The organism is Paenibacillus tundrae (assembly GCF_030812775.1).
In the GTDB taxonomy this organism is placed as follows: Bacteria; Bacillota; Bacilli; order Paenibacillales; family Paenibacillaceae; genus Paenibacillus; species Paenibacillus tundrae_A.
Window position 1 is genome coordinate 230687 of sequence record NZ_JAUSTI010000006.1, and the last position, 115343, is coordinate 346029.

General features: G+C 43.5%; 102 protein-coding genes (2 of these 102 running past the window's edge). 68 read left to right on the forward strand and 34 right to left on the reverse strand.

Annotated elements, in window-relative coordinates; all coding sequences use genetic code 11:
- Positions 1-306, reverse strand: partial view of a suppressor of fused domain protein gene (locus J2T19_RS13060; protein ID WP_307216310.1) — the 5' portion only. The gene continues 759 nt to the left of window position 1, outside the view; 306 of the gene's 1065 nt are visible here — the first part of the coding sequence; it begins with the start codon at positions 304-306; its stop codon lies off the left edge, out of view.
- Between the two features lie 136 nt (positions 307-442).
- On the opposite strand from J2T19_RS13060, the gene J2T19_RS13065 reads away from it, so the two are divergent.
- The 6 genes from J2T19_RS13065 to J2T19_RS13090 all read left to right on the forward strand — a co-directional run bounded on the left by J2T19_RS13065 (position 443) and on the right by J2T19_RS13090 (position 7333).
- Positions 443-736 carry an antitoxin Xre/MbcA/ParS toxin-binding domain-containing protein gene (locus tag J2T19_RS13065; protein ID WP_307216312.1) on the forward strand — a complete coding sequence of 98 codons (294 nt, stop codon included), beginning with the start codon at positions 443-445 and terminating at the stop codon, positions 734-736.
- A gap of 351 nt (positions 737-1087) precedes the next feature.
- Positions 1088-2545 carry a glycoside hydrolase family 1 protein gene (locus J2T19_RS13070; RefSeq protein ID WP_307216314.1) on the forward strand — a complete coding sequence of 486 codons (1458 nt, stop codon included), beginning with the start codon at positions 1088-1090 and terminating at the stop codon, positions 2543-2545.
- Positions 2546-2725: 180 nt separating this feature from the next.
- Complete coding sequence (locus J2T19_RS13075) at positions 2726-4159, forward strand: glycoside hydrolase family 1 protein (protein ID WP_370874870.1); 1434 nt, start codon at positions 2726-2728, stop codon at positions 4157-4159.
- 83 nt (positions 4160-4242) lie between these two features.
- Entirely contained in the window at positions 4243-4416 is a 174-nt protein-coding gene (locus J2T19_RS13080; RefSeq protein WP_307216316.1) for a hypothetical protein, read from the forward strand.
- A 23-nt stretch (positions 4417-4439) separates the two neighbouring features.
- Positions 4440-5291 carry a BglG family transcription antiterminator LicT gene (licT, locus tag J2T19_RS13085; protein ID WP_056701613.1) on the forward strand — a complete coding sequence of 284 codons (852 nt, stop codon included), beginning with the start codon at positions 4440-4442 and terminating at the stop codon, positions 5289-5291.
- A gap of 128 nt (positions 5292-5419) precedes the next feature.
- Positions 5420-7333, forward strand: a complete 1914-nt coding sequence (locus tag J2T19_RS13090; RefSeq protein WP_307216319.1) for a beta-glucoside-specific PTS transporter subunit IIABC — start codon at positions 5420-5422, stop codon at positions 7331-7333.
- A 209-nt stretch (positions 7334-7542) separates the two neighbouring features.
- Here the strand turns inward: J2T19_RS13090 and J2T19_RS13095 are convergent, their stop codons facing one another.
- Entirely contained in the window at positions 7543-8466 is a 924-nt protein-coding gene (locus J2T19_RS13095) for a LysR family transcriptional regulator (RefSeq protein WP_307216321.1), read from the reverse strand.
- Between the two features lie 175 nt (positions 8467-8641).
- On the opposite strand from J2T19_RS13095, the gene J2T19_RS13100 reads away from it, so the two are divergent.
- Positions 8642-9985 (forward strand): uracil/xanthine transporter, encoded by a 1344-nt coding sequence (locus tag J2T19_RS13100; RefSeq protein ID WP_307216323.1) that lies wholly within the window; start codon positions 8642-8644, stop codon positions 9983-9985.
- A 72-nt stretch (positions 9986-10057) separates the two neighbouring features.
- Here the strand turns inward: J2T19_RS13100 and J2T19_RS13105 are convergent, their stop codons facing one another.
- A complete protein-coding gene (locus J2T19_RS13105; RefSeq protein ID WP_307216325.1) occupies positions 10058-10435 on the reverse strand; it encodes a PilZ domain-containing protein in 378 nt (125 codons plus the stop codon).
- Between the two features lie 300 nt (positions 10436-10735).
- On the opposite strand from J2T19_RS13105, the gene J2T19_RS13110 reads away from it, so the two are divergent.
- From J2T19_RS13110 to J2T19_RS13150, 9 genes are all read left to right on the forward strand, one after another.
- Positions 10736-11197 carry a DUF6386 family protein gene (locus J2T19_RS13110; RefSeq protein WP_307216327.1) on the forward strand — a complete coding sequence of 154 codons (462 nt, stop codon included), beginning with the start codon at positions 10736-10738 and terminating at the stop codon, positions 11195-11197.
- 20 nt (positions 11198-11217) lie between these two features.
- Positions 11218-11856: an SMI1/KNR4 family protein gene (locus J2T19_RS13115; protein WP_307216329.1), complete on the forward strand. Its 639-nt coding sequence runs from the start codon at positions 11218-11220 to the stop codon at positions 11854-11856.
- Between the two features lie 69 nt (positions 11857-11925).
- Positions 11926-12327 carry a hypothetical protein gene (locus J2T19_RS13120; RefSeq protein WP_307216331.1) on the forward strand — a complete coding sequence of 134 codons (402 nt, stop codon included), beginning with the start codon at positions 11926-11928 and terminating at the stop codon, positions 12325-12327.
- Between the two features lie 187 nt (positions 12328-12514).
- Positions 12515-13063, forward strand: a complete 549-nt coding sequence (locus tag J2T19_RS13125) for an RNA polymerase sigma factor (protein ID WP_307216333.1) — start codon at positions 12515-12517, stop codon at positions 13061-13063.
- Positions 13053-14216, forward strand: a complete 1164-nt coding sequence (locus J2T19_RS13130; protein WP_307216335.1) for a DUF4179 domain-containing protein — start codon at positions 13053-13055, stop codon at positions 14214-14216. The genes J2T19_RS13125 and J2T19_RS13130 overlap by 11 nt, the downstream gene beginning before the upstream one ends.
- Before the next feature lie 206 nt (positions 14217-14422).
- Positions 14423-15469 (forward strand): pectate lyase family protein, encoded by a 1047-nt coding sequence (locus J2T19_RS13135; RefSeq protein ID WP_307216337.1) that lies wholly within the window; start codon positions 14423-14425, stop codon positions 15467-15469.
- 293 nt (positions 15470-15762) lie between these two features.
- Entirely contained in the window at positions 15763-17256 is a 1494-nt protein-coding gene (locus tag J2T19_RS13140) for a methyl-accepting chemotaxis protein (RefSeq protein WP_307216339.1), read from the forward strand.
- 204 nt (positions 17257-17460) lie between these two features.
- Positions 17461-18519, forward strand: a complete 1059-nt coding sequence (locus J2T19_RS13145; RefSeq protein ID WP_307216341.1) for a serine hydrolase domain-containing protein — start codon at positions 17461-17463, stop codon at positions 18517-18519.
- Between the two features lie 49 nt (positions 18520-18568).
- On the forward strand, positions 18569-19237 hold the full coding sequence (locus J2T19_RS13150; protein ID WP_307216343.1) for a type 1 glutamine amidotransferase family protein: 669 nt from the start codon (positions 18569-18571) through the stop codon (positions 19235-19237).
- A 111-nt stretch (positions 19238-19348) separates the two neighbouring features.
- Here J2T19_RS13150 and J2T19_RS13155 read toward each other — a convergent pair whose 3' ends face one another.
- Positions 19349-20482: a hypothetical protein gene (locus tag J2T19_RS13155; RefSeq protein ID WP_307216345.1), complete on the reverse strand. Its 1134-nt coding sequence runs from the start codon at positions 20480-20482 to the stop codon at positions 19349-19351.
- Between the two features lie 135 nt (positions 20483-20617).
- Between J2T19_RS13155 and J2T19_RS13160 the strand changes: the two genes are divergently transcribed.
- Positions 20618-21319, forward strand: a complete 702-nt coding sequence (locus J2T19_RS13160) for a DUF4274 domain-containing protein (RefSeq protein WP_307216347.1) — start codon at positions 20618-20620, stop codon at positions 21317-21319.
- Positions 21320-21498: 179 nt separating this feature from the next.
- Here the strand turns inward: J2T19_RS13160 and J2T19_RS13165 are convergent, their stop codons facing one another.
- Complete coding sequence (locus tag J2T19_RS13165) at positions 21499-21864, reverse strand: VOC family protein (protein ID WP_307216348.1); 366 nt, start codon at positions 21862-21864, stop codon at positions 21499-21501.
- Positions 21865-22022: 158 nt separating this feature from the next.
- Positions 22023-23669: an alkaline phosphatase gene (locus J2T19_RS13170; RefSeq protein WP_370874871.1), complete on the reverse strand. Its 1647-nt coding sequence runs from the start codon at positions 23667-23669 to the stop codon at positions 22023-22025.
- 330 nt (positions 23670-23999) lie between these two features.
- On the opposite strand from J2T19_RS13170, the gene J2T19_RS13175 reads away from it, so the two are divergent.
- The 4 genes from J2T19_RS13175 to J2T19_RS13190 all read left to right on the forward strand — a co-directional run bounded on the left by J2T19_RS13175 (position 24000) and on the right by J2T19_RS13190 (position 31300).
- The gene (locus tag J2T19_RS13175) at positions 24000-25304 is read left to right on the forward strand and encodes a hypothetical protein (RefSeq protein ID WP_307216350.1); all 1305 of its coding nucleotides are present in this window, start codon (positions 24000-24002) and stop codon (positions 25302-25304) included.
- 280 nt (positions 25305-25584) lie between these two features.
- Positions 25585-27099, forward strand: coding sequence for an AbgT family transporter (locus J2T19_RS13180; RefSeq protein WP_307216352.1), 1515 nt, complete (start codon positions 25585-25587; stop codon positions 27097-27099).
- 121 nt (positions 27100-27220) lie between these two features.
- Positions 27221-28477, forward strand: a complete 1257-nt coding sequence (locus J2T19_RS13185) for an amidohydrolase (protein WP_307216354.1) — start codon at positions 27221-27223, stop codon at positions 28475-28477.
- A 585-nt stretch (positions 28478-29062) separates the two neighbouring features.
- A complete protein-coding gene (locus tag J2T19_RS13190) occupies positions 29063-31300 on the forward strand; it encodes a carboxylesterase/lipase family protein (RefSeq protein ID WP_307216356.1) in 2238 nt (745 codons plus the stop codon).
- Between the two features lie 74 nt (positions 31301-31374).
- Here the strand turns inward: J2T19_RS13190 and J2T19_RS13195 are convergent, their stop codons facing one another.
- From J2T19_RS13195 to J2T19_RS13205, 3 genes are all read right to left on the reverse strand, one after another.
- On the reverse strand, positions 31375-32256 hold the full coding sequence (locus J2T19_RS13195; RefSeq protein WP_307216358.1) for an HNH endonuclease: 882 nt from the start codon (positions 32254-32256) through the stop codon (positions 31375-31377).
- A 148-nt stretch (positions 32257-32404) separates the two neighbouring features.
- Positions 32405-32965, reverse strand: a complete 561-nt coding sequence (locus tag J2T19_RS13200) for a DUF1697 domain-containing protein (RefSeq protein ID WP_307216359.1) — start codon at positions 32963-32965, stop codon at positions 32405-32407.
- Between the two features lie 31 nt (positions 32966-32996).
- The gene (locus J2T19_RS13205) at positions 32997-33653 is read right to left on the reverse strand and encodes a hypothetical protein (RefSeq protein WP_307216361.1); all 657 of its coding nucleotides are present in this window, start codon (positions 33651-33653) and stop codon (positions 32997-32999) included.
- A 488-nt stretch (positions 33654-34141) separates the two neighbouring features.
- Between J2T19_RS13205 and J2T19_RS13210 the strand changes: the two genes are divergently transcribed.
- Positions 34142-35773, forward strand: coding sequence for a DUF1593 domain-containing protein (locus J2T19_RS13210; protein ID WP_307216363.1), 1632 nt, complete (start codon positions 34142-34144; stop codon positions 35771-35773).
- A 135-nt stretch (positions 35774-35908) separates the two neighbouring features.
- Here the strand turns inward: J2T19_RS13210 and J2T19_RS13215 are convergent, their stop codons facing one another.
- Together J2T19_RS13215 and J2T19_RS13220 are read right to left on the reverse strand one after the other, a co-directional pair.
- Complete coding sequence (locus tag J2T19_RS13215) at positions 35909-36481, reverse strand: TetR/AcrR family transcriptional regulator (RefSeq protein WP_307216365.1); 573 nt, start codon at positions 36479-36481, stop codon at positions 35909-35911.
- Positions 36474-37688, reverse strand: coding sequence for an MFS transporter (locus J2T19_RS13220; protein ID WP_307216368.1), 1215 nt, complete (start codon positions 37686-37688; stop codon positions 36474-36476). The genes J2T19_RS13215 and J2T19_RS13220 overlap by 8 nt, the downstream gene beginning before the upstream one ends.
- Positions 37689-37902: 214 nt before the next feature.
- Here J2T19_RS13220 and J2T19_RS13225 point away from each other — a divergent pair, with 214 nt between their 5' ends.
- From J2T19_RS13225 to J2T19_RS13245, 5 genes are all read left to right on the forward strand, one after another.
- Entirely contained in the window at positions 37903-38709 is an 807-nt protein-coding gene (locus tag J2T19_RS13225; RefSeq protein ID WP_307216370.1) for an alpha/beta fold hydrolase, read from the forward strand.
- A 35-nt stretch (positions 38710-38744) separates the two neighbouring features.
- Entirely contained in the window at positions 38745-39719 is a 975-nt protein-coding gene (locus J2T19_RS13230; RefSeq protein ID WP_307216372.1) for a sensor domain-containing diguanylate cyclase, read from the forward strand.
- Between the two features lie 124 nt (positions 39720-39843).
- Complete coding sequence (locus J2T19_RS13235) at positions 39844-40143, forward strand: hypothetical protein (RefSeq protein WP_307216374.1); 300 nt, start codon at positions 39844-39846, stop codon at positions 40141-40143.
- 105 nt (positions 40144-40248) lie between these two features.
- Positions 40249-40905 (forward strand): DUF2625 family protein, encoded by a 657-nt coding sequence (locus J2T19_RS13240; protein ID WP_307216376.1) that lies wholly within the window; start codon positions 40249-40251, stop codon positions 40903-40905.
- 42 nt (positions 40906-40947) lie between these two features.
- Positions 40948-41403: an SMI1/KNR4 family protein gene (locus tag J2T19_RS13245; protein ID WP_307216378.1), complete on the forward strand. Its 456-nt coding sequence runs from the start codon at positions 40948-40950 to the stop codon at positions 41401-41403.
- 21 nt (positions 41404-41424) lie between these two features.
- Here the strand turns inward: J2T19_RS13245 and J2T19_RS13250 are convergent, their stop codons facing one another.
- Positions 41425-42768, reverse strand: coding sequence for an MFS transporter (locus J2T19_RS13250; RefSeq protein ID WP_307216380.1), 1344 nt, complete (start codon positions 42766-42768; stop codon positions 41425-41427).
- Positions 42769-42951: 183 nt separating this feature from the next.
- On the opposite strand from J2T19_RS13250, the gene J2T19_RS13255 reads away from it, so the two are divergent.
- Entirely contained in the window at positions 42952-43677 is a 726-nt protein-coding gene (locus J2T19_RS13255; protein ID WP_307216382.1) for a hypothetical protein, read from the forward strand.
- Between the two features lie 105 nt (positions 43678-43782).
- Here J2T19_RS13255 and J2T19_RS13260 read toward each other — a convergent pair whose 3' ends face one another.
- Positions 43783-46434: a cation-translocating P-type ATPase gene (locus J2T19_RS13260; protein ID WP_307216384.1), complete on the reverse strand. Its 2652-nt coding sequence runs from the start codon at positions 46432-46434 to the stop codon at positions 43783-43785.
- Between the two features lie 364 nt (positions 46435-46798).
- On the opposite strand from J2T19_RS13260, the gene hcp reads away from it, so the two are divergent.
- From hcp to J2T19_RS13305, 9 genes are all read left to right on the forward strand, one after another.
- Complete coding sequence (gene hcp, locus J2T19_RS13265) at positions 46799-48091, forward strand: hydroxylamine reductase (RefSeq protein WP_056701675.1); 1293 nt, start codon at positions 46799-46801, stop codon at positions 48089-48091.
- Between the two features lie 220 nt (positions 48092-48311).
- Positions 48312-49718 (forward strand): PTS transporter subunit EIIC, encoded by a 1407-nt coding sequence (locus J2T19_RS13270; RefSeq protein WP_307216387.1) that lies wholly within the window; start codon positions 48312-48314, stop codon positions 49716-49718.
- A 338-nt stretch (positions 49719-50056) separates the two neighbouring features.
- The gene (licT, locus tag J2T19_RS13275; protein WP_307216389.1) at positions 50057-50896 is read left to right on the forward strand and encodes a BglG family transcription antiterminator LicT; all 840 of its coding nucleotides are present in this window, start codon (positions 50057-50059) and stop codon (positions 50894-50896) included.
- A gap of 146 nt (positions 50897-51042) precedes the next feature.
- Entirely contained in the window at positions 51043-52905 is a 1863-nt protein-coding gene (locus tag J2T19_RS13280) for a beta-glucoside-specific PTS transporter subunit IIABC (protein WP_307216391.1), read from the forward strand.
- Positions 52906-52918: 13 nt separating this feature from the next.
- On the forward strand, positions 52919-54370 hold the full coding sequence (locus tag J2T19_RS13285; RefSeq protein WP_307216393.1) for a glycoside hydrolase family 1 protein: 1452 nt from the start codon (positions 52919-52921) through the stop codon (positions 54368-54370).
- A gap of 257 nt (positions 54371-54627) precedes the next feature.
- Positions 54628-55077 carry a V4R domain-containing protein gene (locus J2T19_RS13290; protein WP_307216395.1) on the forward strand — a complete coding sequence of 150 codons (450 nt, stop codon included), beginning with the start codon at positions 54628-54630 and terminating at the stop codon, positions 55075-55077.
- A 132-nt stretch (positions 55078-55209) separates the two neighbouring features.
- A complete protein-coding gene (locus J2T19_RS13295) occupies positions 55210-55752 on the forward strand; it encodes a CueP family metal-binding protein (RefSeq protein WP_307216397.1) in 543 nt (180 codons plus the stop codon).
- A 180-nt stretch (positions 55753-55932) separates the two neighbouring features.
- Positions 55933-56937, forward strand: a complete 1005-nt coding sequence (locus tag J2T19_RS13300; RefSeq protein WP_307216399.1) for an ABC transporter substrate-binding protein — start codon at positions 55933-55935, stop codon at positions 56935-56937.
- Positions 56934-58979: an iron ABC transporter permease gene (locus J2T19_RS13305; RefSeq protein WP_307216401.1), complete on the forward strand. Its 2046-nt coding sequence runs from the start codon at positions 56934-56936 to the stop codon at positions 58977-58979. Before J2T19_RS13300 ends, J2T19_RS13305 begins: the two co-directional genes overlap by 4 nt.
- Positions 58980-59137: 158 nt before the next feature.
- On the opposite strand, the gene J2T19_RS13310 is transcribed toward J2T19_RS13305, so the two are convergent.
- Together J2T19_RS13310 and J2T19_RS13315 are read right to left on the reverse strand one after the other, a co-directional pair.
- A complete protein-coding gene (locus tag J2T19_RS13310) occupies positions 59138-60313 on the reverse strand; it encodes an aminotransferase class I/II-fold pyridoxal phosphate-dependent enzyme (protein WP_307216403.1) in 1176 nt (391 codons plus the stop codon).
- 110 nt (positions 60314-60423) lie between these two features.
- Complete coding sequence (locus J2T19_RS13315) at positions 60424-62490, reverse strand: methyl-accepting chemotaxis protein (protein WP_307216534.1); 2067 nt, start codon at positions 62488-62490, stop codon at positions 60424-60426.
- Between the two features lie 270 nt (positions 62491-62760).
- Between J2T19_RS13315 and J2T19_RS13320 the strand changes: the two genes are divergently transcribed.
- From J2T19_RS13320 to J2T19_RS13330, 3 genes are all read left to right on the forward strand, one after another.
- The gene (locus J2T19_RS13320; RefSeq protein WP_307216405.1) at positions 62761-64506 is read left to right on the forward strand and encodes a methyl-accepting chemotaxis protein; all 1746 of its coding nucleotides are present in this window, start codon (positions 62761-62763) and stop codon (positions 64504-64506) included.
- Positions 64507-64820: 314 nt separating this feature from the next.
- The gene (locus J2T19_RS13325; protein ID WP_307216407.1) at positions 64821-65846 is read left to right on the forward strand and encodes a leucine-rich repeat domain-containing protein; all 1026 of its coding nucleotides are present in this window, start codon (positions 64821-64823) and stop codon (positions 65844-65846) included.
- A gap of 270 nt (positions 65847-66116) precedes the next feature.
- Entirely contained in the window at positions 66117-67334 is a 1218-nt protein-coding gene (locus J2T19_RS13330) for a glycoside hydrolase family 5 protein (protein WP_307216410.1), read from the forward strand.
- Between the two features lie 105 nt (positions 67335-67439).
- Here J2T19_RS13330 and J2T19_RS13335 read toward each other — a convergent pair whose 3' ends face one another.
- The gene (locus J2T19_RS13335; RefSeq protein WP_307216412.1) at positions 67440-68159 is read right to left on the reverse strand and encodes an SDR family NAD(P)-dependent oxidoreductase; all 720 of its coding nucleotides are present in this window, start codon (positions 68157-68159) and stop codon (positions 67440-67442) included.
- A 189-nt stretch (positions 68160-68348) separates the two neighbouring features.
- Between J2T19_RS13335 and J2T19_RS13340 the strand changes: the two genes are divergently transcribed.
- A complete protein-coding gene (locus tag J2T19_RS13340) occupies positions 68349-68747 on the forward strand; it encodes a hypothetical protein (RefSeq protein WP_307216414.1) in 399 nt (132 codons plus the stop codon).
- A gap of 6 nt (positions 68748-68753) precedes the next feature.
- On the opposite strand, the gene J2T19_RS28145 is transcribed toward J2T19_RS13340, so the two are convergent.
- The 3 genes from J2T19_RS28145 to J2T19_RS13350 all read right to left on the reverse strand — a co-directional run bounded on the left by J2T19_RS28145 (position 68754) and on the right by J2T19_RS13350 (position 71472).
- A complete protein-coding gene (locus J2T19_RS28145) occupies positions 68754-68861 on the reverse strand; it encodes a hypothetical protein (protein ID WP_370874872.1) in 108 nt (35 codons plus the stop codon).
- A gap of 117 nt (positions 68862-68978) precedes the next feature.
- Positions 68979-69707 carry a response regulator transcription factor gene (locus J2T19_RS13345; protein WP_307216416.1) on the reverse strand — a complete coding sequence of 243 codons (729 nt, stop codon included), beginning with the start codon at positions 69705-69707 and terminating at the stop codon, positions 68979-68981.
- Positions 69691-71472: a sensor histidine kinase gene (locus J2T19_RS13350; protein WP_307216417.1), complete on the reverse strand. Its 1782-nt coding sequence runs from the start codon at positions 71470-71472 to the stop codon at positions 69691-69693. Before J2T19_RS13350 ends, J2T19_RS13345 begins: the two co-directional genes overlap by 17 nt.
- A 571-nt stretch (positions 71473-72043) precedes the next feature.
- On the opposite strand from J2T19_RS13350, the gene J2T19_RS13355 reads away from it, so the two are divergent.
- Both J2T19_RS13355 and J2T19_RS13360 read left to right on the forward strand, forming a co-directional pair.
- Positions 72044-72604 carry a hypothetical protein gene (locus J2T19_RS13355; protein WP_307216419.1) on the forward strand — a complete coding sequence of 187 codons (561 nt, stop codon included), beginning with the start codon at positions 72044-72046 and terminating at the stop codon, positions 72602-72604.
- Positions 72604-73101, forward strand: a complete 498-nt coding sequence (locus J2T19_RS13360; RefSeq protein WP_307216420.1) for a GNAT family N-acetyltransferase — start codon at positions 72604-72606, stop codon at positions 73099-73101. Before J2T19_RS13355 ends, J2T19_RS13360 begins: the two co-directional genes overlap by 1 nt.
- Positions 73102-73447: 346 nt before the next feature.
- On the opposite strand, the gene J2T19_RS13365 is transcribed toward J2T19_RS13360, so the two are convergent.
- Positions 73448-75451 (reverse strand): hypothetical protein, encoded by a 2004-nt coding sequence (locus tag J2T19_RS13365; protein ID WP_307216422.1) that lies wholly within the window; start codon positions 75449-75451, stop codon positions 73448-73450.
- A 409-nt stretch (positions 75452-75860) separates the two neighbouring features.
- Entirely contained in the window at positions 75861-76439 is a 579-nt protein-coding gene (locus tag J2T19_RS13370; RefSeq protein WP_307216425.1) for a TetR/AcrR family transcriptional regulator, read from the reverse strand.
- 136 nt (positions 76440-76575) lie between these two features.
- Between J2T19_RS13370 and J2T19_RS13375 the strand changes: the two genes are divergently transcribed.
- Positions 76576-77478: a CPBP family intramembrane glutamic endopeptidase gene (locus tag J2T19_RS13375; protein WP_307216427.1), complete on the forward strand. Its 903-nt coding sequence runs from the start codon at positions 76576-76578 to the stop codon at positions 77476-77478.
- A 246-nt stretch (positions 77479-77724) separates the two neighbouring features.
- Here the strand turns inward: J2T19_RS13375 and J2T19_RS13380 are convergent, their stop codons facing one another.
- Positions 77725-77898 carry a hypothetical protein gene (locus J2T19_RS13380; RefSeq protein WP_370874873.1) on the reverse strand — a complete coding sequence of 58 codons (174 nt, stop codon included), beginning with the start codon at positions 77896-77898 and terminating at the stop codon, positions 77725-77727.
- 266 nt (positions 77899-78164) lie between these two features.
- On the opposite strand from J2T19_RS13380, the gene J2T19_RS13385 reads away from it, so the two are divergent.
- Entirely contained in the window at positions 78165-79721 is a 1557-nt protein-coding gene (locus J2T19_RS13385) for an acetamidase/formamidase family protein (RefSeq protein WP_307216429.1), read from the forward strand.
- Positions 79722-79848: 127 nt separating this feature from the next.
- Here the strand turns inward: J2T19_RS13385 and J2T19_RS13390 are convergent, their stop codons facing one another.
- The 3 genes from J2T19_RS13390 to J2T19_RS13400 all read right to left on the reverse strand — a co-directional run bounded on the left by J2T19_RS13390 (position 79849) and on the right by J2T19_RS13400 (position 81861).
- Positions 79849-80007 (reverse strand): hypothetical protein, encoded by a 159-nt coding sequence (locus tag J2T19_RS13390; RefSeq protein WP_307216431.1) that lies wholly within the window; start codon positions 80005-80007, stop codon positions 79849-79851.
- Positions 79982-80836, reverse strand: a complete 855-nt coding sequence (locus J2T19_RS13395) for a sulfurtransferase (RefSeq protein ID WP_307216433.1) — start codon at positions 80834-80836, stop codon at positions 79982-79984. The genes J2T19_RS13390 and J2T19_RS13395 overlap by 26 nt, the downstream gene beginning before the upstream one ends.
- 80 nt (positions 80837-80916) lie before the next feature.
- Entirely contained in the window at positions 80917-81861 is a 945-nt protein-coding gene (locus J2T19_RS13400) for a DMT family transporter (protein WP_307216434.1), read from the reverse strand.
- Between the two features lie 228 nt (positions 81862-82089).
- On the opposite strand from J2T19_RS13400, the gene J2T19_RS13405 reads away from it, so the two are divergent.
- The 3 genes from J2T19_RS13405 (at position 82090) to J2T19_RS13415 (ending at position 84829) form a co-directional block, all read left to right on the forward strand.
- Positions 82090-82989 (forward strand): polysaccharide deacetylase family protein, encoded by a 900-nt coding sequence (locus J2T19_RS13405; protein WP_307216436.1) that lies wholly within the window; start codon positions 82090-82092, stop codon positions 82987-82989.
- Between the two features lie 141 nt (positions 82990-83130).
- Complete coding sequence (locus tag J2T19_RS13410; RefSeq protein WP_307216438.1) at positions 83131-83784, forward strand: YkyA family protein; 654 nt, start codon at positions 83131-83133, stop codon at positions 83782-83784.
- A 139-nt stretch (positions 83785-83923) separates the two neighbouring features.
- On the forward strand, positions 83924-84829 hold the full coding sequence (locus J2T19_RS13415; RefSeq protein WP_307216439.1) for a DUF8580 domain-containing lipoprotein: 906 nt from the start codon (positions 83924-83926) through the stop codon (positions 84827-84829).
- Positions 84830-84970: 141 nt separating this feature from the next.
- On the opposite strand, the gene J2T19_RS13420 is transcribed toward J2T19_RS13415, so the two are convergent.
- On the reverse strand, positions 84971-86143 hold the full coding sequence (locus J2T19_RS13420) for a mannitol-1-phosphate 5-dehydrogenase (RefSeq protein ID WP_307216441.1): 1173 nt from the start codon (positions 86141-86143) through the stop codon (positions 84971-84973).
- Positions 86144-86193: 50 nt separating this feature from the next.
- Positions 86194-86862 carry an HAD family hydrolase gene (locus tag J2T19_RS13425; protein ID WP_056695690.1) on the reverse strand — a complete coding sequence of 223 codons (669 nt, stop codon included), beginning with the start codon at positions 86860-86862 and terminating at the stop codon, positions 86194-86196.
- A gap of 519 nt (positions 86863-87381) precedes the next feature.
- On the opposite strand from J2T19_RS13425, the gene J2T19_RS13430 reads away from it, so the two are divergent.
- Positions 87382-88320 (forward strand): ADP-ribosylglycohydrolase family protein, encoded by a 939-nt coding sequence (locus J2T19_RS13430; protein ID WP_307216536.1) that lies wholly within the window; start codon positions 87382-87384, stop codon positions 88318-88320.
- Positions 88321-88348: 28 nt separating this feature from the next.
- Here the strand turns inward: J2T19_RS13430 and J2T19_RS13435 are convergent, their stop codons facing one another.
- Complete coding sequence (locus tag J2T19_RS13435) at positions 88349-88768, reverse strand: hypothetical protein (protein ID WP_307216444.1); 420 nt, start codon at positions 88766-88768, stop codon at positions 88349-88351.
- A gap of 81 nt (positions 88769-88849) precedes the next feature.
- On the reverse strand, positions 88850-89635 hold the full coding sequence (locus J2T19_RS13440; protein WP_307216446.1) for a hypothetical protein: 786 nt from the start codon (positions 89633-89635) through the stop codon (positions 88850-88852).
- 263 nt (positions 89636-89898) lie between these two features.
- On the opposite strand from J2T19_RS13440, the gene J2T19_RS13445 reads away from it, so the two are divergent.
- A complete protein-coding gene (locus tag J2T19_RS13445) occupies positions 89899-91143 on the forward strand; it encodes an MFS transporter (protein ID WP_307216448.1) in 1245 nt (414 codons plus the stop codon).
- A gap of 256 nt (positions 91144-91399) precedes the next feature.
- On the opposite strand, the gene J2T19_RS13450 is transcribed toward J2T19_RS13445, so the two are convergent.
- A complete protein-coding gene (locus J2T19_RS13450) occupies positions 91400-92293 on the reverse strand; it encodes an Abi family protein (protein WP_307216450.1) in 894 nt (297 codons plus the stop codon).
- A 327-nt stretch (positions 92294-92620) separates the two neighbouring features.
- On the opposite strand from J2T19_RS13450, the gene J2T19_RS13455 reads away from it, so the two are divergent.
- The gene (locus tag J2T19_RS13455; protein WP_307216452.1) at positions 92621-93358 is read left to right on the forward strand and encodes a tRNA(His) guanylyltransferase Thg1 family protein; all 738 of its coding nucleotides are present in this window, start codon (positions 92621-92623) and stop codon (positions 93356-93358) included.
- A 2-nt stretch (positions 93359-93360) separates the two neighbouring features.
- Positions 93361-93795 carry an ATP-binding protein gene (locus tag J2T19_RS13460; RefSeq protein WP_307216455.1) on the forward strand — a complete coding sequence of 145 codons (435 nt, stop codon included), beginning with the start codon at positions 93361-93363 and terminating at the stop codon, positions 93793-93795.
- Positions 93796-93899: 104 nt separating this feature from the next.
- Here J2T19_RS13460 and sigK read toward each other — a convergent pair whose 3' ends face one another.
- Entirely contained in the window at positions 93900-94601 is a 702-nt protein-coding gene (gene sigK, locus J2T19_RS13465) for an RNA polymerase sporulation sigma factor SigK (protein ID WP_056695710.1), read from the reverse strand.
- Between the two features lie 272 nt (positions 94602-94873).
- On the opposite strand from sigK, the gene J2T19_RS13470 reads away from it, so the two are divergent.
- Entirely contained in the window at positions 94874-96229 is a 1356-nt protein-coding gene (locus J2T19_RS13470) for an amino acid permease (RefSeq protein ID WP_307216457.1), read from the forward strand.
- 796 nt (positions 96230-97025) lie between these two features.
- Here the strand turns inward: J2T19_RS13470 and J2T19_RS13475 are convergent.
- A complete protein-coding gene (locus tag J2T19_RS13475) occupies positions 97026-98099 on the reverse strand; it encodes an ABC transporter substrate-binding protein (protein ID WP_307216459.1) in 1074 nt (357 codons plus the stop codon).
- A 131-nt stretch (positions 98100-98230) separates the two neighbouring features.
- On the opposite strand from J2T19_RS13475, the gene J2T19_RS13480 reads away from it, so the two are divergent.
- A complete protein-coding gene (locus J2T19_RS13480) occupies positions 98231-99340 on the forward strand; it encodes a FecCD family ABC transporter permease (protein WP_307216461.1) in 1110 nt (369 codons plus the stop codon).
- Positions 99341-99342: 2 nt separating this feature from the next.
- The gene (locus J2T19_RS13485) at positions 99343-100110 is read left to right on the forward strand and encodes an ABC transporter ATP-binding protein (protein ID WP_307216463.1); all 768 of its coding nucleotides are present in this window, start codon (positions 99343-99345) and stop codon (positions 100108-100110) included.
- Positions 100111-100526: 416 nt separating this feature from the next.
- Here J2T19_RS13485 and J2T19_RS13490 read toward each other — a convergent pair whose 3' ends face one another.
- Positions 100527-101102 carry a DUF421 domain-containing protein gene (locus J2T19_RS13490; RefSeq protein WP_307216465.1) on the reverse strand — a complete coding sequence of 192 codons (576 nt, stop codon included), beginning with the start codon at positions 101100-101102 and terminating at the stop codon, positions 100527-100529.
- 340 nt (positions 101103-101442) lie between these two features.
- On the opposite strand from J2T19_RS13490, the gene J2T19_RS13495 reads away from it, so the two are divergent.
- The 6 genes from J2T19_RS13495 to J2T19_RS13520 all read left to right on the forward strand — a co-directional run bounded on the left by J2T19_RS13495 (position 101443) and on the right by J2T19_RS13520 (position 105951).
- Positions 101443-101739: a hypothetical protein gene (locus J2T19_RS13495; RefSeq protein WP_307216467.1), complete on the forward strand. Its 297-nt coding sequence runs from the start codon at positions 101443-101445 to the stop codon at positions 101737-101739.
- A 110-nt stretch (positions 101740-101849) separates the two neighbouring features.
- Entirely contained in the window at positions 101850-102275 is a 426-nt protein-coding gene (locus J2T19_RS13500; protein ID WP_307216469.1) for a hypothetical protein, read from the forward strand.
- A gap of 153 nt (positions 102276-102428) precedes the next feature.
- Entirely contained in the window at positions 102429-102815 is a 387-nt protein-coding gene (locus tag J2T19_RS13505; protein WP_307216471.1) for a hypothetical protein, read from the forward strand.
- A 93-nt stretch (positions 102816-102908) separates the two neighbouring features.
- The gene (gene rnhA, locus J2T19_RS13510; RefSeq protein ID WP_307216472.1) at positions 102909-103562 is read left to right on the forward strand and encodes a ribonuclease H; all 654 of its coding nucleotides are present in this window, start codon (positions 102909-102911) and stop codon (positions 103560-103562) included.
- Between the two features lie 222 nt (positions 103563-103784).
- Positions 103785-104654 carry an alpha/beta fold hydrolase gene (locus J2T19_RS13515; RefSeq protein WP_307216474.1) on the forward strand — a complete coding sequence of 290 codons (870 nt, stop codon included), beginning with the start codon at positions 103785-103787 and terminating at the stop codon, positions 104652-104654.
- 328 nt (positions 104655-104982) lie between these two features.
- Positions 104983-105951 (forward strand): serine/threonine protein kinase, encoded by a 969-nt coding sequence (locus J2T19_RS13520; protein WP_307216476.1) that lies wholly within the window; start codon positions 104983-104985, stop codon positions 105949-105951.
- 271 nt (positions 105952-106222) lie between these two features.
- On the opposite strand, the gene J2T19_RS13525 is transcribed toward J2T19_RS13520, so the two are convergent.
- Positions 106223-108283, reverse strand: a complete 2061-nt coding sequence (locus tag J2T19_RS13525; RefSeq protein WP_307216477.1) for a vWA domain-containing protein — start codon at positions 108281-108283, stop codon at positions 106223-106225.
- 579 nt (positions 108284-108862) lie between these two features.
- Here J2T19_RS13525 and J2T19_RS13530 point away from each other — a divergent pair.
- The 7 genes from J2T19_RS13530 to J2T19_RS13560 form a co-directional block, all read left to right on the forward strand.
- Positions 108863-111031, forward strand: a complete 2169-nt coding sequence (locus J2T19_RS13530) for a transcriptional regulator (protein ID WP_307216478.1) — start codon at positions 108863-108865, stop codon at positions 111029-111031.
- A 184-nt stretch (positions 111032-111215) separates the two neighbouring features.
- The gene (locus tag J2T19_RS13535; RefSeq protein ID WP_056695746.1) at positions 111216-111641 is read left to right on the forward strand and encodes a hypothetical protein; all 426 of its coding nucleotides are present in this window, start codon (positions 111216-111218) and stop codon (positions 111639-111641) included.
- A gap of 129 nt (positions 111642-111770) precedes the next feature.
- Positions 111771-112226 (forward strand): J domain-containing protein, encoded by a 456-nt coding sequence (locus J2T19_RS13540; RefSeq protein WP_307216480.1) that lies wholly within the window; start codon positions 111771-111773, stop codon positions 112224-112226.
- Between the two features lie 49 nt (positions 112227-112275).
- Complete coding sequence (locus J2T19_RS13545; RefSeq protein ID WP_235540531.1) at positions 112276-112821, forward strand: FHA domain-containing protein; 546 nt, start codon at positions 112276-112278, stop codon at positions 112819-112821.
- A 43-nt stretch (positions 112822-112864) separates the two neighbouring features.
- Entirely contained in the window at positions 112865-113398 is a 534-nt protein-coding gene (locus J2T19_RS13550) for an FHA domain-containing protein (protein ID WP_145046582.1), read from the forward strand.
- On the forward strand, positions 113383-114264 hold the full coding sequence (locus tag J2T19_RS13555) for a PP2C family protein-serine/threonine phosphatase (protein WP_307216483.1): 882 nt from the start codon (positions 113383-113385) through the stop codon (positions 114262-114264). The genes J2T19_RS13550 and J2T19_RS13555 overlap by 16 nt, the downstream gene beginning before the upstream one ends.
- 28 nt (positions 114265-114292) lie before the next feature.
- On the forward strand, positions 114293-115343 hold the 5' portion of the coding sequence (locus J2T19_RS13560) for a serine/threonine protein phosphatase (protein WP_307216485.1). It continues 767 nt past the right edge of the window; the window shows 1051 of its 1818 coding nt (coding positions 1-1051); the start codon lies at positions 114293-114295; its stop codon lies off the right edge, out of view.

Consider the following 115343-nt stretch of genomic DNA (forward strand, 5'->3'; position numbering starts at 1 on the left):
TGCCCAAGCGGGCGGTTCTTCTTCTTCCGCATTCCGAAGTAGCCGGAAGGTCAATTCGAATCCATAACCACTATGTGCAGGATCATCTGTTTCTTTATCATAGAGCTCTGAGAAGCCATATGTAACGAAGTGCCAATGCGGTGTTGGTTGCTCTGCACGATATGCGCTTATTCCGTTAAGTGGATCAGATCCACCCAACATATAAGGGATTGCAGTCCCGTAATGTTTAGGCTCTTGATTACCATAGAGTGCGCGAGCCGCAGCATCAATGGCATCCCAGCCGGAAATGTTTTCTTCTTGAGACATGATGAATCCTCCTTGACTATTCTTTCCCCCGAAAAACATTTAAAATTAAGTCTAACGGTTGCAGGAACAGTTTCAAAGCGGCTTTAGGATGAATTTGTGTGAGATGGGACTAGTCTTACTGGGGAGTGATTTTTACGTGAGTGTGAAAGAGATGTATTCTTCAGAATTTGATTCGGATCATTGGGTTTCATTCGTTCAACTGTTTGACGATTTATATTCAGAGGTGGATCCAGCGTGGAAAGTACGCGCAGAAGTACAGAACATTCCGCCAGATGTGAGCCAGGTATTGTTGTGTGAAATGGGGGAGTATGCATTTAAATGGCTAGAGAAGAAAATTCCTGCGTTGGGGGACCAAAGTCCTGTAAGTTATTTGGCAACAGAAGAGGGAACCAATGCGCTTAGAGCAGCCATTTTGCGTATGCCACGCTAAGGTTATATGATTGATCTAAACTGATGTACAGTGAAGTTGATTTTGTGAAATGAGTATGTTACGCTTACATTACAAGAGAACACAACAGAATATGTTAACGACATCTTTTGATGGATTGTAACTGCGTAGACAGGCAAAACCTAAACTGATGGTGAAATGAAAGCTCCTTTTTTTCGGGATGCTATTTTACCTTGAGTTTAGGTTTTTCTTGTTTTACGTCAAAATATACGTGTATATTTTGTTGCGATTGAACAATAATGTCGTGAATATGGTGTTGACTTTGCTCTCTTTTGGATATTCTATCTTTCTGACTTGTCAATAAAAATACAAATTGAAATGAGGTTGTTATTCATGACCACAGCTAAAAAAGGATTCCCTGAAAACTTCCTATGGGGCGGCGCTACAGCGGCGAACCAATTGGAGGGTGCATTTGATAAGGATGGCAAAGGTCTCTCCACTGCGGATATGATCGCACATGTTCCGAAAGAGAAGCGTACAGGCGGCCATGCAATGGAAATTTCCTCTTCCCGCATTGAAGAGATTCTGGCTGGCAAAATCGAAGAACGTTTCCCTAAACGTTTTGGTATTGATTTCTACCATCGTTTCAGAGAAGATATCGCACTGTTTGCGGAAATGGGCTTCAAAGTATTCCGTTTGTCCATCCACTGGGCACGTATTTTCCCGAACGGTTATGATCAAGAGCCAAATGAAGCAGGTTTGAAATTCTACGATGAAGTCTTCGACGAATTGTTGAAACATGGCATTGAGCCACTCGTAACGTTGTCTCACTATGAGACTCCGCTCGGTTTGACGCAAAAATATAACGGCTGGGCTGGCCGTGAAGTAATCCAACATTATGTTAGATACGCAGAGACCGTATTTAATCGCTATAAAAACAAAGTAAAATACTGGCTTACTTTCAATGAAATTAACGTAATGGTGTTCAGTCCTTACACTGGCGGCGGAATTCTCATTGATAAAGTAGATAACAAGCTGCAAACCACATATCAAGCGCTGCATCACCAATTTGTTGCAAGTGCATTGGTAACGAAGCTTGCTCATGAGATTATCCCAGGTTCCCAAGTGGGCTGTATGCTTGCACGTATGGAGACATACCCAGCGACTTGTAATCCAGTAGATGTTCAACTGGCTCAGCATGAGAACCAGCTTAACCTGTTCTTCACAGACATGCATGCTCGTGGTAAATACCCGAACTACATGGCTCGTTACTTTGAAGAAAACAACATCGTGATCCAAAAAGAAGCTGGCGATGACGAAATCTTGTTGAACAACACCGTTGATTTCATCTCCTTCAGCTACTACATGTCTGTAACAAAATCAGCTTCCGCTGGTTTGGAAGAAACAGCAGGCAACTTGACTGGTGGCGTGAAAAACCCTTATCTGGAAGCTTCCGACTGGGGCTGGGAGATCGATCCGATCGGTCTGCGCGTAACATTGAACAACTTCTGGGATCGTTACCAAAAACCATTGTTCATCGTTGAAAATGGTCTGGGTGCATACGATAAAGTTGAGGAAGATGGTTCCATTCACGATACGTATCGTGTAGATTACCTGAAGAAGCATATCGAGCAAATGAAAGAAGCGATCAAAGACGGCGTAGAGTTGATTGGTTTCACAGCTTGGGGTCCAATTGACCTTGTAAGTATGTCAACTTCTGAAATGTCCAAGCGTTATGGCTTCATCTATGTTGATCTGGATGATGAAGGTAACGGAACGTTGGAACGTTCGAAGAAAGATTCCTTTGACTGGTACAAAAATGTAATTGCAACGAATGGTGAGCAACTGTAATACCTTGATCCCTAGGATATAACCGAATAACATCAGATGAATTCGGATTGTTACCGCATAAGAAGCGGGCAAAACCTAACAATAAAGGGGCATACTCATGGAGCTACATGCTCCATAAAGCCCTTGTTGGTTTTTGTTCCGCTTTTTTATGTTTGTTTTTTACAACAACAAGAGGAAGGAATGATTGAATTGACTACACCATTTCCAAAAGACTTTCTATGGGGCGGCGCAGTAGCGGCCAACCAGCTTGAAGGAGCATACAATACGGACGGCAAAGGCCTGTCTGTACAGGATGTAATGCCACACGGGATTACAACACCAAGAACTGAGGGGCCAACTGAAGATAACCTGAAGTTGATCGGGATCGATTTTTATAACCGCTATAAAGAAGATGTGAAATTGTTTGCAGAGATGGGCTTCAAAGTATTCCGTACATCTATTGCATGGTCTCGTATTTTCCCGAATGGTGACGAGCTGGAGCCGAACGAAAAAGGGCTGCAATTCTATGATGATCTGTTCGATGAGTGCCATAAATACGGCATTGAGCCACTGGTAACGATTTCTCATTATGAGACGCCACTTCACTTGTCCAAAACGTACGACGGATGGGTTAACCGCAAAATGGTTGATTTCTATGAGCGTTACGTAACCGTGTTGTTCAATCGCTTCAAAGGAAAAGTGAAATACTGGCTGACGTTTAATGAGATTAACTCCATTCTCGAAGAGCCATTCATGAGTGGTGGGATTTTCACACCAAAATCGGAATTGTCGAAGCAAGACTTGTACCAAGCCATCCATCATGAGCTTGTGGCGAGTGCGCTAGCGGTTAAGATAGGACATGAGATTATGCCAGAAGCCAAAATTGGTTGTATGGTGCTCAGCATGCCAACTTACCCACTAACACCTAACCCAGATGATGTTGTTGCAGCTATGCATGCAGAGCAGCGCAATGACCTGTTCGCAGACATTCATGCACGCGGATATTATCCGAAATACATTAATCGTTACTTTAAGGCGAACAATATCAACATTAAGTTTGAAGATGGCGATGCTGAGATTCTCAAACATACCGTTGACTTCATCTCATTTAGTTACTATGTAAGTATCTGTGAGACAGGAGATCCAGAGAAACGCAAAGAAGGTAAAGGAAACCTGTTTGCAGGTGTAATGAACCCTTATCTCAAAGCAAGTGAGTGGGGTTGGCAGATTGATCCACAGGGTTTGCGCGTAACCTTGAACAAATATTATGACCGTTACCAAAAACCGTTGTTCATCGTTGAAAATGGTCTAGGCGCCGTGGACGAGTTGATTACGGACGAGAATGGCAATAAAACAGTGAATGATGAATATCGCATTCAATACTTGAATGATCACTTGGTACAAGTAGGCGAAGCGATTGAAGATGGTGTAGAAGTTATGGGTTACACGTCTTGGGGATGTATTGACCTGGTAAGTGCATCGACTGCTGAGATGAAGAAACGTTATGGCTTCATTTATGTTGACCGTAATAATGATGGTTCAGGTACATTAGAGCGCTACAAGAAGAAATCTTTCCACTGGTACAAAGAAGTAATTGGTACGAATGGTGCAAGTCTTAAAGGAACGAACGAATAATCGTCCTGGTTCTAAAGCCTTAGCCCATCTTCGCGGTACGTAGCGTCGAATTTTGTTGAATATGAGCTGGGAGTGTCTTGCTTATGTTAGATTATACGACATTAACCGCTTTCACAAAAACATTGTCAGATGCACAATTCTGTGGTAAGATGGGACCTAAGGCTAATGAATACGGATTGTTACTGTTCAATCAGGCAAAACCGGAGGCAGGACATGTTCTCGTGACCTGCTTTGGTTTTGCCTTTTACTACTTTTGACGGTGCAAGGTGATGTGGAGAAAATGAAAATTGAGAAGGTGCTTAATAACAACGTAGTTACTGTGATTGATCCGGGCGGAAACGAACTGGTCGTCATGGGGCGGGGAATTGCCTTCAAGAAGCATACCGGTGAAACGATAGATGAAAGTCTGATCGAGAAGATATTCTCATTGGAGAGCAAGGAAGTATCACAGAAGCTCAAGACGCTCCTGTCGGACATCCCTGTTGAATATGTTGAATGTTCTGACGAAATTATTCGTTATGCAGAGACGGTGTTAGGTGAGAAACTGCATGAGAGTATTTATATCTCACTGACGGATCATATTCATTTTGCCATTGATCGGCATCGTCAAGGATTACAGATCCGCAATGCTCTATTTTGGGAGATCAAGCGCATGTACCGTAAGGAATATGCAATCGGTCTCAAGGCACTACAGATTATTGAAGAAACGTTGGGTGTACTTCTGCCCGAAGATGAATGCGCATTTATCGCTATGCATCTGGTCAATGCCCAGATGAACGGTGAGATGCGAGAAACCATCAGTATCACGAATATTGTCAAAGATATACTCAACATTGTAAGACGTAGCTTTGTCATTGAGCTTGATGAAGATTCGTTAAGCTATTATCGTTTTTTGACTCATTTGAAGTTCTTTGCACAACGTGTGTTACAAGGAACGGCCATTGAGGATAAGGAAGAAGATAATCCGCTTCATGATCTCGTAAGCAAGCAATATCCAGAAGCACATGCCTGTGCGGTAAGGATTAGTGATTATACGCGTAAGATCTACAATCGGGTACTATCCAAAGAAGAAATACTGTATCTGACCATTCATATTGAACGTGTGGTTAGGAATGAACAAACAATCGAATAATTTTGGGATTGTTACTGCAAAAAAGGCAAAACCTAAACGTTGAATAATGATAAGCTTACCGCTTTGTCATTATTCAGTGTTTAGGTTTTTTTTAAACCTTCATTACACATCAAAGGAGCAAATTCACAATGGATAAACAACAATTGTCCAAGGACATTTTGAAGTTGGTCGGTGGCGAAGAGAATATTGATCAAGTCACACACTGTATGACAAGACTTAGATTTAACTTGAACGACAACAAAAAAGCAGACAAAGCGACACTGAAAAATACACCAGGGGTTATGGGTGTTATGGAGAACGGTGGACAGTTTCAGGTTATTATCGGTAACGATGTACCTGTCGTGTATAACGCACTGGTAGGGAACATGTCCAAAGGTGCAAACGCTGGATCTTCTGGCGCTTCAGCTTCAACTGGCGAGAAGAAAAAGAGAAATCCAATAAGCGCGTTGTTCGACTTCATCTCAGGTATGTTTACACCAATCCTACCTGCGATTACGGGTGCAGGTATGATCAAAGGGATCGTGGCGATCCTTGTCGCACTTGGTTGGTTATCTGAGGAGAGCTCAACGTATATCATCTTGTCCGCCATCGGTGATGGTGCCTTCTACTTCCTGCCAATCATTCTGGCAATAAGTGCTGCACGTAAGCTGGGTAGTAATATGTATATAGCAGCGGCACTTGCTGCAGGGATTATGCACCCGAGTATTACGGAACTGCTGGCCGATGGTCACAACTCATCGTTTATGGGAATAACAGTCATCGCGGCAACGTATTCATCTACAGTTATTCCGATTGTTCTTGCCGTTTGGATTGCTTCATATGTAGAAAAAGCGGTTGATCGTGTTGTACATGCATCACTTAAGCTACTCGTTGTTCCAACAGTTACCCTGTTGATTATGGTTCCTCTGACATTGATGACGGTTGGACCATTGGGTACGGTTCTTGGTAATGGTTTGTCTGGCGGTATCTCTTGGTTGTTCGACAATATGTCTATCTTCGCAAGTATTTTGATCGGTGGTACAATGTCCCTGTTAATCATTACAGGTATGCACTATGCCTTGTTGCCAATCGTTGTTGGTTCAATGACAACACTAGGTTACGACTTTATTATTCCATTGATGTTCGCAGCTAACTTGGCACAAGGTGGCGCGGCATTCGGTGTAGGTCTTAGATCCAAAAATGCACAAACGAAATCACTTGCGTATTCCACAGGATTGACTGCTGTAATGGGGATTACAGAACCCGCGATGTACGGTATTAACATGAAATTCAAGAAACCGTTTATCGCAGCGCTCAGCGGTGGTGCTATCGCTGGTGCTTTTATGGGGATCTTCAATGTTAAATCGTATGTTATTACAGGACTTGCAGGTCTGCCGAGTATCGCAGCATTTATCAGCCCGGCGATTAGCACATTGATTTATGCACTGGTTGGCGGTTTGATTGCCATCGTAGCAGCGGCAATCATTACGTACATCTTGGGCTTCCAAGAAGATAACGCTCCACAAGCGGCTGCAACACCGGCTGCTGAACCTGCTACACCAGCAACAACAACTTCAGCGCCTGTTGTAAAAGAAGAAGCAAAAGCACAGGATGAGCAAATTTTCAGCCCAATGACTGGGGAAGTTAAACCACTTAGCGAAGTACCAGATCCTGCGTTCTCCGAAGAAATCATGGGTAAAGGGTTCGCTATTCAGCCGACAGAAGGACGTGCCGTATCTCCAATTAACGGAACGGTGTTCTCCTTGTCGAAGAGTGGACATGCGATCGGTCTTGTAAGTGATACAGGTGCAGAAATGCTGATTCATATCGGGATCGATACCGTGAAGCTGAAAGGTCAATTCTTCTCTCCTAAAGTTCAAGCTGGAGCGAAGGTGTCCGTAGGGGATGTATTGATGGAGTTCGACCGGGAAGAGATCGAAAAAGCCGGTTACACGACAATTACACCTGTCATTATTACAAACATGCATCAGTATGAATCCATTGAATCTGCTGGACGTACAACGATCACAGAGAAAGAATTGATCTATACGGCTAAAGCGTAAGCATGGGTTAAATAAGAATAAAAGCAGCAGCCTTACGAGGGAATTCGTAAGGCTGCTGCTTTTTTGTAGCTCATTTATTTGGAGTGTCTATTCAGCACCTACTGCTTCCAAAATCAATGGCTTCTACTGGATATCGAGGGTGGTCAGAGCCGATCAGAGCTGGGGAGATTGATTTTTTATGCTTAGACCTTGTAGCTCCCTAAATCTGCTTAGCTATCCGCTTGCAAGGTGCTTGGTGACTTCTCGGTGACGGACGGCAGCATATCTTCAACCATTTGTACAAAGTGCTGAGCCGGCTTGGAGAGGTGGCGGTGATGCAACCATACAAGCGCTGATCCAACGGTTGAGGATTGGTCAATAATACGATAGATATGTAAGGCGTGTTCATGATGCAGTTGAAGGACGGTGCGGGGCACGATTGAACTTGCAAAGCCTAGACGTACAAGCTCCATCAGCATCGCTACATCCGAGCATTCCCCCATAATGGATGGACTTACGTGATGTTCACGAAATCGATCGAGAATGAGTTCGAACATCCCAAGTCCTTCTGTGCTGGGTAACAAGAGTGGAATGTGAGCGAGCTGCTTCAAATAAGTCTCACCGTTCATTCCGGTTTCAAGAGGTGTAGCCGAGATATAGTAGAGAGGCTCCTGGGGGAGATGCAGCACTTCGTAATGCTCTGTTCGTACGGGCATCCGTACACAGGCCAGCTCTATTTTGCCATCATCCAGCAACTGACACAGTTGCGCAGATTCATTTTGCTGAATTTTATACGTAACCTTTGGGTGTGTCATTCGAAATTGTTGAAGTACCCGGGGCAGCAGACTGTCCGAGATCGTATTCATGCCTAGGTTGAGTTTACCGCGGACACCTTGGCGAAAGTCCTGTATTTCCATGACGGCTTCTTCCATGTATTTGGTTATCGTAATGGCATATTCATAGAAGCTTCGACCAGCTTGTGTCAGTTCCATTGTCCGTCCTTGGCGCTCAAATAAAGCAACACCTAGTTCTTCCTCCATCAGCTTAAGTTGCTGACTTAGGGGTGGTTGTGCCATGTGCAGTCTTCGTGCTGCTGCGGTAATCTGCTTCTCTTCGGCAATGGCTATAAAATAACGACATTGTTTAATATCCAAAAGGATGCTCCTTACTAACAAGTATATGTAGATCATATAGAAAGCCAATAAAACATGTATTTTTAATATACTACATCTCCATGGTACTATACATAAGGTTTAGACATTTACCTAGTGAGGCTGGGCTAACATAAGCCATGGAATATTATCGTTTCACGAAAGGAAATCAACACGTATGACCAAACAACAAGAGCATCTACGAACTCCAAATGTAAAACAATTCTCCTCTTCCGTTCTTGCAGGCATCCAATGGTTTTTCTTCTTATTTACAAATACCGTTGTTGTGCCGTTATCCATCGGGCATAATTTTCAACTTACACCAGAAGCTATTGCTACATCGATGCAGCACTCCTTTTTGCTGACAGGAGCAGTTTGTATCTTACAAGCGATATGTGGACATCGCTATGCAGTAATGGATGGACCCTCAGGGCTGTGGTGGGGGTTGACACTTAGCTTAACGGTCTCCGCTTCATCCGCAGGAATGAGCCTCGAACAGGTTGGCGGTGGACTGACAGCAGGCTTTATACTAGCTGGATTAACGATGGCGATCCTAGGTTGGATGGGTGCTGCTCATGTGCTTCAGAAGCTGTTCACGCCAATGGTGAAGAGTGCGATGTTATTTCTATTAACGATTCAATTGACCATGAATTTCTTCAAGGGCATGATTGGATATACAGAGTTTGGCACATTTAATCTACCAGTTGCGGCATTATCTATACTCATTGCGGTTCTTGTTGCGTGGATTCAGTTAAAGGGGAGAGGCAAGCTTGCCAATTATGCGATCTTGATCGGTATTATTGCGGGTTGGGTTGCTTATCGCATACTCATTCCTGGACACCAGAGCACCGAGACTCAGGCAGTGGGTGAGTTCTTCACCTTTTTTCCATGGGGTACGCCGAAGTGGGAGCCTGGAATCGTCATTACCGCTTTTTTTGTTGGGCTGGTGAATATGACGAATTCCATTACAACCTTGGGGGCTGTGGAGAAAATGTACGGGGTTCAAACGACGGCTCAGCAGTATAAGCGTTCCTATGGATGGACTGGACTGTTTACGGTTATCGCTGCATGTGTGGGTGTGATTCCCTTCGGTGCATTTGCTTCTTCCATCGGGTTTCTGGAGAGCACCCGTATTTTGCGTCGGTCAGCTTTTATAATGGGAGCTGGGTTGTTATGTATGTTGGGGCTGATGCCTATGTTGACGAGTTTCTTTGCTCAAATGCCACCGAGTGTGGGCAGTGCTGTGCTATTTGTAGCTTATTTGCAAATGTTTGGTACGGCAATACGAACGCTTGAAGGCACGGTCTTCAATTCCAAAACGATTTATCGTATTGCTCTTCCCATTCTTACGGGTGTTGCTATTATGAACATACCAGCAGAAGCATTTCAGGGTCTGCCCATCTATCTCATTCCTATGATCAGCAATGGTCTTGTCATCGGTGTGGTGATATCCCTTGTATTGGAATCTACAGTGAAATGGTCTAACTTGGATAACTCAGCCAAGACGAGTAAAGCGGCTTAAAGTTAGGAATATAACTCTTTTTCAGCAACAGTCCTATCGATGGTATAGGGCTGTTTTTTGTGTCAATTGTACCTATTTGACGATAATTCTATTTTGTCCTGCAAGCTTGCGCATTTCTCTAAATAGACGCTCCTGCTGGTCTTCGGCAACCTCAAACTCCACGCCATAGTGCCAATGGTTTCCTTTTTCCGCACCCCAACGCAGTAAACCCTCCATATATAAAGGTTCTTCCGTTAATGTTGTATCAAGCCCAATTCGGATCTCATTGGAATCTACGTTTAATCGGAGCGGGAAGGAGAGCTGACAGCCAGAACGACTGATATCGCATAGCTCGGCTTGAATGGGTTTGTCTGGCGCAGGTGACCCGTTAATGCTTATAATGTACACTTCCGATGTTATAGGTTGCTTTAAAAAATAGCGAAAAGGTGTTTTTCTCTGGTTGATTGACATGTACTCCTCCATATATTTCAAAAAAGTCAGTTATCGTTATATCGTCAAAAGAACAGCAGAAATGAAGAGAAGTGAAGGAAGTCAGAAGGGGAGTGGTCTCATTAAAATAAAAGAATCTACTCTTAACCTATTGAGTCCCGGTAGAAGAAGCAAACTAAAGATCGTTCTCAAGTTCCTTTAACAGTTAAAGAGAGCTTGATATAATGCTGAACATAGTACAAGAAATTGGCTGTATGCAAAAGGGTTGGACGACTACATAGAACACAAAATACAGATGTGTTATAGAGAGAGGGGCTGGACATGAGACAGGCATCATTTAGCTTTATTACAGACACGGCAACGATGTGTATATATGATTTGGGTACGTTGAAACATCGTTTGCAGGACACGGTAGACTGGTGGTCGATTCCTGAGGATGAACTGGCCGAGGTTAATGCTGGACATTGCCTTTTCATTAATCTGGGTGCAGATGGAGCATATAATGTGGATTGGAGCCTGAACGCCTCCTTGTCAGAAGGTGAACGAACAGGCGAAGGGCAGATATACTATCTTAATGTTCCTACAGGCAAGATCTTTATGGGCGCGGCAGAGGATGTCACAGCGGACGAACTTGAGCCTGATGAGGCGTGTGAAGGTGTGCTGCTAGAGCTTGAACCAGGTAGTTATGCATGCATCATATGGAGGGAGAACAACCGTATCCATGTGACGATGGAACCTAGCGTGAAGGGAAGTAACCATTTGGAGGATTTGATACGCATCTGAATGAAGAGGAGGAACTTTGGATGTATGAACAACAGCTAGCACGTATACAGGACAAGCTGGATGCATTGCGAAATGCGGATGTAGAGCTAAGCTTGTTCGGAGCGGAGAGTCATGAGTATGTGCTTGAGCCGGTATGGACTACCGAACAGATGAAGCAATTTGAACAGAAATGGAAGGTGCAACTGCCGAAAGATTATCAGGCTTTTTTGCTAATGATAGGTGCAGGTGGGGCAGGTCCTTATTATGGGCTGGAGAAGCCCGAGGATGGGGTATATGCGGTGCTGGATTATGGTGATGAGTTAAATGCGATATCCGATCCTTGCACATTAACGGAAGCATGGAATTGGGATTATGACTGGTATGATGATAGCCGAACAGAAGAAGAGTGGAGCCAGCTTGAACATGAATACTATGATCCGAAGTGGTCTGCCGGGATGCTGCGTATCAGTGATTTTGGTTGTGGAGTTTCCATGAATCTAGTCGTCAAGGGTTCTTCCTATGGAGAGATCTGGGCAGATGATCGTGCCAACAGCGGTGGAATCTATCCGGATCATTATATGGGGAATAAGGAACGACTTTCTTTTCTGGACTGGTATGAATTGTGGCTGGATCAGTCATTGTTAGAATGTGAGGAACAAGTAAAAGAATCATCGAACTAGCCTCGTTGAGCCGTAACCTTGAAGATAGGTTATGCCAGCACAGTCTGACTTATATGGAGGGGATAGGAAATGACAGGTACACCGAAGCAGGAAATCCCCGTCTTGATCTACCGTTATCAAGGCCCTCGTAGAAATATCGGATATACGTTATCACCCTTCTACGTGAAGGAACAGCTGGAAGTCTCTAAGGATGACATGTTGTTTATCTATGCAGAGGATTTTGAATATATTCAGCCGTTCGTGGAGAAGCATTTTCCCTTAATTGATGCATTTACCGGAGAGAGCATGGATAAGTTTGACCCTTGCTGGGATAATCCCCTGATGAAAGAAGCATGGCTCGTGATTTTGGAGGATCTAGAAAAATATCCGTTCGAAGAGCTCGAATTGGGGTCATTTATTGAGAAGTTCATGACTTGGGTCAGGAAACATGTACATCAAGCAGATGGTATCGAAGTGAGCGGCAACCTATAAGATAGATGTTTTTTTGTATCTCGTAATCAGATAATGCTTCTGCATTGCAGCGTACTGATTATGAAAGAGGCTTCTCCCATGGGACTGATCCCATCTAAGGAGAGAGGCTTTTTTTGCTATAAAAAAACCGTTTGAGCGGTTCATCCGTCATTACATATAGAAAGAGAGAAGAGGAGGGGTTAAGAGGTTGGGAACCAATGCTGAGATGAAAAAGATGCTTTTCATTCAGACGAATGATGAAACGGCGTTTGTTCAATCCATCATGGAGCATCAGGATACATTATTCTCCATTGCCTACAGTTATCTGCGGAACCGTCATGATGCGCTGGAAGCCATTCAGGAGATGACATGCCGGGCTTGGATAAAACGCAGCTCTCTCAAAAATGAGAATGCATTCAAATCCTGGATTATCCGCATTCTGATCTACATTTGCATTGATGAACAGAGACGACGTAAGCGCACCACAGTGATCCCTAATGAAGAATTGGATGATACGTTTAACGGTGCTACCGTAGACGGAATCCAGGCAGATCAGCTCGCGATCCGTACTGTTCTGGAATCCATTAAACCGAAGTATCGCCATGTGTTGCTGCTAAAATATTATAACGATATGACGTTAGCTGAAATTGCAGCAATTCTTGGGAAACCCGAAGGTACGGTTAAGACATGGCAGCACAAAGGGCTGGAACAGCTTCGTAAATTGATGAAAAACCGGGGGGATTGGCATGAATACTAGTTCAGAGGAAAAGGTACTAATCGCGGATGCTGCCCGGTTACAGCGGGATATGAGGCAGATGAATAAGTCCGAGACTACACATGCGATCCAGCGTGGACTCGCAAGGGCGCGTAGGGCGAGGAGACATGATCGAAGCCTAGCGATGAAGTGGATTTCGGTGCTTCTTGTGGTGGTCATCGGTGGAGCTTGGCTGATGTCAGAACTCTATGATCAAACATCGAAGCAACTAACAGCAGGAGAGCAAGCAACGTATTGGGAGAAGCTTGAGCCTTTTCGTACTTTATTTCAAAGGGATACTGATCGGAGCACGATGTTGTCTGCTATTAATCATGGCTATGTGCAGATGGTTGATCGGACTGTCGTATCAGGCGCATATGAATTCACCATTAATGCAGTTATGGCAGACAGGAATAGACTCATTGTTTTATACACCGCCAAGACGGATGAAACGCAGGAGATTCATTCTGTTAACCATGTAAAGGTTACGAATGCGGAGACGAATCAATCTCTTGGGTTAATGGGGGATCTTAATGCACCGCCCAATGATAATACGATATATGGTCGAAGTTACGTTATGTTAGATGCTGATACACCTGTGCCTGAGAAGGTAACGATCACATATCAAATCACATCCACTTCTAGCAATAATGAACAGCATTCAGGGACAATTAAAAGTGATAAGCTTATGCAGCTTTCGGAGCCAGTGAGTATTTCTTTGAAGTTGGATTCAAAGTTTGCTAATCCTAAGACTGAATTGTTTAAGCCTAATAGTTCACTTGTATTAGAAGGTCATTCGTTTATGTTATCTGAGGTAGAGATGTCTCCTCTTTCAACTAGAATTAAAATCGATATTGAAAACGGGGAGAACATGGATGATGAAGAGAAACAGTCCATGATGGATCTGATTAATGGAGTCGATGTAATATCTGTCACAAAGGAAGGTCACACACTACTGGGTTCTCTGTCTAATTACTTATCTGGAAACACTTTAGAAACGCTGGTATCTTTAGGATCAGACCGTGTCTCGGAAGATGGCATAATCTATATTCTAGGTAGTAATTTGTTAGATGATCCAAGATCACTAACCTTCAGGCTTTATACTCAGCGAAACAAAGTGCATGAAGTGGAAAGGTTAGAGATTAAACTTAAATAGATACAAAAATTCAAGAGCGAGTAAACCAGGGCGAAGCTCCTTTTTTCTTCGGAGGAAAGGGTTTCGTTTTCTTATATGTGCAGACCCAGTGCGTTGTTGCGAAATGAATAAAAATTATTTTTTTTGCATATTTTGTATTGTCACACGGCAGGTTACATTATATAATCGGATTGTAACAAGAAAAAAATTACAAAGGATGTGGAATTTTGAAGAAGTTTTCAGCTCTTTTACTTGCGGTCACTTTGTTGTTGCTAACCGTTTCAGCAGCTCCTCCTACTACATACGGTGCAGCTAATTTCCCCAATACGGGAACGACTGGGTTGACGGGTTTTGCTGGTAATGCCAAGAGTGTGTCAGGTGTTTCCAAGTCTGCTATAACAGGTGGTAAGAATGGTCAGGTCATCTACATTAACAATCTGAACGATCTGAGAACTCATGCTGCGGATACTACGCCTAAAATTTTGGTCATTGAGAAAAATATCTCTTCATCCAGTCTGCAAAAAGTCAACTTTGGTGCCAACAAAACCATTGTTGGTTCTTACAACAATCACAAGCTCACCAACATCAACTTTAGATCTACAGCTAGTTCAAGCAATGTGATTTTCCAAAATTTAAGATTTGAACACTCTGCTAATATTAATGCAAATGATGATATTCAACTGTACATTACTTCAGGTAACAACTATTGGATTGATCATGTGACTTTTGCTGGACACAGCTATAGTTCCAACGGTAACGATCTTGATAAACTGCTCTACGTTGGCGACCGTGCCGATTTTATCACCATCAGTAATTCTAAATTTTCCAATCATAAGTATGGCGTTATCCTAGGTCACCCTAATGATGGAAACAGCAGCTATAATGGAGTTCCTCACATCACAATGTCTAACAATTACTTTGAAAATGTATATGTACGTGGTCCGGGGCTGTTTCGCTATGGATATTTCCATCTGAAAAACAACTATGCGAACAATTTCAATCAATCGATTACAATAGGTGAAAAAGCCCGTATTTACTCCGAAAATAATTATTTTGGTGCTGGTGCTGAAAAAGGCGGCATTCTGGATGACAAAGGTAAGGGCGAGTTCACAGATACAGGTAGTACACCTGCATTGAGCGCTAAAAGTTCTCCAAAAACGAACTGGAGACCTAGCACGAACTACAGCTATGAAGTCCAATCTGCTAGCTATGCTAGAGAGTTTGTAACCAAATATGCAGGATCATCGAACACTACGCTCGTATTCGGTAAATAACAATTATTTAGGTGATAGACCCCCATGGGTAATGGGGGTCTATTAGTGTTCTATAATAGGTGCACACACGATCCGATACGCAAGTTTAACGAATGTAAAATTAATATTTAATTTAGGTTAATATATGCCGATATATTATTAGTGCGTATTGATCTCAGTAGATAGAATACATCAGACACAAAGATAAATTAGTCTGTGAGTATGCATCTTTTTAAGAGTGAGGCATGAGAAATGAATGTACATATGAGTTTAAACGATGATTGTTTGATTTTAACTAAAAGGGTGGAGAATGAATGAATCGTTACGATGAGATTATGTGGAACAGAAACAAAGTCATCACTATCATCTTATGGGGTGTAGTGGCATTGGGGTTTGCTATGATCTTTATGCATCCCAAGTTAATTTTTTCGAATATTGTCGCCATTTTATTTGCATCGTGGGCGACCTATGCTAATGTGAAGAAAAAGCACATTCATCTCATTCCATGGCTAATTACAGTTATTATTGTTGCTTGTGGAATTTACGGGGGATGGGGAAGTAACCAATCCATAATGACCATTTTGATCTCTTCCGTTATATTATTGTATCCAGATAAGAAAATGTTTTTGATTGGATTCTTAGTCATGTATGCGAATGATATTCTTAAATTGTTCATTCTTCCAAGCACGACCGCAGAAGTTTTTAATAAGGATATAACCCAAGTCATTCTCGTCGGCGCAATTGGTGGAATTCTGTTTTTGGTCGCACACATGTCTCAGAAACTCTTCCGTGAGAGTGAGAAAAGATGGGCTGAGGTCGAGCAATCTCGTGTCAGGGTTGAATCGATGCTAGAACGAGTCAAGGTATCGGTAACGGGATTGACTAATTTCACGGATCAATTGAAGCGCAAAGTTGACGAAACAGGTTCAATTATGAATGAGGTAACGATTGGTTTCAGTGAAGTAGCAAAGGGTGTGGAGTTCCAAGCCACGAGTGTAGCAGAAATATCAGGCTCCTTGTCTCAATCCGATCAGCATATTCGAGATGTAGCGGCTAATTCATCTAAAATGAAGGAACTTTCTTCGCATATGACCCAAAGCACGCAAACAGGAAGTACACAAATGGAGCAACTAAACGTACAGATGCAGGGGATTTCTGATCAAATTAAGATCACTGCGGATGATATGGAACGATTCAATCAAGAGAGTGAGTCTATGACCATGCTGCTGAGCAGCATCACGGAAATTGCCAGTCAGACGAATCTCCTTGCCCTTAATGCTGCTATTGAAGCGGCTCGTGCTGGAGAACAAGGTCGTGGTTTCGCGGTCGTTTCAGAGGAAGTTCGCAAGCTCGCTGAGCATTCTGGACAATCGGCTCAGGAAATTGCTACGGTGTTAGCCAGATTGAAAGGACAAACACAGGCGCTAACAGATCGTTTTGTTAATATCCGAGAGTCGTTGTCAAAAGGCCAGGAAACTGTAGAAACGGCTGAAGATGTATTCCGTACGATTAATGGCAATTCTCAGCATGTCTTGAGTCAAGCGATGGACATTGAAGGTAGTTCGGCGACCATGAAAGATGCTTCAACCAAAGTAGTTAATGAAGTCGCTGATATATCTAGCGTGACGGAGCAATCCAGTGCAGCGGCAGAAGAGATTCTGGCAAGCATGGAGGAACAGCGTAATCTTACGCAGAACATTGTGAGTAGCTTCGATGAGTTAGAATTGTTAATCAGGAGTTTGAATGAATTGGTAGCGGACGATCAGAATTCATCGAATGTTACTGTTCCAAGTGAGCAATCGGCATAAGTTTGAAGAATTATGTTTCGATGCAAAATAGAGCCTGTCCTAACGTAAATGGATAGGCTCTTTTGGTTTTCATTAAGTTGAAGGGCAGGAATAATAAGGGTTGTATACGAATACATAATGTGGCGTCCCAAATAAGTTGATTAACGTGATTTCAACGTTCGAGTGATGTAAGCATCATAAAACTAAAAGGAGTAACTTTGCCCTATGCAGAATATACATAACTTTGTTTCAGATTACACGAAAGATAAGAAGCATTTACACCTTGCTATTGGGATTATAAGAGGGAATGATATTGAATACTTTTCGTTTAGTCATGATAAAAAGAAAAGTATAGTTCCTCCTGAGCATAGGTTATTTGAAATCGGCTCTATAACGAAAGTATTTACATCCATTCTTTTATTAGCAATGGAGGAAGAAAACGTGCTATCCACAGATGATGTGGTTGGTAAGTTCCTGCCAAGCGTTAAGAATGATTATTTGAATAAAATCACCTTGAAGAACCTTGCTACTCATACCTCGGGATTACCTATTTTGGCAACCAACCATAATATGGCTAAGAAAAGATCAGATCCTTATTCCATGTATACGGAGGAAGATTTATCCTCTTTTTTAGATACAGCTGATTTCACGGATGGCATTGGTTCATTTGCATATTCCAATCTTGCCGTGGGTTTGCTGGGCAATATTTTATGTAAGGTGTCGGGGAGTACATATGATGAAATGTTAAAAAGATATATAACTGAACCACTACAAATGAAAGAAACAGCCATTCTGCTTAATTCAGAACAGGATAGCAGATTTTTGAATGGACATGCTTCAACTGGCAGAAGAGTCCCTCATTGGAATCTCGCTATACATGAAGGAGCTGGTGGGATCAAGTCTTCTATTCGTGATATGAGTTTATTGGTTCAAGCCAATCTAAATGATGATCATCCGATCGCCTCTATACTAGCCAAAAGTCATCTTCCGAACACCATTGGAAATGCGAATCTTTATTTTGGCTGGGCTGGGGATAACATTCAAGATAAAGAGATTCTCTGGCATAACGGAGGTTCAGCGGGTTTTAACAGCTTTCTAGCTTTCAACAAGGAACTCCGTGTAGGAGTTGTATTGTTATCGAATTATTCTTTTTTCTCCAACGTGCTTATCGATCATTATGTTGCTCAATTAAAGAAATGGATTACTAGAAAAGAGCCTGCTCAAGCAATGATGATAGACTCAGTAGGTATAGAAATACTTGAAGCAATGTTAAGTAGCGAATGAAGTACGAGGAGTCATTAAAATAATAATACATATATGGAGGTAACAAAGTTTGAGTACTCACTATTATTTCAGTTGGTTTAATCATTTTTTGCCAGAAAAGCTGGTCAAATTGTTGCATAAGGATATTACAGACAGACAATCGCTTGTCATGATTAGTGCGGATCCTTCTAATTATGAAGATGATCAGATTAACTTTGATGATATTTCGGAATGGACATGGTTGAAGCAGGCTAACCTTATGTTCGATGAATATCATTTTGTTGATTACCGTATGCCGAAGGAGGATGCTCAGCTTTTGATTCAGAACGCTTCTGTCATTTTTTGTTGCGGTGGATATCCTGCTTTGCAGCACGATTTTTTGATGGATTATGAATTAATGGATGTTATTAAGAAGAGCAATGCCGTCATTCTGGGTGCCAGCGCTGGTTCATTAAACATGGCTGCCAAATGGTTGAACCTGGAGACTACTAGCGACGAAGTTGAAACAAGTACGATTTACGAAGGGATTGGCTTTGGTCATTTTGCCTATGAATCACACTCGCTACGAAACTACGCCACGTTTGTTCAAGGCTATCTGTTCCCTTTGTCTGAGGAAATGGATGTTTATGCGGCAGAACAGGAGAGCGCTATGCGTGTGAAGGACGGCGTAATAGAAACAATGGGTTCGATCTATTTAATATCCCACTCAAAGATTCAGAAATTGGCTGAGACGCTCTAATCAGGGTGAGGGAATTTACTAATGGCTCTAAGTCTTACTGGTATTTTATTTTGAGAAGAATTGTTTTTCATTCATGAAGAAGAAAACTCTTTAAAGCTTCCGATTACTAATTTACGCCGAATTCGAATCATATCTCCAAGCGAGTAACTGATGTGGTGCATCTGTAGACAGCCCAATAAAAAGCCTAGCTTGGTGATGATACAACTGTGGGTGAACTTCTGTCGTGGTGGCATCACAAGTCAGGGTAGAGCAATTCCATACGTACAGATCGAGCCCGTATCTCCAAGTAAAAAGCTTATCTTGATCTGCGGCGATACCCGCTTGAGCATGGGGGAAGACAACTTCTACCGGACTCGTTGTACTGAAGGCAGGCACGGAAGTGATGACGCCGATTCGCTCACCTGTTTGCGCATTAAATAAAATAATGGCGGGTGATACACCCTCTTCCTGCCAATCTTCTTCATCCACCATTTCTTCGTCTACTTGACCCCAGATTGCTATGGTATGGGGTGAAATCCAGGCGGAAGGCAGATCCCAATCCATGGTTTGCCATAGTTTATGGATCGAGGCTCCGTCCTCCGATTCCCATACATGTTTTAACCAGTTTTCCAAACTCCAGGAACGGGCAATACCTAGAGGTGCCCATACCCATCCGCTATCTACAATCCATTTCTGATCAGGAGACACGCTTAATTTACCATGAAAGTAATCGAGATAATGTTTACTTGTACCAGGCTCGTCCGTGTTCTGATTGGAATCATTATTATATTTTGGAGTGGGTCTAACTGTAAGGGATGTACCACGGAGAACATCGGTTAGATCTAACCGATTCCACTCTGTACCGTGGATTAAGATTAATCGCTGATCTATATAAGCAAAACTTAGTGGGTATGTAGATACATCATAATGATAGTCGTCTCGCGATAATTGCAGGATTTCTTTTCCATCTAATAGATCATATACAGCCGCATGTTGCCCATACACATTAGATACTGCAGCGACAGCTCCATCTGGACTAATAACGATCTGAACAGGATGAAGTAGATTCAGATCAGGGATGTTCGTTTGCAGAATTCGTTCGGTTACTCCGGTATGTAGGTTGAGCTTCCATAACTCAGCAAGGTCATTTAAGGCAAGTACCATAATCCGCTCTGGGTCGTGCGATTCCTCGGTTAGTTCTTGGATGGTTATTAATGTTCCAGGTGAAGGATGAAGCTCAGGAAGTGGAACGGGATAAAAAGACATGATGCACCTCCGAAATAAGGGTTTTACAAGATTTGTACACGGTGTTCAAGATTCAATATAATAGGGAGAAGAATATATTGTCAAAAAGCTTAACAGTATACATAGGATTAGAGGAATAGGAGGCAGAAGAACCTGATGAATTGGGTGGAAACTAGCAAAATAAAAGATGTGAATCAAATTCGGGAAGCAGTCCAAGGTTTGAATATCAATGAGAGAGATGAGCGGGGCCGGACACCGTTGATGCTCTGCTTAACTGCGCGCATGCCTGCTGCAGGCATACGCTGTTTATTAGAACAGAACCCAGACCTGGAGATTGAAGATAAACTTGGGGATACCGCACTCAAAAAGGCCATACGATTCAAGCAGGTAGAGGCCATTTCGCTTCTACTTGAATTTGGAGCCAAGCTAGATTCTCCACAGGGCATTCTAGGCACGGCCTGGAATGCTGCACGGTCTAATCCTGACATCGCTGATCTATTATTGGATACACCAGGTGCAATCCGGTTGAAGTTAACCGAGAACGAGCAGAGCAAGGTGGATGCCATTGTATATGAAGAATCAATAGAGCAGGCCATCGTCAAGATTCGTGAGCTGGATTCCGCAGTGCTGATACATGCCGTTGTTAGCGAATATAACTGGGATGATGGGCCTGAGCCAATGCTGGCTGTTTGTGAACATCCCGCATGTGCAGAGATCACATTGCTAGACATGCTAGAGTTAATGGAAGCAGACTACTGGCTTGAAATGGATGAGGAAGAGGTGCGTCAGCGCGTTGACGGGCCTGCTTATCGCCGGCTTGCAGAACAATTGTATGATAGACAGTCCACAAGGAGTTGAGCAATATTGGACTCTCGGATCGAGAAAGCCTGGTGAGCGAATTGCTGATCACGTGAACAAAGGTTAGTTGAACAGTTACAACAACGATTAGCAATTTAGTTAGTGTCTAGCTGGGGCTACCCTACTAAAACATCGTTTCATCGATCCAGAGCATTTAGGCTCGAACCGCAGCTAGCTGATCATATATGTTCAGCTAGCTGTACCTCGAATCCGTCTGGGTCAGTAATGTAAATAAAGCGCAGATGAGGATTGGGCTGAATTGGGCCGCGGATAATCGGAATATCCAGCGTTTTCAGTTGCTCTACCGCTTCCTCTAGGGAGTTCACTTCATACCCAATCGATATGCCAGCTTCCGGTTTAAGGATGGATTCGCTGCCCTCGATTAGTTCTAGCTTCGTTTCATTTTTTATGCCAAGCATAGCAATCTGTCGTCCGCGACTCTCGAATCTGCGCTGAATCGGAAGCCCTAGTTTTCCGTTGTAAAACGCCAGCGAGTTCTCTAGGTTGCTCACACGCAGAGTAATCCAATTTAGTTTAATTAACATGGGAGAATCTCTCCTTTTTACGTTATATGTAGAAACATTACGTTTATTATACGGCAAAGATAAGCCATGCAGATATACTTTACAGGTATATTTCAGACGAATGAAAGAGCCCGCACATCATTGTGCGGACTCGTTTGGTATTTAATTCCAAACTACTTTTATTGAATCAGATCAACAGCCATCTGTGGTACAAATGCATCAACGCCGTTATAGACGATCACACCGTCCAGCATGGTTTTCTTGCCATTTACGAGAGCGATATTTTTGTAGATTTGCAATTCCAGCTTGGTGCTACCTTTAGTTACAAGGATTTTAGGGTTCTTCGCATCTGTCAGATCCAGCTTGTACGTTGCACCTTTAGCTGTAAATGCTTGCTTCGCAGGTACAAATAACTGTTTGCTAACGCTGTCCAGATCCAGGTTAAGCACACGTGCCATGTATTTAGCAACATCTGTGTTGTCGATCACGCCGAATGGACGGTCATTGTTCGGAGCATACGTATACAGAACTACATCTCCACCCGTGTGACCACCAGTTGTCCAGCCGATCCCCGCACGTTTGCTGATCATTGGTCCAACAACATAGTTAAGGCTACCTGGCTTTGCTTCTTTGATTGCTTTTACTTCTTCTGAAGTCAGGTCAGAGATGCCATAGTATTGCTTCATTACAGCTTTGATGTTTGTGCGCTGAGCATTCAGCTTCGCTTCAACACCTTCACCTGTCAGCTTGGCCTTTTTCAAAGGTCCGATAAATGTGGACAAGGGCTCTTCGTCGTACGTACCTGAAGTTGCATTATTACCAATGGTAAGTCCGCCATTACCGTGGTCTGTTACAGCAACAACAACGGTTTCTTGATTGGATTTGGCAAAATCCATAGCTGTTTTGACTGCATCATCAAAGGCAAGGACATCACTAATGATACCGATTGGATCATTGGCATGTGCTGCCCAGTCTACTTTACTACCTTCAACCATGAGGAAGAAGCCATCTTCATCTTTGGAAAGCACATCAATTGCTTTAGCAGTCATTTCTGCAAGACTTGGTTGTTTGGCTGGATCACGATCCATATTATAAGACATACCTGCAGGTGCAAACATACCCCACAGCTTGTTTGAGTTAGATGCTTTCATTGCTTCAGGCGTAGTTACATAATCATATCCCAGCGCTTTAATGGAGGAGACAAGATTCTCGCCATCTTTACGACCAGCAGGCTCAAGATAACGGCTACCGCCACCGAGTACAACGTCCATACCATTGTAAACTTGTTGTTTGCTCAGAGCGTCGTAGTTTTTGCGATCTGGATAATGAGCCGAGAAGTCAGCTGGCGTAGCATGCATAATCTCAGAAGTAGAGATGATTCCTGTTGCTTTACCCGCAAGTCGGGATGCTTCAAGAATGGAGGCTATCGGCTTCTTGGCATCACCTGGTGCAATTGCTTTCTGTCCAGGCATGGTCGCTTTATCCGGCAGGACGCCAACATAGCCCGTGTGAGATTTGTGCCCTGTTGCAAAAGCTGTTCCTGCTGGCGCCGAGTCCGCAATCGGCGCATCCGCGGAGTGAGTACGTACCAAACCACTTGCCATAGAATCCAGTGTAAGAGATGAACCCTTGTACCAGCGAGCAAGAGCGGTAGCATCATTAGCCATTCCGTCTGGGATCAGGATAATCACATTTTTGATTGGGGATGCACTGGACGTGCTATCCTCCACAGCCCAAGCGGCACTGCTTCCACCCAGGGTAGCGGTTACAATCGTAGTCACCGCGAGCATCATTTTTGCTGCACGAGCGTTAAAGCGAGTTAACATGAACACAGCCTCCTATAAGATATGTATAGTTTGGTATCCAGAACCAAGTGTAATCAATGAATGATAAATGAGCGTTACCTGTAGATTAAATAAATGTAAATTTTACGATTATGAGGCAAGTGGAAACGAGTTTCATCCATGATAAATAGAAAGTTGATACCATCTACTCTATAATGCATTCCTGTTCTCCGCCTTCTGTTTCTGAATTACGAATTGTCTGTGGTTTACAGAGGAAGCCCGGTTCGGTATGATTTTTATAACCAAAGAAAAAGATTCTACCTATTCTATAATGAACTGAAATTTAACAGAGTGTGAACAAGGGGTGTGGGAATGTATCGGATTGGGGTCGTTGGTCCAAAGTTGTCTATTGAGCGAACCATGCAAGCGCTGCAAGGACAACAATTAGAAGCTAATTATGAATTATATCCATATGAACATGCGAGAGAAACCGTAGATATTATTCATCGGAATCGTGAGAATGTTCACGGATGGGTGTTTACCGGCCCAATTCCATATTTGACAGCGCAGACGGTTCTTCATAAGAAAGAGCATGCTATTTATTGCCCGCCTACTGGAGCTAGTCTCTACAAGGCGATCCTCCAAGCAGTGTATTCATTGGATACGAATATAAAGGAAATGTCCATTGATATGCCGGATAATGAGAGCTGGGGAATGATGGACAGTTTAGAGGAACTGAACTTTACCGAGAATCAATTACGTAAATACGTGTTTTCAATAGATTACGATGTGCAAGAAATGGTTGAATTTCATGTCAGACATTGGCAAGAAGGGCTCACCAAAGCGGCAATTACTTGCTTGTATGCGGTTTATGAGGAATTGTTAGAACGTGGAGTTCCTGTCTTCAAGATCAATTCGACCAAGCTGGAAACGATCCAAGCTGTGCGGATGTTAGTGGAGCAGATTCGTAGCTCTGCGTTCAAGGATAGTCAGATTGGGGTGCTGATGATTGAAATTGATCGCCTGCATGAAGCTGGTAAACACAGCGCAGAACGTTATCAGCTACAACATATGGAACTGAAGATCAAAAGCCTATTGCTTCACCATTGCGAGCGTATTGATGGATCCCTTCATCAGGATGGTACAGGGAGATACCTTATGTACGGATCACGAGGTGGGATGGCTCGCAATATGGACTCGCTCTTTGCTACCATGCGGCAATTGGAACTGGATACGGATCTTCCTTCTTTTGCTGGTATTGGATTTGGAGAGACGGCGTTTGATGCGGAGCGTCACGCTCGTAAAGCGATTCAATATGCTAAGGATGACGAGGCAGGACCAATTATTATTTATGAGACCGATGGGACGATTGTCGAAATGGCTGGTGAGGATCAGGCATTGTCCTACGAGACATATTCCAGTGATGTTGAATTGCTCGAGCAATTAAACAAAGCAGGCGTTAGTATTCGCACATTTCAAAAAATAAAGGCTTACATTCGTCGAATAGGTAAAGAAGAATTTACAGCTAGTGAGTTAGCTTCTGGACTATCAATGACCGTCAGACACGTACAACGAATTATGGGGAGTCTGACTGCATTTTCTTTGGCGGAAATTGCAGGAAGTGAGCTAAATACGCGTAGAGGAAGACCTAGTAACCGTTATCGCCTTATACGTTAGATATGTGAGCCGATTATGAAAGAAACGAACCGATATGATATCTTATGTCTCATGTCCATGTACAGTGGACACGGTGATAACGGATACAGATCGGTTTTTTGTTGCTTGTTGTTAAAATACATAACATAAGTATTGAGTTTTTAGTCGACTTAATTATATAATGTCCTGAAAATACGACATTTTCGTTAAATGTACGTTAAACTGCGCGAAGGAATATGTTCTTTATCTGACTATTCCGTTTATTCAGAGGCAGTTTCATCACAGTCAGGGGGTATTATGTATGGTGAGAGCGGACAGGCAGGAGAACACAGGACTTTTTGGTTGGGTAGAGAAAGTGGGGAACAAGCTTCCCAATCCATTTTTATTGTTTATCTATCTCATTCTCGCATTGATGGTTGCTACACTGGTGTTGTCATTATTTAATGCAACGGCACATAATCCAATCGACGGTGAAAAGGTGCATGTGAAAAACCTGCTGAGTCGAGAGGGAATTCAATGGTTATTGCCAAATGTGGTCAAGAACTTCGCTGATTTCAAACCACTAGCTTCCATTCTCGCACTGGTGCTCGGTATTGGTTTAGCTGAGAAAGTAGGACTCCTTGAAGCGGTTATGCGTAAAATGGCTGTTCGGGTTCCGGCGCGTTATGCCAGTTATCTGGTCATCTTTATTGCCTTTTTCAGTCATGTGTCTTCGGACGCTGCGCTAGTGATTATGCCTCCACTCGGAGCATTAATATTCCTTGCGGTGGGTAGACATCCAGTTGCTGGTCTGATCGCTGCTATTGCGGGAGTGGGAGCAGGTTTTACTGCTAATATGCTGATTGTGACGACAGATGTTCTTTTGTCAGGAATCAGTACGGAAATCGCTGCTTCCGTTGATCCTAATGTTGGAGTAACGGTGTTGGATAACTGGTACTTTATGTCCGCTTCTGTTGTTGTGTTGACGCTTGTTGCAGGGTTTATGACTGACAAATTCCTGGAACCCCGCCTCGGAAAATATGAGGGAGAACGAGTCTACAAGCTGGAAGCTCCAACGCCAGAAGAGAATAAGGCATTGCGCGCAGCTGGTATTGCTGCACTACTTTTCATCGGAGTGATGGCGTTTCTTGTTATTCCTCCAAATGCTGTACTCCGCAATCCAGAAACAGGGAGTGTGATGGGTTCTCCTTTTCTGTCAGGGATTGTTCCTGTCATCTTACTGTTCTTCTTCACCGTAGCACTGACTTACGGCATTAAATTGAAAGTGATTCAAAATCAGAACGATCTACCGAAGCTACTCATTGAACCGATCAAGACGATGGCGGGTTTTATCGTAATGGTGTTTCCGCTATCTCAATTTGTAGCCATGTTCAACTGGAGCAATATGGGGAAATTTCTGGCACTGACGATCACCGATCTGTTGGAGAAAACAGGAATTAACGGTATCCCTGTTGTCATTGGACTGGTCTTCCTATCGGCTCTTCTGACAATGTTTATCGCGAGCGGATCGGCAATTTGGTCGATTCTAGCCCCAGTGTTTATCCCTATGATGATGCTGCTTGGATTCCATCCAGCATTTACACAGGTTATTTTTCGAGTATCCGATTCAGTCGTTATTCCTTTGGCTCCGGTATCACCGTTTGTACCCCTGTTCGTTGGATTTCTTCAGGAATATCGCAAGGACGCGAAGCTTGGAACGTATTACTCATTGATTTTGCCATATTCAATCGTGTTTTTCTCAGTCTGGGTCATTATGGTTGTTCTGTGGTATGTCTTCAATCTGCCACTTGGGCCAGGGGTTAACGCGAGACTGTAAACATTCACATTTTAAATAACAGCAATAGGATGTAGAACGGAAGTTTAACATGGTTGAGTAGAACATTGGGAATAAGAGGTTACAGCCATATCTAGTTTTAATGTGAGAGGAGAACCGAAATATGATAGATATTATTGCGTTACGAAGAGATTTGCATACACATCCTGAGCTAGGATTTACTGAATTTCGGACAGCGACTAAAGTGGTGCAAATGCTGAGCGAGATGGGATATCAGGTCATCTATGGAAGAGATGCAATTGACGATGATTCACGGCGTGGTTTACCCAAACTGGAAGTGTTGGAGGATGCCTATCAGCGTGCGCTCCGTGAAGGAGCAGATCCAGACATTGTGCAGCAGATGCGAGGCGGATTTACAGCTGTTGTTGCAGAACTTCAAGGTGACGAGGATGGGCCTACAACTGCTTTTCGTTTTGATATGGATGCATTACCGATTCGGGAGAGTGAACTGGATCGCCACCTACCACAAAAGGGTCAGTTCCGTTCAGCTCATGAAGGGATTATGCACGCTTGTGCTCATGATGGACACACATCGATTGGACTTGCACTTGCAGAACGTCTTAGTGATCGAAAGTTCGCTGGCAAATTAAGATTGTTATTTCAACCTGCTGAAGAAGGCGTGCGCGGAGCATATGCTATGGTGAAAAAAGGAATGCTCGAAGGGGTGGATCGTCTATTCTGTATGCATCTCGGTACAGATGTACCCTCGGGTCACATAAAGGGGTCATCTGCCGGATTCTTGGCAACAACGAAGCTAGAAGCTCGTTTCACTGGAGTATCCTCTCATGCCGGAGCATCCCCAGAGGAGGGGCGTAATGCACTGCTCGGAGCATCCACTGCTCTGCTTAATATTCATGCGCTCCCCCGCTTCAGTTCTGCGGATACTAGAGTTAATGTTGGCATACTAGAAGGGGGAACGGGTGCGAATATTATTGCTGAACAGGCTCGAATGGTCATTGAGACCCGTTCAACCAGCGAAGAGACAAACCTTGAACTGGAACGCCGAGTACGGCAGATCATTGAGCATAGTGCAGCGATGCATGAACTGAGTGCCAGTGTAGAGACGATCGGTGGAGCTATTCCTATTCGCTGTGATCTTGAACTAGCTGAGCTAGCGGTGCGGGAAGCGAAAGGGATACCTGGTTTTACCCATGCAGAGACGGTTGCGAATGGTAGTGCACTTGGCAGCGAGGATGCAAGCTATATGATTCGACGTGTGCAGGAACAAGGGGGAAAAGCTACGTACATGATCGTAGGTAGTGATCTGCCAGCTTCTCATCATCACCCCGAATTTGACATCGATGAAGCGGTTCTCTCGCCAGCGGTTTCATTGCTGGAGAGACTAGCGCGAACACTCTGATTAATCTTAATATTGAACATATAGATAGACATGTCTTAATTGAAGCATTATTCATATAAACGATGAACCATTCATCTACTCATGGGTGGTTCTTCGTTTATATAATGGGATAGATGACTTGTTATTTTCCAACTAGCTATACTGGTTTGATAAATAAAATAAATTGTAAAAAAGATATTGCGAACGCTTACATTATGTGCTAACATCACCATAACAACAGGATTGTAACCAACTCCGGGCAATACCTGTTATGATTTTGAGTACGCTTACTATTTATGTATCATTGAATGACCTCAAATTCTCAGGGTTGTTACTGAAGACAGGCAAAACCTGAATTGAGGGCAGAAGACACGCTGTAGCGACGTCTATTTGCCTTCGATTCAGGTTTTTTTTATACAGATAAACGCCTGATGGGTATTGTCTTCGCTTGAAACGCCGTAGCAGAATCATAGCCGGAAAGGGGGACATTTTCGGTTCACAGACAGAGATTTTGAATGATCTAGGTTTGCAATACTATGGTTATCCGTAATGATGTGCCATCGTATATTCCATCACATACTATCTGACAGCGAGGAGATTTACGACATGAAAAAAATCAAACGATCCATCGCGGTAGCAACCGTTCTTGGCTTATGTTTATCAGCAATGCCTGCCTATGCAGCCGGAGCTACAGCGCCAGCTTCCAATGCAGCGATCGACAAGCTGATCTCATCCCAATTAATTAAAGGCAATGGTCAAGGGGTTAGTGCAGCGTATCTGAACAAAAAAGCAACACGTATTCAGGCAGCTGTTCTGTACTTGCGTTTGACTGGATTGGAAAAAGAGGCACTGGCCTATACCGGCACAGATACGTATGAAGATGCGGCTTCAGCTGGGAAATTCCTGCAGCCTGTTGTTGGGTATCTAAAGCAGCACCCTTATCTGGGGATCGCTGACGGAGCGAACGCGTTTAAACCCAATGCGACACTTACGTCTGAAGATTATGCAACACTGTTATTAAAGGCGCTCGGTTATGAAGCTGGCACAGATTATAAGCAAGGTGAGGCAGTATCCTTTGCGGCATCGAAAGGAATCAAAGCACTCCAAGGTGGCAAGAGTCCACTCTCGAATCGCCAAATGGCTGAGGCAACAGCGCAGGCCTTGCAAGTGCAACTTAAAGATGGGAGCGGCACACTTGAACAGCGCTGGCTGAAGCACCAGCAGGATCAAGGATTTACGCCACAAACACTTCAGCAGACGAAATATGGCTCGATTGATGGTAAGAGTTATGAGCAGTACGGCACACTTGGCTGGCTGGGTGTACCTTATGCAGCACCACCTGTAGGAGAACTGCGCTGGAAAGCGCCAGTGGAACCAAAAGCATGGACAGGGACACGTGAAGCGAAGGAATTTGCTGCCAACAGCTTGCAACTGTCTGGGCAAAATACGGTAGGCAGTGAAGATTCACTTTATTTGAATATTTGGAGACCCGATACAACGAGTTCCAAACTTCCGGTAATGGTATTTCTGCACGGCGGCGGGAACATGACTGGATCAGGCAAGGACTTCCAAGGTGAACAACTTGCACGCAATACAAACAGCATTATTATCTCGGTGAACTATCGTTTAGGTGCGCTTGGTTTCTTCAAAAATGAAGCACTGGAGACAGGTAATGCACTGGATGATTCCGGTAACTACGGATTGCTCGATGCGCTTCGTGCATTGGAGTGGGTACAAGATAATATCGAAGGCTTCGGTGGTGACACGGGTAACGTAACGCTGGCAGGTCAGTCTGCAGGAGCGCGGGACGTGCTGGCTACGCTCATCTCACCACTTGGAAAAGGACTATTCCAGAAAGCCGTTGCATTCAGTGGTGGATTAACGACTTCAGCACCAGAAGCAGGTGAGCAAAAGTCGGAAAGTGCTCTGGAGAAATTGCTAGTAGAGGAAGGCAAAGCTAAAACGGCTGAGGAAGCAAAAGCGTGGATTGCGAAGCAGTCTAAGGAACAGTTAGCTACGTATCTACGTGAACTGCCTGCGGACAAGCTGGTTAAGGTGTTTGGTGGCACAGCAATTCGGATGGAGCCATTCCCACACCTGTTCCGTGATGGCACGGTCATCCCAAAAGAGGGCTTCTCTGCTCTGGAGCAAGGGAACTACACTAAAGTTCCAGTATTACTGGGTAGCTTGGATACCGAATTCGCGGCATTTGCCTTCGGTGATCCGAACTTCTCCCCATCCATTAACGATGGAACATTGTTCACAGATGCAACCAAAGCGGAACAATATGCTGCCGCTATTCAATATGGTAGTGAAGCGTATGCCGGATTTAACGCTGAACGGGTAGCCGAGCGACTCACAAATGTTGCAGGACAGCCTTCCGTTTATGCATATCGGTTTGCATGGGGTACACAGCCTGGTGTAATCTCGGAACGTTTGCGGACTCTGCTTGGTGCCCCTCACGGCGCAGATATGGACTTTTACACAGGGCATGCAGCGGGTATAGCTGCGTACTTCCCGGAAGGGTACTTCAGTGAAGCGAACCAACCCGGTCGTGACCAGCTGTCCACAGCTATGGCGGCCTATCTGAAACAGTTCTTGTACACAGGTGATCCTGGGGATGGCGGATCTGCGAATCTCGCAGAATGGACGCCTTGGACGAAGGCTGCAGCGGCACCAATTATGCGTCTAGATGCAAGCAATACAAAGGCCGAGATTGGCATGTCTTCACAGTACTATCAAGGCAAAGAAGCAGTCATGGCCAAAATGAAAAAAGAATTGCCTGAAGAGACGTACAAGCTTCTGACGGAAAAAGTATTCGCAGGCCGTTTCTTCTGGGAATAAATCAGGTATCATAGATCTATTTGTACAAAAATGAACAGGTAAAAGGTCGGGAGAATAAATCTCCTGACCTTTTTTCATCTACTATACATCATGTTTAATTCCTCAATCTTAATCTCTATACCACATTTAATTAGTCTAGAATGACGCTGATTCAACAGGGTTTCCAAAATCTCAATATATTCTTCTTCAATACCATGGTGTAATAAACGATGGCAATTAGGGCATAAAGACACCACATTTGCATGTGTATCTAAACTTGCTAGCGGAAATCTATCTTGAAATTTCATTGGAACTAAGTGATGAGCTTCAACATAGGGTTGTCTATGTTTCTTTGATATAAAAGTATAATGTAAATGATTTACTTCGCACTTAAAGGTTGCCTCCATTAATGCCTCAACTGCGATCCTAGCATTACGAGAGAAGTTTTCCCTTCCATTAAACACCGTTTTTTGTGCTGGTGGTGTCTTTATTTCATCAGAAACGAATGTACGTTTATTACTGTGAAGTAATTTAACTGTTTCTTTCTCCACTTGATCTATATAGTCGACGTCTATTTCTTCTTCTCTCCGCTCAAAATCACTTTTTAAATGTTGTATAATTTTCACTAACATATCTTTATGTGGGTAATCTAAATTTAAATGCTTCTCTAAGATTTCTATACCTTGATATAATGAAAAATTCTTAAGTATACCCTTAAATTGTGCTTTATTATATTCATTTACTCCTTTGATACCAAAGTAGTACAAAATATTTGCTGACACCCTGCCTTGAGTCGATCCGTCTAATTTATTTAGAATTTCTATATCTAGACTTCTGTGGTCTTTATCAAGAAATAAATGATGAAAAATAATATCTTCAACTATCTTGTTGCCGAATTGTTTTATTTCTCGATCTCGGCCAGAACTTGCTTTCAGTAGAGGTAATTCAAAATCATTACTATTTGTACTGTTAAACATATTGTTTATGTCTCCTTATAATTCGAACCGCCATCTTTTCTATATACGTATGCTAATAAAATTCTCACCAATATCTTCTCTCTTCGATTGAGTGTGAAACGTAGTGTATTCAAAAACTTAATGCGATTTATTTTTATAAAGTATAAGGCTACAGCTTCTCGGTCGCAGCAAGCATCAACGTATAGATCTGGCGAGTCGTGTTGACGTTACGAACGGTCATTTGTTTGTAGACAGACGATCCTGCTAGCTTATTCATTCCACTTTTGGTGGCATCTTCGCGACTTACGCTGTACAGTAAGGCACCTGAGACATAGATTAACGTGCCAATGCCTGGTTTCAGGGGCAGCTTGTCCAGAATAGACACGTCATTGATCTCATCCCAGAGGAACATGACATCACTTTTCGCTTGATCATCGTTAGTCCATTCCTCCGGCAGTGCGGTAATAACGGTCTGCATTTCATAGATATTTCGCACCACCACTCGGATCTGCAAGCCAAAGTCCGCAGCAATAGCTTCCTGAAGAATATCTGCTAACTCTGTATTGGCATTCTCAAGTTCTGGCTTATAAGCAAAAATAATGTTGCCTGAGTTGATATAGGTCACAACCTGTTGCATACCAGCCTGCTCAAATGTTTTCTTAAGCTGCTTCATGTTAATTTTATTATTTCCACCAACATTAATACCTCGCAGCAACGCAACATAGATCATATCCATATCTCCATTTCCTATAGTGAGTGAACTATTCTTCTAAAGATAGATAGGCGAGTAGATGAGTTACATATTCCTCTTTTCCAAGCGATTCCTGCAATAGAGGTATGACATGTTCCAGATATTCGGGTTTGGTCTCATACGTGTCCTCATCCTTCACTTCTCCTCCATAAGCTCGCGCAGCTTCAATGAGAATGGCAAGTGCATGGAAAAAGTCCGCCAATGACCTCGCGATTGGCTGAGGCTCTCCACCTGCAAAGGCCGCATACACAGGCGAATGTGATGCTTGTGTATCCACAATGAGAGGATCATCATTCAAATTCGCTATGACCACATGCTGTGGCTCCCAGTCTGGCGATTCCTGATAAGGCTCTTCCATACCAATCCACCGGTAGCCCAACTGTTGACGATAGAGATGCTCAGGTGCAACAAAAAATAGCAGGGCAGCGTCACCGATCTCTACAGCTGCACTTTTCATTTTAAGCGTACCCTCAGCCTTAGCATCCACCATCTCATAGTTGGAGTAAAAGTACATCAATTCGGGTGAGAGCGGAATTCGCTCATCGATAAAAGGTACTTGCTGGCTTGGGAAGGGGCGTATATCATGGTCTTTGAATAGTCCGTAGGCTTCATTGTATACATTCTGTTGTTCGATAAAACGGTTTAATGCTGTATTTAGTTCCTTCATCGTATTCGAATCCTCCTCATCAGACGATGGACGGCACATGCATTTGCACTTGTACTCGTCATGTTTCCTTCATGCATTGTTGTTCTGTAACTAAGATTTAGTTTACATGAAAATAGTGGAAGGTGGCATTTATTTTCGAATCTGTATTTCATCTATATTATAAAAGAACTGGAGCAAGTAGGGTTCGAGGTAGAATGGCTTAGACCAACGGTAGGATAGCATAAAAAAGACAAGGACGAATCTAGGTCTATATGACCTTTTTCATGCTGAATGCGTTTACAATTAAGCGTAATCATGCTATAATTCCACTCAGTTAAAGGATTGTTACTGCATTCGCAGGCAAAACCTAAATATCGATATGTGTAGGCTGTGCCCTACCCATATTGATGTTTGGGTTTTTTGTGCTTTATATGGCTCATATTAAGCACAGAGATCGAACAGGGTAATCCGAATACACATCACCACGAGTACGAGAAGGGAGCGTAAGCATGAACAAGAAAACGGGATTTAGCATGCTGGCTGCACTCTTGGCTTGCATGCTCATCATGAGTGGTTGTACATCTACAACGCCACAAGCATCGGATAACCAAGGGAATCAGGCAACAGAGCAGGAAGGTAATGAGCCTGAGCAGACAACGGACAACCAGAAACAGAAGGCAAGAACGGTGATCACGACGGATGGAGAAGTGGATGATATGAACTCTGTCATTCGTTATCTCTATTATGCCAATGAGATGGATCTAGCCGGAATCGTACTTACCAGCTCAGTCTATCACTATGCTGGTGATAAGGAGGCAGGCATTGAACCCTTCCGCTGGACTGGAACCCAGTGGCTGTATGATATGTTGGATGCTTACGAGGAGATATATCCTAACTTGAGCACGCATGCAGATGGTTATCCTAAGCCAGAAGATATTCGAGCCATGACCAAAATTGGCAATATCTCTAATAAAGGTGAGATGGAGAGGGAAACAGAAGGCTCGGAATTTCTAAAAACGCTGTTTCTGGATGACGACTCAAGAGACTTAGTTGTACAGACCTGGGGAGGAACGAACACAACCGCTCGGGCATTGAAATCCATTGAAGAACAATACAAGGATACTGCCGAATGGGCTAACATTCAGAAAAAGGTCAGTGACAAGTTGCTGCTCTATATCATCCTTGACCAGGATGACAGCTACAATGAATATATTGCGAAGAACTGGCCAGATATTCGTATTTTGAATGACCAGTCAAACTTCTGGCATTTTGCTTATGCATGGAAGATGCATTCTGAAGAGGTGAACAGCAAGTTGCACGGTGAGTGGATGAAGAACAATCTTCTTGACGGACATGGCAAGCTGATGGATATGTACGCTACAATGGGTGACGGCAAAATGATTGAAGGCGAATTAGCAGAGGAGCAGCGCGGCAGTGCCGATTACCTCAAGAGCAATCCGCAATATGATAAATATGATTTTATCTCCGAAGGGGATTCCCCATCTTTCTTCTATTTAATTGATAACGGTCTTCGCAGTATGGAAGATCCATCGTATGGTGGCTGGGGTGGACGCTTTGGCGTCGTTAACGATAAGCTCTACCGCAATAATGTATTGGACTACAATCCGTACTCCAAACGGTATGAAGCCGAATATTCTCTTATGAGATGGTTTGATGACATACAGAATGATTTTGCAGCCCGTGCAGATTGGGGTGTAACCGAGAGATATGAGGATGCCAATCATAATCCAACGCTCACGATTAAGGAAGGGTTGAATCTGACCGCAGCTCCAGGCGAAGAATTAACGCTGCATGCGGAAGGGCAAGACCCAGATGGCGATCAGCTGACGTATGAATGGTGGAGATATTTTGAAGCTGACACCTATCAGGAATCCAAGGAGCAGGAAGGCAAAGCAACACCAGAGATGGCTGGAGATTTGCAGCTTGGATTACAGCGCCCATTGGCCAAGGATGAGAAGTTAGATGAGCTTGAATTGCAAGGGAAGGATACAGATACAGTAACGTTCAAAGTGCCTGAGGATGCCAAATCTGGTGACACTCTTCACATCATCGCAGAGGTACAAGATAACGGTGAGCATAACTTGAAGCATTACCAACGTGTCATTATCACAGTACAATAAACCCTTCATAAATAGATGAATGCTTATCCGTCCAGATCAAGAAGCAAGCCCTGATCTTAATGATCAGGGCTTTTTTATCAAGAAAATGCTTTAAATATGACTACGAAATTCAACTGTTCTAATGAACACGATCTGCTACTTGCGCTGGATACCTGACCAAAATACATTCCAAGCGATGGCTAGCGCCTGCTCATAGGACTGACGCGTCTCATAGACGAGCTGAACGTCAAGTCCATCCATCAGGGTCACGAAGGCAACCGTCGCCTCTTCTGGACTTAGACGAATATCTGTGGCCTGCACGGTGGCAAAAATAGCCGACAATTCTTCCTTTAGTGTGCCAAGATAGGTTCGATACTGAGCCAACACAAAATCATGAACCTCCAGTGGCGTTATAAAGGAGAGAATGTACATAAAAGCGACATTGGGATGCGTCAAAAAGCGGTTTTTGTGCTCTAACAAAAAGGAATGCAGCTGTTGCTCTAACGGAAGTGTGCCTGACTCGCTAAAAAATTGACGTACAAATTGTTGCTCTTCCTGCACGACCTCTTCATAGATCTCCAGCAGTAATGCTTTCTTCGTTGCATAGTGGTAGGCAAGGGACTGTTTGCGAATGCCGGCCTCCTCTGCAACCTGTGCCATTTTGGTTCCTTCATATCCATAACGGTTAAAATGCTGGATCGCAATTTCTTTGATACGTTGTTTACTCAATGTGTACCTCCAATGGACGGTTCTTGATGCTCTTTTGTTTAGAGCTGTAGATTAGATACAGCAAAATATACACCACAAAAATACCTATGGATATAGCATACACCATTGTATAAGAAAATGCAGAGGCAACGACCCCTAATACCAGTGAACCCCCTCCAATGCCGAGGTCGAAGAAATTAAAGAAAGAGGCCATCGCATTTTCATGCTCATGTTCTTCTACTAGATTAACGCACCACGTCTGAATTGCCGGGAATATCGCCCCAAAGCCAAAGCCATATAACGCAGCGGCGATGAGGAACTGAAAATCATTTTGGGCAACGATCAGAACCAGTAGTCCAGCGATAGCAAATCCAGCGGCAGGCAGCAGCACAGAACCGGGGCCGAGCTGGTCAAACATTTTGCCAGAGAACAACCGAACCACAAAGCTGGCAATCGCTACGATAAAGAAAAACCATGCAATATTGGTAAAGCCCCTCTCGTTAGCAAATAGGGCGACAAAGGACATGATCGCGCCAGCGGCAATGCCAACCAGCATAATGAGAAGAGAAGGGAACAGAACCTTTTTCTCAATCCATTTTACAGTTGCTTGTGGCGCATGCTGTACTTCATTTGCTGACATCTGTTTAGGCTTACGAGATACAAATACAGCCATAAGCAGTGCAAGCAACAAGATGCACATACCACCCATAAAGAGGCTTTGATAGCTGGACTTCAGCAGTAATGTAGTTCCGACCAGAGGGCCAATGGACACTGCTACGGTTTCGCCTACACCAAAGTATCCCATCCCCTCACCACGACGAGTTTTGGGGATATTTTCGGTTGCAATTGTTGCGAAATACGTAGTTGCTAAGCCAAAACCGAAACCATGGATCACTCGAAACACAAGAATCATACCTATACCTGACGAGAGGTAGTATGCTCCAGTCATTAGTGCACAGATGGCGATACCGATAATCAACCAATACTTTTTGTCCATCCAAGTGGCAAGCACAGCAGTAAAAGGGCGAACAAGAATGGCAGAGAACATGAAAATTCCTGTCACGAGTCCGATCTGTGATGCTTGTCCCCCAAGGGTTGAAACGAATAAGGGTAAGGTAGGGAGGAGCATTTCAAAGGCCATAAATAACAATGCGTTGGCCAGCATAATGAAAATAAACGATCTTCCCCATAACTTTTGTAAAGTCGTTCCTGGTGCTAGTGTACTCATAATCTTCCTCCGTATGATGTTCTATGCGATGAAGCATGTTGAAATGATTTTATCTGACGATAGTCAGTTTGTAAAGGGCGGGTTATCATGAGTGTTCTATCATTTGAATAATTAACAAGTGAAAATTAATATTTTTAGCCATATTCCAACATTTTCCGATATAATAATGGAATAAAATCAAGGTGTAGGATACTACCTCAGAGAGGTGATTTTGATGAGTATTGACGTTCTCGAGCGCAACAATGTGAAGGTACTTGGTACGGGAAGCCAAACGATTGTATTTGCCCACGGCTTTGGATGTGATCAGGATATGTGGCGTTACATCGTGCCAAGTTTCGTGGACAACTACCGTGTGGTATTGTTCGATTATGTAGGCTCAGGGCAATCTCAAATTAACTATTATGATGCTGAAAAATATAATAATCTTCATGGCTATGCGCAGGATGTATTGGAGATCATGGAAACGCTAGATATCCGAGATAGTATTTTTGTAGGACACTCTGTTAGCAGCATGATTGGTATGCTTGCTTCCATTCATGAAACGAAATATTTTGAACGGTTGGTCATGCTGGGGCCTTCCCCGCGTTATGTGAATGATCTTCCGAATTATTACGGTGGGTTTGATAAGCGGGATATTGATGAATTGCTTGAGATGATGCAGTTGAACTTTATCGGCTGGGCTAGTTATCTCGCACCCATCGTGATGCAGAACCCAGAACGGAAAGAGCTAACCGAAGAACTGGAAAAAAGTTTCTGCTCCAGAGATCCACATATTGCACGACAATTTGCTGAAGTGACGTTTTTCTCCGATTGTCGTGTCGATCTGGAACAAGCCTCGATCCCATCTCTGATTCTGCAATGTTCGGATGATAGTATAGCTCCAATTGAGGTTGGAGATTATCTGCACGCCCATCTAAAGAATAGCCGATTGCAACAGATGACGGCGAAAGGACATTACCCTCATCTAAGTCAGCCTGAGGAAACGAGTCGTTTGATTAAAGACTACTTAGCAAGCGTTTAAAGGGTAGTTCACTATGAACGAAAGGCAGTTGTTACATGGATATCCAACTAGATCAGGCTCCTTGCGGATACTTCTCTATCTCGGATTCAGGTATTGTGCGATCAGTAAACCAGACATTGCTGGATATGCTCAAGCTAGAGCGTAGCGAATTGCTGGGGAGACACATTGAGTCGACTATGTCAGTAACGAACAAATTGTTTTTTCATACGTATTTCTATCCGTATATCCAGCTCTATGGGCATGTGGATGAAATGTATTTTTCTTTTCGCACCAGTGATCAGCAGGATGTCCCAGTTCTTCTGAACGGTGTTCGGCAGACGCGCGATGGAGAAAGTGTGGTGGACTGTGTTGTCGTTGTCATGCGCAAACGAATTGAGCATGAGAAGGATATTTTGCAGACCAAAACCAAGCTGCAGGAATTATACAAGGCGACACAAGAAGCCAACAAAGAGCTTGAACGGTTACACGAGGAATACGAGGTAAAGCAACAAGCACTACTTAAAGTAAACGACCAATTAGAAACGATGGCATCCACAGATCCATTAACGGGTCTCAAAAATCGGAGGTTCTTCCAGAATAGCTTGTTGGCAAGCTTAATCCTGTTAGAGCAGCAGCACAATCATTTCTCCCTGCTGGTCATCGATATTGATCATTTCAAAAGCATAAACGATACCTATGGACACCCAATCGGTGACTTGGTACTCGGTAATTTGGCTGGTTTGCTTCAATCCATGTCACGCAGCAGTGATGTGGTCGCAAGATTTGGTGGGGAAGAATTCGTGATTATTCTAGCTGATTGTGAACATGACCAAGCGATGGAGGTTGCAGAGCGATATCGTTCTGAAGTCGCTTCATCCGATTGGGGGCAATACAACATTACTGTAAGTATTGGCGTTGCTACGGCGGTACAAGGGGATACGGACACCTCTGTGTTCCAGCGGGCAGATCAGGCACTCTATGCTTCTAAGACAGCAGGACGAAATCGCGTAACCCATGCCAATCATCTATAAAAGGTTATTGAAAATAAGAGCCTGTGGTTTAATCGCGGGCTCTTGTTGTTTTTTTTGGGTAAAGACATAAAGCAACCTACACAGGTAATTCAAATCGAAGCCGGAAGAAGGGTGATATTTCAGTATGAATGAAATGTTGAAGGTCGATAAACAGTACACCCCGTATCTAATTCGGGCAATCGATGCGGTCAGAGCATCGGAGCTGGCGAAGCATTGGAATGTCGATATTACGCGATATCACATTCAGCTGACCCTGGAGAACGATACAAGGGATTATGGCAAGCCCTATTATTCCGTATGGTTCTATCCTCATGAGATCACGCAGGATAATTGGATGGATGGTAGCTGGGAAGAAATGGACTTATGTGTGCATTTGGATTGTGAATGTGGTGAAGTATTGAGGGTACACGGTGGTAGAAATTGAAATAGAATTAGTTCGAAATTAATGAACAAACAAGAAACGAATGAAAAAGTGTATGGTTGCAAGAATCACAGAACCTAGTGAAAAATTTAAAGGAGGAGTATCACGATGCACAAATTATCTGTACATGAACTATTGGATCTAGAGAACGATGCATGGCCTGAACTCAAGCAGCTATTGGAGGAAGGTAGCAACACACATACTATTATTCCAGCACGGCGGAATAAGGGCGAAGAGGCGATCTATGGTCTCCAAGTGAGCACAAGATCTTATCTGGGTGCCATAGCTTATGAAACAGGAGGTGTTCTGGTGGATCATGGCTGGATTACCTTGCTTGGCGCAGAGACGGAACAAGTCGTGGGAAGTCTGACAAGTTGGAATGGGCTCACAGATCGCCCCGCTCTAGAGGCTCTTGAAGGGATGCTGGTCGTTGCATATGATGTCGCTGGCGGATTCTTTGCAATGGATACCGGGAAGTTCGAAGGCAGCGGTCACATATACTATTTCGCACCAGATACGTTGGAATGGGAATCGACAGAACTCACGTACTCTGAATTTATGAACTGGTTAGCGCATGGAGATCTGGAGCAGTTCTATCAGACATTCCGCTGGCAGAATTGGCAGAACGATATAAGTCAGCTACAGCAAGGACAGGTGTTTGCTTATTATCCGCCCCTTTGGACAAAGGAAGGTGGAGGTCAGACTAGTCAAAAAACATCTGTTGCCATCACGGAAGCTTGGAAAATAGCGCGGGGCGAAAGATAATTCATACAAGTTATCAAATGTGATGCTGAAAGGCGTGAAGAAATGAGTAAAGTTGATATTACCAGCATACAGGATCATTACGGCGTTGCATTTCCGCAGGAATATTTGGATTTTCAGCAGACGAACAGCGGTAGTTCATTCAATCTGATGGAGAGCGGAGAGGTATCAGATTGGCAGATTCGCTTCTCTGTAATGGATGACCAGTTCATCACGAATAACATTCAGATGGTAGACGAGGTTAATCCTGATCCAAAGCGTATTATCCCAATCGCATGGAGTGTTAGTAGTGGCAATAACTATTTACTGGATTATCGTAAAAATTCAGCGAGTCCGGCTATTTTACTTATGGAGCATGAAGAAGCTATCGTGCGGGAAGATGCCGAGAGTGAGACAGATACATTAGAGGAAGCTCAGCGGTTAATGGAGGGAAATGTAAGAGAGATTGCCGACAGCTTTGCGTCGTTTATTGCAAAGCTATCAGCAGATCAACCTCTCTAAATAGATATCTTGTTGTTTACCCTAGGAGTTGTTCGACAGAAATGCAGGAGATGTGGGGCGGGATGCTCGATGGTGGAAGATGACAAGCACCAGCGAAACAACAGCAACGATCAACAGACATCCATAGACATCGTGGTAAGCTTGTTCAACTGTAACGTGAGGAATCCGATGCAGTAACAAACCACAAGCCGCCACAGATACCGAGCCGCCGAAGAACTGAACAAGCTGCAGCAGACCCATCCCTGAACCAATTTGCGATTTGGGCAGAATACGTGATGCTTCGTTATTGAGAGATGACATCGACGCCGAAATGGCAGGTGAGAAGAACAAATAACCTACTGTAATAACAAACGCCGACTGATTCAATCCAAGCATAAATAACGTAAGGACAGCGGCAAGCAACACATGTCCGATGATCAGAAAGCGCATATTGCCGTATTGATCAATCCAGCGTCCTATATATCTAGCCATACATGCAGCGACAATCGCTCCAGGCGCGATGAGCAGCCCGATTGCCAGCGAAGAACGTGCGAATAGGTCAGCCAGTACAAGGGGCATGAGGAACAGATTGCCTAAGTTAACCACCAACACACAAAAGCCAATCATGACTAATCGTGTGTAGCCTGGAGCCTTGAAAACCTGTGGGTTAATAAACGACAGCTTCGCTCTGCGAATATACAGAATGTGCACTACAAGAGACAGGATGCCTACCGCAAACCATAAGAGCGATTGCTGGGTGATCGCGACCAACAATGTTACTGCGTTCAGTGTCGTGAGAATGGCACCTGTTGTATCAAAGGGCTGATCGGTCTTGGTCGTTTCATTCGGTAGGAAATAGAGCAGTACGGGTAGCGCAATTAACACCAGCACAGTAATCGCAAAGAGCCCGTTCCAGCCCCAGTATTCGCTGACTAATCCACCGACAATTGGACCCAAACCAAAGGCCATAGCACTACCCGACGAGATTAGAGCTATGGCAGCACCTCTTCGCTCCAGTGGGATATAACGACTCGCAATGACGAGTCCTAAGCCGGCCATAACTCCTGCTCCAGCCGATTGCAGGATCCGAGTGAGCAATAACACGGCGAAGCTATGTGCAAATAGACCGAGTAAGGAAGACAGCCCTAGAATAAGCAGCCCGACGGTTAACAGCTTACGTACCGGAATCCGATCCGACAACCGGCTATAGATTACCGTTGATAGAGCGTATCCAATCGAGTAGCTGGAGATGACCCAAGAGCCTAGGTCAGACGTTATTTGCAGATCATGAATAATGATAGGTAATGATACGTTAAACATCGTGGTATTCATCACCACAATGAACAGGCAACATGTCCACAGTGGCATGACAATATGATCTTTCATGTAATCCTTCCTGTCTATATGTTCAATATGGAACGATAAGTTGCTTGTACATTCATGCCGTCATATGCGTTCGTTATAACATTTTACGTTAGTGGATTGAATATGGCAATAATGTCATAAATGTTGATGAGAGTTTCAGATTGAAATGGGACGAGCTATATAACATAGAAGGAGTGGGCAGATGTGCCTGAATTAAAATTAGGTATTAAGCATATTATTCAACTCATTGTTCTCATTGTTGTGATTAGCATAGTTGTTCTATTTCTTGTTGTACTCCGGCCTTTTTTCTTCTCATCCATAAGTGAGAAGCAGGCAGAAGCGATTGCTATCAAATATGCGGCAGAAGAATACGATGAGGATGTGATCATTGATCGTGTTTTTCTCCATGGGGGATTTCTAGCTTACCTCATTGATGGACATTTTCAGAATGAGCATCAGACGTCATTTAGAATGCTAGTGGATGATGATAGCGGCAGGGTATCCGACTTTGAATTTTCCAAAGACTATGCGAACATGCAGATGCTAGAACTTAATAATACATATGCAGAAGAATTGATAGCCAAAGGATACGAGGTGCCAGAGCGGTATGTCTCTAGCTATGGAGATACTTTTTTTGTAGCATATAGCTGTGCTGAGTCGAAAGACTGTGATATTCATGAATTGCAGGTACGATTGCCTGACGGGAGTAGTCAAGATGAGATTGGTGCTTTTGGTGATCTATACCGGTGGCAGAAGACATTGCCCGTGCGGATCGATAGCATCTATGTTGATTCTCCAGAAGGTGAAGGTGTGTCTCGATGTCTTCGTCCCGATGCAAGTATAGGAAATCCTGATCATGGACAATCAGATCAATATGCATGGATGGATTTCATAGAGCAAGGGAAGTGTACGAATCGGGGTGACAAGTGATCTTCCTATCAAGGGAGAGCGAATGCGTAACTTGTAGACAGACAGCGGACTAAATATTGTATAAAAATAAACAGGCTCCCTTCGACGGAAGGGAGCCTGCTTTGGTTAAGCGACGCTTGTAGCTTTACCTCGATTACGAATCCATTTGATCAGATCCATTAGAATGACTGCGGCAAGAGCAAGCCCGCCGGCAATGAGGAATTCATACCAGCCAAATGCATCTGGGATAGCGAAGATGCCCCGTACACCTGGAATCAACGTGATTCCATACAGACATAGACACACGAAGATGGAGCCGAGCACGAATTTGTTTGTCGTAAAGCCTACTTGAAAAATAGTCTGCGTATTAGAACGTGCCGCAAACGTCTGTAGAGTACGTGCTAGAATCAGCGTTGTAAAGGCCATCGCCACACTGATCTCCTCAGAGATACCAAGTCCAATATACTGGGATATGATGACGGCAACCCCGATCAGAACCCCACGTGTAATAACAGCCTGTAGTGTTCCACCGGCAAAGATACCTTCATTAATATCGCGTGGTTTCCGTCGCATTACATCAGGTTCGGCTTTTTCGGTGCCTAACGCAATGGCAGGTAGAGAGTCATTGACCAGGTTGATAAAGAGCAATTGCAGAGCAGTGAATGGATTCACCCAACCAACCACGAGTGCGAACAGGATCGCGATAATGGCACCTAGGTTACCAGCAAACAGGTACGCAATCGCTTTTTTGATATTATCAAATACCATCCGTCCCACACTTACGGCATTCACGATGGATACAAAATTATCATCCGTCAAAATCATGGCTGCGGCGTCTTTGGCCACATCGGTTCCGCTTCCCATTGCAACTCCGATATCGGCCTGCTTCAAAGCAGGGGCATCGTTGACTCCGTCCCCGGTCATTGCAGCAATTTTGCCTTTACGCTGCCATGCACGTACAATGCGAATTTTGTTTTCCGGCGATACCCTTGCATACACCGAAATTTGCTCTAACTTTTGATCTAGCTCCTCATCAGACATTTTGTCTAGTTCGCTACCTGTAATAGCCATATCATCTGGCTTAGCAAGCCCAATGTCGATACCAATGGCTTGAGCGGTTGTTTTATGGTCACCCGTAATCATAATGGTACGGATGCCTGCCTTTTTGGATTCTTCAATAGAGCTATACACCGCTTCACGGGGCGGGTCAATCATAGCCGTTAGACCCACGAGGATCAGGTCATGTTCATCCTCAATAGTGACTGGCTTTTTGTCATCAAACCTCTTGTAGGCATATGCCAAAACCCGGAATGCACGTTTGGAGAAGGCTTCGTTTTTCTCTTCAAATTGTGTACGAATCTCTGGTGTCAACGGCTGAACTTCGCCATGAATAAATACATGAGTACAGCGGCTGAACAGAACATCAGGGCCACCTTTGGTCAATAGTGCAGTCTGTCCTTCAAACGTATGCACGGTGCTCATTAATTTACGATCCGAATCGAAAGGAAGCTCGGCTTCACGTGGAAACTGATCACGAATTTCGTTGTAGTCCTTGTTCACTCGGTTACTAAAAGCAATGAGCGCAACCTCTGTCGGGTCACCAAGTTCCTTACCTTCCTGATTGATATTGGAGTCATTGCAGAGCACGGCAATATGTAATAAACGACGTTCCTCTTCAGACCACTCTTTCGGGTCATCGGGAAACTCTTCTTTCGTACCGTGGGGGATGTAATAGTCCACTACCGTCATTTTATTCTGGGTGAGGGTTCCGGTCTTGTCTGTGCAAATGATGCTAGCTGAACCAAGTGCTTCTACCGCAGGCAGACGACGGATGATGGCATGCTGTTTAGCCATTTTATTCGTTCCGAGCGATAGAACGATGGTTACGATGGAGGATAACGCTTCAGGGATTGCTGCGACAGCTACCGCGACAGCAAACATCAGGGCATTGATAATGGATGGGCCAATGTTCTCCGTACCTTCCGTTAACCAGACTCGTCCTGCTTCAATGGCAAAGATCAGAATGGATAGGCCAAGAATGAAGAAGCCTAGTTTTTTGCTAAATGCCTCTAGTTTACGCTGCAACGGTGTTTCCTTAGCTTCAGCATTCTGGATGAGTTCAGCAATTTTGCCGATTTCCGTTTGGAGCGCTGTACCTGTAACGACAAAGGTTCCTCGACCATACACGACGAGTGAGCCACTGAATGCCATATTACGCCGATCTCCAATGGGCGCTTCTTCTGCGATAGCATCAGCATGTTTCTCCGCAGCTTCGGATTCACCTGTTAACATGCCTTCATTGATTTTCAGGCTTCCCGATTCCAAAATGCGACCATCTGCGGGAACGTAGTCTCCGGCATCAAGCAGAACGATATCACCCGGGACTAGCTCCCTAGCTTGAATTGTCCTTTTCTGACGATCCCGAATGACCTTGGCTTCTGGTGCTGACATTTGCCGTAAGGCATCAAGGGAGCTCTCTGCCTTCTTCGTCTGCACGACACTAATAACGGCATTCAGCAGGATGACGAGAAATATAATGAGTGATTCAATCAGATGCCCGAGCACAATCTGTACCGCAGCAGCGATGAGCAGGACGATAACCATGGGATCTTTAAAATTCTCAATAAACAGTTTCCACACAGGTGTGGCGTCTTTTCCTTTTATCTCATTGTATCCAACGGCTTCGAGTCTTTTGGTTGCCTCAGAGGTCGTGAGTCCGTTCAGTGAACTCTGTACTTCATGAAGTGTCTCCTCTGTACTGTGTCTATAATGTTCCAATGGACCAGCTCCTTGCGTATGGATTTCTCTGTTTATATAACCCTGTAGAATGAATAGAATCAGTCAGTGGATCCCATCCCAATTTCAGATATTTGTAGAACATGATGTGGCTAGAAAAATGAAACACGTTTAGATTTTTTTACAGCCTTCCTTAACGTATAATTTCCGACGGAATTCAATCTCATTCGCTTGGTTAGCATTACGCTTCGAAATGAATGGGGTTGCACTTATTTCGCAACGTTCTATATTAGAAGTTACAGAAGTTGGAAGATTACAGAACTGTGTTATTAATCACACTTGCACCTTGAAGTCTCTGCTAGGCTTGTTAATAACGAGTTGTTACCAAGTTTGGAGGGAACGATATATGTTTTGTTATCAGTGTGAACAGACGCCTAGTGGGGGTTGTACCGTCGTTGGGGTATGTGGAAAAAATGAAACAGTAGCTAGTTTACAGGATACGATGATCTTTGCTTTAAAAGGAATTGCCGCTTATGCCACGCATGCACGGCAGTTGGGATATACCGATCCTGAAGTGGATCGGATTACGCATGAAGCTTTATACATGACACTGACGAATTCCAATTTTAATGTGCAAGAGCATATCGATATGGCGATGCAAGTGGGTAATGCAGCAATTCGCATTATGGATGTGCTGGATCGGGCGCATACAGAACGCTTCGGAATTCCACAGCCGATTACGGTAAGTCAGAATCAGATTGAAGGACATTGTATCGTAGTGACAGGACATAATCTGTATGCTCTGGAAGAACTGCTGCGGCAGACCGAGGGGAAAGGCATCAACATATATACACATTCAGAGATGCTGCCAGCTCACGGCTATCCGGCACTCAAGAAGTATGCACATTTAAAAGGAAATATCGGTAAGGCTTGGTATGATCAACGCAGACTGTTCGAACAGTTCCCAGGAGCTATTCTGGCGACGACGAACTGTGTAATGCCGATCAAAGGAACGTATGCTGATCGCTTCTTCTCGTATGAAGTTGCTGGATTAGAGGGTGTAGAGAAAGTGGAGAACGATGATTTCTCACGTCTAATTGAGCGAGCTTTGTCATTGCCTGTAGCCAATGTACAATCAGAACAGGTATTAACTACGGGGTACCACCATGAAACAGTCATTGGGCTTGCACCAGAGATTATCCAAGCAGTCAAAGACGGACATATCCGCCGCTTCTTCGTCATCGCAGGTTGTGATGCACCAGGTAAAGGCGGCAACTATTACCGGGAATTGGCAACATCTCTGCCGAATGATACGGTAATCCTAACAACCTCCTGCGGTAAATTCCGCTTCAATGATGTGGATTATGGAACTGTAGGCGATACCGGTATTCCGCGCTATATCGATCTGGGGCAATGTAATAACTCCGGTTCTACAGTAAAAATCGCTATGGCATTAGCTGATGCCTTCGGTTGCAGCGTGAATGAATTGCCTGTCAGCATTGTGCTGTCATGGTTCGAACAGAAGGCTGTTGCGATCTTGCTGGGCTTGTTCAGCTTAGGTATTCAGGATATTCGCATTGGACCGAAGCCGCCGGAGTTCATTTCGTCGGGAGTATTGGAAGTATTAGTAGAAATGTTTGGTCTGAAACTCATTACAACTGCTGAAGAAGACATGAATGCAATGCTGGCATTGTCTTAATTATACTTATATTTTTTGGAGTGAAGAGCCTACCATTACGGTAGGTTTTTTGCTTTACTTTATTTTGTATTTCTGGTGGTTCATTTCACCTAGTATACATACTCAGATACGCAATCCTAATTGGTTTATTTATCCTATTGTGATTTGTTTGTGGAAATGGATATATAGATAGAGGACTTAAATAACTCGGTTTACCGTTGTAAGAGGAGAAGATATATCCATGAATCACAGGCAACTTGTATCAGATATTTTGAGAATTACAGGAGGGGAGGACAATATTAGAGGCGCAGAGCATCAATTGAGGGCAATCACGTTGGTACTGAAGGATCGGACTAAGGCGGATTTCTCCATTCTTTCTACGAAGCAGTTTACAGCGAATGTTCATCTTGAAGGTGATCGATGCCGGATCGAATTAGAATCAGAAAGTGAAGCATTAGAAGTATTTAATACCCTTACAGGTAGCTACCATGTACATAAGATTGCGGATGGAGAGCAGGAAATTAAGCTTGAAGCAAAGAGATCTTTTTCAGTTTTGCATTTTGTATCGGATGTTTTTAGACCATTACTGCCCGTAATTCTTGGGGCGGGGCTTATCAAGGTCATATTGGGCATCATTCTAATACTAAATCAACTCATATCCGATGATCCCATGTTGATGGATGAGCCTATATTCAACTTGCTGAGTATGATCGCAAATACCCCAGTTTATTTATTACCTGTATTTATCGCGGTTAGCACGGCTTACCGATTGAGAAGCAATATGTATGTGGCTGCCACAATTGGCGGTTTCATGTTCTATCCTGAGATTACCATGTGGTTGAATGGTGAGAAAACAGTTCGTTTGTTTGGCGTGGAAATGATCTCACAGCCAAATCTCTATTCTTCCGTTCCATGGGTTATTCTAGCTGTAATCGCATCAGCATATCTGGAAAGAAAGATTGATAGCAGAGCACCTAGAGCATTCCAAGGAATTGTCGCTTCAATCTTGAGTTTGGTGATCCTCGTGCCACTCATGTTACTCATTCTAGGTATCGTTGGGACATTCGTAGATGATTATGCTGGAGAGTGGATTAGCTCGCTTGTGGAAAGTGCGCCGGTACTGGCGGTTATGTTAATAGCTGCATTCTTCTCTCTGCTGATGATTGTTGGATTGCAATACTGTCTAGTTCCAATTATCATTTATGAAATTACGTCTGCGGGTTACTCTATTGTACTTCCTGCGATGTTTGTTGCGATGTTTGGACATGCAGGTGCAGCGCTGGCAGTTGCCCTTCGAAGCAGAAGGGGCGAAACGAAAAGAACAGCCGTATGGTCCTCCGTTGTAGCACTTCTAGGCGTACCTGAACCTGCAATCTATGCAGTGAATATGAGCAAGAGGATCGCTTTTTACTCAGCACTGCTAGGTGGGGGGATAGGTGGATTGTACATGGGACTTACGTCTGTTAGTATTTCTGTAATTAGCGGTAGTTTCGGCAGTTTGTTCCAGATTCCATTGTTCATAGAAGAAGGTTCATTGAATGTATTGCATGCTTGCATAGGATTGGCAGTATCCTTTGTAGTAGCAGGTGCTTTAACTTATTGGTTAACTGGACGACAAGCTAAAATAACTACATCATTAGAAGTATAAATGAACTAATTATTCCAGATAAACTGCAAGGGACTGATCTTTACTTCCGCATAAAAAGGATCAGTCCCTTTTGTGCGTCATTACATGTTGATTTTCCTTTTTGAATCATTCGAAAATTGCTTATTAAAGCACCTTAAATGACTATGTTGACAAATATTAAGTCTTCAACTAAGATACTTGTATAAATGAATAATGGATATAATCAGGATTGTTACTGATCAGCAGGCAAGACCGATTGATGTGCAAACATGTAGATTTTCGATAAACATGTGTGCACTATTAATCGTCTTTTTTTGTTTCCAAATAATGTTAACGTGCTATTTTAAAAGGAGATTGTTATGAAAATCACACGAATTATTAATAATAATGTCGTTTGCGCAGTCAATGAAAGACACCAGGAGATGATGCTGTTAGGGAGTGGCATTGGCTTTCAGAAGAAAAAGGGAGACGCTGTTACAGTAGAGAAGATTGAAAAAGAATTTTTTCTAAAGTCCAAGCATGTAACAGGCAAATTGTACGCCCTGCTCGCGCAAATACCGATGGAATATATTCGTGTGTCCGACAGCATTATTCAATATGCCAAACAATCCTTGGATAAAGAGCTGAATGAAAATATATATTTAACGTTAACAGACCACATCAACTTTGCAGTCTCTCGTTATAAGCAGGGTATGAATTTTAATAATGCGTTATTGTCAGAAATTAAAGCGTTTTATGCAAATGAATATCGTGTGGCTTTGAAAGCGCTGGAGATGATTAATCAGGAATTCAACATTACGTTGCCTGAAGATGAAGCTGGATTTATCGCGCTTCATATCGTTAACGCAGAGCTGGGCTCTGAAATGGAAGAAACGATGAAGATCACGCAGTTGATTCAGAAAGTACTAAATATTATTCGTTATCAGTTCAAAATTCACTTTAATGAAAATTCCCTTCATTATGCCAGACTGATCACACACTTGAAATTTTTTGCATATCGTCTGTTTAACAATACGGTAGTGACAAGTAACGATAGCGATTTTCTCAATATTATTAAAGAAAAATATAAGCTTGAGTATCAATGTAGCCTCCGAATTGCGCAATTCATTCGGGTCGACTATGGTAAAGAATTAACTGAGGACGAATTGGTGTATTTAACGGTTCATATTAAAAGAGTGACTGATGAAGAAAAGGTTTGATTCCTCAGCGCTCCATAATGACTATACTAGGATTGTTACTGGTGAGGCAGGCAAGACCTAGAGTTCCATCGTTTATAGAGCATATCTATATTCGATAGAACTCTAGGTCTTTTTTTATTAAAAAATATGTTAAGGGGGAGCAGTACATGAAACACGAAAGCACGGCCGCCGATATCTTGAAATTAGTCGGTGGCGAAAAAAACGTAGATAGTGTAACACACTGTGCGACTAGGCTGCGATTTAATCTTAAGGACGAGTCAATTGCTAACAATGAAGCATTGAAGAACGTTCCAGGGGTTATGGGCGTTGCCAGTAGTGGGGGGCAGTATCAAGTCATTATCGGTAATGAGGTAAACAACGTCTACAAAGCCTTGGCGCAACTCGGAAACTTCACAAGTCAGAATGATGGCCCAGCGGTGAAAAAGGGAAGAATATCTACGGTTCTGGATACGATCTCTGGCATTTTCACTCCGATTCTACCCGCTATGATCGGTTGTGCCATGATCAAGGCAGTTCTGCTCATTTTGAAAACTTTTGATCTCGTTGATCTTGATGGTCAATTCAATACGATTATGACCTTCGTTGGTGATGCGGCTTATTATTTCTTGCCAATGCTGCTCGCTTGGAGTGCGGCTGTTAAGCTTAAAGCTAATGTGGGCTTCGCGTTAACGATTGCCGGTATCTTGTTGCATCCTAGCTTCTCTGCTTTGCTGTCTGCAGGTGAGCCTGTTTCATTCTTAGGTTTGCCTGTTACACAAGCAACCTATTCGTCTTCAGTAATACCCATCATTCTAGCAGTATGGATTTTGTCCTATGTGGAGCGATTTGCAGAGAAATTCTCTCCTTCCGTGATCAAATCAATCTTGAAACCGTTAATTGTAATCCTTGTCATGGCGCCTTTGACATTAATTGTTCTAGGACCATTGGGTGCAATTGCCGGTAACTATCTTGCATCCGCTGTCTCTTACGTCAATGCACATGCAGGATGGTTAGTGTCTGGTATTATCGGCGGAGCGTTCCCTTTCCTGATTCTGACGGGGATGCATTATAGCTTGGGGCCAGTTGTTCTCACTGCTTATGCACAAACAAAAACTGATAGCATTGTCGGCCCAGGTATGCTCGTACACAACATTGCGCAAGGCGCAGCTGCGCTCGCTGTCGCATTAAGAACCAAGAATAAAGCATTCAAACAAGTCGCTTACTCTACCAGCGTAACTGCATTGCTCGGAATTACCGAGCCTGCACTATTTGGTGTTACTCTACGATTGAAAAAACCTCTGATCGCTGTTGTCATTGGTGGTGTTATTGGTGGTATTTATGTAGGTTTGTTCGGTGTAGCTCGATCCGCTCTAGGTATTGCCGGCTTGGCTACGTTACCAGCATTTATCACCGATAATCCATGGAACTTAGTGCATGCAGCAATTGGTCTTGTTATTAGCTTTGTTGTCACCTTCTTGATGACTCTTATTTTAGGATTTGAAGATGTACCTGAGAATGTAAAGAAGGAAGAAGAAGTAAAGTCTACTTCGACTAACCGTACGCCTGTTGCCGGTATTTCTGAACATGTACTCACTGCACCGATGACTGGTCGCGTTCTAGAGTTGTCCACTATTCAGGATGAAGCATTTGCAACGGGAGCAATGGGAAAAGGAATTGCTATTGAACCTACTGTTGGGAAACTCGTTTCACCTGCGGATGGTGTAATCTCCGCAGTGTTCCCTACTTACCATGCCATCGGTATTAGCTCCAATAATGGCGCAGAGCTTCTCGTTCACATTGGTATGAATACAGTGAAGTTGAAGGGTGAACATTTCAAGGTGCATGTGCAAGAAGGTGATGTAGTAAAAGCTGGGGATCTGCTCATCGAATTCGATACGGATGCAATCGCCGCCAAAGGCTTTGATTTAACTACACCTATTATCGTTACCAATTCAAATGACTTTACAGATGTAATTGGTACCGATAAGCCATCCATCACGATGGGTGAGAAATTGATAAAGATTATTTAAGGAGGATTAATACATGAATAATATAAGCGTATTTCCGGAATCTTTCTTATGGGGTGGCGCTACGGCTGCGAATCAATATGAGGGTGCTTGGAATATTGATGGTAAAAAGGCTAGTACAGCAGATATGATGACGGGTGGAACGCATACTATTCCAAGACGCATCACGAAACATATTGAGGAGGGTGTACACTATCCTTCTCATGAGGCAGTAGACTTTTATCATCATTACAAAGAAGATATTCGACTGTTTGCAGAGATGGGTTTCCGTTCCTTTAGAATGTCCATTGCGTGGTCCAGAATTTTTCCAAACGGAGACGATATCACGCCAAATGAAGCAGGACTACAGTTTTATGACAATGTGTTCAATGAATTGAAAAAGTATAATATTGAACCGATCGTAACGATCTCTCATTATGAAGCTCCGTTTGCACTAACTGAGAAGTTCAACGCCTGGGCCTCTAGAGAGATGATTGAGTGTTATGTCCGGTATTGCGAGACTATCTTTACACGATATCAAGATGTTGTGAAATACTGGATTACATTTAATGAAATCAACAGTTTGATTGTTCCAGCAGGTGCGTATATAGCAGGAGCATTGCTGGTTGATGACAGTGGTATATTCAACAATACTGCTGTGGATAGTACACAGTTGAGATTCCAGGCTCTACATCACCAATTTGTAGCGAGTGCCAAAGCTGTTAAACTGGCTCATGAGATTAATCCGGCATTTCAAATGGGTTGCATGATCAATTATAGTCATGGGTACGGAAGCACATGTAAACCGGAAGATATGTTAAAGGCTCTGCGAATGGATCAGGTTAACAATATGCTGAGCAGTGATGTGCAAGTAAGAGGAGAATATCCTGACTTTGCTAGAAGATATTTTGAAGAAAACAATATTCATATTGAGATGGCAGAAGAAGACGAGGCTATATTAAAACAAGGCTGTGTTGATTTCTATAGCTTTAGCTACTACAAATCCCATGTGGTAGGCACCCGTCCAGAGGGTGACGAAACCCAAGGTAATGTATTTGGCGGATTCAAGAACCCCTATTTGAAAGCAAACGATTGGGGCTGGCAGATTGATCCTATAGGACTTCGTTATGTTCTTAATCATGTTTACGATCGATATTGCATCCCAATGATGGTTGTTGAAAATGGCCTTGGTGCAGTTGATGTTGTTGAAGAAGACGGTTCTATCAATGATACGTACAGAATTGATTTCTTGCGAGATCATATTGAACAGATGAGAGAAGCCGTTCGTGATGGGGTTAATCTGATTGGCTATACAGCTTGGGGTTGCATCGATATCGTCAGTGCTTCGACTGGCGAGATGGCTAAACGCTACGGATTTATCCATGTGGATAAGGATAATGAGGGTAACGGAACCCTGAAACGAAGTAAGAAGCAGAGTTTCCATTGGTATAAACAAGTGATTGAATCTAATGGGGAGAACCTGGGCTGAGATTATATGAAAAATATTCTGTTTAGCAAAAAGCTGCTGATGTAGTGGTTGCATTGCTAGATTAATAAAATGCTTATAAGTAAAACCTCTCTTTCCTGATCGTTTAAACGACAGGTAAGGGAGGTTTTACATTTTTTAATCCAATAACTCCGTTAAGCATAAAAAACGCATTATACATAGTATTGATTCAAATCAAGGCAAGGTATGACCTCTTCTGTCAGTATAGAAGCATAGATTATCACTGGGAGGTCGCAACGATGCTAAATTATACATTTGACGATATGAAACAGATAAATAGAGAGAAACTAGGGAATATGGTACCACTGGAACTGTTTCGCACCATTCGTTTAATTGGATTGAATCAGGGGCTGCCAATGGGTGGCAAAGGTACAACGCTAACAATTGGTCGAAAAATTGGAGAGAACCTGCCTGTACACACGGTTGAGGAGTTGTTACACCTGTTTGAAGAGTTGCAGATTGGCATTCCCCGGATTTTGCAGAGAGATGAGCATAAGATGACTGTTGCAGTAGATGACTGCTTTTGCAAAGGACTACCAACTCTTGAAGATGAGAAGATGGTCTGTGACCTGGAAGGCGCGATTCTTGAGGGTGCACTGACGAAGATGATGAAACGTAGGGTGACAGTGAAGGAAACAAAATGTAATGTGAGTGGGCATGAGCACTGCGAGTATGAGATCCGAATGTAGAGTAATATCAGCAGTATTCAGGCGATGAATCATACATATATGTGAATATCTGGTGAATTCCTGGTTGTTAAAGTCCATAGTCATCTGTTCTCCATTATAATGAATGAAAATGGTTGAGGGGATGTACTCCAGATGAAGAAAACAATGTGGATCATTGTTAGTCTAGTCGTAGTGATTGTATTAGGAACCTATCTGGTTGCGATCAATACGGGTAGAGAAGAGGCAGGAACCGAGAATGCGCCTAATGTTAGAAAATTGGTTCATGATATCAGTACAGGTAAAGAGATGCCTTTATCTGCCTCTATTGATGCGAAACAGTTAATTGTTACGGATCAAGATAAACACACCAAGACTTATGATTTACCAACAGATGAATTTTTCCTATCCATTGCCCCTTACGTGCAGCAGACCCATCCTTGTGAAATTCATAGCTTGACCGGTTGTCAGGGAGAATTGATCAATGAGGAATTCTCGGTAACGGTTCACGATTCCGAGGGGAATACCTATATGAAGGAGCCTGCAATGAAGTCAGGTGCAAATGGGTTTATGGATATGTGGCTGCCCAGAGATCGAACCTATCTCATTCGTATTGTTCATGATGGCAAAGTTGCTGAAGCCCAACTGTCTACATATGACAATAATAATACGTGTATCACAACGATGCAGTTAAGCTAAAATACACGTGATATATCTAAGGGAAGGGATTACTTAAGAGTAATTCCTTTTTCTTTTTGTGCAGATCATATCAAACACATGGCAATCCCATTGACAAAATAGTACAGGTAGGTGATAATTCAATAGTGATAATGATAATTGTTATCATATAAATATATATCAATAGGGGAGAACAGAAATATGAAAAAGAGTTTGAACGGACTTTTGTTGATGCTAGTATTCGCGCTTGTACTGGCAGGGTGTGGTCAATCTACTAGCACAACTAATGATACAAACAAGGAAGCCGATTCGGGCAGTGCCCCTACTGAAGAGACAGCGGGTCCTGTAACGGTGAAGCATAATCGTGGTGAGCTTAAATTAGACAAGCCAGCAGAGCGAGTTGTTACATTGGAATGGACCTATACCGAAGATGTAGTTGCTTTGGGTGTTCAGCCAGTAGGTAACGCAGACAATGCTAACTATAAAGTGTACGTGACTTCCGAAGCTGCTCTTGACGACAGTGTAACGGATATTGGAACACGCAGTGAGCCAAACTTGGAGGCCATTGCTGCCCTCAAACCCGATCTAATCATTGCAAATGCTGATAATAATAATGCTGTTTATGATCAACTGAATGCAATTGCACCAACGCTTGAATTTGATCCATACAACGGTGATGGTTATAACTATGACAAGATGACGGAGATCTTCAACTCCATTGCAACTGCACTTGGAAAAGAGGATAAAGCAAAAGAAGTGCTTGCTGATCTCGATCAGCATTATGAAGAAGCGAAACAAAAGCTAGCTGATGCGGGTAAATCAGACTTCCACTTTGCACTGACACAGGCATTTACTTATCAGAATGCTGCAAGTTTGCGTATGTTTACGGATAATTCAGTTGTTGTAGGTACTTTGGACAAAATTGGACTCGTTAATGACTGGCAGCCGGACAAATTGGAAGGATACGGATTCTCCACAGTAGGCATTGAATCTCTGTCTGCCGTACAAGATAGCAACTTCATTTATATCACACAGCCAGATGATGACGTGTTTGGCACAGCAATGAAAGATAACTCTGTTTGGAATGGACTGAATTTTGTTAAAGACAAACGTGTATATCAACTGGACAGCACAACATGGACATTTGGTGGACCAATCTCATCCAAAGTTCTCGTTGATGGAGTCGTTGGAGCGATTACGCAATGAGTTCGGTTCAAGCTAAGCCAGCCGTGAACTGGCGCACAATAAGCATCTATGGGGGCGGTTTAACCGCTCTCATCGTGCTTTTTTTTGTAAGCCTCTGTTATGGAGAGGCAGCCATTCCATTGCATACTGTCGTCGATTCTCTGATGGGTAAGCAGAATACATTAGAACATAATATGATCTGGGATCTGCGTATGCCTCGAACCGTTATTGGTATTCTTGCAGGCGGGGCATTAGCTGTAGCAGGTGCTTTACTGCAAACGATTACGCGTAACCCACTGGCTGCGTCAGATACATTAGGTATTAATGCGGGAGCATACTTTATTGTGGTGCTTGGAGCGATTTTATTTCCTGGCTTGCTCAGTCAGTCTCCCTTTTTATTTGCTGCTTTAGGTGGATTGGTGGCTGCATTTGCAGCTTATTTCATGGGCGGTGGTAGAACTTCAACCCCGGTTCGACTTGCATTATCAGGTATGATTGTGTCGATGGTACTTGGTTCATTCACAAGTGCATTACATATTTTTTTCTCCATGGAAACACAGGGATTATTCCTCTGGGGCTCCGGAACACTTGTGCAAAATGACTGGAGCGGCGTAGCCTATGCTTGGCCTTGGGTAATCGGGATTACACTCCTTGCTCTGTTGTTATCTCGGCAGTGGGACATGTTAGAGCTGGATGAATCCACCGCTTCTTCATTGGGGCAGAAGGTTGGGTTGGCTCGCGCAGGTGGCTTGCTCCTCGCCGTATTGCTGGCAGCCGTAATCGTCAGCGTTATTGGGCCAATCGGTTTTGTTGGATTGGTTGCACCTCATCTCGTTCGATTAAGTGGCGTGCGTTCCAGTCGATTATTATTACCAGGTGTCTTCATATGGGGGGCTGCACTGCTCATCGGTGCGGATGTACTTGCCAAAATGGTACATAACTCCAGTATGGAGCTGCCAACGGGTGCTGTGATGGCGATCATTGGGGCACCATGGTTAATCTGGCTGGTGCTTACCCGGATGAAAGCAGCAAATGGCGGTGGCATGACCACCTCCATGAGTACGGGTGCGCGTCGCCGCTGGGCTTTTGGTCCATTGGCGGTTGTATTCAGTGTCGCCACGGTACTGCTGATTTTGGTTAGTACGATGTTTGGTGGTATGCGTATTCCATTAAATGATCTAATACCAAGTCTATTCACGTCGGACGGGTTGTTCTCTGGGATAATCCAGTTACGTATTCCACGAACCCTTGTTGCTGCTGGTGCCGGAGCTGCGCTCGCAATTAGCGGTGTACTCATTCAGATGGCGGTACGTAATCCACTGGCGGATGCTTCCATCGTTGGGGTATCTTCTGGTGCAGGATTGGGAGCAATGATGGTCATCATTCTCTGGCCAGGACTACCGGCATTCCTGCTGCCTATCGCAGCAATTATCGGTGCAGGTATCGCCGCTACAGTTGTGTTCTCCCTTTCGTGGAAGAAAGGATTAAATCCTTCAGCGGTGGTGTTGCTAGGTATCGCGATGTCCGCCATTGCTGGGGCAGGCATTCAGATTTTAATCGTGCGTGGTGCGGTCTATGGAAGCAGCGGGTATATCTGGCTGACGGGAAGCACGTATGCACGTACCTGGGAACAGGTGAGAGTTATCGGTCTATTTTTAGTTATTCTCGTACCGATTGCCTGGTGGCTTGCTCGTCGATTTGAATTGTTAGTATTTGATGATAATAGTGCGTCAGGACTTGGTTTAGGTGTACGCCGAACACGGTTAATGGCAATGGCAACAGGTGTGTTGTTGGCAGCCGGTGCTGTCGCATGTGTAGGTACGGTCGGCTTTATTGGCCTGATTGCACCGCATATGGTTCGATTACTGACTGGACATAAGTTAAGACGTTCGATGTTTTTGTCCGCCCTGGTTGGTGCGGTTATGCTGGTATTGGCAGACACGATCGGTAGAACGGTTATGGCACCAACGGAGATCCCATCAGGTATACTGATCGCACTCATTGGTACACCATATTTCCTTTACCTGATGTATCGCTCTAACTGGCGCAAGTCGATCAAGTAAAAGTTAGATTAGGACATGCCATCTTCGCATGTATTTAATGTAAAATAACCTTGCAGCCCGCTCATGTAGCGGGCTGTTTTGCGTAGACAGCAAAGAAGAGAAGCACTGTGAGTCCCTATACAGGGCAAGCGTGCTTCTCTTCTTCGTTGTTGCTGTATTTAGTTGGTAGGGTTTAAGATCCCACTGGCTTCTACATATTGAAGTGCTTGTTCTAACTGTTCTTGACTCTGGACTAGAGCCAGTCTGACATATCCTTCCCCAGAAGGACCAAACGCGCTACCTGGCGTAACGATTACGCCTGTTTTGTTCACCAGATCTGTTGCAAACTGTTCTGAGGTCGTGTAATGCGCAGGGATCCGCGTCCAGACAAACATTGTTGCTTCGGGCTTCGTGACATGCCATCCGAGCCGGCTGAAGCCGTCACACAGGATATCCCGACGTTCCTCATAAATCGCTCGCACCTGTTCAACTTGTGACTGATCTCCAGTAATAGCTGCAATTGCGGCTCTCTGAATTGGTAGAAACATGCCATAATCCATGTTGGACTTTAATTTCTTAAGCACAGAGACAACCGGTGCATTGCCTACACAGAAGCCAATTCTCGCACCAGCAAGTCCATACGTTTTGGATAAGGAATTGAATTCGATGCCTACGTCCATCGCGCCAGGCAGGGAGAGGAAGCTCCCACATGTCTTGCCATCAAATACAAGTTCGCTATACGCATTGTCATGAAGAACAATAATATTATGCTTTTTGGCAAAGGCAATTAGATCCACATAGAATTGTTCCGGTGCCATTGCTGTTGTTGGATTGTTAGGGTAAGACACCAGCATGAATTTCGCACGGGCTGCGATGTCTGCTGGAATATCCTCTAGCTGAATGACATATCCGTGTTCTTCTTGTTGCGGCATATAATACAATTCGGCTCCAGCGAGCAAAGGCCCGTCTGCGAATACCGGGTAACATGGATCAGGAACAAGAACCAAATCTCCTTCATCAACGATGGATAGGGAAATATGAGCAAGCCCTTCTTGTGAGCCGAGTAAGGAACAGATTTGTGTTTTTGGATCTAAATCTACGTTATAACGCTGTTTGTACCATGTACTGGCTGCTTGCAATAGTTCGCTCTGATCATTTACTGCATAAATGTAGTTTTGGGGATCTGCCGCAGCTTCGCAAAGTGCTGTAATGATATGGGGGGCAGGCGGGATATTAGGTGTCCCCACGCTAAGATCAATCACCGCTTGTCCCTTCTCTAACCGTTCGCGCTTAATTTCGAGCAGACGGGTGAAGATCCCCTCACTAAAGTGATTCATACGTTTTGCAAATTCCATGATGTTATATCCTCCATTCCTCATCGTACACATATCTATCTATAATAGATGGACTGAGCCTAAATGAGAAGAGCAGGCACACATGATCCGAGTAATACATGATACAGATACTATTCAACTTTGAACTGTTTGAGTTCCTCTTGCAATTTGCCGGACAGTTGATTCAACTGTTTGGATAAGTCAGCAACCTGCTCAATACTATCTAATTGCTCTTGCGTGCTAGCACTAACCTCTTCGGTTGAAGCTGAATTTTCTTCGGTGGTGGAGGAGATGATCTCCAGCGCCTGCAAAATTTCATCTTTGTGCTTATGCACACTAGCGGTATTTGTACTGATCTGAATCATGCGTAATTTTAGATCTTCTAAGTCTTTGTTGATGCTGAAGAATACTTGCTTCGTATCCTCCACGGATTTCGCATTTTCCTCGGCGATTTTCATGCCGCGAGCAGTATGCTCAACCGATGTTGTTGTTTTTTCTTCAATGACACGTACTTTTTTATAAATTTCTTCGGTCGCAAGGGCGGTCTGTTCAGCAAGTTTACGTACTTCTCCCGCTACAACGGCGAATCCTCGACCTTGTTCTCCTGCACGTGCGGCCTCAATCGAAGCGTTGAGCGCAAGCAGGTTGGTTTGTGATGCAATCTGATTGACCGTGTCTACGAAGCTGGAAATCTCATGACGACTCTGGTCAATTTCCTGAATAATAGACGAGATGGCTTGTGTGGAACTATGATTCTCTTCGGCCCATTGGGACAGCTGCTCCACGACAGTTAATCCTTGTCCACTTTGATCAGCAGAGGTCTGTACCATCGTTTCGATCGCTTGAGCATCGGTTGCGATTTCGTCGATCTGACTGGATAATGAGTTTGTTTTACGCAAAATGTTCTCTGTCTCAATGGACTGATAGTTGGTCGCATTGGCAATCTCATTAATGGCTGTCGATGTATCATTCATCGTTGTAGCCGTTCTAGAAGAGATCGACTGTAGATCGGTAGAGGACTGATTCAGTACATGAGCTGAGCTGCCTACGATTTGCAGCATGCCCTGAATTTTTTGCACCATCGTATTCACGCCACGAGAGATTTGTCCAATCTCATTATTCGCTTGGGCATCCAGTTGAATGGTCAAGTCTCCTTGCTCAATCAATTTGATCTTGCCAAGCAACTGTGGAATCGCTCTTAACAGGTAACGAAGTGTAAAGTAGCAGATGATAACTAATAAAATAGTAGCTACAGCAAATCCGCCAAGCGTGATCCATGTGAAGGTTTTTAGTTCTTCGAGAACCTCTTTCTCAGATATCGTCAGACCTACGGCCCATCCGGTGTCTTTACTGGTGGCATAACCGATATAACGACGTTCCCCTTTGTCGTCAGTAATCAGTTCTACACCAGATTCCCCAGTGATCATCTTCTTGCCGATTTCCCCAAGATCGCTAGTATTGTCCGTAATGTTTTCCTTCAAAACCTTCTCTTCATCCGGATGGTACAGAATTTCCCCAGTCTTGGAGACTAGAATAGAATAACCTGTGCTTCCCAATGAGTAGCTTTTCATCATGTCTGGAATATTGGCGAATGCGATATCAGCCGCCGCAAATCCAATCATTTGATTGCTGTTATCTTTGATTGGATAGAAAATACCCATAAGAACCTTACCTGCCGAGATATCGATGTATGGATCGGAATAGTACAGACCGTCTGTCGTTGTAACAGGCTCATAGTATGGACGCTGCTGTATATCGAAGTCCGCCTCGGAAGCAACGCCGTCATTCTGTAGCCAGAATCCTTTTCCTTCTATACCTGCGATCCAAGCATCGGCAAATGAGGGTTCTTCTTTGACGATCGCTGCTAATGTGGCTTGTGTCTCCTCAGCATATGGGGAGGTTGTTGCCACTTCTGCTGATTCGGTGGTTTCAATATATTGTTGGAAAAGAGTATTCGTTGACATCTGTTTCACGAGAGATCCTTTTTCCTTGAACATCGCATCAAATTCACTGACAATAGCTTGTGTCTTGGTCTGTAGCATAGATTCCTGCTGCTTGATCAGGATGCTCCGAGTACTCGAAAACATAAATGTGCCAAGAACGGTGAAGACAACTACGATAATAATTAACAAAACAATAGATACTGTGTTCGCGATGCTAGTTGCTCTGGCACCGTTGTTAGATCCCCGCTTCAACATTTTTTTCATGTTCCATCTCCCAGATGAGTATTTAGCTAAATGCTTCTACATATATGTCGGAAAAATAAATAGATTTATGTAGGTTTTTATAGGTTGTACGAAAAAAATGAGAGGGTTGTAAGCGTGTCTAGGAGCGCAGAGTTTCTTCACATTTGTGCAATAGAGTGATTATACTTTTTACGACTATCTAACAATTGGAGTCATCATTCACCGATATATAGTTATCACGATGTGAAATTCTAGTCATATGAATGAATCGGGGGAGTTAGTATGGTACCAAAATCATTACACAGTGGAACGAAGAGAAGAGGGATTAAACATCTGAGGTTAACGACAACCTTGATCTTAATGCTGGTGGTTAGTTTAGTGGGGCTATTTATCTTATTCCTGTCTGGAATATTCGGTATGAATGAGGTAAAAGAGGGACAGGGAAAGCTCTACACGGATCGCTTCCTGCATCAGACGAACATTCTGGAGGTTAAGGCAGACTTTTATAACATGAGAGCCAACTATACGAAGCTTCTCGACAAGCAGGAGTATACGGATAAGCAATATGAGCAAGTTCAGAAAAATAAGAGTAATGTAATGGCTGGAATGGATGAGTTCTCCGCACGATCCTTAGATCCAACAGAACAAGAGATTTTTACTGATCTACAGGCTAAGCTGGAAGTCTATGACCAGGACATCGAACGGATCATGGATGTGAAGAAAACAACGGGAACTTACGATGATGAAGAGAGAAATCGAATTAACAAAAGCAGTACAGTCATTGTAGAAACGATCACCAAACTAAGTACATATATCGAAGAGGAATCCGCGAAGCTGTACGATGCAGCTCAGGAAACGATTAGTGAAAAAGCGGTATTACTTAGTATTGTGTTGATATCTTCATTTGCTATTCTAGGGGCTGTTTCGTTTATCACGATTCGAAATATTATTCTACGGATGCGTGCGATCAATCACTACTGTGCTGAAGTGACGCAGGGTAATCTGACAGCTACCCTCGATCCGAACATACTCCAAGGCAATAACGAGATTAGTGTTATTGCACGTGGAATTCATAGCATGACGGGAGCTACTTCAACTGTTATTACGAGTGTGGTTCAAGAGTCTCGTCAGATCAACGAGATGAGCGATCTAACCAATCAGAATATGTCGGAGCTTAACGAGCGTATCCGGGAAGTATCTGCTACCGTAGAGGAGCTATCAGCTACGATGGAAGAGACTTCGGCATATACTGAAAATATGAATCAATCGGTTAATGAGGTGCTTCGAGCTACGGAATATATCTCTTCTCGTACGAAGGAGGAGGCAGAGTCGGCGAACATTACCAGCGACAAAGCTGAGGCTCTGAAGCAGGAGGCTGGTGAATCTAGTAAGGCTGCCCAAGATATGTACACAAGTGCAAGTGCAAAAATGAATGAAGCATTGGAACGCGCGAATGCTGTTGACCAGATTAGTGTATTATCCCAATCTATTCTGGATATTACGGCGCAAACCAACTTGCTGGCATTAAATGCTTCCATTGAAGCTGCTCGTGCAGGAGAGGCAGGCAGAGGATTCGCTGTTGTGGCTGAGGAGATTCGCAAATTGGCAGATGGTTCTAGAGTAGCGGCAGATCAGATTCGGCATGTCACCAGTGAAGTTACCGAATCGGTTGCTCATCTATCCTCAAGTGCTAAGGAAATGCTTGCATTTATGTATAACCAGGTGGGGAGCGACTATCAGTTATTGGAAAATACGGCCGGGCAGTATTACAACCATGCAGTGGATCAAGCCAATACCGTTAACGATCTTCATAAGACGGCTCAAGAGGTAAAACAAACGGTTGATACGCTCGTACGTGCGATTCATGAGATCGCAACGGCTAGTGAGCAATCCGCTGCATCGAGTCAGCATATTGCTGAACACATGGTGTCCTCTACGGAGCAATCGTTGCAGGTAGCCGATCAGTCGGATCAAGTGAAGGAAAGTGCTGCGCGTCTAAACGAGCTTGTTAAAGGCTTTAAGATATAGAGCCTGAGTGGACACGGGAGTGCTTGCTTCATATCAATGATGTATAGAAATACACCTTGCTGTACCGATCGAATGGTCTGAGGCCTTCAAGTTATCGGTTAAGCGGGTGTGTTTTTTTGTGATGATTACTTGCTGCTGGACATAGGGGATGTGCGGAGACGATACATTTTTCAGCTGTTCGGAGATACAATTGGTAGAAACTCAATATTGTACTTCTCAATTAAATCAGCCTCCTTTACAATTATAGGAAGTGATCTAAATCGGTAAATAATCATTTGAAAACATGAAAATGTACAAATGGAGGATGACGAACGATGAGTGAAGTTTGGGCTGCATCAATGAGCGGGGTTCCCTGGACGATGGACAAGATGGATGACGCTGTGAGACATTTGCGGAATCGAGCGACGATCAGCTATGTTGTTGGAGTAGACAAACTGGAAGATCTCATTCAACTAGATCAACATGTATTTGCGAGAAGACCGGATCTGATTTTGTACGTATCCCATGTGGAGAAGAACAGTCCTTCCTCAGAGGAAGTGTTGGCACAACTTGCAGAGATGAAGCATGTAACTGCGCTGAAGCTCCATCTTCAGCAGAGACAGAATTTGAATCCATTGAGTGTATTAGACCGCATGGATTATCTGGAGATACGTTCACCGAAAGGTCAATCGCTTAACTTTATTCGAAATTTTAAGTTTCTAAAGTATCTGTCACTCAGTGGTAAATTCAATGATCTCTCACCGATCGAGGATTGTATCCGGTTGGAAACGCTTGTTCTGAACTGTGCTATCGAGAAACTTGATTTTGTTGTAGATCTACCGCTCCTAGCATATTTAGCCATAGACAGTTGTACCTTAAATGACTCACTGGATGTTCTAGCTAGCTCCAACATTAGCATGCTGCGGTTATCAGCCATTCGTAATTTAAGCAACATTGATGCGTTAGAAGCATTGCATAATTTGGTGTATCTGCGGCTGTCCCTTCCCAAAGTAGAGCGTTTATGCGATCTCTCCAGTATGAGCAACCTAAGGCAACTTGAACTAGACTACATGAAATCATTGCAGGATATAGATCATCTATGGAATGCAAACCAGTTAGAGGTGCTTGAATTAAAAGAGATTAATCCAAAGCTGAAGGCCGAGGCCTTTGACCGTATGACGGAAATGGATCATTTACGACAGGTGGATTTTCGTTTTATGGATGTCAATAAAGGACGAATTGGCGCTTTGCATAAACGAATGGTTGAAGCAGGTAAAGCAGATCTTCTCTATGAAAATATTCCAGAAGAAAATCGAATTCAATCGTTGGCGCTCTCGCATCTATCTCGTATTTTGATGTAGAGTCATTCACAATCATCAATTATTCGACAAAATAGATAAAATTCCCAAGAGATTTAGTTCCTTAATATGCAAATATATGGTATTATTTGGTCATCAGATCATTCACTCAGCTAGATGATTAAGGGAATCTATCGTTAAGTTTGTTACCACTGTCATTCCATAGGTGTAGTAGAAGGGAGGGCGCGCTGCATTCTCTGATCATGGATCGAATCTATTCATGGAACGGATTCTAGGTGAGCACAAACTATTTATTTAAACGGAGGTTGGGACATGCTTATGAAAATGAAGAAATTAGGCATTCATAGCTTAGCTCTCGTTTTGTTGGCTTCAGTGGTCTTCTCTGGATGGGGTTCTAAGGCATCGGCGGCAACACCGATTACTTCGGATTTCAGATCATTGTCGGCTTCGCAGATCGTTTATGAGATGGGTGCAGGATGGAACTTGGGGAATTCACTGGAGGCATCAGTCAACGGTACACCAAGCGAGACAGCATGGAACAATCCTACGGTTACTCCAGAGTTGATTAAAAAGGTAAAGGCAGCGGGATTTAATACGATCCGTATTCCAGTATCTTATTTGAGTCATATTGGAAGCGCTACCAACTATACGATTAATGCGACATGGTTGAATCGGGTAAAAACGGTTGTGGACTACGCTTATAATGAAGGGCTCTATGTTATCATCAACATTCACGGGGATGGTTATAATTCCGTTCAAGGTGGATGGTTACTTGTGAATGGTTCGAATCAAGCACAGATCAAAGAAAAGTATCAACGCGTATGGCAACAAATTGCTAACAAATTCATCAATTATGATGAGCGACTTGTTCTGGAGTCCATGAATGAAACATTTGACGGGAATTATGGTAATCCTAATCCTGCTTACTATGCGAACCTCAATGCTTACAATCAGATCTTCGTGGATACCGTTCGGAAAACTGGGGGAAACAATAGTGCTAGATGGCTGCTGATCCCAGGTTGGAATACGAATATTGATTATACCGTAGGTAACTATGGTTTCGTCCTGCCGACAGACACGTTCAGATCATCCACTATTCCGAGTTCAGAAAAAAGAATTATGATCTCGGCACACTACTATTCTCCTTGGGATTTTGCAGGTGAGGAGAATGGTAACATCACGCAATGGGGCGCAACAGCGACCAATCCATCCAAGAAGTCTACGTGGGGACAAGAGGATTACTTGGAATCACAGTTCAAATCCATGCACGATAAGTTTGTAACACAAGGCTATCCTGTTGTGATTGGCGAATTCGGCTCCATTGATAAGACATCATATGATTCGACCAACAATACGTATCGTGCCATATTTGCCAAGGCTATTGCCAAAACAGCCAAAAAGTATAAAATGGTGCCTGTATACTGGGACAATGGTTACAACGGTCAGCATGGATTCGGCTTGTTTAACCGATACAACAATACGGTAACTCAGCAAGGCATTATTAATGGAATTATGCAAGGTATGCAATAATCTGTCGTTTGGCGAGATGAATGCAAACGGCGCGCTCCTGATAGAAGGAGCGCGCCGTTTTTAGGTTTTTTGAAGCCATATATTGGCGATCATATCGTTAATAAACTAGGTGTTGGTATCCGTTATCGCAGGAACATTAATTTCTTTCACACAAGCAGCATTGGATAGGCTAACGATACACTTCACAATGGAGACCATATCCTGAAGCGGGATGCGTGTTCCGTTATATTCCTCAAGCGCTCGCTCAGCCCCTTGTTCATAAGGAATCTCGGCCGCAAGCTCCCCAGGGTTAATACACGTTACAGCAATGCCGTCCTGTCTGGTGTGTTCTCGTAGTGCTTCTGTAATTCCACGAATAGCAAATTTGGAAGCGACAAAAGAGACTTGGGTGTTATTGGCATTGTTGAGCCCTGCGGTGGAACCGATGAGAATGATCTTTCCTCCTGAAGATTGTCGCAGATGAGGCAATAAGGCCTGAATACATACAATTGTCGAAGTGATATTGACATGGATCAGCTGACTAATATCTGCAGGCTCATCCCGATCGAACGAATAGTGATCCTCGAAGCCTTCCTTTTCCCAGATTCCCACATTGTAGATGAGAACATCCAGTCTTTCGTTTTTTAACTGATCCGTAACAATGGCAGCCGCATGTTGATTAGCAAGATCGGCCTGAATCCATATTCGCTCTACACCATCATTCAAATTCAGACTCTCGGGCTTGCTTCTGGATACAACCCAGACCTTATCACCCTCCTGAGGTACACCTCTAACAAAGGCATCGCCTAATCCCTTACTTGCACCAAATACAAGGTAACTTTTCATCTTCATGCCCCTCTTTCTTATATGTATAAGATATTATTTTCTAAAAGGATTACAGAGCTAACTATATCATCTAGTTAGATATAGCTCCAAATTCTGCAAGAGACGTGATAATGTATTCGTAATCACAACGCCTACAATAAGAGTGAGAGAAAGTTAATGTTCTTAAACGAATGAGGGAGGACATGATTCATGCTTACATTGGAACCTGCAAAATTGGACTACCGGATTTCCACAACGGAATTGGAGGTGCGTTATACCGAACAGAATGGCGTGCAGATTCTCGTCAGTGTTACCCCACTCATAGAATCGGGAGAGATGACGTATCATCGAATGGAACTGAATTTCTCTAATGTGGCTGAGCTTCGGTGTATCACCCTTAATTTCTATGAGGCTAACTACGATGCATACCAGTTGCTTGGGACTAATCCCGATACAGGTATATACGAGGTTCACTCTTCGGAGTGGCTTACACAAGGACAGCGGAAATATGATCCAAGGAAACGGCTGCAGCTAAAACATTATATTGTGGTCGGTTATGACAGCTATGCGGAGCTGCTGGCTTCGGCGTACGATGTTGATATTCAGTGAGTATGTTTAGTAACAGAAGATATGTATGTAAGCCTGCGATTGCTCACTAAACGCGATCCCAATGCTTGAAAATGTGCGCTGTTCCTCATGAAAGATCGTGAAACTAGGAGACATCTGTTCCCAACCCCCCCCAACCGTCCTTCAGAGTCAAAATGGTTTCATTTGGATCACTTACCATATATCCGATTGCACTTTTTGGATATGCCGTAGGGTGTGTTCCCGCAGAGTTACTCAATCTTGTTTAAAAGTTGATCGTATTTGAAATTTATAACCGATGCCTCTCACCGTTGTAATGTAGCGATGGGAACCTGAGTGTTCTTCAATTTTGCGTCTCAAATTATGAATATGTACCATGACCGTTCGGACATCACTCCAGCTATCGACCCCCCAGATGCGATCAAAGAGATGCTCTGCACTAAACACATGCCCAGGACGCGTTGCCATATGAAAGAGAAGATGTAGTTCCTTGACAGGTAAACTAATTTCTTCGCCATTCACCTTGACTTCGAAGCGGTCAAAGTTCAGATCCAGCCACCCATCACGATAGACAGTTGCTGTAGAAGATAGAGTTATCCCCGTTTCAATTGTAGCACGCCTTAGATGTGATTTGACTCTAGCGACCATGATATCAGGATCAAATGGCTTAGTTATATAATCTTCTGCCAGTTCCAGACCATCGATAATGTCCTCGGTTTCTTTAAGACTACTAAGGAAGATGGTTGGAAGGTCTTTCTGTAATTTGATGTTTTGGATCCATGTTTTCCCGTTTCCGTCAGGAAGCATAATGTCACATAAAATCAGATCAGGATGCTTTTGCTCAAGCAGGGCGGAGGCATCCTTTAGATTGTACGCTATATATGTTTGGTAATCTTGATTGCGCAAGTAAATATCAATCAAATCCGCGATGTCCATATCATCTTCCACAATAAGAATGCTTTTTCTTTTATTTGTGAAATTCATCTTTAGTTAAACTTCCTTTCCAAGCCGGGAGCTGGAAATAAAATTCACTGCCAGAGCCGAGCTCACTCTTTACCCCAATCTCTCCGTTATGATAGTACATAATCTCTTTGCAGATAGCGAGACCCAGTCCCGAACCATTGTGATCTGATTCAGACTTTTGTTGAGCCTGTCCGAAGCGTTCGAAAATTCGTTCATGCCATTCAGGTGGTATACCAGTGCCTGTATCTTTAACACAGAACCAAGCTGTGTAGCCTGTTTCCGTTTGTGGTGTTTGCAAAATACGAAGCTGCAGGCGAATTGTCCCTGATGGAGGGGTGAACCGTAATGCATTGGAAATGAGATTCGATAATACCTGTTCAATACGGATCGGATCAATCCGTGCAATCCACAGGTCGTCTTCGGGTTCATCTGGAACTTGAAGGTCATACTGAATGTTTTGTCGCTCGACTTCCCATTCATATTTGTGGAATAATTCTTCTAAGAATGGAAGTAAACGAATATCCTCCATATGAAATTTGATCTGGTTAGTCTCCAGCTTGGTGAGCTCTATAAGATCAATAATCATTCGTTCCAGGAGTAGAGATCGCGTATAGATTCGATTGATATATTTCGGTGCTTCCGCAGTGATGATTCCATCTCGCAACGCTTTGGCAAATCCCTTAATCGATGTAATAGGTGTACTTAATTCGTGTGAAATGTTTGATAAAAGTCGCACACGAAATAATTCGAAGTCAGCCATTTTCTGATTCGCTTGCAGAAGTTCGGCATTACTTTGTCTCAGGGAAAGTGTTCGTTCTTCTACAATTCGTTCCAGATGTTGATTTGTAAGTTGAAGCGTTAGGGAAAGCTCTTCCTTCTCTTGTAAAGCTCTAGAGAATCGTGAAGTCAGATTATAGGCTTGCGTTAACAAAAAGATAAGAAGTCCAATAGAGAGCATGTCGTCGGTGGGCAAATGCGCCGTATAAAAGAGCATATCATTTAAAGCAAATGTCATGAAGAAAAGAAAACCAACCATACTGATCAGCGATCCTTTTCTCCGTTTAAACGCTGATCGGATATAAATGGTTAACGTGTAGATTAGCGATGGAAACAGAACGCCCCAAGTAAAAGGTGTCAAATAATAGGTATATATACGTGCAGGCGTCACGATAAACAAGAGGATGAAAGCAATCAAAACAACTCCGATACACTTCGCTACACGAGGTAGGGACTCTTTCGGATACTCTCTGTTAATGAACAAAATCAATAGCCAAGCTGTTGTGGCTACAGATATGTATTCAAATTTCACTGCCCATTCCCAGGGCAAGTTAGGCAGCAAGTAAAGGGCAGTCGATTCACCAAGCACAACGGTACGAACTCCAACAGAGAGACAGAGAAGGCTGTATAGAAGAGCGGATCGTTCTTTTCTACGATTGATATAAACCAGACCATAGTAAAATGCCATGACCAGAAAAATGCCAACAATACACGACTGTGCTGAGACACGTAAAATACGAATCCAAGAAATATCTTCTGCTGTTCCAATCTCCAAGGGTTGCCATATTCCGGCATTACGCTGCGAAAAGTTAGAAACCTGAATGATAATCTCATTCCAATCAGCTTGTGCTTCAAAATAGATCACTTTGGGGTAGCTTTTGGCTTCCTCGTTTGAAGGTGAGCTTCCTACAATGCCATTGCCTCCTTTAAACTGACCGTTTATCCAGAGTTGATAGGCCGATGCAATACTTTTGGGATATATAGCAAGTGTTTGTTTTGTTTCATTCATCGCGTTAGGAAGGAGTAAGCGGATTCTATAGGTTGCATAACCCTCGTTGTGAAGGCTTTGTTCGTTACTCAGACGATATGATGTCCAGGCCCCAGGCACTTGTTCAAAGGAAGGCGCAGGTTTAGCTGTATCAAGAAAATCGTTCGGATCTAGCAGCTGATTCCAATAGAATTCCCATCCACCTTGAAGAGGTATAGTTGGGATATCCTCGCTAGACCAGTGGGTTAAATCAAGAACCCCATCCGTTGAGACTGGGATAGACGTTGATGACGATGCACCGCGAGAGGGTTTTATATATAGGGTGAATATTAATATAAGGATTGTAAGGAAAATAAGACTAGTAAGAAACAATGGTCTTTTTGTGATCGAATCACGACCTCGTTTCATCCATTTCATTTCGGTAACCTCCGGTGGGATTAATTCTTATATATTATAGTGCGATCTTTCATGTAGAGAAAAGAAGATTTTTGGCGAAATAGAATGAACTTAAACAAAACTTAAACTTACCTGAGTAGAATAGACTACATCAGCCCATAGGGAGAAAGACCCGGTACAGAAAGGAAACATGGTTATGAGTGGTTACTTCTCGGTATGTTCCACCTATATGTATCAGCACCGATATATGGATTTTTTATTAGCGAACTATAAGGAATTAAATATGCCCTATCCCTTTCCGGTTACACTCAGCTACATATCGAGTCCTCTGTTAATTCATGGCGGAGCAATCTTATACTTTGATGATGAAGATGAGCCAGCCGGAGCATTAGGCTATATATACGGTACTGGGGAGAACGATTATGAGGATCGACATGTAATCCAGATTCAAGTCGCGTTTTTAACGGAGCAAAATCGTGGAAGTAGATTATTTTTGGAGGGTTTGTGCTTTCTAATTCAGCATCTAGCTGAGCAAGCAGACGCTGAGCTACCACAGGAGATACACTTTTGGACGGCAAAGGATGTAAGAAAACATCGGTTGTTTTCCAAGTTTGCGAAACAAAGCGAGAACGTTGAAGGCGAGTATGGGGGGATGAGTGGTTATAAGGTCTCCTTAGCTCATCTGCGTACTTATATAACTTCTTTAAGCCGAGACAGAAGAGTTCGGGTGTGTGACCCGGAAGGGGGCACTTCATAATGCTCTATGCCAAACCTCATAGCGTATTACAGGATTCGGATTATGCGCGATTTACTCGTTTTTATTTAGCTAATAGTGAGGAATTCGACCAGCAATACATGTTACATGACGCATTAATACATCTAATCAGCACGTTGCCGGAGACGCATTTATTGTTGCTTGATGATGAACAGGGTCAGTTGGGTGGGTACGGACAATACCGTTACACGGAAGACCGCAAGAAGGTGTTTATTGATTCAGTAATCCTCGAGAAATCACACCGTAGCAGCAGGGTGTTTTTTGCAGGCTTTCGAGATTTGGTTCTACATCTCTGCCAGGAGAATCCTGAGATTCAAGCTTTGCAATTCCACGCTGTAGCCAACAATCGCTATGTTAATAGACTTTATAGCAAATTTGCCAAACATACGGATACACAGGTTCGAGAAGGAAGGACAGAACATGTCTACACTGCTGAGCTGGATGAATTGCTTGACTATTTAAAAATAAAAACAAGTTGACCTTGTTGGAGTTTATGAACATTGGACTTGAGAGGAGGTGAATATTCATGGTTCCTATGCCACCAAGCATCAAAGATATCCAGAAAGGGGGTCGCATTTCTAGAATGGAGACTCTTCTTAAACTGAATGAGCAACTTCGAGTAACTTCGGCTGCGAAGTAATACAGTTATGCTGCAATAATTCTGTTTCCTGCTGAGGAATAGCAGAAAAATGAAAGAGGAAGTAAGCAGATCACAGATAAGTGACCTGCTTACTTCCTTCTTTTTTTCTATACAATGGACTAAACTCTAAAGTTTAGTTGCATAGACCGTTTTCGTACTTAGTTGCACAGAATCTCTCTTCAACGTTATCGTGAAATATAATAAGCACCGTTCAAATTCGTGTTACTTTCGAATACTAGCACGTTACCTTCCACCTCGTACCAGCGTACCATTTGTCCTCCGGTCTTGGTTGCATTCGGCGTTCCATAGACGGCAATGACATGTTTCAGTTTATTGATATCGAAAATAATATTTCGCAACGTACGGCCACCCGCATTGTGAATAGAAGCTACATTTACGAGTAAGCCATCCTTGAAGATGAGATTAGTTCCATCATAATAATACCTGTTGGCTTCCGACAACGGCCTTGCGGCAGGTTTACCATTTTCCATTGAATAATAATTCCCTGAATCATTTTCGATGGCCTCATACAGATCAGGGCGAGCGATCACATCTGCTTCTTTCAGATCTTTGGAGAAAACATGGAGCACTTTGTATTCGTAGCCTTTACCTAAAAGGGAATTCAAGAAACCTCCAGCCATGCCCAATTTTTCGTTCAGTGTCTCCAACGGTACGAAGGTCTGCCCAGCCCAGGTTAATACCGTTTTATCGGTTTTGGAGACGGTCATTTTGTAATTACCACGATTGATTATCAATCCACTTGCGGTTTTGGACACTGTAGCATCCGCTGCCTTTGCAAAATCATTCACTTCTACGTACCATCGGTTGTTCTTCGTCAGGAAGGGGCCTTGGCCGGCATAACGCATCGGTTTGCCGTTTACGAGCAATTGTGGTGGAGCCTGCATGGAAATCAGCTTCGATTGGTCGCCCGTGTACCCACCTGTATCCGCTTGTACCAATTGAGAATTTTCCATGTTACGGGTAACAATTCCTGTTGGCACATGCAGGTAGTAATCTTTCTTTTCGGCTTGGAATAAAAGCATTGAATCGCCAACTTCCCTATATACTGCAAAGCCGGTATCCGGAATTTCGGATACAACTTTTGCTGTTTTGGTATCGATGATTCTTAACGTTTTTTCTTTGGCTGTTTGCTGATGAATCAGAACGTAACGTTCGTACTTAGAGAATCGTATGGAACTTGAAGCATCTACGCGAGATAATGGCTTGATTGCTGCACTTGCAGAAGTTCGATAACCTACCATGGTATTTTCGCTTTTTGGATTTTTATAGGATACATAAGTTATTGAACCAATTTTATTTTCATAAAAAACATTTTTTGGTAGTGCGGCGGGAATCTTGCTTTTTGTTCGGGTTCCGTCTGAGTTCAAAATGAATGTTTCTACCGAGAAATTATTATTTCCATATGTATTATAATTGCCGATTTTGGCGAGAACTTTTGGATCATTAGATATTTTTGTGTACTCGGTGTACCTTAAGGTTTGGCCGATTTCCTGTGGATATTCAGCAATACGCGCTAGCAGTTTGTTACTGAGCAGTGAATAGATTCGGGTATTTCGTTCTTCATAGTTTATTTTTCCGTTATCTTCCTGCAAGGTATAGCCTCCAAAGTCATAATACATTCGGAACGGAGGCCGGCTTTCCCCGAACGTTTGTACTTGATTCAACACGCTTAGAAGATTGCGTTCGAGATCATATTTATAGATAACATGATTGCTTACTGACTTCTTTTCACCTTTTGCATCTGGTTGTTTGTCTGTCGTTGAATCACAATAGATCGTAAAAGCTAGCGGACCTTTCTCTGTATTCATCACATGTGTGCCAAAGCTCCAACCGCAGCCTGGATAAAATGTTTGCTTCAGCGCTGGGTCATCTTTTTTGCGAGCGCTCTCCGAATATTGAGCGTCTTTCGATACAGCTCGTGCCTGCTTTGGAAATTCGTGAAGTTCAGTCTCCACACGACCGTCATCAAAATAAAATTTCGTTACTCGAACCTGAGGTATAACTCTGGATGCTTCTTCCTCAAACTTGAATTCAAATTCGAATTCGGATTTAAACCGCTCTTGTGCTGCTTCTGCTTTTCCACCTGTGATTGTTAGCAACCCACTAAATAAAATCATAGCTGCTACAGTTAAAAACCATGTGGTAAAGCGCCTACTACTCTTTCTCATACTGCATCTCCCTAAAATAGTATATTATTCTTTAACTTATTCATTATAAGAGAATTAGGGGATAATACCAATAAGAGAAGTTTAAGATTAAACAGCATAAAAAACTAAAACACAAACACGCAGTTTATTCCCTCAACGGTGTGTTACCATGAGAGTCGTTCGGTTGAGAAAACCTATTGGATTGCACATCATCTTGATTATTTGGATGTTTTTGATTATGAACGTTCAGAATATGGGCGCAAAGCGGTCATAGCTGAATCTGTACGACAGTCTCCACGTACACAGGCAGCCGTAGACTCCAAGAGAATATCAATGCCTGCACGCTCGAATAGGCTCAGGCACGGAAAGTGTATTCTGCTTGGCTCTGGCTAGCTGACTTAACTCCTCGACTTATGCATCGAGCTTTCCTTTAACGTATAATCCAATTGATATAGTCTTGTATCATTTCTTTACTTCGTGTTCGATTTATCTTATCCGGTTCCAGATACAAATTGAGAGCCATTCCATTAATAAAGGCATACAGTTTTTCTTGTTCCTTCTCTTCATCGGTTGTGCTCAGAAGACCTTCATTCTTTAAGTATATAATGCAATTCTTGATTGCATTTTGGAGATCCTCATAATTGGCATCGAACCCTTTTTGTGTTTTTCCATAGGTTACAAATGCAAACCAAACCTCCATCTCCAATAATGTTTGTTCATCAGTCGGGACTAACTCAAGCAAGTATTCAACAATTCTTTCTTGAGGCGCAAGCTCTCTTCCATTCAGATTTCTTAGTCGAATAAGTACCTTTTCCTTAACTAACTCCATCGCAAACGCTAAAAGGCTCTCTTGTTTTGAAAAGTAATGTCTTAAAGCTCCTTGAGATAATCCGGCCTCCTTCGCAATCGTTCTTGACGTTGCATGATGAATGCCTTTCTCACTAATGATTTTCCAAGTTGCTTCAGCGATAATATTCTTCATTTTCTCATGATCTACGATTTTTGGCATACACACAGAATATCATATTATTTAACTCAACTGAAATGAATAGACGATTTAGATGGGATGTGCTAAAGTTTATTTAACTCAACTGAAATAAATAAAGAGGGGAATGCGGCATGAAATTCAAAGGAGTCCAAGTAGAATGAATCAGCCATTCAAAGCAATGCTTCCAACATGGGGAAGGGCAATCGGCTTATTATGCATGATCATGATATTTGCCGCTGTATTGTGGTTAGTGTGGACCGGAAACTTGAATATAAGGTACACGGCTGATCGTGAGGAAGTGATTCCAATATGGCATAGTATGTTGCCGGCATTCCTTGGCATTGTTCTAATCCGTATGATTCCTTATAAAAGTCAAGATCCTATGTATTTACAACAAACGGAGAAAAAGCACTTGGTCGTTCAATCGATTATATTATTGTTGTCAGGCGTTTTATTTACGGTTTCTCTGATAATGATAGACCAGCAAGGATTACATTTCCAGCTATATTATTTGACGTTCAAGTTGACGACATTATTGTTCATCCCGTTGATTTTATTGCTGATTTATCGCAAAATAACTGGCGGGCAACCAGAAATTATCTCTGCAAAGCCTCGATCTGGCAGTCATGTCATTGCGCCACTAATCGTTATTGTGATCTGGGGTTACCTAAAGTTCTATTCGCCAATTGCACAACCAGAAGGAGCAATCGAAGCAACCGATTTGACAGCACTATTTCTTTTGGTGTTAATTGGTTTTATGATCAATAGCGTATTGGAGGAAGTTTTCTATCGGGTATGGCTGCAAACCCGGTTGGAGGCATTGCTTGGAAGATGGTCTGCCATTTTACTAGTTTCAATATTATGGTCCATTTGGCATGTCGCCATTCAAGGATCTGGTCAGTGGGATATTGATGTGGCAACAGTGATTGCAAATCATGGGGTAACGGGTCTGTTTCTCGGTTATTTATGGGCACGTTATCGTAGAGTATGGGTGATTATCTTGATTCATGGACTCATGAATGCTTCCCCTCATTTTCTTTTGCAGATATTGCTTCAATGAGCGGGAAGAGCTGGATAAGTATGCCTGTGCTATTCTGTCAAACGAAGTTGACTATAAGTTAATTGTCCCCAGAATGATGTAGATTTTTAAATTCATTCGTTATTAAAGTGAATGTGGCCTCACCCTCTACATGTTGATTCCATGTTCACGACTCAGGCATTGCAAATACATCGCCCCCGGGTATCAGCCTACATGGCGGTGTTTTCGTTTTTGAGATATTGTAGACCCGTGCTCCTTACTCCGCACCTACTCTTCCAAAATTCCCACTGCGTTTCCCTCATAACTGATCCAGTCGCTCCAGCTTCCGGAGTACAGCTTCACTTTCGAGAATCCTGCTTCTTCGAGTGCAATCACATTCAGACAGTTGATTATACCTGACCCGGAGTGCCGCAGTGTTCCTACCAGCGGGATCAGATACATGAAAGCCAGACATTATTTTCATGTAACTTATTTCGTTTAGTTTCAAATCTCTTGGAGGAGATTCTCAAGCGCTAGATATATTTTAATTTTACATAATTTATATACGGGAAGTATGTTGACATTGGATTTATGTATATAAGATGCTATTGATATATAGTTAACTTATGTGATGTTTATTCACATAAATGCATTGTTGTAAATGTATTTATATGTTAATGTGTGATTAAGTGTTAGGTAATATTACATAATGTAGAGGAGAGGATGTAATGTTTATTAACCGAACGATTAGGAAATTTGGGGTTTCAGTCGGGATTCTAGGTATGTTTACATTTGCTCTTCCTTCAGTGGGCTTTAGTATGCCGCTGCAACCAACAACCATCGATAAGGTAGAAGGTGATTATTATGTAACGTCTGCGATTGAGAACATTCGCTGGGGATCACTGCCTAATCGAGATAGCTCTCCGATCCTTACTGTACCATCAGGAAGTGCTGTAACATTTGATACGGTATCGCATGAGGGACTGATCGAGGATCAAGGGAGAAATCCAGTGGAGTACTTCGGCAAATATGGTATCTCACCCGATGGAGTGTTGGATGATGCGAAGGCAATTGCGGCTTCTGAGATTCAGCATGATTATGTAAAAGACGGACCTCACATTATCACTGGGCCAGTAGCGGTTGAGGGGGCGATGCCAGGAGATGTTCTTAAAGTAGAAGTTCTTTCGTTGCAAACTCGAGTTCCATATGGTGTCATTTCTAACCGCCATGGTAAAGGGGCCCTTCCTAACGAATTCCCAGAAAATGCAGGCCCGCAAGAGGGGGCTAGCGCAACAAAACCGGAATTATATAATAATGTATCAATATTTACGCCGATTGAAGAAATCAACGGCAATTGGTATGGTTTATTACCAACAAAAGCTGGCAAGAATGTACGTTTCCCAATTAACCCGTTTCTAGGTGTTATGGGGGTTGCGCCAAATACCAGTGAAGTTGTGAGTTCTATCCCACCTATTGAAACCGGAGGGAATATGGATATTAATGAGTTAGGTGTTGGTTCAACTATTTATTATCCTATTCAAGTTAAAGGCGGGCTATTCTATACTGGAGATCCACACTTTGCTCAAGGGGATGGAGAAGTCGCATTAACTGCATTGGAAGCCTCCTTAAGAGGGACAGTTCGGTTAACGGTGTTAAAGAAAGGTGATCCGTCAATCCCGCATAGTGGAGAATTCACGCAACCTTTTGCTGAAACAGAGGATTATTGGATTCCCATTGGACTGGATCCTGATTTGGATGAAGCAATGAAAGAATCAGTACGTGAATCGATTCAGTTCTTATCCGATAAGCTTGATATGGATCGAAGTGTGGCTTATGCGTACCTATCGGCCGCAACGGATTATGAAGTATCTCAGGTCGTAGATCGAACGAAAGGGGTTCATGGACTCATTCGAAAGACCGATTTCCTTGAATATGTTGACGTTATAATGAATGTAGGTGGTACGTCAATCAAACCGGTTGTTCATAACGATGAGTTCTATGTACCGATTCGAACCATTTCGGAGCTATTAGGCGGAACAGTAGAATGGGATCATAAGACGCGTTTAACGACAATCAAATTAGGCGCGAAAAATATAAGTGCTCAAATTGGTTCAGATGTGTATTCCATTAACGAGAAACTAGTGTTCAATAATAAGGTACCTAAGCTTTTAAATGGCGAAACCGTAGTTCCGGTTTCTGTTATTAATGAAATATTAGGTGCTTATGTAAACTGGACGACGATCGATAAGACGTTAACAGCAAATGTATCGTTAAGTACAAAGTAATAATCAATTTCATTATTCAACCGTGGTGGACGGATGTCCATCGCGGTTTTTTGTTATCATGAATTTCCTAAAAGCTGCCACCTTATGTCTACTTCTATGTGCTTTGTAGCCATATACAACGATGTGTCTACGATGTGTAAATCGGTTGATCTACCGTTGAATCAAATGTCAGTTGGATATCGTTGTTGACTCTAAACACAGAAAAATACATCGCCAGAGCCGATAAGTCACCTGGCGATGTATTCAACATCGATACACTGTTATACGTCTTTGTTCGCTTCGGCATTATCTGTAGCCACCGCATTCCCCTCATAGCTAATCCAGTCGCTCCAGCTTCCGGAATACAGCTTCACATTCGAGAATCCCGCTTCTTCGAGCGCAATCACGTTCGGGCAGGCGGAGACACCGGAACCACAGTACACGATAATCGCATCATCTTTCCCCAGCTTCACGAACCGCTCCTCCAATGCTTCAACACCAGACCAGCGACCATCCGCACCAAGCACGTCTTTCCAAAAATAGTTCAACGCACCTGGAATATGACCGGCCTTCGCATCAATCGGTTCCTCCAGCCCTGCATAACGGCGGGCATCGCGAGAGTCGATGAGCACGGCGCTACCGCTTACCGACGTTTGTTGCACATCCTCTACACTAGCGAGCATCTTCGGCTGCAGGTTCACTTCAAATGAAGACGGAATCTGTACGGGCACGTCCGTTGTCACCGGGAACTTGGCATTCTGCCAAGCGGTAAAGCCTTCATCCATGACATATACCTGTTCATGCCCCATGTAGCGGAGCAGCCACCATAAACGTGAGGCGTTCATACCGCCTTGATCATCATAAGCGATGATCCGGCTATTCGATCCGATACCCGCTTTGGCTAGGCGACTTGCGAGCAAGGCTGGATCAGGCAGGGGGTGACGTCCGCCATGAGCCGACACTGGAGAGGATAGATCCTGTTCTAAATCGAGGTAGACTGCACCTGGAATGTGACCAGCTTCATACGCCTCTTTTCCGGCATTCGGTTGACCGAGTAGGAAACGGCAATCCGCGATAACAACATCCGGTTCGTACATTCTGGCGAGCAGCCAGCGCATGGATACAATATTTTTCATAACAATACACCGCCTTATAAGGAATGAGATTCGTTTGTAATGCATGAGTTTCATATAGCTATAGCATCGCCCAGCCTACTTTATACAACAGTTGGTTTAGCAGGGGTGTTTCCTACAATATTGTCCTCGGTAGGAGCAAGTTGTGGCTTCGTTTTGCCATATCGAATGAAGATCCACACTCCAAATAGGATGAACACGCCGGCAGACATCTGCAGTGTACTCAGCGATTCGCCAAGCAGCATCCAGGCCAGCAAGGACGAGAAAACAGGCTCCCCAAGTACCCCCATGGATACCGTCGTTGCATTCATATATTGAAGTAGCCAGTTGAAGAGATAATGTCCGAAGATGGTTGGCACAATGGCAAGCAACAGGAAGATTCCCCACTCGGTTGCCGCATAACCACCAAAGGCATGACCCTGGATTAGATTGTATACAGCTAGTGTGCAGGCAGCTACGAAGAATACCCAGAAATTATAGGAAAAGGCGCTAAGCCCTGATCGCAAAAACTGACCTAACAGCATGTGTACCGCTACAGCAATGGTACCGAGCAACGAGAGAATATCCCCTTGAAGTGCGGTTCCAGCCAACTGGAAGTCTCCTGCGCCAATAGCGATGGAACCGAGCAGTGCGATACCCATTCCGATAATCATCATGCGGTTCACTTTAGCCTTGAACAGCCAGATGGAGCCAGCCAAGATTAGAATCGGTTCGAGCGCTAGAATCACGGTTGAGCTGGCAACACTTGTTAGGCGCAGAGAGCCCATCCAGAGCAGGAAGTGAAGTGCAAGCATAACGCCAGAAGCGACCAACAATGTCCATTGTCTGAAGTTAAGACGTAACATTTCATGTCTGTACTTCCAGATAAACGGAAGCATCAGCAGGTTAGTAAGGAATAGACGATACATGGCGATTACCGCAACATCTGCGGAAGACCAGCGTACAAAGATAGAAGAAAACGAGATGGCGATAATACCGACAAAGAATAACAGATAGATGGATCTGCCGGTATGTTTCAAGCTTGTCATGGGTGTAGCTCCTTCTTGAAGTCAAATGGCGTAAATGAATCCATTATACAGGAGAATGATTCCGCAGGAAATGCATCATGTGAAAATAGATAAGTAGATTGTAACCGAGCTTGTAACTATTCTGTCATTCTCCCAAAGGGCTTTTCTATTAATCTTCTATATAGAGACATGAAACGATATAATATACCAAGATTCGGGAAAAAATGAAATTAAGGAAGTGGCCTGGTAGTGAAAGTAGAGCAGACAGCGGGAAAGAACGGCGCGATCTCGCAGACAACAAGCCGAATGAAAACGCACAAACGTAGACGAATCCGGTATGGGAGACTTAGTGCAGCGTTGCTGATTCTTGTAATGCTGATAACCGGTTTAACATATATTTTCATTGGAATGACACATTGGATCAAAGATTACATTGCACCCCCACCAATCACGGCCATTGAGCAACCGACGAAGCTTGGCATGATTGCAATGACTCCAGATGTGAAGGAAGAGCCTGTGAGGTTCCAAGGTCAGGTTCGCAAGCTGGCATACATAACTTTTGATGATGGACCAAGTGAACATACCGCAACACTGCTGGACATTTTGAAGCAACATGAGGCGAAGGCTACTTTCTTCATGATCGGACGACAGTTGAATCAGCACAAAGAGGTGGTCGAACGGCTTGTAAAAGAAGGTAGCTATCCCGGTCTTCATAGTATGACGCATAACTATAATAAACTGTATAAGAGCGGTAGTTCCTCGAATTTTGTCAAGGAGTTTAAGAAGGAACAGAAGATGGTGCAGGAGCTGATTGGTTTCACACCTCATCTGATTCGCGCCCCTTATGGCAGCAGCCCACAGATCGGGGAGAAATTCCGGGGAGACATTGCGGCAGCCGGATTCAAAATGTGGGATTGGACCACAGATTCCCTGGATTGGAATCTGCCTGGACAGCCAGATAAGATTGTAGATCGCGTCAGCAATAGCGTACATCGGGATAAAGAAGTCATTCTTATGCATGAACGTGAACAGACCGTACAGGCATTGCCTCGTATTTTGAAAATGCTAGAAGATCGAGGTTATGAGTTTGAGGTATATGACCCGAGTGCGCATTGGATTGCTAATTTTAGCGGAGATACGCGTTTATAATCGTACCTCAAAAGTCCGCTTTTGATTACTTACGAAGGATGCCTAACAGCATCTCAGCGTCGAACATGAAATTAGCAGAACTAATCACTATCATATGATGAGAAATGGCATAACAAATGCAAAAGGGAGAGAGTCGATCAGGTGCTTGGCAGAACAAAGACAATGTGGACAGCAGTCAGCATAGGGCTGATCCTGCTTCTAACCGCCTGCGGACAGCCGCAGGAACCAGCGGCGAATCAGGTGAATCAATGGCTTCAGCATGATCAGGGGATCGATGAGAGCCTGAAGGAGCTTTCTCGTCATGAGCGGGAAGACATGGAGTTATATACGGAGATTTTGAGTAAGGGCAAGAACAAAAACAGCCATATTGAGGATCTATTGGACCAGGCAGCCCAGCACATTAATGAGCGTCGGAAATTGCTGGACGAGGCTGATTCGGTCATGAAGCAGACGTTGGAGCAGATCGATAGTCTTCGAACGTCTCTAGATGAATTATCTTTTGAAAAAGAAGAAACGTTGGCTCAAGCACAGGCTGTACTGGATCAATATCAGGTAAGAGCGGCTACGTTCGACGGATTCGTTGCGTCCTATAAACAGAGCTTGGATGCAGAAGAACTGCTGTATTCGATGATGAGAGCCGATGTTAAGCCGAACCTTGTGAAGATTAAACGAGCGATTCGAGAGCGGAATGCGCAATATGTGCAAGTTGCCGAGTTCAGGAAGCAGTTCAATATCCAGACCAAAACCTTTAACAGTGCGAATGCCAAGCTTGTGGAGATGGATCAGGCAAGCTAAGCGCAGTGAGATGCTAGTCTGCTAGAGTATCCTTTTGATTGAGTATAACGTCAGTGGTGTAAGTACTAGTAAGTAGCTCAGTTAAATGTCAAGCAACATGGACAAGCATCATTGCGTATAAGCTAACGGAGGTGTTCATATGCGAAGTACAATGAATATTAGTGCATCAATTCTAGTTTTAATGATGGGATTCTCACTCGTCGCCTGTGGTAACAGTAATCCGGCGGTGCAACCACCTACCAACAATACAGGGGAACAGACACCTGCGCCTGCACCGGAGGAGCAACCTGCAGAGGGTGATGTCATCGAAGCGGAAGGCATCCTTACAGGTTGGGCGGATCCTCATACGGTAGAGATTCGGGTGAATGATGAACCGATGTCATTCCAGGTAGAAGAGAGTGTTCAGCCCTTATTCGACGATATAGATGATGAGGATCCCGTTCGTTTCAAGTATGTAGAGAGAACCTTTGCGGGAGATACGACGATCAAACAACTTGTAGTCAAGGAAATTACGAAGGTTGAAGTAGATGACGATCGTGCGAGTACTGGTGCTAATGGTATGTCGAATCGTCCCAAGACGTCTGAGTTAGAAGTGACTGTGGAAGGAATGACAGAGAAACGTCCCGTCACGCTGGCACAGGGTAATGGATATTCGTTGTATGTTTTTGAACCGATGGCATTCGACGCAGATGAGAATGAATTGACGATGAAGATTGATCCTGATTATGAGGTAGAGATTGAAAAGTTGCCTTCTGACTATAATCTGGATTTCTTGAGAATGGATGCAAAAGAAGAGCTGTCAGAGACTGGAGAGGTTAAGGAATTAACCAAGAAAGAGCTTAGCACGGGATCGATGAATGATGCTCAGCTATACATGATGTCTCAGAATGATAAGAAGACAGAATATTATATTGTGAAAGAGCTGGATGGAAACGGGTTTATCTTCCGTGTGAATGCACCTATCGGTGAGCCGTCTGAAGGGTTCTTGCCAATGGCATATGCATCTTTGAATTCCATCATGAACGAAAAGGTTTCTCCTAAATAAAGATACAAACATGATAAAGCCGGAAGGGACTATGCTTAAGCGCATGGGCTCCTCCCGGCTTTTGCTTTTCTTTGTTCTAAGGCCTTAGTTCTGAGCCCTTGTTCTATTCCTATCAAGAATGACCTAGACATCAATATCTGATCAAGTCAAAATAGTAGCTTCCTTGCGCCCTTTGATATCTTCATAACGGGCGACAACTTGCCCATGAACGGGATGTGCGTCGGGAATACCCATGCGTTCGCGAATAAAGGCAGAGACGCCGTCCTCACGAATCATGTGTTGGAGCTTCATGGCTTCCTCGTCTCGTTCATAGTTGAACAACATCGCGGCTGCCATAGCGGAAGTTAAATGAGGAATGGCTATTCCGAATTCACTGGCCTGCATCGCTGGGCGAACAAGCCGGTCGTAAGGCGATAACTTGCGAAGAGGTGAGCGGCCGACCCGGGTCACCTGATCTGTCAGGTTCGGATTGGCAAAGCGTTCGAGAATGGTATCGATGTACCTGCTATGCTTCTGTGGATCGAAGCCATGTTTCTGGATGAGCATGGCTCCGGTCTCTTCCATGACATGACGAATTTTCTCACGAAGAGGTTTGTGACTCATGACCTGTCGAATGGTCTTGAATCCTTCGAGATATCCGAAGTATGCCGCAACACAGTGTCCGGTGTTGACGGTAAACATTTTACGTTCAATATATGGCTCAAGAGAATCAACGTAGTGTACACCTTTAATTTTCTTGAATCCATCCAATAATGCAGAGCGATGTACAACCCATTCGTAGAACGGTTCAACCGTCACCTGTAAAGGATCTTGGTGATCCTGAGCAGGTACGATCCGATCTACAGCCGCATTAGGGAAGGCAACATAGCGCTCGGCTTTTTGGCGAGTCTGTTCATCAAGTAAAGGGTAGATACGCTTCTTAAGCCGTGTACTTCCTCCAATAGCATTCTCACAAGCAATAATATGGAGCGGAGCGGGGTTGCGTTGTTGCATGCGGAGGTGAATGCCCTTGGCAATCGGTTCAGCGATATCCTCAAGTGCTGATACACCAACTGCCGTGGTTATCAGATCAGCCGAGGCAATATGCTCGGCTACTCGATCCTGTTCGCCAACGTTGATGGCAGTTACATTATTCACAATCGTTGTATCCTGATCACGATTTGCAAGTGTAATCGGATACTCTTTCCTCTTCTGGAGCATGGAGATTTTCTTCGGGTTACGTGCGACAAAGCAGACTTCGTAATCGGAAGCGGACAACATATGACCGATAAAACCGCGGCCTATATTGCCCGCACCAAAATGTACAGCTTTCATGTGTGAACTCCCCCTTTTAATCATTGAAATGAAGCAGCATTCGTTCAGACTTAAACGGTAGTGACGAGTGGCTTCGAGATCAGATCATTAAATTCGAGGTCGGTCAGGCAGGATAGCCGTTGGTGAGGCATGTCGAATTCGAGTGTCCCGGTAATGGTATTGGAGATAACGACACAGTGAATACCTGCCGCAGCAGCTGCACGCGCGCCGTTAGGTGAATCCTCAATCGCGACGGCTTCGTCTGCAGTTACTCCAAGGGCTTCAAGGGCTTGATTATATAATTCTGGATCCGGCTTTACATTGGCTACATCGTCAGCTGTGCGGATGACTTCAAAATAATCTTTAAGCTTCAGTTGTTCGAGGTGTTGCTCAACCCACTCGCGCTTCGAGCTGGACGCAACGGCCAATTTCAATCCTGCTTCGCGTGCTGCATCGAGGTAGTTCTGGATACCGGGTCTGACTTGTTCTTTGTTCATCAGTGCTGCGTGATGCAACTGAACGGATTCCCTGAACGCATCCCGATCGATCGGAAGATTCAAATCTGTTATTAAGTACTCATAGGGATTAAATGTTTTTAGACTGGTACCAATGCATTGTGAATACATCTCCAGGGTCAGGTCAACACCATGTTCCTTATAGGCATCTCGAAAAGCGACATACCATGCTGTTTCTGTATCAATAATCGTTCCGTCAAAATCAAAAACCAGTGCCTTAATCATAAATTTGTTTCCTCCTGTTTCAGAATTAGTTTGGGTTTGGAATAAAATGAAAACTTTCTGCAAATTCATTCCCTGTATTATTTAAACCGCGGCATGTTAGTTGACGCAGAAAACAGGTAAAAGTAATAAAATTGGAAAATAATATGCGCTGTATTGAATAAAACCGTAACATAGGACAAAGTGAAGGGTCAAGCGCGTTATGAATGTTTACATTGAAAATTTGCACATGAATGACGTGTTTTCAGAAAATAGAAAAAGTCATAAACCGTTATGCCTTTTGCATGTAAGCGGTGTACTGGAAAAACTGTATTTTCAGTTTACTGTTTTTAAACTTTTTTTATGGATTATTGGATATGACAACCGTTCAACAGGTTTCGACACTTTTATAATAGAAGAAAGGCAATTGAACTAAGGGTAAATACGTGCGGAATATTAATCTTTTTGCGCCATACTGAGGCATGTGTCAAAATGAAAGAAGTTAATTTAGGTTGAATGATGCATGGAAGAGGAGAGGAATGGCTGATGCTTGATCAAGATCGCTTTAATGGAACGTTCATTGGACTAGCCGCAGGTGATGCACTCGGTACAACTGTGGAGTTCAGTCCCCCAGGTACGTTTGTACCGATGACGGACATGGTGGGTGGTGGCGTATTTGGATTAGAGGCTGGGCAGTGGACAGACGATACGTCTATGGCACTATGTTTGGCGCAAAGCTTAATGCGAAAGGAAGAGTTTGACCCTGCAGATCAGATGCGAAGATATACGAACTGGTACCAAGTGGGATACATGAGCAGTACGGGAACATGCTTCGATATTGGCGGGGCGACGCGGAACGCCTTGGAACGATTTGCAGTGTCAGGAGAGCCGTATAGTGGATCAACGAATCCGAATACGGCAGGCAATGGCTCCATTATGCGACTTGCTCCAGTAGCGATGGCCTATGCTAACCACCCGGAAGAAGCGGTGCGGTATGCCGAGATGAGTTCTCGAACAACACATGCCACGACCGAAAGCGTAGAAGCCTGTGGTGTGTTGGCTGCGATTCTGGTGGCTGGACTTCAGGGAGCGAGCAAAGAAACCATGCTGTCCCCAGTGACCATTCGTCAGTGGCGGGAAACGAAGACATTTTCCCCTGGCATAGAGGAAGTGGTGGAAGGGTCTTATCAGCGCAAGGAGCCACCCGAAATTCAAGGGAGTGGTTATGTCGTTCGTTCGCTTGAAGCGGCTTTGTGGGCATTCTATAAATCTTCTACTTTTAAAGAAGGAGCACTCTTGGCAGTGAACTTAGGCGATGATGCGGATACTACTGGAGCTGTGTATGGGCAAATTGCCGGTGCGTATTACGGTCTCAGCGGTATTCCGATCCAATGGCGAGAGAAGCTGGCTATGCAGGAAACGTTAGATGAGGTAGTGAATGGGCTGTGGCATAAAGCGAATAAAAGCCAAAATCACGGGTGAGATCCTGTGATTTTGGCTTTTGTTTGTGTTATATGACATCAAGCGTATAGTGAAGGTAGAAGAAGAGATAAATAACAGCAGCTCCTATGCCAATGCCAATCGTGGTTCTATGTTTCCTTTTTATGACGAAGATCAGCCGCAGAATAAATAGAACCGGAAGAGCTAATGAAATAATCCAATGTGTTAGAAGCATATCAGTGTAGTCTTCATGTACGTATGTGGCGAAGATGATAAGTGCTAAATTGAATAACTCATCCCGTTGCCGGATTATGGTGGAGATCACAACAAGAACAACAACGTACACGGGGATGATATACGCACCCAATAACTGTTCAACCGCAGATTGGGAAGTTATCTGTTCTAACATGAATGAACTGAGAAGTAGGAGCGCAAAAGAAACAATGGTGAAATAATACCAAATTTTGTTCTTCAGAGGTTGAGTATTCATGTTAGATCCCTTTCGCATTGGATAATAGTAAGCCCGGTCATGACTTGATCATTAATATTGATGATTAAATCGATTTAAATTTTAATAGATCACATGACTGGAATTTTTAGAGTACTGTGAGTCGACGCTAACGGTAGCGTATGGGTATTCTGTCCAAGGTACCCACAGGGTGTCTTCTCCCTGGGAGGAGTTGTAACTAATAATTCTAGATGCTCCCGTAGATGCTTCAATCTTACGGATTGTTTCAGACGTCATATATGAATCAATCGTGTTGAGAACACCTACTGCTGAAATAATATGACCGATTACAGGGAATTTGGCAGAGATCGGCCAGCCTAACAACGCCGTCATCACATGCTGCCAAGTAGTCAGGTTTCCGCGCAACTTTTTGTCTATAATATCTGCTGTCACTGTAGGTGGTAAGTATTGCACTCGGTGAGTTGCGATATATCTACTTCCTAGGTAAGACTGTGAGTAATCCTCTCCACCTCTCTTCATCAATACTTGTTTGGTATTAGCGGTAGCGGCTTGTGTAGCCTGAGCTTGCGTTGTTATTCCTTCGTTAGGCATAGTGTTATATTCGTTCTCGATAAGGTTAGTAAAATAGTCAATGCTCTCTTGTGATGCATTCTGATTCTCAAGTTGTTCTCTAGCGATATCTAAGACCTCTTCTTTGGTTAGTTGCTTAGAAGAGTCGTTTACTGTGCTTAAGCTTTGTGCTGCATCCACATCCCACCAATTCTCTTCAATTGTTATTTCGTTGTTAGCTGATTCTTCGGCACTTGCTTGGGGATGCTGGAAAGTTCCTAATACAACAGTGGCGAACATGACAAAAGCCAAAAATACCTTAAATTCTTTTCTTATCAATGTGTAATACCTCCTTATGAATTCATACCAATTAAACATATGCTAAGGAGTATTTCAACAAAAAATGGGATAAAAGGTAAGTATGACCTATACTTAAAAGGCAGATTTAAAACTAAAGTCCCACAGCTTCTCTATGTCCCTATAGCGCCTGAATACCGAGAATTACTGTTCAGGATTAGAGCATGGCGGTATACTATATAAGTTGTGTTTATAGAGATGTGCAAGGTTTCATCATGTTAAACGGATAGGAGAAGAGACATCGTATGAGTAAGACAGAGAGCAAGAAGGCGCAAGCTTCGCCATCCAATCCACGAGGTGCATTTCCATTGTCCTTGCTGTGCCTCACTGTAGGTGCATTTGCGATTGGTATGACCGAATTTATCATTATGGGATTGTTGCCAAACGTGGCGACAGATCTGAATGTAAGCATTCCACAAGCAGGCCAACTTATTACGGGATATGCGCTTGGTGTAGCTGTAGGTGCACCAATATTAACGGTGTTTACACATAAAATACCGCAAAAGAGATTGCTTGTCCTATTAATGTGCATTTTCATTTTAGGCAACGCTTTGTCTGTTATAGCACCAACCTATGGGTTACTAATCTCCGCACGTATTTTGACGGCATTTGCGCATGGTACGTTTCTAGGTGTGGGGTCGATTATGGCAACGAAGCTGGTTGCTCCAGAGAGAAGGGCAGGAGCTGTATCCGTTGTGCTCGCAGGACTTACGATTGCGAATATCATTGGCGTTCCATTTGGTACATTTATTGGTCAACAATTGGGATGGCGATCATCGTTCGGTGCGATTACAATCCTAGGTATCATTTCGTTAATTGGGATCATTCGCTTTATTCCGGTTATCCCACAAGGGGCTCCGGCGAATCTGATGCAGCAGTTTCGCAACCTGATTCGCCCGCAGGTATTATTGGTTCTGCTTGTTGGTGCGCTAGGATGTGGAAGTCTCTTTGCCGTGTTCACGTACATTACTCCAATGTTAGTGGATATTAGTGGGTTTGCAGAGCAGAATGTAACCTGGATTCTTGTACTGTTCGGCGTAGGTGTTACCCTTGGCAATATGGTAGGTGGACGTCTGGCGGATTGGAAGCTGATGCCGTCACTAATAGTTAATTTCGGTATACTCGCTGTACTTCTCGCTCTACTTACGTTCACGCTAGAGAATGCTACTCTTGCAGTCATTACAATATTTTGCTGGGGTGTCGCGGCCTTCGGTATTATGCCAGGATTGCAGATTCGCATTATGAACCTGACGCGAGAAGCGCCATTGCTTGCTACGACGTCAAGTCATTCAGCCTTCAATCTGGGGAACGCCTGGGGTGCGTACTTAGGTGGCTTCGCAATTACCCATACGGGGCTGGGTTCCGTACCGCTCTACGCAGCCGTTATTGCAGCCTGTGGATTATTAGGGTTATTGATTAGTGTAGGAATGGATCGGAGAAAACGGTTGATTGATAAGTCGGAGATGGTAGAAGTTGCATCGGCGAATTAAATAAGAAGTTTATGCAACTGGAGCGTGAGAGTAAGTTTAAGTGAGAGTGTAAGTGTAAGTCCATATGATCGTTTACCAATCTGCGTGGTGAGCATAATGATCATGATATAAAAGCAAAACCTCTGTTCACACATTTTGGATGTGGAATGGAGGTTTCTTTATATGTCGTTGTAGTGTATCTGACCCTGTCTAATCTAACTCACGCAATTTCAATCAACGTAATTTCATTGGTGTCATTATCAGTATGGATGATTTATTATTTTTGTAATAAATTCTCCCAATTTCTAGGGAAACCTAAAAGCGTTATATCCACTTCATTGTAGGCCTCAATTAACGAAGAAAGCCCGGTTACCCAAGAGACCCAAATTGGGCGGTCGTTTACCAGATACTTAGAATTGTAAATAGCTCCATAAAGGAAGGCTCTGTCCAAACCCAAGCTCTCATCAGTTCGTGTGTATCGAATGGTGACAGGTATACGATAGTTAAATAGTCTACTGTAATGGGCACATCTATTCCTGAATACCGTTAAGACGTGGAACCAGTTTTCAAGCTCCTTGTAACTTATGTTGGTAGAAGGATAATATTCACGAGCAATAGACTTCTTGTCAGACGTTTTTAAATTCTTATAGAGAGAAGACATCATTGAAATAGTACTTACCTCAAAGGCTGCCCATATAGGGTATCTATCTTGATAATTTTCTCTATGATGAGCAATGAGCACTTCTTTACTCTGTTTTTGGATGCATCTCTGCAAGTCCTCAACAAAGCGTTGGTGGAAAAAAGGATTTACAAAATTAGAGCCATCCAAATAACCCTGAGATCCATAACTGTGAGCGAGCTTGTAAGAGAGTTGGGATCTTAAAGCTATCTCGATGTATTCAACAATCTTCATAAAATGATTTCTAAGGGCTGCATCAAACAGATAATGTTTATAGACCTTATTAAAGGTTGTTCCTTTAATATAGTGATCAGTAGTGTCTTGTTTAAATGTAAGTGCGTAAGCAGTGAATCTATAGTAGTGTATTCGTTTTAAGATAGTAATTGCTTCTGATTCATTTTCTATTAACATTTCTCGATCTTTAAATTTCTGAATTTGTTCCTCATATGTAGTAGGCGCTTTCAATTCACGTTGCTGAATCTCGTCTGACAAGTGAAAAACCTCCATAACGCAAAAATGTCTCGCCCTGTTCCACATGCATAAGCAGAGGTGCGGGCGAGATCTGTTACCAATATTATACGAAATTATGGCTATTTAATCAACAGTTAAACATAAATTAGTAAGCCTTAATTAAAACTGTCTGTCACTGAATTTATCTGAGCACTTCAAAAGAAACGCGTAGTTCGTAACCTTCCCACGTTGTATAATGAAGCAATTAATAGTTATTGATGAAGTTGCATGTCAGACAATGGATGAACAAACAAGCCTAGACAAGACAACAAGGGCTTAAACTACATAGGTTTTACAGGAGGGTAAGAGATGAGAAAAGATGATTTTGGAAATCGGATGAAGGGGTATGAAAATACATTCAGACAAACCCTCCCTCAGCGGCTGCCGATTATTATTCGAATCGATGGATGTCACTTTCACACGTTTACACGTGGATTGAAGAAACCATTTGATGAAGCATTGACAGGGGCTCTGTGGGAGACTAGTAAATACTTAGCGCAGAACATTATGGGGTGCAAATTAGTGTACCATCAGAGCGATGAAATATCTCTTTTGTTGACGAACTACGATAAATTAACAACGAAATCATGGTTTGAAAATAACTTGCAAAAGATGGTTTCCGTATCTGCCTCGATGGCAACCGCCAAATTTAATGAAGTGATCCGTGATCATTATCCGAACAAGCCTCTTGCCACGTTTGATAGTAGGGCTTGGGTGCTTCCACCGGATGAAGTGACCAATTATTTTCTCTGGCGCCAACAGGATGCAACGAAGAACAGTATCTCTATGGTAGCTCAAGCTCATTTTCCACATAACGAGCTACAAGGTCTAGATGGGAAAAGTCTGCAGGATAAATTATTCCTTGAAAGAGGGATCAATTGGAATGACTTACCGATCTGGCAAAAACGTGGGGCCTGTATAACCAAGCAATTTTACAAAAAGGGTGAAGCTACGCGGAGCAAATGGGACGTGGATTTTGAAACGCCTATCTTTAGCCAGGATCGTGAATACATTAATCAATACGTTTATCTACAGAAGGATGAGTAACAGTGGAATGTATAATTTTTGTTGGAATACAGGCCTCGGGAAAATCGACATTTTATCAAGCAAACTTCTTCAAAACGCATATGCGAATCAATCTGGATATGTTGAGAACGAGACATCGTGAGCAGATTTATTTAACCGCTTCGCTTGAGGCCAAACAACCCTTTGTAATTGATAATACGAATCCCACGATCGAAGAACGAAAGAAGTATATCGATGCAGCCAAGAGGAACCGATTTAAGGTTGTTGGTTATTATTTTGAACCTGATTACGAGTTGTCTTATGCGAGGAATGAACTGAGAGAAGGAGCCGCTAAGATTCCAGAGGTTGGACTCAAAAGCACGATGAAGAATCTGCAAATGCCTACATACGCTGAAGGGTTTGATACGTTGTATTTAATCCGTTCCGTGAATGGAGAGTTTGAGGTTGAGCAGATGTAAGTAGGTATGTATGCAAAGGGAGCTATTCGGGCGCAGTTTTAAAGCACCTGATAAGCTCCCTTTTGGTTACAATGCAGAACCTGACTTCGAGGGTGAAGAAGTTTCTAACTCTTTTGTTTATAGAACTCATGATATAGCTTCATGAGCGCCCTTTTCTCAATCCGCGACACATAAGAACGGGAGATGCCCAGTTCCTTGGCGATTTCACGCTGGGTTCGCTCTTCACCACCTGCTTCCAGACCGAATCGGCCAATAACGACCTCTTTCTCCCGATCATCGAGAATATCGAGATTGCGATAAATTTTGCTTTTCTCAATTTTGAGTTGAACCCGATCTACGACATCATCTGCTTCTGTTCCTAGGATATCTATCAGTGTAATTTCATTGCCTTCCTTATCCGTACCGATGGGATCATGCAGGGATACGTCTTTACGTGTTTTTTTCAGGGAACGGAGATGCATTAGGATTTCATTTTCAATACAACGAGCCGCAAACGTAGCAAGCTTGGTTCCTTTTCCTTGCTGGAAGCTTTCGATAGCCTTGATCAAACCGATGGTTCCGATTGAAATCAGGTCCTCCTGATCTTCGCCCGTATTATCAAATTTCTTAACGATATGTGCGACGAGGCGCAAATTGTGTTCAATCAACAGATTTCGAGAATGGGCATTGCCTTCAGCCATGAGGCGTAAATGTTTGGCTTCGTCGTCCTCAGCGAGTGGCTGAGGGAATGCATTATTTTTGACATACGAGACGAGCAACGTCAACTCTTTGATGAATAGGGCAATTGCAGTAAACAATCCGGGCACAGATGACACCTCCTGCAGTTTTACAACGATCTGGCCTGAGCACATAAGGGAACAGGGTCGATTTATTGTATGTAGGCTGTTGCCCAGAAGTGCACGTACACGTGAAAAAGGGTTTGAATCTCCAAGCAATCTTTGATATTTCTGCAGAAGGGATTCGACAGTCTTAAAAAATAAAAAATCAGGGATTGTATTCTGCCCAGATTATTATATGATGGGGTATAACTATTTTAGCAACTTAGAGAGCATGAGCAGAAAGAGAGTGGTTGAGTACGATGCAAGAAGAAACATTAACGCGGGGGTTAAAAAATAGGCATGTGCAGCTGATGGCCATCGGGGGAGCCATTGGTACGGGACTGTTCCTAGGGGCAGGCAAAACCATTCAATTGGCCGGACCGTCGATCCTACTTGCCTACATCATAACAGGGATCGTGCTGTTCCTGATTATGCGTGCTTTGGGAGAATTGTTATTAAGCAATTTGAACTATCATTCATTTGTGGACTTTGTGCGCGATTATCTTGGGGAGATGGCGGCATTTGTCACTGGATGGACCTACTGGTTTTGCTGGATATCGATTGCGATGGCAGACGTTACAGCGGTTGGGCTGTACACACAATTTTGGTTTCCGAACATTCCTCAATGGATGCCAGGCTTAATTGCACTAGTCCTTCTGTTGATTATGAATTTGGCTACAGTCAAATGGTTTGGGGAAATGGAGTTCTGGTTTGCCTTAATTAAAGTGGTTGCCATTGTGGCGCTGATTGTTATTGGACTCTTCATGATTGTCAAAGGATTCTCTACGGATCTAGGTCCAGCAAGCTTTACAAATATCTGGAGTCATGGTGGACTATTCCCACATGGGTTACATGGGTTTTTACTATCGTTCCAGATGGTTGTCTTCGCCTTTGTCGGTATTGAACTTGTAGGGCTTACAGCTGGGGAGACAGAGAATCCAGAGAAAGTCATTCCTAAGGCCATCAACCAGATCCCGATTCGGGTGTTGTTATTCTACGTTGGCGCCTTGTTGATTATTATGAGTATCTATCCTTGGAACGCGATTGTGCCGAGTGAGAGTCCATTTGTGCAGGTATTCGCTGCTGTCGGTATCGCAACAGCCGCAGGAATTGTAAACTTTGTCGTGCTTACGTCGGCGGCTTCAGCATGTAATAGTGCCATTTTTAGTACAAGTCGCATGGTATTCTCGATGGCCAAGGATCGCAATGCACCCTCTGCATTTGCACGTGTTAACCGGAGAAAGGTACCGTCCAATGCGCTATTTTTCTCGACGTTGATTATTCTGCTTGCGATTATTTTGAATTATGTCATGCCTGAAGGCGTATTTGTACTAATTACGAGTGTGTCGACCGTTTGCTTTATCTTTGTGTGGGGCATCACCGTAATCAGTCATCTGAAATATCGACGTACTCAGCCAGAACTTGCTAAGCGTGCGAAGTTTAGATTGCCGTTATATCCTTTCTCGAATTACATCATTCTCATTTTCCTGGTCTTTGTTCTGGTGATCCTCGGATTCGCAGAAGATACCCGGGTAGCGTTGTTGGTAACGCCGGTGTGGTTTATTCTGCTGGTGGGCGTATATCTTGTGCAGAAGAGAAGACGTGGTGTGAAGTAAGAGTTGATTGGTGGAACAGGGCGTAATGTAAAAAAAGTAAACAGTAAATTGTATAGTTGGAGTAACAATTGGGTTGTCTCAAAAGTCATCTACATGATGACTTGGGGCAACTTTTTTTATTGAGTGTTAATGAACAATTCATAAAAACTCCAAAAATGAGTTCGAACCAATCAATTAAGCAACTAGGATGTTGGTGGGAGCGCAGAAGTATATGGAGTAGCCTAAATGGTTCTTTATGAACAAAGAGAGAGTCTGGGGACACTCGGAGTAAAGCAGACTTAGACAATTTCACACACCTGCGAGGACATTACCTTAATATGCAGGGGACGTAAAGTGAAGTGACCGAGGTGCGATAAGACGGTGGACTAGTCCATACTTGAGCGTGAGATGCGAAGTCAGACCCTTTGATCTAATGATGCACCCTCTCTAACGAACTCAGGCCGTCTTATTTGCGGGGAAATGAACTTCCGAAAATGCTAACGAATCGTTGACACGCTAATATACATTTCGGGTGCGAATATTAGATCTATTCCGTAGGATTTCGTCAAATAACGTTTCTCAGATTCGTTAAAATTTTCATTCCTTGAGATCAGACCTAATAAGGTCTCTCAGATTCGTTAGCGTCGTCGACGAGGGAAAGATGCTCGTTCATGGATATACTCATCCCCTCAAACCTAAAAAAGAGCAGTGAGATTTAAATCTCCTGCTCTTGTCATATAGCGATGTGTTGTCCAGCATATTAACTGATTAAATTCATTTCATAATATAGCTCTTTCAATCAAGATGAACATGCTTGTTATTGAATTGGGTTGTCATTCATTTGCTTCTGCATATTTTCGATACCATCGAGAATCTGATGCCCATAACCCCAGAACTGACCAAAATCAGTGACATAGATTTGTTTATTTTTAATCGCATTCATACTTTGCAAGGCAGGGTTAGCATACAGATTTTGAATCAACTTGTCGATGTCCGGGGAACCCGTATACGCAGACAACAGCAGGTAGTCTGGGTTAGCTGTGATCAGTTGCTCTACACTGACTTCACCTTGCACGCCATCAAAAGCATTCTTCAATTTCAGCAGGCTGAGCGCATCCAATTGATACGTATCGTTTTGCATGCTGCTAACTGTAATGGAATCTTCGGACGCAGGTACGATGTAAGCAAATGTATGCTCAGGCTGATCTGCAACACTCGCCTTGATTGCTTCAGCACGTGCTTTCAGGCTCTCGGTGAATGATGTAGCATTTTCCTGTACATCGAAGATCTGTCCGAGCTGGGCAATATCATTATAGAGGCTGTCCAATGTGCCTTTGTGATTCGTCGTTTGCAGGAATGTACGGATATTCATGTCGTTCAGTCCATCCACGGTACCCACGCCCCAGTCAGCATCTGCGAACAGGTCACCGCGACCCAACACGATATCTGGGCTTGCGCCTACAACGAGCTCTTTACCTACATAGTTTTCGGATAGGACTGGAATTTTAGCGAAATCGTCAGCAACATCTGGAGTCACAGCGCCATACAATGCAGCTACTCCGACCATTTTGTCTGTTAGACCGAGCTTGATTAACATCTCAGCCACAGATTGTGTGTTGGCTACAACGCGCTCAGGTGCTTTCTCGAACGTCTGGGATTTCGGTTTCCATTCTCCGCCTTCACCGGAGATACTGAAGTTTTCAATCGTCAGTGGATAGGTTGTTTTATTCGTCTCTCCAGCGGTAGTGGTTGATTCTGAAGTGCTGGTTGGGTTTTCACCTGATGCGGTGGTTTGCTCCGTATTGGAGGTTGTGGCATTGGAACAAGCAGCGAGAAGAAGTAGCATAAGACTTAGACAGGTAATGAGTACTTTCCTGGATGTAAATTTCATAATGAGAGAGAGCCCCTTTTCTGTAATGTTAATTGACAAAGATAATCATTCTCAATTATAATCCGAGAACATACTTTGTAAATAGCTAAATTCTTTTTATTTTATTTTCGAAGGAAATGATGGGGGACAAGATGGCACAGACCGTTCAGCTTCAGACACCGCGTGTGGGGAAAAAAGAATCTCGTATTCACAGTAAATCTGGCTTTGCATTATTAATCGCGCTTTTGATTGGTGTGATGGTTATTTCTGTTGGCGTTGCCGTATCCATCGGGCAGGTGAGTATCCCCCTTGCTGAATCCTATCGCATTCTTGTATTCAAATTGACAGGATTCCAGATCGGTCAAGCTCCGGTCGAGGCAGGATCATTTACCGATATCATCTGGCAGATTCGTTTTCCACGTGTTCTGATGGCGATGTTTATTGGTGCGGGTCTCGCGATGTGCGGTGCAGTTATGCAGGCAGCCGTACAGAACCCGTTGGCGGATCCATACATACTAGGCATATCTTCGGGGGCTTCACTCGGAGCAACGTTTGCGATCTTGATCGGGTTCGGTGCCATTAGTTGGTTAGGTCAGACAGGAGTGGCCTTCTGGGCATTTGCTGGAGCCATGGGAGCTTCCTTGTTGGTGCTAACCTTAGCAGGCATTCGAGGTAAGATGACCTCAGTCAAACTTGTGCTTGCCGGGATGGTTATTAATGCGCTGTGTACAGCCTTTTCTAACTTTATTATCTATTTTGCTAACAACGCTGAGGGAATCAAAACGGTAACGTTCTGGACGATGGGCAGTCTCGCTGCCTCCGGGTGGAATAAGCTACCTTTGATCGGCATCGTGGTGATTGTGTCGATTATGTTCTTCCTATTGCAATCCCGTGTGCTGAACACCATGTTACTGGGTGATGAAGCAGCAGTTACACTTGGCATTAACTTGAGCGTGCACCGTAGGCTCTACATGTTAATAACGGCACTGGTGACAGGGGTTATGGTGGCGAGCTGTGGCATGATTGGTTTTGTCGGCCTCATTATTCCACATATCGTTAGAGGTCTGGTCGGTTCAGACCATCGCAAAGTGATGCCGGTATCTGTGCTCTTTGGTGCGATCTTCCTCATCTGGACAGACGTTATTGCAAGATCTCTGATATCCAGTGTCGAGCTGCCAATCGGGATCATTACAGCGATGATCGGCGCTCCGATGTTTATGTATATGTTAGTCAAAAAAGGCTACGGTTTTGGAGGAAACTAGCAATGGAACTGAATGTAGAGAACGTATCCATCACGGTGCAGAACACAGATATTATTCGTAATATTTCTTTGCAGGTAAAAGAAAAGCAGTTCGTTGGCTTGATCGGTCCTAACGGTTGTGGCAAATCCACACTGCTCAAGAGCATCTATAAGGTCATTAAGCCCCAGCAGGGCAATGTATTTTTGGATCATACGGATATATTGAAGTCCAGTCCCAGAGTCGTGGCTCGGCACATGGGTGTGGTTGGGCAGTTTAACGAGTTGAGCTTTGATTTTACGGTGCGTGAGATGGTCATGATGGGACGAACTCCGCATAAGAAGTTACTAGAGACAGATAATAGACGGGATCTTGAAATTGTAGAGCAGGCTTTGGAAAAGGTACATCTAACCGAACACGCAGACCGTAACTATATTTCGTTGTCCGGTGGGGAGAAGCAGCGTGTTGTCTTGGCTCGTGTGCTGGCTCAGCAACCCGAATTTCTGATCTTGGACGAGCCTACCAATCATCTGGATATTAAATATCAGCTACAGATTCTCAATATCGTGAAAAGCCTTGATATCGGAATTCTGGCTGCGCTGCACGATCTTGAACTTGCCGCTTCGTATTGTGATCATCTCTACGTGGTGAAGCAGGGACAGATTGTGGTTCATGGTAAACCTGCCGATATATTAACCCGGGAGATGATCGGTGAGGTGTTTGAAGTGGATTGTGAAATCTATCAAAATCCCGTAACCGGTGGGTTGGGTATTGCCTATCTAAGCACCCGGTAAGCTCAAGAGAAGAAATTATGTTCATCTATGTGCAGCTAATCATTGTTTACGCTATGCTCACCGTTCTCGTATATAAAGTTTAGTTGAACATATATGGTTGAATGTGTCGTATGGAAAATAAATGCAAACCAGTTCTCTCCTAATTTCCGTGAGATGGCAGGTGTACAACCGGGTGAACGCATCGTAGGGGTATTGCATATTGGTTATCCCGAAGTTATTCCTCAGCCACGGCCACGAACTGCAGCGGAAGATAAACTAACGATATTTAATTAGCTGGAGCTGAATAAGCTTCGGCTTTTTTCTTATTTTAGACGTTATGTAGAAGTGATGGATGGACATAGTAGCACAACAAAAACCGTTCCGATTGCAATGTGGCGTTGCCCGCTGGAACGGTCTATTTGGTAAGACTAGATGAGTCATCGTAGCACAGGATCAACCGGCTGTTGATGCTCACCGCGACTGACTTCTTGGAAAATATCACTGGAATTATCCTGCTCTACTTTGGTATTCTGACCCTGAAGTAATAGCTCTAAATCGCCAATTGTGACTGGACGCGCATGTCGCTTCAATACATAACCTAATTGACCGTTTGGTTCTACAGTTGCCGTTTCCAGGTCTTCCACACTAGAGATGCCGCTTTGGCGCAGATGCATCTCTAACTGATCCACGGTATAACGCATCTTTTTCAAATTAGGGACGTTGATCTTGCCATCTTCAACGACAATTTTGGAGCTACCACTCATCAGCCGTTCGAAAAAATTGAATTTCAACTGAAGTACCTCTACAACCAATAAAGTCGCAATAAAAACAGCTGCGGATCCAATCGCTTTGCTAAGCTCATGATTCGCAATAGGCTGTACGATTGTCGTTCCGATCGAAATCATAATGACCGTGGTTGCAACACTCATCTGTGAGATGGACTTACGCCCCGCAATGCGCAATAAAAGCATGCCCACCAGAACAAGTAAGATCGATTTCCATATCCAATCCATGTACTTCGATCTCCTTTCCACTACAAGTCTTTTCCATCATAAGGATTAGCGTGTTCTGGATAAGGAGAATTTATGCAAATGGTAAAATACAAATCTACAATGTTCAACATGTTCTTTTTGCTTGGATATACGTTGCCTCATTCCCACTTCCTTATCGATTGGACGCTAACCTCTAATAACTCGGCTCCTGTTGTACAGTTCATTGCCTGGGAAATTTTAAGTTCAAACTGTTAGTGGAGATGTATTGTTGTTTATTATAAACAGAAAAATCTAGTATTCATTAATGCAATCATGATAGGGATAAGGCTTCATTTGTGAATAGAATTTGGAGAGTGATTGTATGTTTAGAATTATTTTGGAGACAGATGAGGGTAAGCAACTGGAGGAAATGCATAAGGAGAATAATGAAAACTATTTACCGCGAGAAGAAGAAGGTTTCTTCATTTTAGGCGAACTCTCAGTGCATAGTTATGATGTGTTCTCGTGCAAAGATATGGATCAATTGCAGTTGGAGCTTGAAAGATTAAGGGAAATACTTATACATCAGGATGATATAACTCACATAAATGAATTAATCGTGTTATCCGAAAAATGCAAATCAATTACAGGAAGTAGACTAATATTTACACCTTTTTAAATTTAAATGGTCTTTTCTAAAAGAAAATAATGTAACTTTGTCTGAAGTTCAGAACTACCAACAAAAAGAATGATTAAATAAACCTTCATGAAAGGAGATGCCATATTAATATGGATGACGAAGATATCCGCAAATTACCTGATCATTGTGCTGCCGACTTTTTACATACGCTGTTCCATGACGCACTTCAATATTTTGAGAACGGTACAAACGATAAGCAAGAGTTCTTACTGATTCTTAGCGAGCTAACTGATCGACAAGCGATGACGTATGAGTTACTAGAGAAGGAACTACGAGATAATATAGATCAGGTGCTTTGTAAACTGTGGAATACGGACTCCTATGATGAGGTAGACATCATGCTATCATTAGTAGTGAATTTAGGGTTAGAAGAATGCTTTGCACAAGTGCAAAATTCTTTACATCAGGACAATAAGCTAGATTCAGCCATTCGCAGTGAAATCGAAGAAACCATTGCAGAGGTTGGGGAACATATTGCCAATCCCCTTCATTCGTTAGAGAGGTATAGGCAATAGGCCTTTGCATTCGCTATGCAATAAATATGAGATAGGCTGGATGGTTGAAGTATACTTCATATGTTAACCTGTTTGCGGACACAATCTGCTGTATCAATCAATTTAGGAGTATCCTACAATTAATAAGGAAGGAATTAAACGAAGGAGATCCATATGGAGAAGAATTATCCTAAGTATGTTACAGGACATGCAGTAAGGAGCCTGTGCAGTAAATTAAATCTTAAATCACAGGGTGAATTTACACAGGACTGGGAGTATGAGGTTGCGGATGCTTCTAGGATAACTGAATTTCTGGATGCGTATGAACAATACCCATGGAATGTTGAAGAAAAGTTCGCGCTTATGATCATTATTATTGAATCTTGTAACGATGCTCTTGTGGAAGGAACGTGCGATCCAGAGATAATCCAAGCACTGAAACATCATCTCATTCTTGATGCGGACATTCACTACAATACGCTACGTTACTGGGCGCTATTAGACGAACCTGAATTGGACAACTGCTTCGCAATAACCCCCATTATAAGAGAGATCATATAATTACTTTTCTATGAACTACCATTAACTTTCAATCCACCCTGTAGTTCGTATACAATAGGGTATTGAACGTAAGCGAATAAGGAGCGGGTAACGATGGCCAAATCTAAATATTATGTTGTCTGGGAAGGCAAACAGCCAGGTGTATATAGTACGTGGGCAGAATGCAAGGCACAGACAGATCAATATACCGGAGCCAAATATAAGTCATATGAATCCAAAGCCGCGGCAGAAGAAGCATACCGTAAGGGTTGGAAAGGTAACTGGGGCAATGGAGCTAGCAGCTCGTCCAAGACCAAAGCCGGAAGCAGTGGCCGTAGTGCTGGCATGGAAACCTCGGAAGAGGTCGATTATGATAGCATTTCGGTGGATGTAGGTACACGAGGTAATCCAGGACCGGTAGAGTACAAAGGAGTAGATACACGTACAGGTGAGATCATCTTCTCAGTTGGCCCAATCTCAAAAGGCACCAACAATCTTGGAGAATTTCTGGCAATTGTACATGCACTGGCTCATCTTAAGAAAGAGGGCAGTAATAAGACGGTATACACCGACTCAGTCAATGCGATGAAATGGTTGAAGCAAAAGGCGGTATCGACCACCTTGCCGCGAGATTCTTCGACAGAAGAAATCTGGTTGATGATTGATCGTGCTGAGCAATGGTTGCGAACCAACACATACAGCAATAAAGTACTGAAATGGCAGACTAAACAATGGGGCGAAATTAAAGCCGATTATGGCCGGAAATAACCTACTGCTGCGCTCTCTAATCATGATATGTGTTGTCTATTAGAAACGATATTTACAATTTCCAATTTCCATTCTATAATCAGTCAATATGATAAGTTGCACATATGGAGGAGCCTGCCGTCTGCAGGCCCTCTTTATCTTTTTGGGTCATTATTTCTAAGGTTTATATGAAACGAATATGATGAAAATGGGTTAGTTGAGTACACATTGCAGGAGGCAGACATGAGTTCCATTTACAGAAGTGAAGAAGGTAAGAGTTGTATTCTTGAGGAATACGAGGCATATGTAGATCAGTTGGGTGAGGGTATTACGCGTGAGTATGTTGAGACACGTTTTGGACAGACACATGTGCTGTTAACCGGCCCTAAGGACGGCAAGCCGTTATTTATTCTCCAAGGTATGAATTGTGTGAATCCGATGACGCTGTCATGGTTCTCTTCCTTATTTAAGGATTACCGAATTATTGCACCAGATACCATCGGTCACCCTGGTTATAGTGAGGATACCCGAATCTCAGCAAGGTTTGATAGCTTGGCGATGTGGGTTACGGATCTGCTAGAGCATTACGAGATTGAGCAAAGTGCCTTTATTGGTCCTTCCTTTGGCGGTGGAATTATTCTGAGACTGGCAACGTATATTCCGGATCGAATTGCTTGCTCCGTTCTAGTTGCACCAGCGGGACTGATTGCTCGTTCCAAGATGAAAGTGGCTCAGGACTTCATGCTTCCAATTGTGACCTACCGAATGACTTCTTCACCGAATTCGCTGCAAAAAATTGCAGATACCATGTCTTGTAACTGTATGAAGGAAGTAGATAAGAACATCATCGGCAAAATTTTCAAACATGTAAGTCTGGAACAGGATATGCCAAAGTTGACTGATCGAGAAGAACTGGCGAACTATACTGCGCCGACACTGCTCTTGGCAGGCGAGAAGGATATCTTTTTCCCAGGAGATAAGTTGATTGAGAGAGCACGAAAGATTATCCCGAATGTGAGAACCGTTAAGTATGATACCGGACATTATCCATCCCAGGATGTGCTGGTTCATATGAACGAGGAGATCAGGCTGTTCTTACAAGAGAATTATTAAAAGAGATAGATATTGAGCGAAACAATTATACTTTTTGTGCGAATTCATTCATTAAATGTTCCGTTCTGTCGATAACATAAATAGATGATTGAAACAATTATGGTACGAGTAAGGTATGAGTAGTATTAAGAGGATGAAGCAAATATAGTACTACGGTATAATAATTTTATTTTTTCGCAGGATGATGATTCATGTTGCATCATTTGGTTTATATATATGGTTGGCGATCCAATTGCTTGCTGACTGAACAAAATGATGCAACCTGCGGAAAGTTCCTCAGTAAGATAGGGGTGAGACGAAGGAAGTTATGAGAAAAGATAACTACAAAATGGCACTGCAACGCAATGTTATATTGAACGATACATATCAAGTAAGACAAGTCCTAGCTTGCAGCGAGCTGGCTATTGTATACATAGGAAGGGATCGGAATACAGGGGCAAAAGTTGCGATCAAAGAATTCTTCCCTCAACGTCTGGCTTCTCGTCAGTCTGACAAACGGCGTGTGTATTGTTCCTCACGAGGATACAGTGGACAGTATCAAGAGTTACTTGCTTCTTTCCTAATTGAAGGAGAGCTGCTATCTGGTCTGAATCATCCTCATATTATTCAATATGTGGATCATTTTGAAGCTAATGATACCGGCTATCTTGTAATGGAATACTGTACGGGGACGATGTTGAATGATTATTTGAAAGAACGTAATCATGCATTAGATGCTGCTTTTATCAAAGGCACGCTTCTTCCGATTGTCGATACTGTTGAACATATACATAAGCAAGGCATTCTGCATCGGGATCTGAAACCTTCTAACATTATGGTGATGGAGGATGGTACGCCTAAATTACTAGATTTCGGTTCTGCCGTTCGCTGGCCAATGCCATCTGGTGAGAAACAGGTCATTTTCACATCTGCTGGATATTCTCCGCTCGAATTTTATTCAGAGAAGTCCAGTCAAGGGCCGATGTCCGATATATATAGTCTAGCAGCACTGCTTCATTACTGGACATGTGGACAGCCACCGATGGATGTGAAGCAACGTCTATTCCAGGATGAACTCCCGTCAGTGCGTTCGCACAATGAATATGTGAATCCATGGCTCGCTCATGTCATTCACTGGGGACTATCCGTTCGTTCTGAGAAGCGTTGTGCTTCTCTACGGTGGGTAAGAAGGTCATTGCAGATGCAGGCTTTGGTGTGGAAAGTGCGTAAACCGGGCACGGTGGAGTGGTCATTGGCTGAGAATGAACATACGCAAATCTATGAAGCGGAGTCAGGCAAACAGCACGAGACCGCCTGAACCATATCGCGGGTGTACGCTAAGTTTTACATATCATATGCATACGAAAAAAAACAGGTTAGATGAACCCCGGTGGGTTGTATCTAACCTGTTGTATTTGATATGATAGTCAAATTTAATTTATTGGATGGTTAGCTGCTTCAAACAGAATAAGTATCTGTATGCAACAATCCTCAATTTATCGAATGTTCAAGTCCCTTTCGCTACCTACGAATATCTCTAGTTGGGAAGTGAGTTACAATTCGTTCCCAACAGAGCATATCATATTTGACTATGGCTGGTACGTTTCTCTCCGTTGTCCAACTGAAATATTAGTACTCGGTTTAATAGGCTTGTAGCGAATTTCAATCTCGGTAATTCCATCCTCAAAGGTAACATATAACTTCTCATTATACTCCAGAGCCTCCGTGTGGCGCCGTTTCACAGGTGTTCGACCTCGGACGACGGTGCAATTCGTATCATGCCGGATCAGCAATGTTTCTTTTTTGCCTGCTTCCAGCCAGATTCGACCTGCTTCAGGTACCCTCACCCCAATATCCATTCGAGCAAAAAGCTCACTTAAGCTAACTTTTCGACTACTGAGCGAAGTTAGGGGCCAATGGGTAACCGGAATATCTTCACCACTCGCGGTTGCAAGAAAATAACCCTCCAACCTTCCGCGAAACACGGGCTTAGGCTTCAGCACAAACCAATACAAAGCGAAGATTCCACCTGCGGCAAGGATCCCCAAACCAGTAAATAAGAAAATCTTTTCACGTAAAGAATGAATACGCAATGGGATGTCAGTGGTCACACTCGCGCCTTCGGAATCCGTTGCTGTAATCTGAACGAACGAACTACCGGTGTGAAGAGAAGACAAATGCAGCATATTTCCATTAATGCTCGCATGACCAAGTGTACTGGAATCCTGAGCTGCACCGAGCGTATAAGTTAAAGGGTCATTATTGGCATCTTCAAAATATGTATTTAGATCCAGATAAGCATCCCCATCATCTTTGGACAAATCCATGGAAGTGCCCGTACTTACAGGGGCTTGGTTCGTAATATCTACTTCAACCGGAGTGATCTCTCGATAAAAGTCTGGACCGTCGATGCGGAGTCCCCACGTATATAGATCAGACTTCGGAAACGTATAATTCCCCGTAAACCCACTGCCTGTATTCGTTAGAGTTACGCGTTCACTCGTTCCTTCCGATGTGCTAACGATTAGCTCAGCCGCAAGACCTTTGTATACATCCAGATCCTGAATTGGCTTTGGCTCGGTAGCTTGATCGTATAACGCGGCGTTGAACGTAATGCTCTGTCCCTTGACTGGCAGCTCCGTTGCCATATTTGCAGCTGCAGAAACGTTGTAATTGCCGAGCAGGTTAATCTTCACAAGATCTCCGCTGCGTCCTTTGAATTTCAATTTGAACTGTCCTTTAACCGGACGAATAATCTTCATCAAAGCATATTTGTCTGAACGGATAAAGCTCACATTGCTGGATTGATAGTAGAGTTGTGCTTCAGAGATCGCATGATCCGAGAGCATGATGATATTCGCATCCGCCATACTTGAATTCGGAATGTCTACTGTGACTTCTTGCATTGCTCCAGTTGCTGTAACAGCAGCTACAGAAACGAGGACAGATTGAATCTGATCGGCAAAAATTCGATTGAAAATCTCGGGTAAGTCGTCTGCACTCCCGGTGATAAAGGAAGAACCACCTGTTTCTTTGGCAATTCGTTCAAGTTCAGCAGGATTTACAGTTCCATCTCGGTTAAGCCCAACCGTATAGATCGGATAACCGGCTTGTTGTGCCATTTGAATTACCTTGTCGACATCTTTGGAAGAATCGGCAGGTGTTCGATTGGTTGAACCCCTTAAGTCTGTCTCCCCATCAGATAACAAAATCATAAATGGTTTACGTTGATCTGTCTTAGATTGTTCAAGCAAGCTGGCACCTCGGCGTAAACCGAGTCCAAGATCTGTATAACCTGAACGCTTCAATCCATCCACACGGCTGCGAAGATTATTTCGAGCTCCGGAAGATGAGATATCCATTAAAGGTACAGATGACGTGATCTTGTCGTTATAGGCTACAAAGCCAAGTCGGGTCTTAGGTCCACTACTCATATCCATAAACATATGTATAACTTCTTCGGCAATGCGATCTTTGTCAGTCTCATTCATCGAGTAGCTAACATCTAGAACAAACATAGCATCTAGGCCTTCATAAGCCTGGGTCTTGACGGATGAATCTGCGTGCACGTTTCCTATGTCCCAGTTGGGAAGTAAGATGCTCACCACCAGTAGGGTAAGCCATGCTTTTTTGAATTTTATTAATATCATGTGAGGCTTCAAGTCTCCTTTCTATTTGCACACAACTAGCTTATGTTTCTTGAAGTAAATCTACAAAATCTATTTTTTTTCTAATTCCACACGTTTTAACGTGGTTATGCGTAGTTTTGCATTCTCAAAAGAAGTGCAACCTCGCATAGGTTATGTGTTTACATGCTCGAATAGGGGGAATACTCCATCAGTCTTAAATCCTTGAACAAGATCCAAATTATAGGATATTCTATATCATCGGTTCGACTTACAGGGAAATGAAGCGAATTCCAAAAATTAGTTCTATAGGTATATCGAAGGCTATAAAATGAGCTTTTAGACCTATAGTAGGGAATATTGACAAAACATGTCGCTGATGATTAAGATGAATTCCATAAATCTCCAAAGCAAACGGCATAAACTGGTACATAAGTTCCAGTTACATGTTGACAGCTCGTTCTATCGATCGTCTTCCTTCTGCCTAGTTTGATTCTTAAAGATCAAGACCAAAGGCCGAAAAGACGTGCGGAGTGTCAAAAATTGATGGAGGGGGGAAAGCATCCGCCCGAATGAAAGCCTGCTCGTGGGGATGCTGCCTGAATGGACATTATTAATCAAACGAACCGAACGATGCTTTTTGAAGAGATCAATCCCGAGAAGTTGGATCTCATCACAATCGTTGGTGACGTGAAGGGCATTGATAGCCTGAGCGATGACAAAATCAAAGAGATCAACGAGCACTTGCTTGTTCGCAGCTTTGATGAGTTTCTGGATAAGTTCTCACCGAGCGTATATTCATTTTTCAATGCGGTGAACCAGAAAGTCATGTATACGCTTAAAAAACCGGAAGGTATTCCGGATGAAGCCATCTCGGAGATCAAAATTGATCAGAGTAACGATTTTCTAAGAATGTTGTTTACCTTGATCGATACGAAGCGTAGCCAAGGCATTACCAACGTAGATTTCAAGTTTGAGAATCTGCTCGACATGATCTCCCCGAAGAAAGTGATGGATGACATCCGCCAAGTGCGGAAGGAAATTCACTACATGTATGGCCAGCACGAGAAGCTGGATGATGGAGATCCGAAGAAGCTGGATATCGGCGACAAATTGAATGTGATGTTCGAGGAAGCTAGCCGGAATTACAACAATGTCATGGCGATGCTGCCGCTTGCAATTGAAGATATCAAAACCCGTTTGTTATTGGGTCGTGCACAGGAAGAGACCTCTTCCGAAGCGATTCAAGTGGGTCAACTGACCATCGGTGAGAGCGGAGAATTGAAAATTATTGAAGCGCCTAAAGCGGATAACAACGAGTTGATGTTATTGGATGAAGCGAGTAGTACAGATCTGACTCAGGTATTTGCCGAGGATTATAATTCATTGTCCGAGACACCTTCACCTTATGTTCAGGATCTGGTTGTTCGTACATTCTCTCCACTTCCTGCAGTACAGACCGATGTGGATACGTCCGTGGAGGTACAGAACTACAATACATACCTGGAGTTTTACAAAAACGCCAAGGATGACTTTGTCAAAACAGTGAAGCCGTTGGTGGAGAAGATTTTGGGTGTCAAAATGTTCTTTGATCAATATGCAACGAAGAACAAAGGTATGGTTCCTTCCATGCTGATCTCCAACACGAAGCTGGATATGCTTGTGAAGAGTAGCAATATTCCACGCCTAGAGACGTACCTGAACACGGTTAACGCGAAGAATGACTTTTCGGATACGATCTGGTTCGGGATTGTTCCTTCGGTTGAACTGGAGAATACAAGCCAAGTTAAGGTCAGTCGTACTCGTTTCCGCGGTAATGACAAGGTGGTTAAGCAGGACGGGAATAGCATGGAATCCCTGACAATGCTTCTGCAAGTCGTGAAGGACTACAAAGTCCAGGTCTTCTTCAGTTTTGAATCTGGGGAAGAGACGACGTTCAGCAGTATGGCTACCGCTGGCATTGATAAGTACATTGACAAATGTTCTGTGTTAACGCGGAAGGAATACAGTGAGTTTGCGATTCCAAGTGCGCCGAATTTCACCATTATTCCGAAGGAAAAGTCAGGTGTAGTCATCGATAGCCGTATGCTTCAAACCGAGCATGGTGTTGAGCTTTCGAAGGAAAAAGAAGATATCCTGAGACTTTGGATCGAAGGCGTTTATGTAGGAGCATCTTATGTATCTGCTGGTATTGTGGCAGCTTATCAATGTCCAGAGTATCTGCGTGGAGCATTCAAAACGGTCAACCGCGATTATCCAGGGGTGCGTTTTGATATCGAAGCTGGCGATAACAGTCTGCGTGTTGTTACGACGATGACCAAGGAAATTTCGGGTTTCACGAATACCATTAAGGATTCCATTAACCGGAAGAACTTTGGATTTATTTTCTCATCGGAAAATGCTCAGATTCAGGACAGTGATATCAAACGGATCACCGTGTATAAAGCTAGAAGTATGGCGATGTCCGAAGATGGATTTGACTCCTTGTATAAGACACTTGTTAGCACGTACATTGAACGCTTGCTCCGTTTCCAAACCGGTGATTTCAAGCATGAAAATATCGTCAAATTCTTCAGCAATAATCCGAGCAGTCAAAAGAGCCGGTGGCTGGGAACTCGTGGATCGATCAATTCGATCATTCAAGAGGGTGATGACATGAGCTTTATCATCGATGAGAAGAGCAATATGTGCCATATTGACCTGGTCTTTAACGGTAACGTGAAGAACCTTGAGGTCATGATTACCAAAGGCACGAGTGCAATGAAAGTCTAGCTAGTTTAAATATATAAGTTTTAACAGTGTATATAGTTCTTAAAACAACGTATTCAAAACATTAATTTGGTGTTAGAGGCTGCCTTTACCGGCTCGCCTTTATACATATATTTCGTTGTCTTTCCTCAGTTTTTGAAGCAGGATAGCGGACACATTTTTCCTAATCTTAAGGAGGTTTTTATTAATGGGTTTTGTATTGAAAGTAGAAGGCGCAGAAACAATCGAATTGGGAATGGATAATATCCGTACAGTCGTATACGACACAGATACACCAGATGATTCCAATGCACGCTCCACAGATGTGGGCGCAACACTGCGCATTAGCGGCAAAATCATTACAGCAACGGATGGTGACAACGCAGATGACACGATGAAGCTGGCGCTGTGGTCCCTCGTTCCTGCTGAAAAAGCAGATTGCTATCGCAAAGTAACGTTGGAAGTTGTTGCAGCTGACCAAGTGGTACGCAAAATTTACATGCCTAACGCGTTTGTAGTGGATTACACAGAGCGTTTCGGAGATACCGAAGGTGTGGGTGAATTCAGCCTGTTCATCAAACAGAAAAAAGACAAAACGGAGTTCACGAAAATTGAAGGTGGATTCCCGGTTTAATAGGAAACATCTGATGTCCCAGACGAGTGCTACTGGCACTTACATGGGACAAGCATCATAAGTTAAGGGGCCCTGTGCCCCTTAATCTTTATTTTGTACTGATAACAGTAAGGAGGGAGGAGCATTCACATGAGTGATTTTTATGCTGTTCTTGGGGTGAGTCGAGACGCTTCGCCTGAACAGATTAAGAAGTCTTATCGCCAATTAGCCAAAAAGTATCATCCTGACGTGAATGGTGGTGATGCTCAGGCAGAAGCACGCTTTAAGCAGGTTCATGAGGCTTATAGCACACTTGGCAATCCAGAGCTTAAGGCTGCGTATGACCAACAACCTCGATCTGGAGGAAGTAGTAGCTCCAAGGGAACAGGCTCCAATCATGCAACAAGGGAAAACCATGCAGCTTCCGGAGGAAATCCGGTAACTGGCTGGTCAGATCCTTCGCGAATGCATGAGCAATTTGAACAGTTTTTTGGGATCCGACCAAAGGGGAAAGAAAGTCCGAACAGTGGGAATAAAGCCGATTCTCATAAGGGAATGGATATGTCCACCATGTTTGACCGTTATTTCGGAGTTCGAAAAAAGTAGGAAGTTAACAATTTATAAGTGATTTTGGCTCAGGCGGAGGTTATGAAAAGTGAGACAAGGAAGGTCGGTATTGACGATAGGGCTTGATGCATGTGTCGCCATCATTTCGTTAACCGTGCTCTATTACATATTTTTTGTGAACAGGGATATGGGTGCCCAGTGGATTACTGGAAGCATCGTGATTCTCTCGGGAGCGGCTTATCTGTTTTTTAAATACATGCCTGCTACCAAGGCGGAAAAGAAGAAACTATCCTCACGCGTTGTAAAACTTGTACTGCTCGATGATGACGGAACAAGTGTGAAGGAATGGTACATCCAGGGTGAGACAAGTGTGCTTATCGGTAAAAGTTCGAAACATAGTGAGGCAGATATCGATCTGTCAGATACACCTTATGCATCTCTAATCAGCCAACAACATGCCGTGCTTAACAAAGCATCAGGCCAATGGTTTATCGAGGATATCGATTCAGCCAGTGGTGTAGGTGTGCGTAAGGGCAATCAGAGCCGAGCATCCAAATTGGAAATCGAGGAACCCAGTCTAATTGAGGCGGGGGATTTAATTTATATTGCCAATACCCGAATTCTGGTGAAATGACGTTGGCGTACCATCATACAAGCTTACGGGGGAATGAAACGAAATGAGTCTGACAAGATGCGGAAACGGACATATGTTCAGCACGAGACGGCACGGAAATACGTGTCCATATTGCAATCTAGCAGTGGAATCACCAGCTTCAAGTAGTAGTGATGGGGCGGGTGCAATCCCGCGGGCGCCTCGTACATCTGAGGAAGACAAAACCATGCCGTATTTGGGAGAAACGACGGGGATTGAACCAGTAACAGGCTGGCTCGTGTGCATTGAAGGTGCACAGATGGGTCAGGATTATCGGATTATGGCAGAGAAGAACTTTATTGGACGTTCAGAAGAGATGCATGTTCGCATCCTCGGAGATAACACTATTTCTCGGCGTAATCATGCGGTGATCGTATATGATCCCAAAAAGAGAAATTTCTACTTGCTGCCCGGTGATGCCTCTGGCCTTGCGTATCATAACAATGAAGCGGTCTATTCTCCGGTGGAACTGGCTGCATACGATGTCATTCAATTAGGTCGAAGTAAATTCATCTTCATTCCATTGTGCGGTGTGCACTTTGAATGGGAGCAGCAGTGAATACGTTCATGATTCTCTGGAACGACAAGGAGCTAACCCCTTATTGGGTGATCTTAGCAGGCTGTCTGTCCATTGGATTACTATTATTCGTCCGAAGCCGGATTCCGGTAAGGCAGCGTGACGATAGACCGGTTGGAGTTCAGATTGGGAATGGACAGACCATTGGAGCTCGAAGTGAGCAAGATGATTATTTTGCCTGTGCTGTAGAGCCTTATGGCGTACTTGCGGTACTTGCTGATGGAATTAGTGGATTATCGGGTGGAAAGGTTGCGAGTACGACAGCCGTTGAAACCTTCGTCCGTGAGTTTGAGACACTGGATCGATTCCCAGACCCGGACGAGTTCTGGAGTGAGTCTGCGCACTTAGCGAATCAAGCTATTCTCCGTAATCTGCTTGGTGTTCCAGGAGGCACAACCTTAGTCTCAGTCATGATTCGGGGAAGAGATCTCTATTGGGGAGCCGTTGGAGATAGTATTTTATCTGTATTTCGCAAAGGTGAACTTATTCCAATCAATCACAAACATACGCTGGAAAGTCAGCTAGAAGAACAATACATGTCTGGACAGATATCGGAGCAGGAGGCACTGGATAACCCGCAGCGCAAAAGGCTGGTCAACTATTTGGGATACGACCATTTCAAGCAAATGGAAATCGCGGACGAGCCGTTTGCGTTGCATCCGGCGGACAAGATTGTGTTATGCAGTGATGGTGTATATAACTCGCTCACGGAGATGGAACTGGAAACCATATTGGCGCAAAGTATTCCGCCATTTGATGCTGCACAGGCCATTATTGATCTAATTGAAGAAAAACAGCTCGTGCATCAGGATAATGCCACGATTATCATTTTGGAGCAAGGATGGTAAGGGATAAGGCAGCGCACAGGGACGGGAAATGGGGAGACGGATGAGGAAGGAGAACAGTGAATTTAATACAGCGTTTGTCTCGGAAGCGGGGTCTTTCCTGAAAAATCGAGATTTCTACGGTTGTGTGGAACTGGAGGATTGGGCTTGTTATGTCATGGCAGATGGACTGGACACGGACACAGAGGTGAACAGCGCACAGATTACGGTGCAGACCATTCTTGAATCCTTTCTAGAAAAGCCAACGATGTCAAAACGCAGACTCACCGAATATATCAAGATCGCCCATGAATGGTTACAGTATGAGAGCCGCCGGGTCAGACTCAAAGCGGGATTCGTCATTGTGGTCACAGATTATACACGTATGGTCTGGGCATCGGCTGGACATAGCCGCTTGTATCATTTTCGAGGCAACCGTATTGCCCTGAAAAGCAAGGATCATAGTGTGGCCGCCAAGCTTGCTGCGGAAGGACAGATTGCAGAGGATCGTGTAGATCAGCATGATGAACGCGGGAATCTGAATGAATATGCGGGCAAACCCGGTATGATTAAGCCTTATGTATCCGACAAAATCAAGCTTGCCGACGGAGATGTGCTTGTACTCTGTACGCCTGGTCTGTGGGAAGGTGTACAGGATGCCGAGATGATCGATGCCGTGGAGGGAGCCAATGATCCACAGACGCTAGCAGATACCCTCGAAGAAGTGATGCTGAGCAAGCAGCGTTCGCGAATCGAGAATTACAGTGCGGCTGCTATCTATGTGAACAAAATCTTTCACGAAGAGCCTAAGAATCGGAAAAAGTGGATTAAGCGGATTGCGATTATGTTAATCATGCTTCTCATTTTTGGTGGGGCGGGCATATTCTATGCGGTAAAAAGCGCAGCCAAGAAGGCTGAGTTAGTTGTAGATATGTTGCAATACGAGCAGAATGCTGACCAGTATGTGAAGGAACAGGAGTACGCCAAGGCGGTCTCGGATTACAGTCTAGCACGCAACAATTCTATTAAGGTCAAAGACCCGATACATAAGAAGCTATTTACTGAAAAAATGGCTGCTGCTCAGACGCTCGTCGATGGAGACG

What these genes read in the sequence shown, in the direction of transcription:
- J2T19_RS13090 (WP_307216319.1), top strand. Translation starts at nt 5,420, where the DNA reads ATGGATAAACAACAATTGTCCAAGGACATTTTGAAGTTGGTCGGTGGC.
- licT (WP_056701613.1), top strand. Translation starts at nt 4,440, where the DNA reads ATGAAAATTGAGAAGGTGCTTAATAACAACGTAGTTACTGTGATTGAT.
- J2T19_RS13385 (WP_307216429.1), top strand. Translation starts at nt 78,165, where the DNA reads ATGTTTATTAACCGAACGATTAGGAAATTTGGGGTTTCAGTCGGGATT.
- J2T19_RS13100 (WP_307216323.1), top strand. Translation starts at nt 8,642, where the DNA reads ATGACCAAACAACAAGAGCATCTACGAACTCCAAATGTAAAACAATTC.
- J2T19_RS13225 (WP_307216370.1), top strand. Translation starts at nt 37,903, where the DNA reads ATGAGTATTGACGTTCTCGAGCGCAACAATGTGAAGGTACTTGGTACG.
- J2T19_RS13515 (WP_307216474.1), top strand. Translation starts at nt 103,785, where the DNA reads ATGAGTTCCATTTACAGAAGTGAAGAAGGTAAGAGTTGTATTCTTGAG.
- J2T19_RS13325 (WP_307216407.1), top strand. Translation starts at nt 64,821, where the DNA reads ATGAGTGAAGTTTGGGCTGCATCAATGAGCGGGGTTCCCTGGACGATG.
- J2T19_RS13425 (WP_056695690.1), bottom strand. Translation starts at nt 86,862, where the DNA reads ATGATTAAGGCACTGGTTTTTGATTTTGACGGAACGATTATTGATACA.
- J2T19_RS13175 (WP_307216350.1), top strand. Translation starts at nt 24,000, where the DNA reads ATGTATCGGATTGGGGTCGTTGGTCCAAAGTTGTCTATTGAGCGAACC.
- J2T19_RS13205 (WP_307216361.1), bottom strand. Translation starts at nt 33,653, where the DNA reads ATGAAGGAACTAAATACAGCATTAAACCGTTTTATCGAACAACAGAAT.
- J2T19_RS13470 (WP_307216457.1), top strand. Translation starts at nt 94,874, where the DNA reads ATGCAAGAAGAAACATTAACGCGGGGGTTAAAAAATAGGCATGTGCAG.
- J2T19_RS13370 (WP_307216425.1), bottom strand. Translation starts at nt 76,439, where the DNA reads ATGCCAAAAATCGTAGATCATGAGAAAATGAAGAATATTATCGCTGAA.
- J2T19_RS13120 (WP_307216331.1), top strand. Translation starts at nt 11,926, where the DNA reads ATGACAGGTACACCGAAGCAGGAAATCCCCGTCTTGATCTACCGTTAT.
- licT (WP_307216389.1), top strand. Translation starts at nt 50,057, where the DNA reads ATGAAAATCACACGAATTATTAATAATAATGTCGTTTGCGCAGTCAAT.
- J2T19_RS13390 (WP_307216431.1), bottom strand. Translation starts at nt 80,007, where the DNA reads ATGCCGAAGCGAACAAAGACGTATAACAGTGTATCGATGTTGAATACA.
- J2T19_RS13245 (WP_307216378.1), top strand. Translation starts at nt 40,948, where the DNA reads ATGAGTAAAGTTGATATTACCAGCATACAGGATCATTACGGCGTTGCA.
- J2T19_RS13350 (WP_307216417.1), bottom strand. Translation starts at nt 71,472, where the DNA reads ATGAATGAAACAAAACAAACACTTGCTATATATCCCAAAAGTATTGCA.
- J2T19_RS13555 (WP_307216483.1), top strand. Translation starts at nt 113,383, where the DNA reads ATGGGAGCAGCAGTGAATACGTTCATGATTCTCTGGAACGACAAGGAG.
- J2T19_RS13160 (WP_307216347.1), top strand. Translation starts at nt 20,618, where the DNA reads ATGAATTGGGTGGAAACTAGCAAAATAAAAGATGTGAATCAAATTCGG.
- J2T19_RS13220 (WP_307216368.1), bottom strand. Translation starts at nt 37,688, where the DNA reads ATGAGTACACTAGCACCAGGAACGACTTTACAAAAGTTATGGGGAAGA.
- J2T19_RS13335 (WP_307216412.1), bottom strand. Translation starts at nt 68,159, where the DNA reads ATGAAAAGTTACCTTGTATTTGGTGCAAGTAAGGGATTAGGCGATGCC.
- J2T19_RS13290 (WP_307216395.1), top strand. Translation starts at nt 54,628, where the DNA reads ATGCTAAATTATACATTTGACGATATGAAACAGATAAATAGAGAGAAA.
- J2T19_RS13530 (WP_307216478.1), top strand. Translation starts at nt 108,863, where the DNA reads ATGGACATTATTAATCAAACGAACCGAACGATGCTTTTTGAAGAGATC.
- J2T19_RS13310 (WP_307216403.1), bottom strand. Translation starts at nt 60,313, where the DNA reads ATGGAATTTGCAAAACGTATGAATCACTTTAGTGAGGGGATCTTCACC.
- J2T19_RS13155 (WP_307216345.1), bottom strand. Translation starts at nt 20,482, where the DNA reads ATGTCTTTTTATCCCGTTCCACTTCCTGAGCTTCATCCTTCACCTGGA.
- J2T19_RS13320 (WP_307216405.1), top strand. Translation starts at nt 62,761, where the DNA reads ATGGTACCAAAATCATTACACAGTGGAACGAAGAGAAGAGGGATTAAA.
- J2T19_RS13130 (WP_307216335.1), top strand. Translation starts at nt 13,053, where the DNA reads ATGAATACTAGTTCAGAGGAAAAGGTACTAATCGCGGATGCTGCCCGG.
- J2T19_RS13110 (WP_307216327.1), top strand. Translation starts at nt 10,736, where the DNA reads ATGAGACAGGCATCATTTAGCTTTATTACAGACACGGCAACGATGTGT.
- J2T19_RS13380 (WP_370874873.1), bottom strand. Translation starts at nt 77,898, where the DNA reads ATGTATCTGATCCCGCTGGTAGGAACACTGCGGCACTCCGGGTCAGGT.
- J2T19_RS13360 (WP_307216420.1), top strand. Translation starts at nt 72,604, where the DNA reads ATGCTCTATGCCAAACCTCATAGCGTATTACAGGATTCGGATTATGCG.
- J2T19_RS13540 (WP_307216480.1), top strand. Translation starts at nt 111,771, where the DNA reads ATGAGTGATTTTTATGCTGTTCTTGGGGTGAGTCGAGACGCTTCGCCT.
- J2T19_RS13285 (WP_307216393.1), top strand. Translation starts at nt 52,919, where the DNA reads ATGAATAATATAAGCGTATTTCCGGAATCTTTCTTATGGGGTGGCGCT.
- J2T19_RS13145 (WP_307216341.1), top strand. Translation starts at nt 17,461, where the DNA reads ATGCAGAATATACATAACTTTGTTTCAGATTACACGAAAGATAAGAAG.
- J2T19_RS13495 (WP_307216467.1), top strand. Translation starts at nt 101,443, where the DNA reads ATGTTTAGAATTATTTTGGAGACAGATGAGGGTAAGCAACTGGAGGAA.
- J2T19_RS13435 (WP_307216444.1), bottom strand. Translation starts at nt 88,768, where the DNA reads ATGAATACTCAACCTCTGAAGAACAAAATTTGGTATTATTTCACCATT.
- hcp (WP_056701675.1), top strand. Translation starts at nt 46,799, where the DNA reads ATGTTTTGTTATCAGTGTGAACAGACGCCTAGTGGGGGTTGTACCGTC.
- J2T19_RS13475 (WP_307216459.1), bottom strand. Translation starts at nt 98,099, where the DNA reads ATGAAATTTACATCCAGGAAAGTACTCATTACCTGTCTAAGTCTTATG.
- J2T19_RS13115 (WP_307216329.1), top strand. Translation starts at nt 11,218, where the DNA reads ATGTATGAACAACAGCTAGCACGTATACAGGACAAGCTGGATGCATTG.
- J2T19_RS13070 (WP_307216314.1), top strand. Translation starts at nt 1,088, where the DNA reads ATGACCACAGCTAAAAAAGGATTCCCTGAAAACTTCCTATGGGGCGGC.
- J2T19_RS13140 (WP_307216339.1), top strand. Translation starts at nt 15,763, where the DNA reads ATGAATCGTTACGATGAGATTATGTGGAACAGAAACAAAGTCATCACT.
- J2T19_RS13210 (WP_307216363.1), top strand. Translation starts at nt 34,142, where the DNA reads ATGAACAAGAAAACGGGATTTAGCATGCTGGCTGCACTCTTGGCTTGC.
- J2T19_RS13415 (WP_307216439.1), top strand. Translation starts at nt 83,924, where the DNA reads ATGCGAAGTACAATGAATATTAGTGCATCAATTCTAGTTTTAATGATG.
- J2T19_RS13525 (WP_307216477.1), bottom strand. Translation starts at nt 108,283, where the DNA reads ATGATATTAATAAAATTCAAAAAAGCATGGCTTACCCTACTGGTGGTG.
- J2T19_RS13420 (WP_307216441.1), bottom strand. Translation starts at nt 86,143, where the DNA reads ATGAAAGCTGTACATTTTGGTGCGGGCAATATAGGCCGCGGTTTTATC.
- J2T19_RS13075 (WP_370874870.1), top strand. Translation starts at nt 2,726, where the DNA reads ATGATTGAATTGACTACACCATTTCCAAAAGACTTTCTATGGGGCGGC.
- J2T19_RS13240 (WP_307216376.1), top strand. Translation starts at nt 40,249, where the DNA reads ATGCACAAATTATCTGTACATGAACTATTGGATCTAGAGAACGATGCA.
- J2T19_RS13165 (WP_307216348.1), bottom strand. Translation starts at nt 21,864, where the DNA reads ATGTTAATTAAACTAAATTGGATTACTCTGCGTGTGAGCAACCTAGAG.
- J2T19_RS13520 (WP_307216476.1), top strand. Translation starts at nt 104,983, where the DNA reads ATGGCACTGCAACGCAATGTTATATTGAACGATACATATCAAGTAAGA.
- J2T19_RS13170 (WP_370874871.1), bottom strand. Translation starts at nt 23,669, where the DNA reads ATGTTAACTCGCTTTAACGCTCGTGCAGCAAAAATGATGCTCGCGGTG.
- J2T19_RS13485 (WP_307216463.1), top strand. Translation starts at nt 99,343, where the DNA reads ATGGAACTGAATGTAGAGAACGTATCCATCACGGTGCAGAACACAGAT.
- J2T19_RS13330 (WP_307216410.1), top strand. Translation starts at nt 66,117, where the DNA reads ATGCTTATGAAAATGAAGAAATTAGGCATTCATAGCTTAGCTCTCGTT.
- J2T19_RS13250 (WP_307216380.1), bottom strand. Translation starts at nt 42,768, where the DNA reads ATGAAAGATCATATTGTCATGCCACTGTGGACATGTTGCCTGTTCATT.
- J2T19_RS13505 (WP_307216471.1), top strand. Translation starts at nt 102,429, where the DNA reads ATGGAGAAGAATTATCCTAAGTATGTTACAGGACATGCAGTAAGGAGC.
- rnhA (WP_307216472.1), top strand. Translation starts at nt 102,909, where the DNA reads ATGGCCAAATCTAAATATTATGTTGTCTGGGAAGGCAAACAGCCAGGT.
- J2T19_RS13490 (WP_307216465.1), bottom strand. Translation starts at nt 101,102, where the DNA reads ATGGATTGGATATGGAAATCGATCTTACTTGTTCTGGTGGGCATGCTT.
- J2T19_RS13340 (WP_307216414.1), top strand. Translation starts at nt 68,349, where the DNA reads ATGCTTACATTGGAACCTGCAAAATTGGACTACCGGATTTCCACAACG.
- J2T19_RS13315 (WP_307216534.1), bottom strand. Translation starts at nt 62,490, where the DNA reads ATGTTGAAGCGGGGATCTAACAACGGTGCCAGAGCAACTAGCATCGCG.
- J2T19_RS13445 (WP_307216448.1), top strand. Translation starts at nt 89,899, where the DNA reads ATGAGTAAGACAGAGAGCAAGAAGGCGCAAGCTTCGCCATCCAATCCA.
- J2T19_RS13230 (WP_307216372.1), top strand. Translation starts at nt 38,745, where the DNA reads ATGGATATCCAACTAGATCAGGCTCCTTGCGGATACTTCTCTATCTCG.
- J2T19_RS13365 (WP_307216422.1), bottom strand. Translation starts at nt 75,451, where the DNA reads ATGAGAAAGAGTAGTAGGCGCTTTACCACATGGTTTTTAACTGTAGCA.
- J2T19_RS13295 (WP_307216397.1), top strand. Translation starts at nt 55,210, where the DNA reads ATGAAGAAAACAATGTGGATCATTGTTAGTCTAGTCGTAGTGATTGTA.
- J2T19_RS13300 (WP_307216399.1), top strand. Translation starts at nt 55,933, where the DNA reads ATGAAAAAGAGTTTGAACGGACTTTTGTTGATGCTAGTATTCGCGCTT.
- J2T19_RS13195 (WP_307216358.1), bottom strand. Translation starts at nt 32,256, where the DNA reads ATGTTTAACAGTACAAATAGTAATGATTTTGAATTACCTCTACTGAAA.
- J2T19_RS13345 (WP_307216416.1), bottom strand. Translation starts at nt 69,707, where the DNA reads ATGAATTTCACAAATAAAAGAAAAAGCATTCTTATTGTGGAAGATGAT.
- J2T19_RS13400 (WP_307216434.1), bottom strand. Translation starts at nt 81,861, where the DNA reads ATGACAAGCTTGAAACATACCGGCAGATCCATCTATCTGTTATTCTTT.
- J2T19_RS13280 (WP_307216391.1), top strand. Translation starts at nt 51,043, where the DNA reads ATGAAACACGAAAGCACGGCCGCCGATATCTTGAAATTAGTCGGTGGC.
- J2T19_RS13080 (WP_307216316.1), top strand. Translation starts at nt 4,243, where the DNA reads ATGTTAGATTATACGACATTAACCGCTTTCACAAAAACATTGTCAGAT.
- J2T19_RS13270 (WP_307216387.1), top strand. Translation starts at nt 48,312, where the DNA reads ATGAATCACAGGCAACTTGTATCAGATATTTTGAGAATTACAGGAGGG.
- J2T19_RS13235 (WP_307216374.1), top strand. Translation starts at nt 39,844, where the DNA reads ATGAATGAAATGTTGAAGGTCGATAAACAGTACACCCCGTATCTAATT.
- J2T19_RS13105 (WP_307216325.1), bottom strand. Translation starts at nt 10,435, where the DNA reads ATGTCAATCAACCAGAGAAAAACACCTTTTCGCTATTTTTTAAAGCAA.
- J2T19_RS13190 (WP_307216356.1), top strand. Translation starts at nt 29,063, where the DNA reads ATGAAAAAAATCAAACGATCCATCGCGGTAGCAACCGTTCTTGGCTTA.
- J2T19_RS13180 (WP_307216352.1), top strand. Translation starts at nt 25,585, where the DNA reads ATGGTGAGAGCGGACAGGCAGGAGAACACAGGACTTTTTGGTTGGGTA.
- J2T19_RS13200 (WP_307216359.1), bottom strand. Translation starts at nt 32,965, where the DNA reads ATGATCTATGTTGCGTTGCTGCGAGGTATTAATGTTGGTGGAAATAAT.
- J2T19_RS13480 (WP_307216461.1), top strand. Translation starts at nt 98,231, where the DNA reads ATGGCACAGACCGTTCAGCTTCAGACACCGCGTGTGGGGAAAAAAGAA.
- J2T19_RS13535 (WP_056695746.1), top strand. Translation starts at nt 111,216, where the DNA reads ATGGGTTTTGTATTGAAAGTAGAAGGCGCAGAAACAATCGAATTGGGA.
- J2T19_RS13185 (WP_307216354.1), top strand. Translation starts at nt 27,221, where the DNA reads ATGATAGATATTATTGCGTTACGAAGAGATTTGCATACACATCCTGAG.
- J2T19_RS13455 (WP_307216452.1), top strand. Translation starts at nt 92,621, where the DNA reads ATGAGAAAAGATGATTTTGGAAATCGGATGAAGGGGTATGAAAATACA.
- J2T19_RS13355 (WP_307216419.1), top strand. Translation starts at nt 72,044, where the DNA reads ATGAGTGGTTACTTCTCGGTATGTTCCACCTATATGTATCAGCACCGA.
- J2T19_RS13500 (WP_307216469.1), top strand. Translation starts at nt 101,850, where the DNA reads ATGGATGACGAAGATATCCGCAAATTACCTGATCATTGTGCTGCCGAC.
- J2T19_RS13550 (WP_145046582.1), top strand. Translation starts at nt 112,865, where the DNA reads ATGAGTCTGACAAGATGCGGAAACGGACATATGTTCAGCACGAGACGG.
- J2T19_RS13375 (WP_307216427.1), top strand. Translation starts at nt 76,576, where the DNA reads ATGAATCAGCCATTCAAAGCAATGCTTCCAACATGGGGAAGGGCAATC.
- J2T19_RS28145 (WP_370874872.1), bottom strand. Translation starts at nt 68,861, where the DNA reads ATGTCTCCTAGTTTCACGATCTTTCATGAGGAACAGCGCACATTTTCA.
- J2T19_RS13305 (WP_307216401.1), top strand. Translation starts at nt 56,934, where the DNA reads ATGAGTTCGGTTCAAGCTAAGCCAGCCGTGAACTGGCGCACAATAAGC.
- J2T19_RS13395 (WP_307216433.1), bottom strand. Translation starts at nt 80,836, where the DNA reads ATGAAAAATATTGTATCCATGCGCTGGCTGCTCGCCAGAATGTACGAA.